The sequence below is a fragment of the Bacillus marasmi genome, from assembly GCF_902168435.1.
GTDB classification, from domain to species: Bacteria; Bacillota; Bacilli; order Bacillales; family Cytobacillaceae; genus Bacillus_BU; species Bacillus_BU marasmi.
Genome location: NZ_LR656167.1, coordinates 173014 through 288356 on the forward strand (window position 1 = coordinate 173014; position 115343 = coordinate 288356).

The following is a 115343-nucleotide window of genomic DNA, read 5'->3' on the forward strand; positions in this document are numbered from 1 at the left end:
CTGTTGGAATCGACCCACAATCCCGAAATCATATTTTGGAAACAATCAAAACCTTGAATAGTCAAGGCATGACCATTATTTATACAAGTCATTATATGGAGGAAGTTGAATACCTGTGTCAGCGTATCGGTATTATTGACCATGGTGAGCTTATTGCATCAGGAACGATGCCAGAATTGCGTGAAACCATTGGTGATAGGTCACGAATTATCTTATCTTATGATGGAGAACTGCCGGAAGCAGCAAAGCTGCAGCATGAATTAGCAGGCATATTTCCTGAAAAGGACATAACTATTCTAGATCAAAAACTAACTGTTTTTCATAAGGAACCACAGTTGGTTCTTACTGATTTTATTAAGGCAGCCACTAGTACAGGGGCAAAAATTAATTCGGTTGATATTGTTGAACCGAATTTAGAAAGTGTCTTTTTACATTTAACCGGACGTAGTTTGAGAGATTAGGGGAGGGAGAATCATGAGTTTTTTCTGGCTGGCAGTAAAAGATTTACTGCTTACTTGTCGTGATAAAAAGGCCTTATTAACGCTCATTGCTATGCCTCTTTTGCTTATAGCTATTTTAGGTGCGGCATTCGGTAATGTTTTTCAGGAAGAAGGCAATGTAACCATTGATAAATTCACGCTAGGTATAGTGAATCATGACAATGGTGACCTAGGAAAGGTATTAACTGAAGATGTATTTTCAGAGGCGCTTTCAGAACAAATTCGCGTTAAAAGTCTAGATGAAAATGAGCTTAATAAACAAATTGAAACTCGAAAGCTGTCAATAGGCATCATTATTCCAGATGATTTTTCAACAAACATAACGACGGGAAAAGAAGCTAAGGTAAAGTTGATTTCTGTACCTAATCCTGGAATTAAGGCTACTATTGTCCAAAGTGTCCTTGAGCAGTTTACGCAATCTGTAGCAGTTGAAGCGGAGCTTACTAAAATTGCGATGCAGCAAGCGTTACAATCTGGTATGACCATTGAGCAATTCCAAGCAGGTCTTAGTGATGCCTCACAGGAACAAGAAATTAATCCAGATAGCTATAAAAACCTCGTAACTGAAAAAACAGTAAAAGCGGATAGTGAGCCTGTTGGAGCCTTTCAGTACTATGCTGCGGCGATGGGCGTAATGTTTCTTTTGATTACCGTCACGGATGGGGTATCCGCAATGATCCAAGAGAAGGAACAGGAGGTGTATAAGCGCTTGCTTGTATCAAAACTCAGTTTCGGAAACTACCTAACTGGTAAAATGCTGGGTCTCATCGTCATCAGTTTAATTCAAGCGTCAGTCATCATTATTGGAACAACAATTTTGTTCGATGTCGATTGGGGCAGTTCGCTTTCGGGGATTGTTTTGAATACATTCGCGTTTGTGATGAGTGCATGTGGACTTGGAGTGCTCGTTGGCTCTTTTATAAAAAAAGAAAAAACCTTCAGTGTTGCAGCCATGCTTGGTACGCAAATTATGGCTGCTTTAGGAGGAAGCATGGCCCCGCTTTACATTTTTCCTGACTGGGCTGTTTTAGCAGGTAAGTTTCTGCCAAACGGACTTGCGTTGCAGACATATTTAGACTTAATGTCTGATGCTACATTTATTGAAGTTATCCCCGAGGCTGCAATTAGCCTAGGTATTGGCATTGTTTTTTTCGCGATTGGTTTAATGCGCCTTTCAATTGAGAGGAGGGGCAGCTATGCATAGGATATGGACAATTCAATTGTTACATTTAAAGGAATTTGTTAAATCACCTGCTGCCTGGGTGTTAATGATTGTTATGCCAGTTGTATTTAGTTATATTTTTGGCGGGATGGCAATGAACGCCGAAACTTCTAAGCCGATTGTAAATATCGTTGCAGGAGACGATGCAGTTTCAATTGAAGTAATTGAGCTATTAAAGCAAAATGACCAATATCAATGGGAAAAAGCGTCAGAAGCGAAGGCAAAGAAAAATGTTCTCGAACAAGAAGCCATCGCTGCTGTTGTAATCCCTGATAACCTCAAGGATAAATTTTCTAACGACACATCATTGTTTGAAACGATTATTCAGCGAAAAAGCGAGCAATATCTAGGACTAGAACCATATTTAAATGGAGTAGCCCAGCTATTGATTCGATCATATCAAGCGACGGGTAATCTCGATGAAGTAGAGTTTGCAAAGGTGCTTGGGGCGGTTAACTCCACACCACAAATCGTCGTAAACAAAGAAATCATTCAGAAAAATAATGAATCGAAAGCTGCTGTCAATTTAATGTTTATTGGTTTTGCGATTATGTTTATGATGTTTGGATTATCAGGGGCGGCTTCAGAAATCCTGGATGAAAAACACAATGGTACCTGGTCGCGTTTGTTTATTTCACCGGCAACAAAGCTTGAAATCAGCTTAGGTTATTTGGGTTCATACTTTATTCTTGGGTGGATTCAATTCGGCATGCTGATGCTTGCGATGAAATTAATGTTTGATATTGAATGGGGAAATCTCGGATATCTAATACCTTTTGCATCACTCGTTATTTTATGTGTGGTGGGGTTTGGCTTAATGATTTCTGGCTTAGTAAAAACAAAACAGCAAGCGATGGCTTTAAGTGCGGTCCTTATTACCAGTACGTGTATGCTGGGAGGAGTATATTGGTCGCTCGATTTAGTTCCGGAATTTATGCGAAAAATATCTCTCGTTGTCCCCCAAAGCTGGGCGATGTCTGGCTTTGAAGAAATCATCAGCGGAAGCCTTCATTCTGGAACGCTCATTAAAGATACATTGGTTTTACTAGGATTCACGATAGTGTTTTTTCTGATTGGTTTACGCTTAATCAAATATGATTAGTTTGATGCAGTAAAATGTCACTATTTTGCCATTTAGACAACCTTCTGTAAAAAAATCCTTTCAACATTGTGATGAACTTCACTTTTGAAATAAGGAATGAGACTTATAATACATTTACAAGTTGTTTGAAATGGAAAATAGGAGGCGAATCAAAATGGTCTTTAATCGAGATTTTAATCAAGATCCATTTATCGTCATATGGGAATTAACAAGAGCTTGTCAGTTAAACTGTCTGCATTGTCGTGCAGAAGCACAATATAGACGTGATCCAAGAGAGCTTTCTTTTGAGGAAGGTAAAAACTTAATTGATCAAATAAAAGAATTGAATAATCCGATGCTCGTTTTTACAGGTGGAGATCCATTAGAGCGAGAAGATGTTTTTGATATCGCAAAATACGCTGTTGATAAGGGTGTTCGGGTTTCTATGACACCTAGTGCAACACCAAACGTAACAAAGGAAGCAATCCAAAAAGCCAAAGAGGTTGGTCTTTCACGTTGGGCGTTTAGTTTAGATGGACCGACAGCAGAAATTCATGACCATTTCCGCGGCACGAGCGGTTCATTCGCATTAACGATGGAGAGAATTAAATATCTTCATGAGCTTGAAATTCCAATTCAAATTAATACAGTCATCTCACGTTATAATATCGATCATTTAGAAGAAATGGCAAGGCTAGTAGAAGAGCTAGAATGTGTATTATGGAGCGTTTTCTTCCTAGTGCCAACAGGGCGTGGCCAAACTAGTGATATGATTTCTCCCGTACAGCATGAACAGGTATTTACATGGCTTTATAAGTTAAGCAAGACCGTACCTTTTGATATAAAAACAACTGCAGGCCAACATTATCGCCGTGTTGTGATTCAGCAAAAGAAACGGGAAGCAAAGGAGCAACCGACTGAAATTCAATATTTAGATGCATTAACAGAACAAGGTTTAACGGGTTCTATCGATGGCTTGGGTCGTGCACCAAAAGGAGTAAATGATGGGAACGGCTTTATATTTATTTCACACATTGGCGACGTATATCCTAGTGGATTGCTCCCAATCAAAGTTGGTAATGTACGGGAAACTCCACTTGCGAAGATTTATCGCGATTCACCAGTATTGAAGGCATTGAGAGATCCTGACCAATATAAAGGAAAATGTGGTCAATGTGAATTCCGTCATGTTTGTGGTGGGTCACGCTCTCGTGCATATGCTATGACAGGAGATTATCTAGAAAGCGAACCATTCTGCGTTTATATTCCAAAAGCCCTTCGTAAAAAAGAAGTAGCTGTTCAATAGCGTATTTTAAAATTTTCATCCAACGTGAAGTGTCTAATGGAAATTCCACAAGCATATATAAAAAGAGGCTGACCTTTGCAATTAAAGTCAGCCTCTTTTATTAAAAATAGGTCATTCAATACTACAGTAAACTGCAGGACAGTTTTCGCAGCCAATTTCATCCTTTAAATATTGTAAATCATGGACAAAAATCTTCCCCTTTTTTATCGATATTACGTTTTCTCGTTTAAGCTCATTTAGGATTCTGTTTGTACTTTCGCGTGATGTACCACAGAAATTGGCTAGCTCCTGATTGGTTAGTGGTAAATCAATCAGGATACCATCTGGTGATTCTTTTCCATAACTATTGGTCATTCGGATTAAAGTAGAAAATAGAGCGCCTCTTTTCCCATTCAAGACAAGGTCTCGGAACTTTGTTTGAGTTTTTCGGAAATGGTCACTCATCCATTTCATAAATTCAAACGCTAAGGAGCTGTTTTGAAAGATTTCTTTTTCCAGAACATCCTTGCGTATGGCTGCGACTTCACCCTCTTCAATTACAAGTCCGCTTAGTAAATATTTTGGATTTTCAGTGAATAAGGTTAACTCGCCACATAAATCGTTCGCACTGCATATTCTTAATGACAATTCGCGACCATCGGCAGATATTTTACTAATTTGAACTTTGCCAGAAAGAACGAGATATAGCTCTTCTGCAGTTGTTCCTTCCTGAAATAGGTATGTTCCTTTTTTTGTATGAATAATTCGATCAGTAAATCGAAGTAATTCTTTTATTTCAAGTGGTTTAGTTGCTTTCATTGTATCAGGCATTGTCATCACCCTTTAATTAATATCATTCCCAAAGTAAAAAATAATTATTGCTCCTAATTCTAACATCAACATAGTGTTATTTAAAGATAATAAAATAAGGAAGAATCTAATACTTTTAATATTCTTAGTAAAATTCACAAAAACGACAAAAAATAATATAATATGACGTGTTTTGTGATAATGTCGAAGGATAAACACATTCTGAAAGCCTTGAAGTATGTACGAATAGATAATTTTGTGAGATAATTAACAGTCAAAGAACCGTTTTCACTATTACAATATTTATAAGGACTTCTATATATATGGAGTTGAACTATATGACTAAACAGCAAGTAAGAGACCAGTTAAATCGTCCGCTTCGAGATATTCGAATATCGGTCATAGATCGATGTAATTTTCGTTGTCAATATTGTATGCCTGCCGAGCTTTTTGGCCCTGATTTTACCTTTTTACCAAGATCAGAATTACTCTCCTATGAGGAAATTCATCGACTTGCCAGTATTTTTATTAGTTTAGGCGTTGAGAAAATTAGACTGACGGGTGGAGAGCCGTTAATGAGGAAGGATTTACATATCCTCATTAACATGCTGTCTAAAATTGAAGGACTCAAAGATATTGCCCTCACAACAAATGGCGTAATGCTTCCAAAGCATGCCGAGCAGTTAAAGGCAGCAGGCTTAAAACGAGTTAATATTAGTTTAGACAGTTTAAATGATGAATTATTCGGTGAAATAAATGGAAGAAATGTTGGAGTCGGTCCTGTTCTTAAAGGAATAGAAGCAGCAAAAAAGGCTGGTCTGGGCATCAAGATTAATATGGTTGTGAAAAAAGGTCTTAATGATACTGAAGTCATTCCAATGGCAAAATTCTGCAAAGAGAATGACTTAGAACTTCGTTATATTGAGTTTATGGATGTGGGTAGCACGAATGGCTGGAAAATGGATGATGTCGTCACAAAAAAGCAAATTTATGAGATGCTGAAGGAGCATTTTGAATTTGAACCAGTGGAGGCCGCTTATTACGGAGAAGTTGCAAAACGCTATCGCTATAAAGGCACGAATACGGATGTTGGTTTCATTACGTCTGTTTCCGAATCGTTCTGTTCAACTTGTACACGTGCAAGATTATCCGCTAATGGGCAAATTTTCACCTGTTTATTTAATGGAAATGGTCATGATATAAAGGAATTTATGCGCAGTGGCGTTTCAGATAAGGAAATTGAACAACGCATCAAAGATATTTGGAATCATCGCCAGGATCGCTACTCAGATGAGCGAACCGAAGAAACAAGAAAAGCTCGCAAAAAGATAGAGATGTCATATATTGGCGGTTAGTAAGAAAAGCGGAAGGCGCCTGCTTATCGGCTTGTGACCACAAGCCGATGGTGCCTGGAGCTAGATAAATCGAAAAGCGGAAGCGGCTCGCCCAGGGGCGACAGGCACAAGTCGAATAACGCAAGAGAAGATAGTCTCTAGAGGGATTTGACTTGTGATCCCGAGCCCCTAGCCGCTGGAGCTAGATATGTTAGAGGGTTGCAATCTAGATTGCAACCTTTTTCCATATTATTAAACAAAAAACAACTCCCATGAAATGGGAGTTGTTTTAGCGATACTTAATAATATCTAGGGAATAGGATGTTGTTCTCAAGATGAACGTGCATGAAAGTTTCTGCTTCAAGCATTTCAAGGCGTTTATATACTAATCGATATGTTCCACAAGCATCGATTGGTGGTACGTAATCAGAAGTAATATCCCGTAATTCAAATAGAATCGCACCAGCTGCATCATGCTCTTCTTCAAGCTTCTTAAGCTCAGCAACTGTCTTTTCGCGTTCTTCGCCTTCAAGCTGATCTAATGTTAACAGTGTAGGGAAAATAGTTGCTTCTTCCTTTGCTGTATGCTCAAGCAATTCCTTTTTCAAAGCGAAAAATAAATCATGAACTCTTAGGAATTCAGGATGAGAATCACCATGGACCTTTGCAACCTTTGTAACATAAGGGCTAAGCATAGTTAATTCTTCCTCTAAAGGACGGTGATATTTTTCAATGATGTGATTGATGAGGGTTTCGGAATCAGTGTTTGTCCAAACTTCCATATCAACTGGCTCACCAGCACTCTTTTCGTAAACCTGTGCTAAGTCTTCCATTAATTTATCAACATTAACATTTCTTTCTGCAGCAGCTTCTTTTACTGGTCGGTTCCCTCCGCAGCAGAAATCAATTCGATAGCTTTTAAATAGGTCAGCTGACTTTGGGATTTCGTTTACAATATCTCTTACTAACGATGTATCACTAAATGGCATTGTTGTTGTCATAAAAAAGTTCCTCCTTGATATCCCTTTGTATTAACTTCCTCTATAGCATATAAAAAATGGACTTCCATCAAGGTGATTAATATCACACAGAAACGGTGTTTTTACTAACATGCCAATATCAAGGGTGGTTTATGACAAGGAAAAAAAGACAAAAAACTGTGATAAAATGCATGTAATATTGATTTTTATTATGATTATAATGTAAAAGCATATAATGAACATAAGCATTATTTCATACATAGTCGTTCATAATGAGGAGCTGATTACAGTGTTAAATAGAAAGCCAATTCCAATTGCTGAAGCCGTGCAGTTGGTAATGAATTATAAGCAAAATGGACAAGCAGAATATGTTTCGATTTTTGAAAGCCATAATCGTTATTTAGCAGAGGACCTTGTTGCTACAAGTGATGTACCTCATTTTGACCGAGCACCATATGACGGATTTGCGATACGTTCTATCGATTCAAAGGATGCATCATTGAATAACCCGGTTGAATTTGAAATTGTTGATCATATTGGTGCAGGGCATGTTTCTGATAAAGAGGTCGGAAATTTCCAAGCCGTGAGAATAATGACTGGTGCACAAATGCCAACAGGTACTGATGCTGTCGTAATGTTAGAGCTTGCCAAGGATATTGAAAAAGACGGCGAAAAATTCATGTCAATTAAACGCTCTTATAAAAAGGGTGACAATGTTTCTTTTACTGGAGAAGATGCAAAAAAAGGCGAAGTTCTTGTAAAAAAAGGGACATTGATTAATCCTGGGATTCAGGCGATGCTAGCGACATTCGGTTACGCACAGGTTCCTGTTGCCAAAAAACCAGTAGTAGGCTTATTCGCAACGGGCACTGAGTTGCTGGAAGTCGATGAACCGCTTGAACCTGGTAAGATTCGCAACAGTAACTCCTATATGATTTCTGCACAGATTGATCGGGCTGGAGCTGAAGTGATATATTTTGGGAAGCTTCCAGATGAATTTGATACGTGCTTCGAGGCGGTAAGCGGTGCATTAGATAAAGTTGATCTACTTATCACCACGGGTGGGGTGTCGGTAGGAGATTTTGATTTTATGCCAGGGATTTATGAAAAAATGGGAGCAGAGGTACTATTTAATAAAGTGGCGATGCGTCCTGGAAGTGTTACGACTGTTGCTCAATATCAAGGTAAGCTATTATTTGGTTTGTCTGGCAATCCGTCTGCCTGCTATGTGGGTTTTGAGTTATTTGCGCGACCCATTATTCGTACGATGCTTTGTAATGAAAAACCACATCTCCGCAAGGAAACGGCTATCTTAGAGGTGGATTTTCCTAAGGCCAATCCATTTACGAGGTTTGTCCGTAGTGCAACAACGATTAAAAACGGCAGCTTAGTAGCAGCGCCGAGCGGTTTGGATAAATCCAATATTGTCATGAGTTTAGCAGGTGCAAATTCTTTGATGATTTTACCTGGAGGCACTAGAGGTTACGAGGCTGGTATTAATGTGGATGTTCTCTTACTTGAAGATACAACAGGTAGCGTGTGGCCTTGGTAACATATCAAACGCAACCAGTTGTTTTCCAGTTAGCGGGTTATTCTAATAGTGGGAAAACAACGCTAATGACTAAATTAATCTCCGCATTGAACTCTGATGGAAAAATGGTCGCGACACTTAAGCATCATGGGCATGGCGGCAAGCCTGATCTTTTACAAAATAAAGACTCCAGTCAGCACCTTAATGCAGGTGCCATTGCCTCACTCGTTGAAGGAGAGGGGAGAATCCTCCTTCAGGCTGAAAGGCAAAGCTGGTCGATTCAGGAGCAAATACAGATTTTAGCTCAACTACAGCCAGATTTTATATTGATTGAAGGACATAAACAGGAAGACTTTCCAAAAGCTGTTTTAGTCAGAAGACATGAGGATTTAGAGCTTTTATCAAATTTAAAAAATATAGTCGTTGTTTTTTACTGGGATATGGAGATCATCAAAAATGATTCACTACTAGGTAAAAACGCTTTCCATATTGATGATCCAGTTGGGCTAATATGGATAAAGGAATTTCTTTATCAAATGAAGAATACAAATAAATAGCACATATATTACAAAATGAAGGCAAATCACGGGGATTGCCTTCATTTTTTTGTTGAGATGTGACGAACTTCACTTTTATAAGGGGGGGATTCTCCTATAGTAAAATTAGAAAGACAAAGGAGTGATTCGCATGCAATTATTTTTACCGAAACAACATGGTGCATGGGCAATGCTTATTATACCATTTTGGCTTGGTGTGGCCGCTTCTGGTTTTTTGTGGCAGCATATTCCATTCTTTTTTGGATGGTTGTTTTTATATTTAGCAACTTATCCGTTGCTTTTGCTATTTAAAAAGAAAAAGATTCCATTTTATACTAAATGGGCAATTATTTATCTTATTCCTGCATTAGTATTATTAATAATTGTTTTGATATCGAGACCTACGATTATTTACTTCGGGCTTTTAATGATACCGTTCTTTTTTATTAATGCATACTTTTCTAGTAAAAATAATGATCGTGCCTTTTTAAACGATGTTAGTGCGATATTTACTTTTTCAATTGCCGGACTTGCGAGCAGTTATTTATATAATGGTAGTATTAATGAATCTACAATTTTAATTTTTATTGCTTCGATATTATTTTTTACTGGTAGTACTTTTTATGTAAAAACGATGATTCGCGAGAAAAAAAATGAGCAGTTTAAATGGATTTCCTGGGGTTATCATATCGCGGTACCGATTATTTGGGCTGCGCTTGGTCAGTGGATTGTTGCAATCGCGTATATTCCGAGTTTAGTCCGGGCGTTTTATATGTATGGAAAACCGTATTCAGCAAAGCAGGTTGGGATTTATGAAATCGTAAACTCTTGTATTTTCTTTAGCATTATCGTCGCAGCCATTTACCTATAAGATATGAAAAAGAAGCTAGCCGAAATGGCTAGCTTCTTTTTCATATTGGTTGTTAGGACATATTGCATATTTCTATTGGGCAGTTCTCGCAATCGATTTCTTGTTTGATATAATGGAGGTTGTGGATGGTAATCATTCCCTTATTAACGGAGATGATACCGAGCTTCCTTAGTTCACTTAAGAATCGATTGACAACTTCTCGTGAAGTGCCACAAAAATTTGCCAACTCTTGATTAGTAAGATTAATATTTAAGAGAATACCATCTTCAGTTTTTACACCAAAGCTATTTGCAAGTCGGATTAGCGTTGAATATAAAGCACCTTTTTTTCCGTTTAAGATAAGATCGCGGAATTTTGTTTGCGTTTTTTGCTGTTGAAGACTCATCCATTTAACAAATTCAAGGGCAAGGAAGTGATTGGTGGATAATTTACTCTCTAATTGCTGTTTGCTAATGACGATTACTTCACCGCTTGTAATAACTTTTCCGGTTACCATGTATCTTTGTGAAGCATGAAATAAGGATAGCTCCCCGATTATATCATCTTGTTTACACATTCTGAGGGTAAGCTCGCGTCCGTCTGGAACGATTTTACTTACTTGAACAGTCCCGCTGAGGATGATGAACAGTTCATCAGCGAGGGCATCTTCTTGAAATAAAAAGGTCCCTTTTTCAATTTTTTGCGTATATCCAATAGAGTGGAATAATTCAATTAGTTCAGTTGATAGTCCAGTAATTGTTGTCATATTCATTACCACCTTTTTGTGCGGTAAACGCACTTAATATGTTCCGTGGCAGCAACTAAAGAATCTATATTAAAATTCAATACATTTAGCAAATCGTGTTGAATGTTAGTTTCGATTCTAAGTTATAAAAGGTATTGAATTATATCACTATAATTATAGTGTAAACCCTAGCTAACAATCAATTAGTTTGATTGTACGTTCACATATTATTTAAAAATATATTGATTTTATTTTTCTTAATTTTTATAATTATAGAATCATGAATTTATAATTATAAAAAATAATGATTAAATATACATTATTATGATTAAAGGGGGAGCAAAATGAACGTATCAATAATTGGAACTACAGGATATGGTGGCGGTGAGCTGTTTCGTCTTTTGCATCATCATCCCATATTTAATATACAATCTGTCCATACAACGAGAGATGAAATTCCTTTATCAAAGGAATTTCCGCATTTACATGGAATAACAGACATTCATCTTGAAAAAATTGACCCTGAGAAAATTGCCAAGCAATCAGACATTGTATTTTTAGCCACTCCACACGGAGTTTCGTCAAAGCTTGTACCTGAATTCTTAAAAACTGGTATTCAAATTGTCGATTTATCAGGAGATTTACGCTTGACTGATGGGAATGTATATCGCGAGTGGTATAAGCATGAGCCAGCTTCAACTGAGGTATTGGAGAAAGCTGTTTACGGATTACCTGAATGGAATAAACACAATATTGCAAAAGCGCGTTTGTTATCAAATCCTGGCTGCTATCCTACAGCCACTTTGCTTGGACTTGCTCCAGTGGTACAGGAAAATATCATTGATCCATCAATGATTATTGTTGACGCAAAATCAGGTGCATCCGGTGCAGGACGAACAGCATCTAAACCTTTGAGCTTCTCAGAAATAAATGAAAACCTACGAATTTATAAAGTGAATCAGCATCAGCATATTCCTGAAGTGGAGCAGCAGCTCAAGCTTTGGAATGGTGCTGTTGAACCAATCAGCTTTAACACTCACTTGTTACCAATAACAAGAGGGATTATGGCAACGATGTACTTGAAGCTTACTAAATCTGTAAGTACCGAGGACATTATTACTTTATATAATGAAAAATATCAGAATCAACCATTTGTTAAAATTCGTCCTGCCGGCAATTTCCCAGAAATCAAAGAGGTTAGTGGATCTAATTTCTGTGATATTGGCTTACATGTTGACGAAAGAACAAATCGATTAACGGTTGTTTCAGTGATTGATAATTTAATCAAGGGTGCAGCAGGTCAAGCAATTCAAAACGCTAATATTATGAACGGACTCGATGAGCGTACAGGATTAGACTTTGTCCCTTTGTTTCCTTAAGGAGGAATAACGGATGCAAACATTATCCGCTGTAGATAAAATCAAAACAATTGAAAATGGTAGTATTTTAACTCCGCTTGGCTTTCAAACCGGAGCGGTTGCTGCTGGGATTCGTTATACAAAGCTTGATTTAGGGGTTATTTTTAGCGAGAAGCCAGCAAGCAGTGCAGCCGTTTATACAACTAATTTATTTCAAGCAGCTCCGATTAAAGTGACTAAGGAAAGCATTTCGGTTGAAGGAGGAAAGCTCCAGGCTGTTGTTGTTAATAGTGGCTGTGCCAACGCTTGTACAGGCAAACAAGGCTACGAGGATGCCATTAACATGCGAAATTTAACTGCAAAGAAATACGGTCTAAAAGAAACACAAGTAGCTGTAGCGTCAACAGGTGTCATTGGCGAATGTCTACCGATGGATAAGGTTGAAGCAGGTATCGAGGCGTTATCACTTGGAAATTCAAAAAACGACGCAGAAAACTTTCAAACGGCAATATTAACAACTGATTTAGTGATGAAAAGCAGCTGCTATTCAGCTGAAATTGATGGCAAAACGGTTTATATGGGTGGGACATCAAAAGGATCTGGAATGATTCATCCAAATATGGCAACAATGCTAGCTTTCTTAACGACTGACGCTAATATCTCATCAGAAAATCTTTCACTTGCTTTAAAGCAAATCACTGATAAAACCTTTAATCAAATTACGGTTGATGGTGACACGTCAACAAATGATATGGTACTTGTTATGGCGAATGGAATGGCGGAAAATAACCCATTATCGTCAGAGCATCCAGACTGGGAAATCTTCGTTGAATTGTTAAGAGTAAGCTGTGAAAGCTTAGCTAAGCAAATTGCCAAAGATGGTGAAGGCGCAACAAAGCTAGTAGAAGTAGAAGTTAAGGGTGCTGTAAACGATTCAGAAGCACGTTGGGTTGCCAAGCAGATAATTGGTTCGAGTCTTGTTAAGACTGCGGTCTATGGTGCTGATGCAAACTGGGGTCGCATCATTGGAGCAATTGGTCAAAGTAAGGCTGCTCTTGATCCGGAGAATGTGGATGTCGCGATTGGGCCTATCAAAATGCTTGAAAAAAGTGAGCCGCTGAAGTTTTCAGAGGAAGAAGCGTTAGCATATTTAAAACAGGATTTTATTCAAATTTTTGTAGACCTTCATTATGGAGAGGGCTATGGAAAAGCATGGGGCTGCGATTTATCCTATGATTATGTAAAAATCAATGCCAGCTATCGTTCTTAACGTTAGGGGAGAAGAAAATGAATATAGTCGTAATAAAATTGGGCGGAAGCGTTATCGATGAACTCGCATTGGGATTTTACCAAAGCCTTGATGAGCTCATAGGTGAAGAATATAAACTCGTATTCGTACATGGTGGTGGACCAGATATTAATGACATGCTTGCGCTCAACAATGTGAAGCCTGAGTTTGTGAACGGATTAAGAAAAACCGGTCTTGATACATTGAAGGTTGTTGAAATGACATTAGCGGGTCAAACAAATCGTAAATTGGTTTCGTTATTAACAAATCATAATTTAGCTGCAATCGGCGTAAATGGCAGTGACGGAAAGCTATTGAATGCTGAGTTTATTAATCAGGAAGAGCTTGGATATGTTGGTGAAATCACCGAAGTAAACACAGATTTGATTAATTTGTTAATACAACAAAACTACATCCCGGTCATTACACCAATTGGGATTGCACCTAGTGGAGATAAGCTAAACATTAACGCTGATTATGCTGCTGCTGCAGTTGCTAAAGCATTAAAGGCTGAACAATGTCTATTTGTAACGAATGTTGACGGAGTTTTAATCGAGGGTAAACTAGCTTCTAGCCTAAACGAATCGGAAATAAACACATATATTGAAAATGGGGAAATTAGCGGAGGAATGATTCCGAAGGTTCAATCAGCCCTAGCTGCTGTAGAAAAAGGAGTCGATTCCGTTATGATAGTTTCTGGGAAAAATCCATTTTACAAAAATGGAACCTGGCACGGCACTAGTGTGACGAAACGAAAAGCATAAGGCACTTGCTGCTTATGCGAGACATGGAAGGAGCCGATGATTAAATGAGTAATTTATTTCAAACCTATGGCCGTTGGGAAATTGAGCCAGCCTCTGCACAAGGAAGCTGGATGACTGATATCAATGGGAAAAAATATTTAGATTTTACCTCTGGTATTGGGGTTTGCAATATTGGCCACAGACCGGAAAAAGTTCAACAGGCTGTTCTAGAGCAAATCAATCAATATTGGCATGTTTCTAATTTATTTACGAATTCAAAGCAAGAAGAAGCCGCTACTAAATTGGCAACTGCAGCTGGAATGGATCGTGTCTTTTTCGCAAACAGTGGTGCTGAGGCTAATGAAGGTGCCATTAAACTAGCTAGAAAAGCAACAGGGCGAACAAAAATCATTACATTCCTGAATTCCTTCCACGGTCGTACATTTGCAACAATGTCTGCTACTGGTCAGGATAAAATTAAGCATGGCTTTGGTCCAATGCTTGAAAAATTTGTTTATGTTCCATACAACGACCTAGAAGCAGTAAAAGCAGCAATAGGAGATGACGTTGCCGCTGTCATGCTTGAGGTTGTCCAAGGTGAAGGCGGAATCCATGTTGGTGACCAATCATTCCTACAAGGTGTTGAAGCGCTTTGTAAGGAGCATGGTGCTCAGTTTATTATCGATGAAATTCAAACTGGAATTGGTCGTACTGGTAAACCATTCGCATTTCAATATTTTGGCTTAACACCAGATATTGTGACATCTGCAAAAGGATTGGGAAGTGGTTTTCCTATCGGTGCTGTTATCGGAAGAGAACACCTAAGTGAATATTTTGGACCAGGAAGTCACGGTTCAACCTTTGGTGGTAACCCAGTGTCCATTGCTGCTGCAATTGCGACCATGAATGAAATCTTTCATAGCGAGTTGTTAGAAGCAGTTCAAGAAAAAGGAAAATATTTAGTTGAGCAAATTCAAAACAACTTAAGTGACGTACCATTTATAAAAGAGGTACGCGGCCTTGGGCTTATGATTGGAATCGAGTGTGATCAAGCGGTTGCTCCTTTGTTAAGCGAGCTTCGCAACCAGGGTTTAATCTTATTACAGGCAGGCGAAAAAGTGATTCGCCTATTACCGCCTTTAACCGTTACAAATCAGGAAATTGATGAAGCTGTTAAGATTTTAGCGGCAGTCATTAAAAATAGCGATGCTGTGAAAGCATAATAAATGTATAAAATGCCCCTGTCTTAAGCCTGTTTTTAAGACAGAGGCAAATTTTTTGTAAAAAATAATGCATAATTATGAATTAGTATGATATATTTATACAAAAACCTTCGAGGTGTTAAATATGCGCGGAATGTTAAAATTATCAAGTGGGGAAGTTTTTGAAGGAAAGTGGAAGACGAATACTACTTTTGAAGAAGCATTTGGCGAAGTTGTTTTTTATACAGGAATGACTGGCTTTCAAGAGGTCTTAACTGACCCCTCCTATAAAGATCAAATCGTTGTATTTACGTATCCGTTAATCGGAAACTACGGAATAAATGAAGCTGATTTTGAAAGTGCAATGCCACACGTTGCTGGTGTTATTGTGTATGAAGCAAATGAAGAAGTATTTCATTATCAAGCAAAATATTCGCTTAAGCAATATTTAGAAAAGTGGAATATCCCGTTGCTTGATGAAATCGATACGAGAGCACTTGTGAGGAAAATTCGTGATCAAGGTTCCATGCCAGCAGTCATATCAAAGCATATAGTAAGTCAAAGTGAGATTATTTTGAAAGACAACTGTAAAGTCGAGGAAGTATCGACTTCTGAGATTACGAAGCTTGGTGAGGGTGATCACCATGTTGTTGTCGTCGATTTTGGCTTTAAGCATTCAATCGTGGCATCACTATTGGCACGTAATTGTGAAGTAACAATCGTTCCTTACAACACGAGCTTTGACGCTATCGTTGCCTTAAAGCCAGACGGGATCCTACTATCGAATGGACCTGGAAATCCAAAGGATGTGAGCGAGGAACTTACGAAAATTAATAAACTCGTTCATAAATATCCAACACTGGGAATTTGCCTAGGACATCAGCTGACTGCGTTAGCACTCGGAGCCGATACGGCAAAGCTTACTTTCGGACATCGTGGTGCGAATCATCCTGTTTGTGATTTAGTGACAAACCATGTCTTTATGTCTTCGCAAAATCATAGCTATGTCGTTGATAAGGATAGCTTGTTTGGAACAGGTTTAAATACACGCTTCTATAATTTGCATGACCAATCGGTTGAGGGATTAACACATGATACATTGCCGTTACGAACTGTTCAATTTCACCCAGAAGCAAATCCAGGACCAAGTGATAGTGAATATATCTTTGATGAATTTATCGATTTAGTTAAAAATAACGGGAGAGTAGCTACTTATGCCTAAAGACACTAGTATAAAATCCATTCTTGTTATCGGTTCAGGACCAATCGTAATCGGTCAGGCAGCAGAATTTGATTATGCCGGCACACAGGCATGCATGGCGTTGAAGGAAGAAGGCTATCGCGTCATCCTTGTTAACAATAATCCAGCAACGATTATGACAGATGAATTCTGCGCTGATTCTGTCTATTTTGAACCACTTACTGTTGAAAGCTTAGAAAAAATCATCACTAAAGAACGCCCGGACGGAATGCTTGCGACAATCGGTGGGCAGGTCGGTCTAAACCTTGCCTTTCGTCTTAGTGAGGCGGGCATATTCGAAAAATACGGCGTAAAGCTTTTAGGAACCTCAATTGAATCGATTAAAAAAGGAGAGGACCGTGAAGCCTTTCGTGCACTAATGAATGAATTGGGTGAACCTGTACCCGAAAGTACGATTGTTCACACAAAAGAAGAGGCTGTTCAATTTGCGAATGAAATTGGTTTTCCAATTATCATTCGTCCTGCTTATACCCTTGGTGGAACAGGTGGAGGAATTGCCAATAATCTTAACGAGCTAATTCATTTAGTTACAAGCGGCTTATCTGAAAGTGCCATCAATCAATGCTTAATCGAAAAAAGTATCGCTGGCTTTAAGGAAGTCGAATATGAAGTCATGCGTGACGCTAACAATACCTGTATTACTGTTTGTAATATGGAAAACATTGATCCGGTTGGAATTCATACTGGTGATTCAATTGTAGTAGCACCATCGCAAACCTTAACTGATGACGAATATCAAATGCTACGTACAGCTTCAATTAAAATTATCTCTGCCTTAAAAATTGTCGGGGGCTGTAATATTCAATTCGCTCTTGATCCATATAGCAAGCAATATTACTTAATTGAGGTAAACCCTCGGGTCAGTCGTTCCTCAGCATTAGCATCAAAGGCGACTGGATATCCAATCGCGCGTATGGCAGCTAAATTAGCAGTTGGCTATTCTTTATCAGAGCTAATTAACCCGGTAACAGGTGAAACATTTGCAAGCTTTGAGCCAGCCTTAGATTATGTTGTCGTGAAATTCCCGAAATGGGCTTTTGATAAATTCCCACAAGTGAATCGTAAGTTGGGTACACAAATGAAGGCGACTGGCGAGGTAATGGGAATCGATCGTAATCTTGAACGTTCATTGTTTAAGGCGATTCATTCTTTGGAAATTGACAACGAGGACTTAATTTTACCAAGCCTACAAAATAATACCGTTGAAGAGCTGAAGGAAATGATGCTCGGTCAAACGGACGAGCGACTGTTTGTTATTTTCGAATTAATCCGTCGTGGTGTTGGTATTCAGGAGATTCATCAGCAAACGAAAATTGATTTATTTTACTTAACTCGTTTTAACAAACTTATTGAGCTTGAAAAGGAGATAGCTGTAACAAATAATGAAACTGTTACGAAAGAAGCGTTACAGCTTTACAAAAATAAAGGCTTTGGAGATCAATTCTTAGCGGGTCAATGGGGCATTACAGAGAGTGATGTCCGAAAATTGAGAAAAGAAATGGGAATTCTTCCAGCCTATAAAATGGTTGATACATGTGCAGCAGAATTCCATTCCGTTTCAAATTACTACTATTCAAGCTACAGCGGGGAAAATGAGCAAAGTCCTTCTAATAAGCAAAAGGTGTTAATTATTGGTAGCGGACCAATCCGCATTGGTCAAGGTATTGAATTTGATTACTGTTCAGTCCATGGAGTACTGGCGTTAAAAGACGAAAATATCGAAACCATTATGATTAACAATAACCCTGAAACGGTGAGTACTGATTTTGCTACCGCTGATAAGCTTTACTTTGAGCCATTAACAATTGAATCTGTGTTGAATGTCATGGAAGCTGAAGAAATCAATGATGTGATTGTGCAGCTAGGGGGCCAAACCGCGCTTAATCTTGCTGATAAGCTTGAAGCGCTAGGTGTGAATCTTCTCGGCACAAGTTCAGAAATGATTGATTTATTAGAGGATCGTGAACGCTTCTATCAGCTTCTAGATGAACTTGAAATCCCACGTGTTCGTGGCGATATCGCAAATAACGAAGCTGAATTATTGAGTTGCGTAGCGGAACTTGGTTACCCAATTTTGCTTCGTCCATCTTATGTCATTGGCGGAAGAGGGATGGAGGTTCTTAAAAATCAACAAGAGCTAGATAAAACACTAGCAAGTGGTACCATTTCATACCCAATTTTAGTAGACCAGTACATTTACGGCCATGAAGCTGAGCTTGATTTGGCAGCAGATGGGGAAAATATTCTAGTACCGACAATTGTTGAGCACATCGAAAAAACCGGCGTACACTCTGGGGATAGTATGTCAATTCTTCCAGCACAAAGCTTTTCTAATGAAACAGAAAAAACAATGCTGACATATGCTGAAAAAATTGTGAAAAAACTCAATTATAAAGGTTTAATGAATATTCAATTTATTGTAACTGACAAATCTGTGTTAGTATTAGAAGTGAATCCGAGAGCAAGTCGTACGGTGCCAATTGTGAGTAAGGTAACAGGACAACCACTTGTGCAAATTGCGACAAAGATACTTCTTGGAAAATTATCACTATCAAATCGTGAAAAACAAAACAAGCCAGTATCCTTGCCATTTATTACGATTAAATATCCTGTGTTCTCAAACTATGCACTTCACGGACTAGATTCAAAGGTCGGTCCGGAAATGAAATCTACTGGTGAGGGGATAAGCATAGCAGCAAATTTCGAGGAAGCGCTGGCTAAATGGCTACATGTGAACGTGAAGAAATCTATTTCTGGCGGAAAGCTTGTTTGTGGGAACGTCGATGATATTTCTGAGCTTACACAATTAGCGAAACAGGCAAATATTGAAATTGTTCAAACCGAGAAGCTTGAAGAGGCACTAGCTGATTGCAATACGATTGCCTTCTTTAATACACAAAAGCAGGAAACAGATATTAAAGCACGCCAAATGGCGACTCGAAACAGAATTATTACATTTACTGAACTTGAAACGGCAAAAGCATTCTTAATCGCAGTGGCTGTTAAGGATTGGGAGGTTCAATCCATCAGTCATTGGCATGAAACCATAAATAAGGACGTGACGGTAGGATGATTCAAACGTATGATACACAATTAAAAGGAAAAGATTTATTAACATTAAAGGACCTTCCAGCTCAGACTATTCAAGCATTGGTGGAAAGAGCTATCAAATTGAAACAAGAAAAGCTAGCTGGTATTGATCATGGTAAACCGCTAGCTGGCAAAATTCTTGGTATGATTTTTGAAAAATCATCAACAAGAACGCGCGTATCTTTTGAAGCGGGCATGCTTCAATTAGGTGGGCAAGCAATTGTCATGAACAGTAAGGATTTACAAATTGGCAGAGGTGAGCCCATTTCTGACACTGCAAAAGTCATGTCTCATTATATCGACGGAATTATGATTCGTACTTTTTCTCATTCTATCATTGAAGAATTGGCCGAACATGCAACTATTCCTGTCATTAATGGCTTAACAGACCTATATCATCCTTGTCAGGCACTGGCAGATTTGCAAACTGTTTATGAGCAAAAGGGCAAGTTTGCTGGTTTGAAAATGGCTTATATCGGTGATGGTAATAATGTGGCTCATTCATTAATGATTGCATGTGCAAAAATGGGAATGGATATCGCGATTGCTTCACCTAAAGGCTATGAGCCAGATGCAGAGGTAACTGAAGCAGTGCATGGTTTTGCTGCTGAAAGCGGAGCAAAAGTGCTTATTACAAACGACCCTGTTGCAGCTATTAAGGATGCAGATGCGGTTTATGCGGATGTTTGGACGAGCATGGGACAGGAAGAGGAAAATGAAATTAGATTAAAAGCGTTTGAAGGCTTCCAAATTAATGATGAGTTAGTAAAACATGCAAAGTCAGATTATATTTTCTTACATTGCTTACCAGCGCACAGAGAAGAAGAAGTAAGCGCAAGCGTCATTGATGGACCAAATTCAGCTGTCTTCGAACAAGCCGGAAATAGACTACATGCCCAAAAAGCATTGTTAGTTGAAATCTTAAAAGATTAAATATCGTGTTTTTTAGAAGGAGACCAACTCGCACGGTTTGTGTGGGTTGGTCTTTTTGGTTTGTCCAAGTATTAATAGTGAGGTAGCTGTTAAGTGTTGTCATTTTTTGTCGAAAAGCGGATAAACTGCCAAATTCGTCGGATAAACTGCCCAAAACGTCGGTTAAACCGCCAAAATCGCGGATAAATATTAGGCAGCCCTCAAAATCCTTATTTTTCTTGCTAACAATTTCGTCCTAAATGGAGATAATAGCAAGTGAACCAACATCTAAGGAGGTTTAAAGAGAATGGGGCAAAATAGACAATTTAGACCAGGTCATAAAGCGCCAAATAATGGAGTTTACATTGAAATTGGTGACTCAGGCGATCAAGTAAACAAACCGAAAATGATTCGTTTGAAGGCAGGGGACAAGTTTCCGGAGAACTCGAACGATGACCGGGTATGGTCATATAAACGCAGACCATAAATATTTTAAGACAAAATTTGCCATCCAACCTGCGGATGGCTTTATTTTTTCAAAAAATAGGAATATAATATACATAAAGGTCAGGAAAGGTCAAACTGGAAAAATGGCCATAACAACCAATACACCAAGTAAACAAAATAGACCTTCGAACCACTTGCAGTAAGGAGGAGTAATCATGGATTTAAACAAAATGACAGAGCGACTACAAACCGCACTGCTGTCAGCCCAAACTCTTGCTCGCGAAAATAATCACCAAGAAATAGATGATATACATTTATTTTTAAGCATTTTATCTACGGACGACAACCTAGTCTCTAGCGTACTTGAAAGAATAAATTGTTCACCACAAGCATTTCAACAAGAATTAGCAAAAGAGCTAGATAAAAAGCCGCGTGTAACCGGCACAGGTGCTTCAGAGGGGAATATTTACATTTCAGGAAAATTACAACGCATGATGACTGAAGCAGAAAAGGAAATGAAGCAATTTACAGATGAATACCTTTCGATCGAGCATGTTTTACTTGCGACGATGGATGCAAACGCAGAATCAGGAAAAATTTTAAAAAGGCTAAAAGTGTCAAAGGAACAGCTATTAACAGCAATAAAAGAAATTAGGGGGAATCAAAGGGTGACTTCACAAAATCCAGAAGCAACCTATGATGCGTTAAAAAAATACGGCCGAGATTTGGTTGCAGAAGTGAAAACAGGAAAAATAGATCCAGTAATCGGTCGCGACAGCGAAATCCGTCATGTCATTAGAATTCTATCGCGAAAAACAAAAAACAATCCAGTCTTAATTGGTGAACCAGGCGTTGGTAAAACAGCCATTGTTGAGGGATTAGCGCAACGGATTGTTCGCAAGGATGTCCCAGAAGGGCTTAAGGATAAAACAATCTTTTCACTAGATATGAGCGCATTGATTGCTGGAGCAAAATTCCGAGGAGAGTTTGAGGAACGCTTAAAAGCAGTACTTAATGAAATCAAAAAAAGTGAAGGAAAAATCCTCTTATTCATTGATGAGCTTCACACGATTGTTGGTGCAGGGAAAACAGAGGGCGCAATGGATGCCGGTAATATGTTAAAACCAATGCTTGCTCGTGGAGAACTGCATTGTATTGGAGCCACCACTTTAGATGAGCATCGCAAATATATTGAAAAGGACCCGGCGCTTGAGCGTCGCTTCCAACAGGTGCTCGTCCAGGAACCAGATGTTGAAGATACGATTTCGATTTTACGGGGCTTAAAGGAACGCTTTGAAATCCATCATGGAGTCAATATTCATGACCGAGCCCTAGTAGCAGCTGCTACACTATCAGATCGCTATATCACCGATCGCTTCCTTCCAGATAAAGCGATTGACCTCGTTGATGAAGCATGTGCGATGATAAGAACAGAAATCGATTCCATGCCAACGGAAATTGATGAAGTGGTGCGTCGCGTGATGCAGTTAGAAATTGAGGAGGCAGCTTTACAAAAGGAGACTGACCCACAAAGCCAACAGCGCTTGGAAGTTCTCAAAAAAGAGCTAGCCGAATTAAAGGATAAAGCGAACAGCATGAAGGCACGCTGGCAAAATGAAAAGGAAGGCATTCAAAAGGTCAGTGAACAGCGGGCGTTGCTTGAAAAATTACGCCGAGAGCTTGAGGATGCTGAGAACAATTACGATTTAAACAAAGCCTCTGAGCTTCGTTACGGAAAAATCCCACAAGCTGAGAAGGACTTAAAGCAGTTAGAAGAGGTGGTTACCCAGCATCAGGAAACGAAATTGTTGCGCGAAGAGGTGACGGAAGAAGAAATTGCTTCAATTGTTGCACGCTGGACCGGAATTCCAGTAACGAAGCTCGTTGAAGGCGAGCGTGAAAAGCTGTTAAGACTTGAGAGCATTCTTCATGAGCGAGTCATCGGTCAAGATGAGGCAATTGAGTTGGTTTCTAATGCAGTGCTAAGAGCACGGGCTGGAATCAAGGACCCAAATCGACCTATCGGTTCGTTTATTTTCCTTGGACCAACAGGGGTCGGAAAAACAGAGTTGGCGAAAACACTTGCTCAAGCTTTGTTTGACAGCGAAGAACAAATGATACGAATTGATATGTCCGAATATATGGAAAAGCATGCTGTTTCGAGATTGATTGGGGCACCTCCTGGGTATGTCGGCTATGAGGAAGGCGGCCAATTAACAGAGGCAGTCAGACGTAAGCCGTATTCAGTTATTCTATTAGATGAAATTGAAAAAGCTCATCCAGAGGTATTTAATATCTTATTACAAATGCTTGATGATGGGCGGATTACGGACTCTCATGGTCGCACTGTTGATTTCAAAAACACGGTCATTATTATGACGAGTAATTTAGGTTCGCATTTATTAATTGAAGATGCGATTGCAAATGGAGATATTTCTGAAGCTACTAGAAAAAAGGTAATGGGAACACTAAGAAATCATTTCCGACCGGAATTCTTGAATCGTGTCGATGAGTTATTGTTATTTAAACCGCTAGGACTTAATGAAATTAAGGGAATCGTTGTTAAATTGGTGGCTGAATTGCAAGCGCGATTGGAAGACCAGCAAATTCGCATCAAAATGACTGAAGAGGCGAAGGAATTCATTGCAGAAAATGGTTTTGATCCCGTATACGGGGCGCGCCCACTTAAACGATATATTCAGCGAGAATTGGAAACCAAGCTTGCTAAACTGATTATTGCCGGAAAAATAACCGGTGAAGATGAAGTAAACATCATCGTAAAGGACAGTTCATTAGCTATTGAAATCTAAACATAAAAAAAGCTGGCTCGATTGAGTCAGCTTTTTTTAGCGCTAAAATTAGTGCTTTTCCACTGGGTCATTAGGAATGATCGCTGGAATCACGTAAAGTAACACGGTAACTGGAATGGCAATAATAAGACCAGTCATCGCATCAAATTCAGTTCCAATCATAGAGCTACCTACATAAACAACCATTTCAATCAGGATTAATGTCCAGAATAAAGTCCAAAAATATTTCATCGAAAATCACCTCTTACTTATGTATTCCTCACTTCATCTTAACATATCATCGGTAATATTTAAATAATTTTCGGACAAGTTCAGTTTCATCACCAATTCATCTTACATTTTAGGCAAATTCCTATTCAATTCTTGTGAAGCATCATACATTAATATGAATACACAAAAAAAGGGGTAAATTTAATGGTAATGGAGAACCGGAACTTCCAATTGGATACCGAATGGAATATAGTTCACTATCCCTACAAGCCTAATGGTTTCGGTATCCTTATTATTGGTGATGAAAGAAGCTTTGTAGAAAAGGATATGAATTTTTGGACGCAAAACGAAGGCAGACTCGGGTTAATTAATTATTTTAAAGAAAAAGGCTATACGGCTTTTTACTCGAATTTATATGGAAGGAATTGGGGTTCGGATAAAGCGACAAAGCTAGCGAAGCAGCTTTACTATTATGTCATTAAAAGGGAAATCCTCAATGATAAAATTCATATATTTGCGGAAGGAATGGGGGCACTTGTTGCGCTTAAATTAATTTCTGAATTGAAGGGAAAAATCCGTTCGATTGTTTTTGTGAATCCGATTTATTCATTAAAAAGTCAACTCAATCATGAAAAGGAACATAAATTTTTCTATAAAAAACTAATTAGAGAAATTGCTGCTGCATATGAAATTGAGCAAAAGGATGTTGAAAATATGGTCGACGAGATGGAGGAGAAAGATGTGCTTCCAGATCAGCTTCCCATGAAAATCATTCATATTTTAAATGGATCACGTGCCTATAAGCAGTCTGCGATGACAAATTTACTGTTGGCAAAAATTAATCAAGATGGATCTATTGTATCCGTTAGCTATTTGCTTCCGGAAAAATTCACCCAGTTAAAACGATACACTTGTGATTTCTATCAAAACTTTGAAAAGGAATTATAATGAAATAAAGGTAAAAATCTCACTCCCTGTGCATAGGATACTAAGAGGCTTAGCGCGCAGGGAGGGAATTGAAAATGGACAAGGTTATGATTGTTGGTGGATATGAATTTTTAAGCTTTCATCTTAGCACACGATTTTTGGAACTAGGGATGATTGTACACTCTATTGGTTTTGAAAATCGTTATGATATTTTTCAGGAGGAAAAACGTTTAAGTTTAGGAAGAAATTCGAATTTAATCGAAATCCCGATTGCTGAGTGGATACAGTCAGGACTATCTTGCGAATCTGATACACTCGTAATTCTATCACTCTTTGATTTATTTTTAAAAAAGGATGAAGAAGGGATGCTATCCCAGCTTGAAGTTGCTATTAGCGAATTAGAATTAACCAATGAATTTATCCCGGCTGAAGTCGTATTCCTGCTTCCGCTTCAGAATAGTGAAGCAGGGGTTAGGGATACGGTTGTTCAAATAGGTGAAAAACTCGTTAACCTTTTGAAGGAGAAGGACATTCCTTATCATGTAATATCCTTACCAACACTATATGGACCGTGGCAGCCTATTGAGTTTGCATTTCAGCAGGTCCTTTATAATGATTTGAAAAATCGCGAAAATTTACAATTAAGCCCACAGGAATGGATTTATGATGCTATTTTTATTGACGATGCTGTAAATGAAATCGTTGACTTTATTAATACTGGTAATTTACAATCCTGTACCTTAAAAAACAAAACAGATGGGCAGTGGATAAAATGTGCGGAAAAGTTGGGTATTAATTCCAATTTTTATGAAGATACCATTAGAAAAGACGCCACCAATACGAATCATCTATATAGAGAAATAGAGGGGAAAGTAAATTTTGAACAGGGTTTGATTATACAGCAACAGCATTTGCTTCGAGTCTTGTCTAGTGTGTAATGTTACTGTAATACAATAATTCTTTTCAATAGGTTTGGAGAAAGGTAGAATGTATACAAGAGATACCTAACGGCGTATTGTTTTTATTTATGTTATTTGGTAGCACTAAAGGAGTTGCAATTTATTTTGAAGCGTTTCGGAGTTTTTCTATTAATTCTGGCGTTGCTGGCTGGGTGTGGCCACCAAGTAGGAAACGGGAAGTTATCGAAAGTTGGATTGCTAGTTCCGGAAACAGTCAACGACCAAGTGTGGGGCACAAAGGGGTATAACGGCATGTTGAAGATTCAGTCAGAACTTGGTGCCGAGGTTTACTATAAAGAAGGAATGGATTCTTCTAAAGTGATAGAAGAAGCTATCGAGGAATTCTCTCAAAAGGGAATTAGTTTGATTTTTGGGCATGGGAATGAATATGCCGAATATTTTAATGACTTGGCTGACCAATATCCTGACATTCATTTTGTCAGCTTTAATGGGAATGCCAAACAAAAAAATACAACTAGTATTAATTTCAATGGCTATGCAATGGGCTTTTTTGGTGGAATGGTGGCTGCTCACATGTCAAAGACAAATTCTCTAGGTGTAATTGCGGCATACGAATGGCAGCCTGAGGTGGAAGGTTTCTATGACGGTGCTCTTTATGAAAATAAGCAAGTTAATGTGAGCATTCAATATGTAGGTAATTGGGATGATCAGAAAAAGGCGCTAGATGAGTTGGATTTCATGCTCGAAAATAACATTGATGTCGTATATCCTGCTGGGGACGGCTTTAATGTTCCAGTAATTGAAAAGGTAAAAGAAAACAGTAAATTTGCAATTGGATATGTCTCTGATCAATCCGATCTTGGTGAGTCAACTGTATTAACTAGTACGGTACAAAATGTTGAGCATCTTTATGAATTGGTAGCTGAGCAGTATGTATCAGGGGAATTAAAGTCTGGAAATCAGTATTATGATTTTCAAGATGATGTGATTATGATGGGCGAGTTTAGTCCGCTGATAGATAAGAGCTTTGTGGCTAAGCTTAATGTGTTGATTGATGAATATATGAGAACTGGAAAACTTCCGAACGAAAAATAATAAGAAATCCATCAGTGAGCTGTTCTGATGGATTTGTTTATGATGTGCTTGGTATGCTTATTTCTTTTTTAAAAACTTCGCAATGATTGGGTTTAGCTCATTGTATAGTGGTTTAAATTGTTCGGCTGTTTTCATGAGCATATCGATGTTTTCATTAAGGAGATCCATGTCAATATTGTTTAAATATTTTTCGATAGAAGCTGGATTTAGGATATTAAAGGACATGTCTTGATTCTTTTGTGTCCTTTGTCGTTGTCGTTGGCCCCTTTGTTCCTGATTCTGTTGAGGTTTTTGGTCAAATTGCTTTTGTGCTGCTTTATTGCCAAATAAAAAATGTCTAAAGGGGTCACTCTGTTTTCGTTGATCTCTCTCAAAAGGATTTTGATACATATTACATTACCTCCTTCTATATTAGTGGCATTATTCAATATAATATGTCCGATTGATTTTTTGGTATGGTCATTTGCCATTAGATGACATGTTCCTAAGCTGTGTCAGTTTAAAAAAAAGTTGCCAATGAAGATTCTTTTTTGATAAAATTAGTACCAAGTCATAATATTTGATAATAAAATATACTATTAACTATCATGATATATATTGAAAGAAAAGGGGTTGTTTCCATGAACGCTGGGATAAAAGGAATAGGCCGCTATTTGCCTGAACGAATTGTCACTAACCACGAACTGGAACAAAGAATGGACACAACAGACGAATGGATTCGGACAAGAACAGGCATAGAAGAACGCAGAATTGCTGATGATTCAATGAATACGTCTGATTTAGCCTATGAAGCAGCAAAAAATGCGATTGATAATGCTGGTATTGCACCCGAGGAAATTGATTTAATTCTTGTTGCGACTGTTACGCCTGATCAGCCATTTCCAACTGTATCATGCATACTTCAAGATCGTTTAGGAGCAAAAAAAGCAGCAGCAATGGATATCAGTGCTGCATGCGCGGGTTTTATGTATGGAATGGTAACAGCAAAGCAATTTATTGAAAGTGGAACTTACAAGCATATATTAGTAGTTGGTGTAGAAAAGCTTTCTAAAATTACTGATTGGAATGACCGCAATACTGCTGTCTTATTCGGCGATGGTGCTGGAGCCGTAGTAATGGGACCTGTATCAGAAGGAAGAGGCATTCTGGCATTTGAACTTGGCTCAGATGGGTCTGGTGGAAAGCATCTCTACCAGGAAGAATACATTGTAATGAATGGACGTGAAGTTTTCAAATTTGCAGTTCGACAAATGGGAGAAAGTGCTGTTAATGTCATTGAAAAAGCAGGTCTTTCTAAGTCAGATGTTGATATGTTAATACCACATCAAGCAAATATACGGATAATGGAAGCTTCCAGACAACGTTTGGAGTTGCCAGAAGAAAAAATGTCGAAAACTGTGAATAAATACGGGAATACCTCAGCAGCGTCCATTCCAATTTCGATTGTAGAAGAGTTGGAAGCAGGAAAGATTAAAGAAGATGATGTAATCGTAATGGTCGGCTTTGGTGGAGGCTTAACCTGGGGCGCAATTGCAATGCGTTGGGGTAAATAAGATATTAAATGTCGCAATCATCTTACTTTTTACTTAGAAAAGGAGTGCAACAGTAATGGAAAAAAGAAGGGTTGTCGTAACAGGTGTCGGTGCGGTTACACCACTTGGAAATGACGTAGAAACAACTTGGAAAAACCTCATCGCTGGCGTATCGGGTGTTGGACCGTTAACTAGACTAAATGCGGACGAATACCCGGCGAAGGTTGCAGCTGAATTAAAGGACTTTAATATTGAAGCATATATTGAAAAAAAAGATGCTAGAAAAATGGACCGTTTTACACATTATGCGATTGCTGCAGCAACAATGGCTGTTAAGGACTCAGGGCTTGAAATTACAGATGAAAACGCACCTCGCGTAGGTGTCTGGATTGGTTCTGGAATCGGCGGAATGGAAACATTCGAAAATCAGTTTGAAACCTTCATGAATCGTGGCTACAAGCGGGTAAGCCCATTCTTCGTGCCGATGATTATTCCAGACATGGCAGCGGGTCAAGTATCAATCATGCTTGGTGCTAAAGGTATTAACTCTTGTACCGTTACAGCCTGTGCTACAGGAACGAACTCAATAGGAGATGCATTCAAGGTCATCCAACGTGGTGATGCAGATGTAATGGTTTCAGGTGGAGCAGAAGCACCTATCACGAAAATGTCTGTGGCTGGTTTCTGTGCTAACACCGCTCTTACAACAAATCCTGATCCACAAACTGCCAGCCGCCCATTCGATGCTAATCGTGACGGATTCGTTATCGGTGAAGGTGCAGGTATCGTAATTTTAGAAGAGCTTGAACATGCATTAGCACGAGGTGCAAAAATCTACGCTGAAATCGTCGGCTATGGTGCAACAGGAGATGCGTACCATGTAACAGCTCCTGCTCCTGGTGGAGAAGGCGGTGCCCGCGCAATGAAACAAGCGCTAAACGACGGTGGTATTAAACCTGAAGAAGTTGAGTACATCAACGCTCATGGAACAAGCACTGGCTATAATGATAAATACGAAACAGCAGCGATTAAAGAGGTTTTTGGAGAGCATGCATATAAATTGGCTGTAAGCTCAACAAAATCAATGACAGGCCACCTATTAGGTGCAGCTGGTGGAATTGAAGCAATTTTCTCGGTGTTGGCGTTACAGGAAGGCATTATCCCGCCAACAATGAACCTGCAGACCCAAGACCCTGAATGTGATCTTGATTATGTACCAAATCAAGCTCGAAAACAGGAAATCAGCATTGCAATTAGTAACTCATTAGGGTTCGGAGGACACAACGCAACGATTGCATTTAGAAAGTATCAATAATATAAATAAATTAACCGACTTGCGAATATTTTTGATTCGTTGGTCGGTTTTTTATTTATGAATGAACTTGCACGTTTATTTTCGTTAATCATACACTCTGAATATTAAGTAATTCAGGAGGGTGTGGAATGGGTGTAATCGATACAGATAAATGGTTAGACGAACAATTTAATCATCCAATTGAAGTTTGCAAAAAGCTTTTGTTTTCAGATAATCGTCATAAACAAGCTGATAAAAGAAGCAACAGTCTAAATCGCAAAGAAACACAAGCTCTTCGTAATTTTTACCGTTACCTACAAAATTTCGGTATGTATAGACCTACGAAGCTTACCTATACCACATTTGAAGAACTTAAAGAAAGAGAAGTATGGAGCACTGTTGAGGAGATGTTTGTGCATTATCAGCAAAGATGGCGTGGACCGGACATCCCTGTTTATATATTTCCATTTGCAGGTAACCAAGGACTGTTTACAAGGTCCACTAATGATAGGAAATCCGGAGTTTCGTTTCATGACAAGCTCTTCCTATTTTTAACCCCTAAGCTTTCAAAAAAGGACATCGAAGCTCTCTTTGTTCATGAGTATCATCATGTGTGCCGGTTGAACAAAATTGAAAAAAGCATCAAAGACTACACACTTCTAGATTCAATCGTATTAGAGGGCTTGGCTGAAGTAGCAGTCGAAACGAACTGTGGTGCTGATTATTTAGCTCCATGGTGTAAAAAATATTCTGATGAGCAAATTGGTGGTTTTTGGAAAAAATATTTATCTGATCACTTGAAAGTAAAAAAGGAAGAATCGCTCCATGACCAACTTTTGTTTGGAGAGCGAGGGTTTCCTTATATGGTTGGCTATGCAGTAGGATATAAAGTTGTGAAGACATTCTTAGATAAACAGCCTCTAACGACACAGGAAACATTTACAATTCGTGCGGAGAAAATGTTGGAGGTAATGGGGGAGTAGTTCATGTTCATGAGGTTCGTGAGTTATGGAGGGACTCCATGAAACAACACAGTCAGTAAAAATGACAAAAGTGTATCATGGAGAGGCTCCATGAAACAGAACACATGAGGGAAAAGCCAAAAGTGTATCATGGGAAGTCCCCATGAAACAAAACACACGAGAAAAAGGCCAAAAGTGTGTCATGGCACAATTCAAAACAAGCCTCAACAACGATTGAACCCACAGCAACCACATCCCCCCTCCAAAATCAATTCATATATTTTTCAACTAACATCATATAATTGTTAAAAAGGGACAAGTCCGGAGGAAAATCCTCATGATTATATTTGAAAAAGATAATGAAACGATTAATGAAATGGATATCGTAACTCGGGCATTTTTTTTGTTCATTGGCTTTGGACTAGCTGTGTCTGGTGGGACAACATCAATTATGTACTTAAACTTATTGCCAGTAGGCTTCACCTTCTTAGAATACCTCCACTTCATATCGCATCGCCTCGAGTGCTACTTGCTCCCGATTGGAATAATCATTATATGGATAAGTATCTATTTTCCGGCAAAAGAAGCTACTAAACGATAGAAAATAAGGAATAATTTAACTGTTACCTGCCCATACTGATTGAAAACAACAGTTTCTTGAAGTGAGGGGTAAATTCATGTTGTATCTTCATGATGTTTGGGTGAACTGGTTTGAAGGGGAAGAAAACGGTTATAATATTTGCCACTTCCATGAGTGGCGCAAAGATGATGCAGTTGAGTTGCTTGATCAAGTACCATTGTTGAAAATCGAGTCTGTTCTTTTCCATTATATTGAAAATGATTTAGCAGAGCTACCGCAAGAACTTTTGCATGAAGTGTACCAAAAGGCATTTTTGCGGAAAAATCATGAACGGATTCAGCTCGATAATTGTTTTGTTGTAACTGATGGAGTGGGAATTTTAGCGGTTGATACTATGGGTTACACAATTCCAATTCGAAAGAGCAGATTAATACCGCGTCAGGAACAATTAGTTTATGAGATGATTGAAAGTCACGATTTTATTAAATACTCCTTTGAAGCACTATCAACAGAAAAAAAGGAGTTTCACATTCTATCACCGGAGCCTGATTTAATGCGGGGACTCACCCGTAAGGAACGGCAATTAAAGCAGTTGTTATTTATGGCATTGGATCATTTATTTACTTCGAAAAATGTTGCAGAAATCCGCTATTGGTATACGGAGTGGAGACCAGAGCGATATGCTGACATTCAGCATCTGGAGTTTGAAGAAGCGTGGATTCAGCTTTATGAAGAAACAAAATACGGGTGGACACCGAAGCATTACAAGTTCTGTGAAAACATCATAAAAGGACAGCCTTTCTTTGAAAAGCTATGGGAAATGGAGCATGGTCCAAAAGTAAATTGAGGAGCTGAATTATCAGCTCCTCTTTTTTATTGATAAAACTATTTACGCTTTCGGCCTAAGCCCATTGCGTTTTCCATTTTTTTAAGCATTTTACTCGCAACTTTGTTGGCCTTCTCAGCGCCACGGTCAAGAATTTCATCGAGGACAGTTGACTCCATTAATTCATGATATCTTTGTTGAATTGGAGCAAGCTCGTCAACGACAACTTTTGCTAAATCCGCCTTAAAGTCTCCGTAGCCTTTGCCTTCATACGCCGCTTCAATTTCTGGAATAGGACGTTTTGAGAAAATAGAATAGATTGACAGGAGATTAGAAATACCAGGCTTGTTTTCGCGATCATACTTCACGATACCTTCTGAATCAGTTACTGCACTTTTAATCTTCTTTTCAATTTGCTTTGGATCGTCTAGAAGAGTGATGGTTGCTTTTGTATTTGGATCCGACTTACTCATTTTTTTGTTCGGTTCTTGCAAGGACATGATTCTCGCTCCAACTTGAGGAATCCGAATATCAGGAATCGTAAAGATGTCATTATATTTTTTATTAAAGCGTTCAGCCAAATCTCTAGTTAATTCAAGATGCTGCTTTTGATCCTCTCCAACAGGTACAAGATCTGTACTATAAAGAAGGATGTCTGCAACCATTAATGGTGGGTATGTTAGTAATGCTGCTGGGACAGCTTCTTTTCCGGCTGACTTGTCTTTAAATTGTGTCATTCTTTCTAGTTCGCCTATGTAGGAGATACATTGCATCATCCAGCCTGCTTGAGCATGTGCAGGTACCTCTGATTGAATGAATAAGGTTGCTTTCTCTGGGTCAATGCCACAAGCAAGATATAGGGCTGCTAGACTGCGGATGTTTTTACGTAATTGTAAGCGATCCTGTGGAACGGTGATGGCATGCTGGTCAACGATGCAGAAGTAGCAGTTATATTCGTTTTGGAGCTCGACAAATTGCTTCATCGCGCCGATATAGTTACCAAGTGTAATGGTGCCACTCGGTTGAATTCCTGAAAATATCGTTTTCATCTATTAATTTCCTCCTTTTTTCTTTAACTAAAAAAACCAACCATCCTATTTGAATAAGGACGATTGGTCTATTTTCCCAGCCGACTATTCAATGCATATCATATCAAAATTATAACAATAAAAAAAAAAAATCAACAGAAGTCAAAGAAAAATTTTACCAAGAATTTTGTCGTTTAAAAACCATAAAAAACCAGTAGAAATGTTATTAGAATAACATTTTGAGGTGTCGAAAAATGGCATTAATTCTTTATATTGTCAGAATATTTAGTTGTATCGCGCAAGGGGTTTGTCGAAAAGTTACTTGCATTAACTTTTCAAACTATTTATAATAAACCTAACAAATGGTACATACTGAGCGGATAATATCTTCAAAAAACTGTATAAACTCAAGTGTAACCGTAAAAAATTAGTTTATAACATAACTGGTGGATAACGCTAGTAAAAGTAGTTAAAAACTCTTTAGAGTAATTAAACTTAAAATGCTATAAACTTATTTTTTATTGTCATTTTTTTAGTAAAAATTGACTGATTATTATATAAATATACCTGAGGTGTACAAGTGTATATGAAGTATGGAACTCGTTTTGGTACCGTTTGCAAAAAAATAAAATATAAATAGGGGGTACAAGCATGAAAAAAAGACTATCATTTCTTTTCAGCATGTTGCTGTTGGTTAGCATGTTCTTAACGGCATGTGGTGGCGATGACAAAGCTGATGAGAAAAAGGGTGGAGACGACAAAAAATCTGATGTTCCACAAGAATTACGCGTGAACATTAGTTCAGAGCCGTTCTCTTTAAACCCTGGATTAGCAAATGATTCAACATCAGCAAGTGTGTTGCACCAAACCTTTGAAGGTTTAACACGTATTGATGCAGATGGTAAACCTCAACCAGCAATGGCTGAGAAGATTACAACATCTGATGATTTATTAACTTATACGTTTGAACTTCGTGATGCAAAATGGACAAATGGTGATCCTGTCACTGCAGAAGACTTCGTTTATGCTTGGAAATGGGCTCTTGATCCTGCCAATCAATCACAATATGCGTATCAATTGTACTACGTAAAAGGTGCTGAAGCTATTAATACTGGCGGTGCAGCAGTTGATACTTTAGGTGTAAAAGCAGTTGATGAAAAGACATTGGAAGTAACACTAGAGAACCCTACTCCTTATTTCCTTGAGTTAACCGCGTTCTACACATACTTCCCAGTAAACAATAAAGTTGCTACTGAAAATCCTAACTGGTATACAGAAGCTGGAGACAAGTACGTTTCTAACGGACCATTCAAATTAGCTGAATGGGAGCACAGCGCTAATATCGTTCTTGAAAAGAACGCAGACTATTGGGATGCTGATACTGTAAAGCTTGAAAAAGTACAAATGAGCATTATTAACGATGCCAATACAGAGCTTTCTATGTTTGATAACGGAGAATTAGATTGGGCTGGTGCACCATTCGGTACGCTTCCAACTGATTCCATGAAAGCTTTAAAAGATGAAGGTAGACTAACAACTCAACCTATTGCAGGTACTTACTGGTACAAATTTAATACTGAAAAAGAACCGTTAAATAACGTTAATATTCGTAAAGCATTAGCTTATGCTATCGATCGTCAGTCTATCATTGACAATATCACTCAAGGTGGACAAATTCCTGCGATGGCAGCAGTTCCTCCGTCAATGTTCGAAGAGAACGAAAAAGGATATTTCAAAGATAATGATGTGAAGAAAGCGAAAGAATTCTTAGAAAAAGGCTTAAAAGAGCTTAATCTTAAAGATGCATCAGAATTACCAGCCATCGCAATTTCATACAACACTAACGAAGCACATCAAAAAATTGCTCAAGCAATTCAAGATATGTGGAAGAAAGAGCTTGGTATTGAAGTAACTCTTAATAACCAAGAATGGGCTGTTTATATCGAACAATTACACGCAGGTGATTACCAAGTTGGCCGTATGGGCTGGTTAGGTGATTTCAACGACGCAATCAACTTCCTGGAGTTATACCGTGATAAAGAAGGCGGTAACAATGATACAAACTGGGAGAATGCTGAATTCAAACAATTGTTAATGGATTCGCAAAAGGAAACTGACGCGAAGAAACGTATTCAAATGCTAAAAGATGCAGAAAAAATCTTTATCGATGAAATGCCAGTAGCTCCAATCTACTTCTATACTCATAACTGGGTTCAAGTTGAAAACCTAAAAGATGTAGTTGTAACTGGACTAGGCGATGTCCAATTAAAATGGGCTTATTTTGAATAAAGCAAAAATGTGATGAATGGTTAATGAACAAAGGTATATGGGTTTTTCCCATATACCTTCGTTTTCTGAATAAATCATTCGAATTATGGGAGGTGTGGTTATTGTTAAAATACATTAGCAAACGCTTGCTGTATATGGTGATTTCACTGTTATTAATCGTTACAGCAACGTTTTTCTTAATGAGGATAGCACCGGGGAATCCTTTTACATCTGAGAAACAATTACCGCCTGAAATAGAAGCGAATCTAAACGCCCACTATGGCTTGGATCAACCTTGGTATGTTCAATATGGTGAATACTTACTAAAAGTAGTTCAGTGGGATTTTGGTCCTTCCTTTAAATATAAGGCAAGGTCAGTAAATGATCTTATCAGTGATGGTTTCCCTGTTTCGTTAATGCTTGGATTGGAAGCAATATTAATTGCAGTTTCATTTGGAATTATTTTAGGAATCATAGCGGCAATGAAGCATAATAAATGGCAAGATTATGGAGCGATGGTTGTTGCTGTTTTGGGAATATCAGTTCCTTCGTTTATTATGGCGACAGTGCTGCAATACTTTTTGGCGATTAAGTTGGGTATATTTCCAGTTGCTAGATGGGAATCATTCATGCATTCCGTCCTTCCGGCACTCGCACTAGCCTCATCACCGATGGCATTTGTAGCACGACTTACAAGATCGAGTATGCTTGAAGTATTAAGCAATGATTACATTAAAACGGCAAAAGCGAAGGGCTTAAGTCAAGGCGTTATTACAGTTAAACATACGATTAGAAATGCGTTGCTCCCTGTTGTGTCTTATATGGGTCCGCTTTCAGCAGGTATTATTACTGGAAGCTTTGTAATTGAAAAGATTTTCGGTATTCCAGGCTTAGGTTCACACTTCGTATTAAGTATTGCAAACCGTGACTACACCGTGATCATGGGAGTAACCGTGTTTTACAGTATCATCCTATTAATTTCTATTCTCCTTGTCGACATAGCGTACGGATTCATAGATCCTCGCATTAAACTAGCTGGCGGGAAGAAAGGAGAGTAAGTGATGCAGCAAATATCAAAAGATAAATTTCGAATAGTTGGAAATAAAGATGCAGACATTGAAAAGATTTCAAAACCGAGTCTTTCTTTTTGGAAAGATGTTAGTATTCGCTTTCGTAAAAATAAGTTAGCGATGGTTGGGGTCGTGTTACTCATCATTCTTATTTTTATGGCAATTTTTGGACCTTATATGTCAGGTTTTGACTATGCGACAAACGATTTAAAGAATACTAATCAACCACCTAGTGCTGAACACTGGTTTGGTACGGATGACTTAGGACGTGACGTATTCACACGTACTTGGGAAGGTGCCAGAATTTCCTTGTTTATTGGGGTTGCAGCAGCATTGATTGATTTTACGATCGGTGTTTTCTGGGGTGGATTTTCGGGCTATAAAGGTGGACGTGTTGATGAAATCATGATGCGTGTTGCCGATGTATTATATGGTGTTCCGTATTTATTACTTGTTATTTTATTGATGGTTGTTCTTGGACAAAGTATTGGAACAATGATTTTAGCGATGACGATTACCGGCTGGATTAACATGTCGAGGATTGTACGTGGGCAAGTCCTATCACTGAAGCATCAGGAATATGTATTAGCATCTCGTACACTTGGTGCACCATTAACTAGAATCATGGGGAAACACTTAATTCCGAATACAATGGGACCGATTTTAGTAACGATGACACTTACTGTCCCTTCAGCTATATTTACAGAATCATTCCTTAGCTATCTTGGCTTAGGATTAACTCCGCCACTGGCGAGCTGGGGAACAATGGCTTCCGAAGGATTACCGGCATTAAAGTATTATCCATGGCGATTATTCTTCCCAGCGATGTTTATTTCATTAACAATCTTTGCATTTAACGTGATTGGTGATGGAATGCGTGATGCACTAGATCCAAGGTTACGTAAATAAGGGGGAGTGAGAGAATGGAAAAAATACTAGAAGTGAAAGATTTATCAGTCTCATTCCAAACCTATGGTGGTGAGGTTAGGGCAGTTAGTAAGGTTAGCTTTGACCTTTATAAAGGTGAGACGCTTGCTATTGTGGGTGAATCGGGATCTGGAAAATCGGTAATGACACAAACAATTATGAAATTAATTCCGATGCCTCCTGGTAAAATTACTGGTGGAAAGATTTTATTTAATGGTGACGACATCGTTCCAAAGTCTGATAAGCAAATGGAAAAGATTCGCGGAAAAGAAATTAGCATGATTTTCCAAGATCCGATGACATCATTAAATCCAACCATGAAAGTCGGTAAGCAAATTATGGAGGTTTTGATTAAACATCAAAACATGTCAGGGAGTCAAGCGAAGAATCGTGCAATTGAATTACTTAATCTTGTTGGTATTCCAATGCCAGAAAAACGTGTCAATCAATATCCTCATGAATTCTCAGGTGGGATGCGTCAAAGGGCAATGATTGCGATTGCGCTTGCTGCTAATCCGAAGCTGTTGATTGCTGATGAGCCGACAACTGCCCTTGACGTAACGATTCAAGCTCAGATTCTCGAGCTGATGAAGGATTTACAGGATAAAATGGATACTTCAATCATTTTTATTACGCATGACCTTGGTGTCGTAGCAAATGTCGCCGATCGTGTTGCTGTAATGTACGCTGGAAAAATCATCGAAATGGGTACAGTTGATGAAATCTTCTATGATCCACGTCATCCGTATACATGGGGCTTACTAGCATCCATGCCAAGTTTAGAAAATGATGATAAATCCGAATTAGCGGCGATTCCAGGAACTCCTCCAGATTTAACGAATCCACCAAAGGGAGATGCGTTTGCGGCAAGAAATCCTTATGCATTGGCGATTGATTTTGAAGAGGAACCACCGATGTTCCAAATATCAGAAACGCACTTTGCAAAAACTTGGCTGCTGCATCCCGATGCACCAAGTGTTGAACCACCTGAATCAGTAAAAAAACGGATTCGCCCAATGCCCTCGAATTTTGACAAGCCAATTATGGTAGGGGAGGGGAAATAGCATGGCAGAAAAATTATTAGAGATTAAAAACCTTAAGCAATATTTTAATATCGGCAAGCCCAATATGGTTAAAGCAGTAGATGATGTTACGTTTGATATTTATAAAGGGGAAACTTTAGGCTTAGTTGGAGAATCAGGCTGTGGAAAATCTACAACAGGTCGTTCGATCATTCGCCTTTATGATGCTACAGGTGGACAAGTTTTGTTCAACGGTGTAGATGTCCATGGTAAAAAATCGAAGAAGGACTTAAAGATTTTTAACCGAAAAATGCAGATGATTTTCCAGGATCCGTATGCATCTCTAAATCCGAGGATGACAGTTACTGATATTATTGCCGAAGGGATTGATATCCACGGTTTAGCAAGTACAAAACAGGAACGGATGCAACAGGTATATGATTTATTAGAAACGGTTGGGTTAAATAAAGAACATGCTAACCGTTATCCACATGAGTTTTCAGGTGGACAAAGACAGCGGATTGGGATAGCTCGTGCACTTGCGGTGCAACCAGAATTCATTATCGCTGACGAGCCAATTTCGGCATTGGACGTTTCTATTCAAGCGCAGGTTGTAAATTTGATGAAAAAGCTCCAACGTGAAAAAGGCTTAACCTACTTATTTATTGCTCATGACCTCTCAATGGTTAAATATATAAGCGACCGAATAGGGGTTATGTATTTTGGAAAATTAGTTGAGCTTGCGCCAGCAGAAGTGTTGTATAAAAATCCGCTACACCCTTACACTCAATCACTATTATCAGCTATTCCACTTCCAGATCCAGAAACAGAAAGGACGCGACTTCGTCATACTTACGATCCAAGTGTCCATGGATACGGAGATAACGATAAAGTGGAAATCCGTGAAGTACGCCCTGGTCACTTTGTGTATTGCTCTGAGGCAGAGCTTAAGAAATATAAAGCGAATTATAAAGACTAAAAAAACGATCTCAATATATGAGATCGTTTTTTTTTATAAAAATCATTATCTAGCTTTGAAGAACGTGTGCCGATACTTCGCAACCTGTTCTCATGTTGCTATTCGATTCTATTTCTTTTTTCCGCCGACTTGTTTCCAACCTACTTGGAACTTTGCAGATTGATCCACAAATTCTGAGCGTTTTCTTCCGCTAAATAGTGCTGAGCCAATTCCGTTAGTAATTGCTCCCATCATTGCGGTAATTCCGATTATTAAAAGTGCCACAATTGCAAAATCCATAATGAATTCTACCATGAATATCCCCCATTACTGATTGTTTGACTGCGTTCAGAAAGATATATTCGATTCTGAGCGCTACTCATTTGTCCCCTACTGTTATTGTAAAATAAGTGAGAAGAGAAAGAAAGAAAGAAAACCCATATTTTTTATATAAATAAATAAATATAGGTATTTTGTTATCATTATGCAAATCTAATTGAGAATAAATATAGCGAATATTCAACTAATGTGAAGGGCTGAGCAATAAGAATTATAATAATGTCCTTGAAAGCGTTTTAATGTCTCTGTTTTCAACTTATTAGTCTATGACAAAAATCAACCTAAATTGTAAAAAATGATAAAATATGTGGTAGAAAGTGAAACTTTTTTGTTTTTAAAACGTAAATAACTATAGTACGTATTTATATGTTTAGATTAAAGGAATTTTAAAAAAGGGGTATCAATTTGGAGTTGGTTGGTGTATAATTTTAATATAAATTTCTTATTTAAAACAATTTTTATTTGGGATTCGCTATAAATTATTAATACTCAACAATTTAGTATATGTCTAGAAAAGGGAGTGTGAATTTGTATGGTTACATTATACACTTCACCAAGTTGTACATCGTGTCGGAAAGCTAAAGCATGGTTAGAAGAACATGAAATCCCTTATCGGGAAAGAAATATTTTTTCAGAGCCCTTATCAATCGATGAAATAAAGGAAATACTTCGAATGACTGAGGATGGAACGGATGAGATCATTTCAACAAGATCAAAAACCTTCCAAAAATTAAATGTTAATGTAGAAAATATGCCACTCCAGAATTTATTTGAGCTAATTAAAGAAAATCCTGGATTATTGCGCCGTCCAATTATTATTGACGAAAAACGTCTACAAGTTGGTTATAATGAGGACGAGATTCGTCGTTTCTTACCAAGAAAAGTACGTACATTCCAATTGCGCGAGGCACAACGTCTTGTAAACTAATTAAAAGGGGCTGACACTGTTAGCCTCTTTTGTTATCTTATCATACTTGATTCGTTTAAGTTGTGAATGTCTTAATTGTGAATGTAATTGTTTTTTGATATTATATAAGGAATATACTTAGGGGAATAGGCTAATAATGGTTTTTCATAAGCAATCGTTTTTATTTCCCTAATTATTGTTTTTATCATAAAATAGAAGTACAAATTCCTTTATTAGAAAGGAGAGTTGTTATGATGGAAATTGAACGTATTAATGAGAATACCGTTAAATTTTATATTTCATATGGCGATATAGAAGAACGGGGCTTTGATCGTGAAGAAATCTGGTACAATCGCGAACGAAGTGAAGAGCTTTTCTGGGAAATGATGGATGAAATTCATCAGGAGGAAGAGTTCAGCGTCGAAGGCCCATTATGGATACAAGTCCAGGCTTTGGAAAAAGGCTTGGAAGTTTTAGTAACAAAGGCTCAACTCTCCAAGGATGGTCATAAGTTCGAATTACCGATTCCAGATGAGAAGCTTAAGGATATACCAGTTGACGATCAAATCGAAGAGATATTAGATCATCATTTTAGTCCTCGGCAAGACTCACGTAATACCGAAATATATGAAGGTGATTTAGAGTTTTTATTAGCCTTTTCTGATTTTGAGGACTGCATTGCGCTGGCAAAACGGCCGGGTATTGATGAGTTGCATACAAAGTTATATTCTTTCGAAAATAAATACTATCTATTTGTCGAATTCCCTGAGGATGAATTTGAAGAAGATCAAATAGATGACAAGTTAAGTATTCTACTGGAGTTTACACATGAATCACCGTTAACGGTTCATCGTGTTGAGGAATACGGTAAACTGGTTATAGGTGAAAATGTATTTCCAACCTTAAGAGAATTTTTTGCATAGTAAATGAACCGATTTCTGTACAGGGAATCGGTTTTTTTTATATGTTAAAAGGCAAAAAATATTCATATTTTCTTAAAAGGATTTTGTCTGTAGCTGTCGAAATGTTAACAAGTGGAGAGGAGGAATCTTGCTTGTTAACCGCGTTAACTGAAGACGGCAATCTCATTTGTTTGGCTGATTACATTAAAAGTCAAGATAAGCTACAAAAACTAAAACAAACAAGGAAATTTTATTGCCCTGGCTGTAAGGAGAAAATGATATTAAAAATTGGTACAAAGAAAATTTCACATTTTGCTCATTACCGGATTAATAGCTGCAGTGAGCAGTTTGAAAAGGAATCAGCCTACCATCTATCCGGAAAGCAACAACTTTACTTATGGTTACAGGAGCAGGGACTCAAGCCAGAACTGGAGGTGTTTGACCCTGATATACGACAACGACCGGACATCCGTTTTATTTATCAAAATCAACGTTTTGCCTTAGAGTATCAATGCTCGGTTATTCCTGATGAATTATTCAAGAAGAGGACAAATAGCTATTTGCAGCATGGGTATGTGCCGCTTTGGATTTTAGGAGGAAACTTCTATTCTCGAAAAAGTGCAGATGTAGCTTCACTCTCAGATTTTCAATACCTTTGCATGACATCCCATCATCAACGAACTTCGATTACCTTCTATTGCCCTACATCAAACAAAATGATTTTTCTACAAAATCTATATCCAATTTCAACGCGCAAATCTTTAACAATATTTGCATGCGAATCACTTCCCCTCATGGATATTAATAAGTTTATCCATCCGTTCCTTAATAGATCACCTAGCTTACCCATATGGCAAAAGGAAATGAGGTCCTTTAAACAATTTTATTCGCAAAATCCCCAGTCATATCGCGATCCATTTTTAAAACAACTCTATTATCATCATTTGCATCTAGTCTATTTACCTCCAGAAATTGGTTTGCCGGTGGCAAATAGTATCTTTATTCGAACTCCACCAGCAATCTGGCAAGGCTATCTCTATCTCGATTGCTTTATTAAAAGAACTCCAGGTGAAACGATCTCCATTACATCAATCTACCAGGCCTTCCAAAATCGCGTGAATCGAAATCAGATTGTTTTAAGAGAACTTCCTTTGTTAAGTGGAAATGCGTCGAATGCCATTCAGGAATACATATTTTTATTGGAGAAATGCGGATATTTGACGGCTTGGAATTCATCTGTCTATCGGATTAATCGTCAACTTAAAGTCGCTCTGAATATGATGGATCAAGAGCGGTCAGAGCAAGCATTTTATCAAAACTTTCAACGAATTTTTCAGTAGTATAATGATTTTTGCTGAAAAAACATACAATAAACGCGAGTAATTAACAATATTGGAAGGAAATAAACAAAGGAAATCGAATTAGAAAGAAAGATGCTTTGGAAGACGACTTGAATGGAGGTATTTTCATGGAAAAAGAACCTAAAGGTAAAGGCTTACCTGCACGAAGTGAAATTCCTGTTGAGGATACATGGAGATTAGAAGACATTTTTGCGAGTGATGAAGCATGGGATAAGGAATTTGACGAGGTGAAGCAACTCATTCCAGGAGTGCGCGAATTCACCGGTAAGCTTCACGAAAGTGCCGATACTTTATATAAAGCATTGTCTTTACAGGACCAGTTATTAGAACGTTTAAGTAAATTGTACACTTATGCTCATATGCGTTATGACCAAGATACAACCAATTCTTTTTATCAAGGATTGGATGACAGAGTAAAAGCCTTATATTCACAGGCTGGGAGTGCGTTAGCTTACATCGTTCCGGAAATATTATCGATTGAAGAAGGTAAGGTTGAGGGATTCTTAGCAGAAAAGCCAGAGCTTAAGTTGTACGAGCATGCATTGGAAGAAATCAATTTGCAGCGCCCGCATGTACTTTCAGCTGAGCAGGAAGCGTTATTGGCTGAAGCGGGTGAGGTGTTAAATGCTTCTAGCACAACCTTTGGCATTTTAAATAATGCTGATTTGCAATTTCCAAATATTAAAGATGAAAATGGTGAAGAGGTCGAGGTTACTCATGGTCGCTACATTCGTTTTTTAGAAAGTGAAAATAGACAAGTTCGAGAGGCTGCCTTCAAATCTGTGTATAGCACATATGGAAAGTTCCAAAACACGTTTGCCAGCACCTTATCGGGTAATATTAAAAATGATAATTTTAACGCTCGGGTTCGAAAGTATGAATCTGCTCGTCATGCGGCATTAGCTGCCAATAACATTCCAGAAACGGTCTACGAAAATCTTGTAGAAACGATTAATGAACATTTACCATTATTGCACCGCTATATCAAGCTTCGCAAAGAAGCGCTAGGCTTAGATGAACTGCATATGTATGATCTATTTGTCCCATTGGTTAAAAATGTAAAAATGGAGATTCCATACAATGAGGCGAAGGATATTATTCTGAAGGGCTTAGCTCCTTTAGGTGAGGAGTATGTAAATGTATTAAAAGAGGGCTTTGACAATCGCTGGGTTGATGTCCATGAAAACAAGGGCAAGCGCAGCGGTGCTTATTCTTCAGGCACATATGGCACGAATCCTTATATCCTGATGAACTGGCAGGACAATGTAAACAACTTATTCACACTCGCCCACGAATTTGGGCACTCTGTGCACAGCTACTACACTCGTAAGACCCAGCCTTACCCATATGGAAGCTATTCCATTTTTGTGGCTGAAGTGGCCTCCACTTGTAATGAAGCTTTACTTAATGATTATTTAATTAAAACAACAGAAGACGAAGAGAAGCGTTTATATTTGTTAAATCATTATTTAGAGGGCTTCAGAGGGACCGTATTCCGCCAAACAATGTTTGCAGAATTTGAGCATTTAATCCATAAAAAAGCTCAAAATAACGAGCCGATTACGGCTGATTTATTAACGAAGGAATACTACGCTCTAAATAAAAAATACTTCGGTGAAGAAAATATCGTCATCGATGATGAAATTGGCCTTGAGTGGGCGAGAATTCCGCATTTCTATTACAATTATTATGTCTATCAATACGCAACAGGTTTTAGTGCGGCAACTGCCCTTTCTAAGCAAATTCTTGAAGAAGGTGCCCCGGCTGTAACGCGCTATATTGATTTCTTAAAAGCAGGTAGCTCGGATTATCCAATCGAAGTATTGAAAAAGGCAGGCGTTGATATGACAAGCAAACATCCAATTGAAGATGCGTGTAAAGTGTTTGAAGAGAAGCTAAATGAGATGGAAAGTTTATTGTTGAAACGATAATTAAAAAGGATGAGCGTCGGTTTCGTTTAAGCCGAACGCTTATCCTTTTTTAAAATCCTTTAAATTTTTTTCGATTATTAAGATATGCCACTATTACAAACAAAATAATAAATAATAACGGAGAGGTAATAGACAATGGGACAAGGTTTATTAAACCAAGCAAATGGTAGCCAAACACAACAAAGAACAGGAAGATTAAAAGAGGGAAAATGAGTTTTTTCATGGTTGGATTGTAAAATCACTCCTTTCTAACCAGAAACCAAAGTGATAAAAATCACCTTATCTGAATTATTCAACAAGGGAAATCCCCTAATCGATTTGAGTAGTCTAACTAAATCGTATTCAATTGTGTCGAAAATATGCATGACGTTTGACAATCCTGTGAAATGAACTTGCGATTTATTGCGGCTGCTCTTGAATCCGTGATATATTTTAGACGTGAAGTTGATCACAAGCAAACATATACCCCTTTGTTTGACCGTGAAAAATTTCTCCCATCCCCTTTGTTCGTAAAATAACAGAAAAAACCTTGCAGCCCAAGACTGCAAGGTTTTTTCTATCCTTCACTAAGTTCTTTCTGATTGATCAACCCATCTCCAAATGGTTCCATACTTAGCCGGAATTTGCTCAACTTTTTGCTTAAGCTGGAGCTTTTTCATTTCACGATTGACCTCGTTTGGCGACATATTGTAGACTACAGCAATTTCTTTATCTGCAACCAATTTAAAATACTTCACAAAGCTTTCTAACGGTGGTGGAGCTGCAGGAACTGGCTTATGTTGCAGCATTTCCTCCAAGATTTGCACATAAATTTCATATGGATAATGACCAGTAATTTTTATGCCCTCTTCTTCGATATTTTCATTAAAGAAAACAAGCGTTGGTATCTCGTGGACTTCCATTTCTGCCATGATTTTCAAATCACACTGGAAAGCTTTAGAGGCTACGTCAGAATGGATATCATTTACGAATTCATCAACATCAAGATTTACACTTTGGGCACATTGGATTAATACATCAAAGCTGGATACGTTTTGCTTTTCTAAAAATAATACTTCTTGAACTTTTCGCAAAAACCGAATCCCATATCTTCTGCCCTGTAATTCAGCCGCTTTTATTGCGATTGATGTTAAATAGGGGGAGGAAATCGGATTTTCAAGCCAAAGGCTACCGTCACAAGACATTCCGAACCGACTTGCGGTTTTTTCCCAAAGATCAGCTTTTGTTTGGTAATCTCTTTTATTCCCTGAATTTAAGCTCGTCAACCTGCCACTTAAAACATGCTTAATAGAAAAGTATCTCCCATATTCAATTTGCAATTTTTTTGTAATAGGTTCCAATGCCCAGCACTCAGGATTAAGGGGATCAACAAACATATAGATCTCGATTGGCTTCTTCTCGCTATGAAAGCAGTGGTGAGAAGAAATGAATTGATTATGGAATGGACCTTGTTTGTTCACATTTTCTCACCTTTCAACTTTCAGAATCAGGAGTATTAACCATGTGTTGAGCAGTTAATACAAGCCTTGCATAATATTCATCACGAAGCGGACCAGCGAGTCCAACCTCATCCATTGCTTCACTCATGCAGGCTAACCAAGCATGAGCGCGGGAAGGAGTGATTTCAAAGGGTAAATGACGGGCACGCATCATTGGATGGCCATGTTCATCCGTGTAAATAGGTGGCCCACCTAAATATTGTGTTTGGAACTGTTTTTGTTTTCGTGCAGTTTCGGTTAAGTCCTTAGGGAAAATGGGCGATAGGTCAGGATGATTTCCAACCCGGCGATAAAAAGCATCAATCAATCGGTGCAACGTTTCCTCACCGATGGCCTCGAAGGGTGTAGGCATTTTTTCGACCATAATGCAGGGCTCCTTTTCCTAGATAATTCTGTTTATATTGTAGCAACGCTTTTTTTATATCTCAAATATATTGCCTTTATGAGAAATTCCACATTTAAACAGACTTTATTAATTTACACAAAAAATAAATCAGTTTCCAGTAATCTACCTAGGAAAGGAAAAATATTATTTATTTTAGTAAAAATAAGGAATGAAACATGGTGCGAATCTAAGATTTGTATTTTTGCTGATAGAACCGTTGTATCTTATTGTCGGTTTTTCTTAGCGGGATATGCATGTTTGTTAATAGTTGCTGAAAAATCACTTTGCCTTGCTCTGGATCAGTTACCTCGTACTCAACTTCAAAATCCTCAACCTTTAAATACTGGCTATGGTCTAACACTAGTATACCACCTTCGAATTCTAGCTCTGCCCGGTACGTCGTGAGCGTTCCGAAAAACTCAAGTGTATCAACTGCAAACCCCACGTTCAGTAATGCCGTTTTCACCGGTCCATCCGGCAATTTTCCGCCATCCAACATTCCCTTTGCTACTTCTTTTGTTAATATTTGATTGGTTTCTAAGAGCCCAATCTCAGCTGGCTGCTTTAAGGTCAATTCATATTTTCCTCCTTTTTCGCGAATGCGCAAAGCTGAGTGTAAATTCTTTAAGGCAAATATTGAGGTATCAAAATAGTGATTAATTTGTTTTTTGATTGAAGACTGATCAATTTTAAAATAATCCTGTAACCGTTCATATTCCTCTTTTGATAATAGATTTTTATATTCTATTTCGATTTGCTGAGACAAATTCGTCATCCTTTCCTTTGTTCTACTGTTTTTATTATCACCTTTTTTTAGATAGAAATGGAAGTATTAACTTTTACTTAGAGCAGTGTCTAGCGAAAGCGGCTAGCCCCTCGAGGTCTTAAGCCAATCCAGCCAAAAGGTCAAAGGACAACCTTTCGGCATGCTCGTCTTAAGCTTGTCGGGGCTGAGCGAGCCGCTTCCGCTTTTAAGTACATCAATTTTGGGAATCATCGCACAAATATGATAAAATATTTATCAAATCCCTGTATAATTAACAGGGTTTCGGATGAGGTGAGATTTGTTGGAACAATGGGACTACTTTTTAGCTCCATACAAACAAGCGGTTGATGAATTAAAAGTAAAATTAAGAGGGATGAGAAGCCAATTTGAGCTCGATGGATCCCCTTCCCCGATTGAATTTGTAACAGGTCGGGTCAAGCCGATTGCTAGTATTTTGGATAAGGCTATACAAAAACAGATACCTTTAAATAAATTAGAAACGGAAATGCAAGATATAGCCGGACTTCGAATGATGTGCCAATTTGTGGATGATATCAAAACGGTTGTCGAATTACTTAGAGAGAGAAAAGATTTCGAAGTCGTCGAAGAAAGAGATTATATTTCACACAAAAAAAATAGTGGATACCGTTCCTACCATGTTGTGATTCGATATCCAGTTCAGACGATTAGCGGTGAGAAAAAAATATTAGTAGAAATTCAAATCCGCACGCTTGCGATGAATTTCTGGGCTACAATTGAGCATTCATTGAATTATAAATATAAAGGACAATTCCCAAAGGATATACAAACACGCTTAAAGCGCGCAGCCGAAGCTGCCTTTCGTTTGGATGAGGAAATGTCGCTGATTAGAGGCGAGATTCAGGAAGCTCAAGCATTTTTTACATTAAAAAAAGAAACAAAACAAGAGGGAAAAAGCAATTAATAGGAGAAATTACAAATAGACTAAGTAAATTTAAATGAGGGGTAGAACATGAAATTTGCAATCACGTCAAAAGGGGATTCTAGGTCGGATACACTTAAACATAAAATGAGAACTTATTTGTTGGACTTTGATTTGATTTATGATGAAGATCAACCGGATATTGTTGTCTCAATAGGTGGGGATGGAACGCTATTATATGCCTTTCACCGCTACAGCAGTCGTCTTGATAAAACGGCCTTTGTTGGAATCCATACAGGCCACTTGGGCTTTTACGCCGATTGGGTTCCGGAAGAAATTGAAAAGCTTGTGATTGCAATAGCGAGAACGCCTTATCAAGTGGTTGAATATCCCTTATTAGAAACGATCATTCGTTACCAGCACGGTGGACGCGAAACACGTTATTTAGCTCTTAACGAAGCGACCGTAAAAAGTGTAGAGGGAACGCTTGTTATGGATGTTGAAATCCGCGGTCAATTCTTTGAACGCTTTCGTGGAGATGGCCTTTGTGTATCAACGCCATCAGGCAGTACTGCTTACAATAAAGCGTTGGGTGGAGCAATATTACACCCATCTATTCCAGCTTTACAGCTTACTGAAATGGCATCCATCAACAATCGCGTGTTCCGGACAATTGGTTCACCGTTGATTTTGCCAGATCATCATACATGTCGTTTAAAGCCAGTTAATGGCCCGGATTTTCAAATTACCATCGATCATCTAACGCTTTTACATAAGGATGTTAAATCCATTCAATATCGGGTTGCCGATGAAAAAATCCGTTTCGCAAGATTCCGTCCATTTCCATTCTGGAAGCGGGTCCATGATTCTTTCGTTTCCGAGGATTAATTTTACATAAAGGAAAGATACACCATGGAGAATAGGTTCTTTATTACTTGGGAAATAAATTCATCCGCTTCTGGGGTGCTTATTCGTGAGTTCCTCAGGGAGCAGGGAATTTCTAAAACCGCCTTAACTGATATTAAGTTTAAGGGCGGAGATATTTTAGTCAACGGTAAAACCGTTAATGTCCGTTACAGCTTGCAGGATGGTGACGTGTTAAAGCTCATTTTCCCTAAAGAAGAACATAGTGACGGGATTATTCTTGAACAGATTCCGCTGAGTATTGTATATGAGGATCCCTATGTGCTAGTAGTTAATAAACCTGCTGGAATGAGTTCGATCCCATCGCGCGAACACCCATCAGGCAGCTTAGCCAACGCGTTACTAGGCTATTATGAGAAAATTGGACTGTCTGCAACGGTTCATATTGTTACGCGTCTTGACCGTGACACATCCGGTTTAGTGTTAATCGCTAAGCATCGCCATGTCCATCATTTGTTGAGTGAGCTTCAAAAGCAAGGGCGTGTCAAACGTGTGTATGAAGCAGTGGCCTCGGGACAAATGACTGATGATGATGGGAAAATTGTTCAGCCTATCGCCCGCAAAAGTACAAGTATTATTGAACGTGAGGTGCATCCAGAAGGCCAATATGCCTGTACGAATTTTCGAGTATTGGAACGTTTTGAATCGTACACTCACGTGGCATTGCAACTAGAGACCGGCAGAACCCATCAAATTCGGGTACATTTAGTGTTTTTAGGACATCCTTTATTAGGTGATGATTTATATGGTGGTCCTGTTGATTTAATTGAGCGGCAGGCACTCCATTGCCGTGAAGTTTCGTTTTATCATCCTTTTTATGAAAAAGAATGCAGGTTTTTAGCTTCTTTGCCGGAGGATATGCAGAAGTTATTGGTGAAGCCTGTTTAAGAAACTGAATTGTTTGATAATCCGTGTCTATGGAACAAAACTTCGGAAAAAACAATAGGAAGTGTCTCATAGAAGGCGTCTATGAAACAAAACTTCGACAAAAACAATCAGAAGTGTCTCATAGAAGGCGTCTATGGAACAAAACTTCGGCAAAAACAATCAGAAGTGTCTCATAGAAGGCGTCTATGAAACAAAACTTCGGCAAAAACAATCAGAAGTGTCTCATAGAAGGCGTCTATGAAACAAAACTTCGGAAAAAACAATTAGAAGTGTCTCATAGAAGGCGTCTATGGAACAAAACAACGGAAAAAACAATCAGAAGTGTCTCATAGAATGCATCTATGGAACAAAACTTCGGAAAAAACAATAGGAAGTGTCTCATAGAAGGCGTCTATGGAACAAAACTTCGGCAAAAACAATCAGAAGTGTCTCATAGAAGGCGTCTATGGAACAAAACTTCGGCAAAAACAATCAGAAGTGTCTCATAGAAGGTGTCTATGGAACAAAACTTCGGAAAAAACAATTAGAAGTGTCTCATAGAAGGCGTCTATGGAACAAAACTTCGGCAAAAACAATCAGAAGTGTCTCATAGAAGATGTCTATGGAACAAAACTTCGGCAAAAACAATCAGAAGTGTCTCATAGTAGGCGTCTATGAAACAAAACTTCGGAAAAAACAATTAGAAGTGTCTCATAGAAGGCGTCTATGAAACAAAACTTCGGCAAAAACAATCAGAAGTGTCTCATAGAAGGCGTCTATGAAACAAAACTTCGACAAAAACAATCAGAAGTGTTCCATAGAAGATGTCTTTTTACAAACCTTCAAGAATATCAGCGTAATGGCTAAAATTTCTTAAAAGCCAAGAAAATGGTCACAAATGTCTTATTGTGACCATGCATCCATCAAAGCTCCCGAAACTTTTCAGCCACAAACGGCATCGATGAAGGAACAGATACTATTTCTTTTTCTGGATAGCGCAGTGCCGTAAGCTTGCCGCCGAACACAGCACCAGTATCAATATTATAAGTATTATTGATGATTCGCACTTCCTGCACCGGAGTGTGACCATAAACAATGCACGTCTTGCCCGTATAATGCATAGCCCAATCTAATCGAACGGGTGAGCCATCAGGATGCTTTTCTCCAGTAATATCACCATACAATACAAAGGTTTTCACCTTAGACCCTGATTTGCCAATATAATCCTGCCGAATACCAGCATGAGCTATGACAAGCTTTCCTTTGTCTAACTGCCGATATAATGGTGCTTTTTCATAAAGCTCAATAAACTTTTTGCGAATCAAATCCTGCTCTGGCTTACTCAAGGCTTCAAATTCAGCAACGGTAGTTTCCAATCCATGTGAAATCTGCACCTTGTTGCCTAGAAAGAAGCGATATAGCTTGTTACAGTGATTACCTGGGACATAGTATGCGTTCCCTTTTTCAACCGCTAACTTCCATACAATTTCAATAATTTTTAGCGATTCTGGTCCACGATCAGTTAAATCGCCGACGAATGCGAGTCTACGACCATACGGATGAACTGGAATGGCCTCAGTTGTCCAGTCATAACCAAGCTGTTCTGTTAACAACTTGAAATCCAAATAGCAGCCGTGAATATCTCCAATAATATCTATTTTCATTGTCAGTCAGCTCCCTGAGTATATTCAACTAATAATTTAAAAAAACACATGAGGGGGTAATAAGAATGGAGCATCAAGCATCCGTCGTTTCACTATTTATTGTGATTATTGTTGCATTTTTAACCCCAATCATGCAACATCGTTTAAAACTAACGATTATTCCTGTCGTTGTTGCAGAGATTTTAATGGGTCTAATTATTGGCAAAAGCGGGTTTAATCTTGTTCAAGAAGATGTTTGGCTTGAAACCTTATCGACACTAGGGTTTATCTTTTTAATGTTTTTAAGTGGCTTAGAAATTGACTTTTCAGCTTTTTCTAGTAAAAAATCGAGCAAATCCCAGTCACAACATAGGACGAGTGCGAAACAAGAACCAAATAGCTTTGCAGTGGCTACTCTTATATTTATTGGGATTTTTATCGCATCATTTATCTTGTCCTATTTATTTGTGTTTGCTGGTCTAATGGAAAATGCCTTTTTAATGACCTTAATTATATCCACCATCTCACTGGGAGTTGTCGTGCCAACCTTAAAAGAAGGCCACCTAATGAAAACGGTCATAGGTCAAATTATTCTCCTTGTAGCCGTGATTGCAGATCTCGTAACAATGATTCTCCTTGCGGTGTTTGCATCTGTGTATGACAGTGGAGAAGGAAATACATGGCTTTTGCTCATTTTATTTGCTGCAGGTGTTATGTTATTTTTTATAGGCAAACGCTTTAAAAATCGTACCTTTCTTGATGCACTTTCAAAAGGAACTACGCAAATTGGTACGAGAGCAGTATTCGCTTTAATTATTTTTCTAGTCGCATTGTCGGAATCGGTCGGAGCAGAAAATATATTAGGTGCGTTTTTAGCCGGTGTTTTGGTGTCGCTGCTTTCACCAAACCAAGAGTTGGTGCATAAGCTCGATTCGTTTGGCTATGGTTTTCTGATTCCTATCTTTTTTGTAATGGTGGGAGCCAAACTTGATGTTTGGACATTATTAAGCGATCCTAATCTATTACTGCTTGTTCCATTACTTTTGCTAGCGTTATTATTATCGAAGCTCATTCCGGTGTATATGTTAAGAAAATGGTACGATATGAAAACTGTTGTGGCATCAGGTTTCCTACTGACATCGACTTTGTCGTTAGTAATAGCAGCAGCAACCATTGGCGAACGATTAGGTGCAATTACAACCGAGATGAGCGGAACTTTAATTCTAGTAGCCGTCATCACTTCAATTTTTACACCAATGGTCTTTAAGAAATTGTTTCCTAGGGAGCAACTAGCAACGAAAAAGATTAAGGTTGTGTTTATTGGTGCTAATCAATTATCATTGCAGGTATCTCGTGAACTGGAGCCAACTCTTTATGAAACAGTGGTCTATACAACTAAACAGGAAAAATCCGATAAACAATTTGCAGGATCTTTGTTTGAAATGATAGAGGTACCAGACTACTCTATTACAACATTAGAGAGTACGGATGCCCTGTCCGCGGATATCGTAGTTATTTTAACAGGTGATCAGGATGCTAACGCTAAACTAGCTCGAACAATAAAGCAGAAAGTAAATTGTCGTGTGCTTGCCAGGATTGAAGGAAAGTCGCTGCAAGAGCAGCTTAACGATTTAGAAATTGAATTCTTTTCCGGTTTCCTAGCACAGCAAACACTGCTACGTGCTTCGATAGAATCACCAAGTATGATGAGCATTTTAACGAATCAGGAAACGGCTTTATTTGAAATCAGGATGCTGAATGAAGAGTTTGAAGGAATGAGGCTAAGGGAATTTCCGTTTACAGGAGATGTGATTTTTGTAAGGATTTTTCGTAAGAAGGATTCGATTATTCCACATGGTGACACTGAGCTACATCTTAATGATCGCCTCATTGTTACTGGATCGAAGGAATACGTTGAACAGTTAAAACGAGAACTTGAATTTTGTCAATGGTGTTAAAATTTCGATATTTGGATATGATGCAGTGAATTAGTACTTTTCTTTTCTAGGACGATATAGTAATATTAGTACTAGGTACTAATATCATGTATTAATAGGAGGGTAATTGATGACTCTTTCTTTAGCTGGAAAAACTTATGTAGTTATGGGTGTAGCAAATAAACGTAGTATTGCCTGGGGAATCGCTCGTTCACTTCATACGGCGGGAGCCAGAATTGTATTTACATATGCAGGTGAAAGATTAGAAAAGGGTGTAAGAGAATTAGCTGAATCATTAGAAGGCAATGATTCTCTAGTTTTACCATGTGATATTACTAATGATGAAGAAATCGCTAAATGCTTCGCTGAGATTAAGGAGCAAATTGGTGCGATTCATGGTGTAGCGCACTGTATCGCTTTTGCTAAAAAAGAAGAACTTGAAGGCGACTATATGAACACTACTCGTGATGGTTTCATGTTAGCACACAATATCAGCGCATATTCATTAACTGCTGTTTGTAAGGAAGCAAAAGGCCTTATGACAGAAGGCGGCAGCATTGTAACGCTTACTTACCTTGGCGGCGAGCGCGTATTACCAAACTACAATGTTATGGGTGTTGCAAAGGCATCACTTGAAGCAAGTGTTCGTTATTTAGCAAGTGATTTAGGTCCGCACGGCATTCGTATCAACTCTATCTCTGCTGGCCCGATTCGTACGCTATCTGCTAAAGGAATCGGCGATTTTAACGAAATCTTAAAACATATTGAAAAACGTGCTCCGCTTCGTCGTGGAACAGATACTGAAGAGGTTGGAGATACAGCTGTATTCTTATTCAGTAACATGTCACGCGGTATTACTGGTGAAAATATCCACGTTGATTCTGGATACCATACAATCGCACTTTAATATCAAACTATACACGCGAACCAAGCTGATTAACTCAGCTTGGTTTTTTTGTGGTTAAAAAGAAAAAAATTTTTTCTTCACATTCATAAAATTTCCTTGGAAGTAGAAAATAAGCAGGTATCTTCACTCATTAACAATGAAGTAGGAAGGGAAATGTATGAAAAAAGAATCTAAAGCCCCAAACAAACTGAAATGGCTCCTCGCTTTCATGATTCTATTATTGATGGGAGGCTGCACAAACTACTCCGGCCAGGAAACCAAGGTAGCGTTAATTAAAACAGTAGATCCCCGACCAACAGTGTTCGGAGAAAATGAATCAAAGGACTTGAAAACCCTCAAAAAGGTGCATGATGAGGTTTTGGCAGTTCATCCCGTTTATGATGTCGCCATTGTAAAGGGAAAAAAGGACATTGTCGTAGCTTACAAGGTGAAGCATATGCACCGTTTTCAAATGAAGCAAATTGAAAAGGACATCAATAAACGACTCGAAAAGAAATTTCCGAAAGAGGACTTTGTTATCTCGAGTGATTATAAAATTTTTCTTGAAGTAATTGAACTAATCGATGATGAAAAGAATCCGAAGCATTCCGATAAAGAGGCAGATAAAAAGCTACATGAAATTATAGAACTAAAAAAAGAGCTTACGTAAAGGATGGGATTCTCATGGGAAAAAAGGAGCAATTGCAAAAACTAACACCACAACAACTGGAATACCAAGAACTGCAGAAAAAGCATGAAACAAAACGACCTGTACTAAAAAACTGTATGAAAGCTTTTCTAGTGGGTGGAATTATCTGCACGATAGGTCAAGCTGTCAGTTATTTTTACATATACTTTTTCCGATTTACTGAGCAAACCGCAGGAAATCCCACCGTTGCGACAATGGTATTCTTTGCCATGTTACTAACCGGGTTTGGGGTTTATGACCATATTGGCCAAATTGGTGGAGCAGGAAGTGCTGTTCCTGTGACTGGTTTTGGCAATGCTGTTATATCGGCTGCGATTGAACATCAGACAGAAGGCTATGTTCTCGGTGTTGGAGGCAATATGTTTAAGCTAGCTGGTTCAGTCATTTTGTTTGGTGTTTTTTCAGCATTTATTGTGGCGCTGGTCAAAACGTTATTGAGTATTTGGGGGGTTATTTAGTTGCTAAAAGGCAAGCAGAGCTGGCTGTTCGAAAGCTGTCCCTCGATTGTTTCAACAGGGGTATCCGGTGGACCGTTTGAAGCTAATGGTAATTTGGCAAATGATTTTGATATATTGCATGAGGATTTATGGATGGGACAGGATTCCTATGAAAAAGCCCATCGTGTTTTAATTGAAGAAGCAGCAGAAACAGCTTTAAATAAGGGGAATCTGCAAAAAGAGCAAATGCAGTTTATGATTGCCGGTGATTTAATCAACCAAATCACCCCAACTAGCTTTGCTGCACGTACATTACAAGTTCCCTATATGGGTATCTTTGGAGCATGTTCAACATCGATGGAGGGCTTGGCGCTTGCCTCTTTTTTAATCAATTACAATGGTGCAGATTATATTCTAACTGGAGCAGCTAGTCATAATGCGGCAGCTGAAAAGCAATTTCGATATCCAACAGAATATGGCGGGCAGAAGCCGCCAACAGCACAATGGACTGTTACTGGAGCAGGTGTAGCAGTAGTAGCGAAAAATTCAGGCAATAGTGCTGACCCTGTCACTACCTCAGCGACAATTGGAAAAGTTGTTGACATGGGTATCACAGACCCATTCAATATGGGCGGTGCAATGGCGCCTGCTGCTGCTGACACGATTGTTGCTCATTTTAGAGATTTAGGACGAAATCAAGACTATTATGACCTGATTGTCACTGGTGATTTAGGAAGAATTGGTCATGAGACAGCTATGGATTTATTAAACCAAAGCAATATTAAGTTGACTGAAGAAAAATTCAAGGATTGCGGGATGATGATATACAAAAGCGATCAGCCTGTTCAAGCTGGGGCTAGCGGGGCTGGATGTTCTGCCAGCGTTCTATATGGACATTTATTTAATGAAATGAAAAAGGGAACCTACAAAAAAATACTCGTCGTGGCAACAGGTGCCCTATTGTCGCCATTATCGTTTCAACAAGGTGAATCCATTCCATGTATCGCCCACGCTGTCTCGATTGAAATGCAGTAGTTTTTAAATTCGTTCATAGGAGGGTTTGGTATGTTACCAATGTTTTTCTGGGCATTTGTCGTCGGAGGATTAATTTGTGTGGTTGGCCAGCTCCTGTTTGATGTAGCAAAATTAACTCCTGGCCATACGTTGAGTTTACTTGTTGTCATCGGTGCCGTAATGGATGGGTTTGGTTTATATGAGCCATTGGTTGATTTTGCAGGTGCAGGTGCGACCATCCCAATAACAAGTTTCGGTAATTCCCTAGTTCATGGTGCTTTGCAAGAAGCCGAGCAGCATGGCATTGTTGGAGTATTAACAGGTATGTTCGAAGTCACAAGTTCAGGCATTTCAGCAGCAATTATTTTTGGTTTTATGGGAGCCTTAATATTCAAGCCAAAAGGTTGATTTTTTATACCAACTACTGTCATTCATAGTTAATTATCATAGGGGGAAAAGATTTTTTGGATGTGCCTATAACACTTTTTCAGCTTTTACATATGTTATATTGAGCAAAGAAAAAGTGAGGTGACAATCTATGGGCTTTGGCTGTGGTTTCGGCGGATACGGCGGCGGATGCGGATACGGTTACGGCGGAGGTTATGGCGGTTCAACTTTCGTTCTTATCGTCGTATTGTTCATCTTATTAATTATTGTAGGCGCAAGCTTCTATAACTAATATTTATGAAAAATAATCAGGGGATTGACTCCTCCCTAAGTTGATTCCCGATACCCTTTTTCTGATGAAGAGCGAAAGTGAGATTGACCTATGATGCGGGTCAATCTCTTTCTTTTTGTTGAAACAATTCTCGAATCCATCTAGACGATTCACCAAACACGCCCTTTTTTCATAGGATACATAAGTTAAAAAAGGAGGCGTGTGCTACAACATGGATAACGGATTCTTTAAAAATGTTGAAAAGAAAACAGGCGTAAACATGAATGATATCTTTGCGTTAGCGAACTCATTACAAAATGCGAATTTTAAGGATGAAAAAACAGTACGAGGTGTCATTCGCCAAGTATCACAAATTGCCGGGAAGCCAGTGTCACAGGAAATGGAAGATAAAATTGTTCAATCAATCGTAAAAGATGGCAAATCATTAGACTTCAATTCGATTTCGAAAATGATTAATAAAAAATAAAAAAAGGGCTGCTCCTAATGCGAAAAGTGATTCTTATTAGGAGTAGCCCTTATTCTTATTTTAATATGGAAAGAAATCGCGATTGATTGGCCTTTTTTCCACGAATTCGTTCGGGAATCGATAGATACAATTGTTCCTGAGCCCGCGTTACCGCGACATATAATAAGCGTCGTTCTTCCTCAAGCGGCGCAGCATCCCCGTTACGCAGCGATTCTAAAGCATAGTCATGTGGAATTGTTCCATCGACAGTTCCTAACACATAAACAGTATTGTATTCTAGTCCCTTCGAGCGATGAATTGTGCTCAACGTAACGGCATCTTGAACATTTTTTGAGATGGCCTTCATTTCCTTATTCATAGCCTTCATATGGTCCGTATGCTCAAGAAACTCGACAACTGTCGTAAAGTTTTTCGCAGCAACCTTTAAATCTCGAACATCATCAGATCCCTTATCGAGCAAATTGCCTTCGTTGCCACGCTTCTTCACAAAATCTCCAAAGCCAAGCTCCTTTTCTACCGTTTCAATGGCAACAGCTGGTGATAGTGTAGACAACCCACGTAAAATTGGCACCATTTTTTTCAATTTCTTTGCTTGGAAGGCATAGGAGGTTTTCAAACGGGAAAGTGATTCAAGCATTGTACAATCCTGTAAAATACTATCTGCTTTAATGTCGGATAATGCATTTTGGCGAATAAACAACGCTGGTAGCACCGTTTTAATCGCATTTTGATCATCCTCATTCAGGCTTAGGCGTAAAAAGGCAAGCATTCCTTTGACGATGAAGCGGTCGTAAAACGATTCGATATCCTGGTCGATTTTAAAGGGAATACTGGAATGGACAAGTCTTTCAAACATGGCTCGGCTTCCAGTGTTAGTTCTGAACAGAATCGCAAAATCGCTCGGTCGTTTACCTTGTCCGATTTTTTCCAAAATGTCTGTTAAAATCATCGTTGCTTCTTCCTCTTCATCATAAGGATAGAAGCTAATCGGCGCTTGGTGATAGCTGACTTGTGCATTCATCGATTTTGTTCGGCGCCGTTTATTTTGACTGATAATCTTATTTGCGACAGACACAATTTCGTGATTGGAGCGATAGTTTTGATCAAGCACAATCGTTTGAGCAGTTGGGAAATCATACTCGAAATCAAGCAAATAGGATGGATCACTACCGCGGAAGGCATAAATCGACTGATCGTCATCGCCAACGCCGCACACATTTTTCGTTTTTGCCGATAACAGTTTGATGAGTTCGTATTGAACTTTGTTAATATCCTGAAGCTCGTCGATTAAAAAATAATGAAAGCGATTTTGATAGTTTTCAAGTAGAGCAGGATCATCAAGAAACAGTTGATAACACCCAATTAACATATCATCGAAATCAAACAAATGGTTGTTGCGCAGGCTTTCTTCATAATGCTTATACAGTAACGCAACCTTTTCTTCCCAAGCATCCGCTGGTTTAACAGTATTTGCCCACTCAAGGTTGTTTTTCCAATAGCTGATTTTTTGGAGGGCGAGGTCATAGGAAAATTCCTTTTCGTCCAAATCAAGCTCCCTACCTGCTTCTTTTAAAATCTGTTCTTTCTGCCAATCTTTTTTCAAGAGATTGCGAGAGTCCCATTTTTCGCGGGCATGAAATGCAAGGATTCGATAAAAGATGCTGTGAAAGGTGCCGGTGACAAGGCTGTTAACTAGCGCTGGCGAAAGCTTTGGATAGCGGGTTAAGCGTTCTTTCATTTCCGCAGCAGCCTTTGCTGTAAACGTCACGAGCATAATCGAGCTTGGTGCAATTCTTTTTTCAACGAGCATAAAGGCTGTTCGGGCGGTTAATACACGTGTTTTACCACTACCAGCTCCTGCAAGGACAAGGAGTGGGCCTTCCGTATTGGTAACTGCAGCAGCTTGGCTTGCGTCCAGTTGGAATCCTGCAAGTGCCAAATCTTCCAAATATGGATGTTTTTGTTGCATTTGATATGCAGGCGCTTTAATAAAGGGTTTATCAACCTTTAATTGGCGCGCACGTTTTTTACCAACTTGACGAGTTGCGGTCGCTGCGGCAGTTGAAGTTGAGCCAACTGAACGAGCTACAGGAATGCGGAAGCCGTTCCGTTCAATATAAGAAACCTCAGTTGCTTGTGCTGGTTTTGGCGCTTCAAATTCTTCCTCAGACAGGTCAGTACACTGATTCTGAGTTGAAACTACATGAAAGAAATGGGGTTCTTCCATAATACCTAAATACAAGCGAACCGGAGCCCCACAGCTCGGACAAGCAAGATCGCCTTTTTTGCCAGCTTCATAGATTCGTTGATATTGCTCGCGATCAAGTTTATCTAAATGGATTTTATCATCAAGGAAAATAGCTGTTTTCATAGGAGGGTACCTCTTCTTATTTATTGCTTAGGAAATTTTAAATTTTAACGCTGTGGATAAGTTCACAACGTTATACACGTCCAGCTACAGCGCTTAGGGGCTTGGGGTCACAAGCTTGTCTAGTGAAAGTGGCTAGGAGCTGAGTACATAAGCCAAATCCCTCCAGAGATTATCATCTCTTGCGTGATTCGTCTTATGTCCATCGCTCCTGAACGAGCCACTTTCACTTTTCTAACAATCCCTTCCGGAAATCAGGATTTCCTGCAGGGCGGACCTTGTGCCTGTCGCTCCTGATCAAGGCGCTTACGCTTTTGTTCTTGTAGGGGCATTTTGGTTAGTTCATAATACAAAAGCCTAGGTTCATGTTTATCCGAAAAAATAATACAAATGTAATCATATCAAAATTTTAACTCAAGCTAAAGATAGAAAAGTTGGCAAACAAAAACATGCAGTGGTAAAAACCTCACTGCATGTACTAGTATCAATGATTCGATTTGTATCCACTTTCTAACACTTAATACCAACCGTTTTCTTCATTGCTCGGTGGGGTATCCCCGCATCCAAAAATTCCCCGGATACGATTTCATAACCTAATTTAGAATAAAAAGGAATGGCATGGGTCTGTGCATTAAGCTTCAAACTTGAAATCCCTTGGTCGTGGGCGTATTGCTCAATCCGGTCCATAATCAGCTTTCCGGCACCCGTACCGCGCTCCTGTTTTAATATACAAATTCGTTCCACTTTGCCAATCCCATCAAGCAAACGGAAACGGCCAGCACCAACTGGCACTAAAGCTTCATTATACATGACAAAATGGGTCGCACTTTCTTCATATTCATCAATTTCCTCTTCGACAGGCACGTTTTGTTCCTCAATAAAAACCTGTCTACGTACAGTATGGGCATCGTGTAATTCTCGGTCATTTTCTACGATTTTAATCTGCATATTGTTATTCCTTTCCAAAGCGAAATGTTTCATAGACGGTCCAGGAACCATTCTCTAACTGATATAGTAAATGGAAGCGGTCACAAGTTTCCTCATGCTCCATTTGCATCATACGAAGCTGACCGTATACATCAGAATGCTCATCGTTCGAAAGGTTTTGGCCAATCGTAATATGAGGTACAAAGCTATACTCTGGAGCATCACCAATAATATTTATATGCAATGTCTTGTGCAGTTTCATGAGATCATCTGAAGGATCGATTTTAAAATAAATCACATTGTTAACAGGCTTAAACGAACTAACTTTTAACACATTCAATGGAAACGGCTCCGTGTGGCTTGCAATTTGCTGAAGCCTTTGGGAGAGATTTTTTAGTTGGTACTCATCTGCTTCGAACGGTCCCTTTAAGGTAATGTGTGGTGGAATCAAGGCGTAATGAGGGTCATATCTTTTTCGATAGGAATTCGCGAGATCCTGCAGTTTCTTAGAGGGAAAAATTGCAACACCAAACTTCATTATACTACCTCCTTCTCCTTGTTCGTTTGTATGGCCAATTTGAGCTTCTTTAATGAAAATACAATCAATGTTTTAGTTTATGTTGTGTATTATACCAAAAGTTCAATGACAAACCAATTTATGGCAGGCTGACCAATCTTTATGTTTTTGGTGAAAATAAAGAAGGTAAAGCGCGCCGTAAATCTTGTTGCCAGTATTTCCAGGTATGGCTGCCATTAAATTCTTGATAGTGGTACTGGAAGCCTTTGGAAGCCAATATGGCAGCGAGTTTACGATTTTGTTCAATAAAATTTTCAATTTTGCCGTGGTTGGTTTTTACTGAAATTTCTTCGGTGCCGACAACGTGGTAAATTTCAAGCAGAGCAGGATGTGAAAATTGCTCGATGGTGGAAAATAAATTAATGTGAGCATATGGTGATTGAAGTGCGACCTTACCAAATGTATGCGGATAGGTGAGTGCAGCTTTGAAAGCAGTATAACCCGCCAGAGAATCACCTATTAAAGCACGGCCCATACCAATTTGATAGGTGGGAAAGGTGCGATCTAAATATGGGACAAGTTCCTGAACCAAAAATTGAAGAAAGGCTTGAGACTGCTCACCATCTGGATGATACTTTTCATGACGATCTCTGCCATTCTTATAAGGAACTCCTACAATAATTAATTGCTCGATTACATTTTGATGGAGCATTTCATCGGCAAGCTTAACAATACCACCTAGCTGAAAATAATCCAATCCATCCAGAGCAATCAAAACATTGTATTTATAAAGAGGGGAGAAAGTAGGTGGTAAATAAATAAGCAAGTCCATAGGTTCACCTAATTTATCGCTATGGATTGTATAATCCTGAACAGTTCCGCGGGGGAAATTCATCGTCAATCACTCCTTTCAGGTGCAAATCATTTATCTTTTAGGGGGGAAAGCTCTTATTCTTAATATGAAAAAGTTGACATTATTGCTAATAAAGCTATAATAAGATGTATATTGTTTAATTAACAATTTTATATTCGATTTGGTAGCTCAGCGGGAGAGCACCACGTTGACAGCGTGGGGGTCGTGGGTTCAATCCCCACCCAGATCATCATTTATATGAACGACACTAAAGACACATTTCATTAATTTGGAATGTGTCTTTTATTGTATAAAATGCGCGTTTCCATTATTCGTGTTTACCTCTTCGTCCATCCTGTTAATTCGAAGGGGGAGTGCTTTAATGGTTACATATTTTGAGAGGTAACCCATTTAGAAATATTTTTCAAATAGGCTTAAAAAGTTCGATCACTGTGGATTACAATTATTCATAAAAAGAAAATTAGACGTTACCAAACGAATGGCTAAGAATATTCGATTAACGGGCACAAAGTTCAAATAGTTAGGAACGTCTCACTTATCTAATAAACATTTAAGATGATGTAGTAAAAGGGAAGCCGCATTAGGCTTCCCCTCATATTATTCAGCACCTTTTAATAGTCCTAATTCAACCAAGTCTTTTCCCATCTTATCGATACTGTTTGTTGTTTTCCATTTTTGTGTAGTATTATCAAACGTCAAAACATATAACTTATCGCTGCCACTAAGTTTTTTCTCAAATACATAACCCTTTTTCTTTTCTTCGTTAATATAAAACAACGGAGCAAAATCACCAATAATTTGTTCGTCATGGATATCCATAAAAATTTTAGATAAAGACTTTTGTTGAACTGTTAAATCTCTCTTATTCCAATCAATTTCTCTTATATGTAATAAATTAAAACCGTCTAAATTGATTTTATGCGTATCAATAAAGTCATTAGTAATGGTTTTAATAATTAATTCCTCAGTTAATTTTGCACTAACATTTGTTAAATAAGCTGTAAATGAAATTAATACCACCATAAATAATATTATTAGTCTTTTCATATCCCTATACACCTCAGTTGTTTTTCTTTTAGTTTTCCAATAACCATAACATATATTACAGTGATTTCTAATTTACATAACGTGGTCTTTTCTTCAATATGGTAAGACTTTTATCTTCATGAAAAGGGCGCATTTCCATAGCATAGATCTGCGTTTTTTTGTATGTAAGGGCGCATTTTCTGAGAAGGAGCTGCACTCAATTTCCAGATTGCGAAGCAAACCTTTTAAAAGAAAATGGTATATCTATGTTAAAGTTAGCACTTAAACCGATGCAACTTAACATAATATGAAGAAATTACCTAAAATGTACTAATTATGAAATTAATGATGTTAAACTTGTGCTATGTTTAATTAAGTAAAGCTGACAAAATCTATTGTAATTAGCATATCGATACACTTCGAATAAAGGGAGCTAGCCCATATTGATAAAAAATAAAAAATTTTTGTATCTTGCCATTATATTTTTCTTAGCGTCTATAACATTAAATGTACCTTTCCCACATAAAACGCTTTATGGTGCAACAGTTTATTTGTTTAACATACCTATTAAAACATTAAACGGACTCAATTATGTGGGGATTACTTCATTACTTTTACTGATTCTTAGTCTATATTTTCTAGTAATATCATTAAATAAATATCATGCCCGATTTGTAGTGATTACTATAATCGTAGCGATGTTTCTCCCTTCATTCGTAGTGAGTTTGTATCAAAAAACCTTTGCAACTGGTATTTACTCGATTTCTTATGATGATAGTGGAAGTCATTGTAGTTTTCAAATGAAAAATGAGACAACATTACATGGAAAGTGCGAACTACCTCTAAAAAATAATAGTAGAAATGATGTCCAATTTACCGTTGAATTTTATGAACCGTACCAGTCTGAAAATGATATTCCAATGGTTTCGCTAATGAATAAAAATACCTCTTATAACGTAATGCTCAGAGGAAAAGAGAGTAAACGCGTGAAATTTGAGACGAATATTGATGTATCGAAGATGAAAGAACACATCAATAGTGGAGAAATAACAGGTGGTGTGAATGTGATCATTAAGTCGGGGGCAAAAAGCAGAAAATTATGAGTTGGTGTGGAAATCTTATTAAACTAAAGGGCGCATTTCTCAAGCAAGAGATGTGACATTTTATAATTATTGCGAAACATTTAAAGGGCTTGACGGTCAAAAGCAGACTCCTGCCCAAGGGTTAGGTATTACGGATAAGATATTCAAAATTGAGGATATTTTATATTTAAGGTAATAATTGCAGACAATAACGTCTAAGTGTTTTACCAGAATAAAATCAAGGACGTGGTAATTATCAAGATATTTAAAATCTTCTTTTGGTGTATTGTTTTTACCTTCTCAATTTCTTATGCAGCTAAAGCTAACTACACAAGCGAAGAATTCCAAAAATCGCTTTTTGACATTGGTTTTAAGGAAGTTAATACAGCAATACAAGAAAGTAAAGGCCACTTTAAAAAGGATATTGCATTGCCAGTACAAATCCCTCCAATCGAATTTACGCACAGTTTCGGAAGGCTTAGTGATTTGGATGGTGACATAAACGATGGATTTGAAATTGAATACCGACATATCAATAAACCGAAAAACCACTATATGATTTGGGTCAAACCAGTAAAATATGGTTTACCCATTAGGAAGGAACATATTGACCAAACCTTAAAACTAAAAGATGGAAGCAAAGCGATTTATAGTACCAAAATAGCAAGAGGATTTAATCTATTGGTATTCGAAAAAAGTGGTTGGCAGTATGTTCTAAACATTAATAAAACTGTTTCAGACCAAGTAACGCCAGAAATTTTAGTAGAGATAGCAAACTCAGTAAGTCCATAATAAGTACCCATAAAAAAGCATCGGTCATTACAACCGATGCTTTTCTTGTGCTATTTCTAATGTTAATTTAACTGCTAAGTGGGCAGTTTTTTATCGAGAGAAATTTAGTTTTCCCTCCCATAACGGAACCCCTTAAATAAAAACTAATGTGTTATTACATTAAAGGGCGCGAATCTCACACATGAGATGCGTCCTTTTTTGGTTAAGGATTATATGGTTGAAAATAATAATGGATATTTATGGTAATATATATTTAAGGATGGTGAAAAATCATGAAGAAAAATTATACAGTGTTCTTTTTATTTTTGTTTAGTGCATCTATTGCTGGCGGTATGGCACTTAAAAATATTCTCGAATATTCAATGATTATTGGTGTGGGATTAGCATCAGTCTTTCTATTAGCTGCTGCGTTTTCACTTGGGAAAAAGAACCGGGATAATAGAATACATAAATAAATGTTTTAAGTTATTCAATTATCGGGCGCAATTTCTCAGATAAGGGATGTGCTTATTTTTGTTATGGACCAGATTGTTAAGAAAGCATGTGGATTAATAATTTAGTTTTTTCAAATGCTATGTTAAACATTTATTCTTGGATTTAATAATAAAAGGACTTCGATAATATGAAGTCCTTTTTTAAATTAAGATAAATGTTCCAAAAGCAACAAGAAAAATTCCTAATCCAAACTCAATATTACTTCTTACTCGGATGACACCTTTTTCTTTATAATCCTTTTGGTTCATTTTGAGTAAGGAGGAATAGAGCGCAATGATTCCCAATAAAATAATCAATACACCTATCAATATTGCCAATATATCCACCAAACCTTTTATATATTTGAATTAGTTTTTCTTCAAATGGTAAATTCTGATAATCTTAGTCTATCATATGTGTCATTGGTTTACATAGAATCAATAACGCTCTTCAGCAATCGGGCGCGTATCCATAGCTGAGGACAAGCGCCCATTTTACGTTTTGGTGCCATATTGCTAAAAAAGGTTATTTTATTTATTTGTGATAATATATTTTATGTAATGTAATAATTTGGAAAGTGTATAGGAGGTTGATTATGAAAAGAAAGTCATTGTTTGTCTTTGGTGCTATAGGAGTTCTCGCACTATCAATTGGATTTATGAAAGACTTGAAAAGTACAGAGATATTGGCAAAAGAACAACCAGTATCAGAAAGTGTATTTATAGGACAAGCAGATATTGATAATGGGGACCAACTAAGAGTTGTAACAGTAGAAGAACAAGAAATGCGAGAAAATAATCCTATTGAAGATAGGGATCAAACCTTAGTTATAACAGCAGAAGAACAAAATATGGTAGAGAACTCAACGGCTTTATCAGGATTTGTGTCGCAAGAAAATGGACCAGGCTTCTTTTTTGAGAAGGTAAAATAAACTTAAATATAGTTATTAAACAAACGGGCGCGTATCCATAGCAAGGATAAGCGTCCTTTTTCTTTTTGGCAAGATTGTGGAGTAACTTTGATTACTGAAAGCCTCAAACTTGTGTGTTAAGATACGGAATAAACGAATTGGAGGGGTCAGATTGTTCATACATAAAATAAACGACGACTTATCCTTAAAATTAATAGAATTAAAGGATAGCGAAAGGGTATTTGAATTAACAGATAAGTCTAGGGCTCATTTAAGGGAATGGTTGCCTTGGTTAGACATTACTACAAAACTCGAAGATACCACTGGGTTTATCAAAGGGTGTTTAAAAGGATTTGATGAAAATAAGAGCTTAAATTCAGTTATTTTATTTAAAGGAGAGATTGTTGGTGTTGCAGGCTACAATAGCATTAATTGGTCAAATAAGACCGCATATATTGGTTATTGGCTTGGTGAAGAATTTCAAGGAAATGGGATAATGACATTGGTGGCAAAAGCATTAACTGATTATGCTTTTGTTGGATTGGGTTTAAATAAAGTTGAAATTAGGGCCGCTGTTGGCAATAAGAAAAGTAGAAGTATTCCTGAGAGATTGAACTTTGTAAATGAAGGATGTATTAGACATGCTGAGTGGTTATATGACCACTATGTAGACCATGTTGTATATGGGGTTTTGGCGGAAGAATGGAATAAAATTGATTGAGTTTCTTCAGCTATAGGGCGCGTATCCATAGCAAGGATAAGCGCCCTTTACATTTTGGGGCCATATAATTGCAGAACACTTTTAAAGAAAATTGGATATATATGTTAGGATATAGTTAAGGTTGTGAAGTATTACACTTCAACTAAAGAACTGTTTAGCAGAAAACTAGTATTAAGGATTTGTCGTAATAGTGTAATGAAAGGGTGTATTGATGAAATTCTTATTTTCGATATTATTCGTACTTATTTTAATCATTTCAGGTTGTAGCAACGTAGATGACGAAATAAAAACAGAACAAAAAACAATAGAACAAGCATCTTTAGAAAGTGATATCCCATCAGCAAATATTTTTTATACGGAGGAAATAGGCACTCAAGAAGCGTTCTCCCTTTTTCAATCTCCAAATGGGTGTGGGGTTATGAACTTTTCTAAAAGTAAGAATGGATGGGTTTATCAAGGTTACTCATCTTTTCAATATGATATAGAAGATATTTCATCTTTTACTTTAAGTCAGTCATCCTGGCATAAAGGGGAAATCTCTCTAAATAAAGAAAGTTATTATTCAACGGTTTTTTTAGGCGAAATAATTGACCCAGAGATTGATAAAATTATTGTTGAATATGACAATATGAATGGAGAGGCAAATATTGTAGAAAATAATGGGAGAAGGTTTTGGTATCTTTTATCTGAGCCAGATAAGGGTTATGATTCAGTAAATACGATTTCTGCTTACTCTTCTGATGGAAAATTACTTTATATAGAAGAAGGTTGATTTAGTAACACTAGGGGGCTAGAAACAAATAAGTATGAGCACCTTTGTCTTCCGTAAACGGGTGCTTTGCTTCAACTGGATGCAAGGCATTTTTTTCTGATCATAAAACAGGGGTAACTTATTTAACACAATGGGACTTGTACAAGTCTATTAAAAAAATTACAAGAATTAACAAAAAATGTCTACTAATCGGGATTAATGGACACTAGTTATCGTTAAATTCTACCTCACTAATATCTACCTCTTTAATGATAACATCTTTATTCGGATCTGGATCATAGTCTAAAAGAAGAAATAAAAGCAGTATTAAGATAAGGATAAGAGCAGTGAAAATTATCTCCTTAGTATTTTTTTTCGAATCTTTATCTTGTTGTTGCTTTCTATAATTCGACTGAATTTTTTTTGTGTTATAATCTTGTTTCATAATAATCCCACCTAAAGATATATACAGATTAGTAAGTATTTCTCCATTTGATATAACAAACCCTTTAAGGACAAAAAATTTTCAATAAATGCATTAACAGAACATAACGTCAAAAATATCAAGGAAGTATTAGCACAATAAAGAAATATTCTTTCTTTTATATTAAGATTTCCCACAATCGGGCGCTATCCTGTAGGGATCAGCGCTTATTTTCAATATGGATGATTTAACAAAACAACACCTGCTAATGAGAAAGAGATCCTTATATAAAGGTTTAGGGGGATTGAGATATGGCTTTCTGGTATATGCTTTTTATTAATACTTCCATTTGCTACTGTAGTATCAGCAACGGATGATTAAGGAAAAAGGACGACTGCTTGTGAAGTGTGCTACTTTATGTAGTGAAAGCTAAAATACTTCCAGCTTTCTCTTGAAATATTAATTAGTATTTATTACCATGATGATGCGGAGGTATGTAAAATGAAAAAAGTACTTGTAACTGGTTTTGCTTCTGTGGTCATTGCGACTGCTTGGTTTGGAACCGGTGGAAAGAATAGCGAAGCACTTGAATCTAACAACGTTAAGAACAATAAAGTGGTTGTTTTCACAGCACTAGATGAAAATCTTAAAGACAATGGAACGATTTCAGATGGAATCCATAATACTTCTATGATCCTGAATGATTCACTTGAACACGCTTCAAGTTTTTCGGAAATAAAAGGAATTGAAAATATCGAAATATATATGAACGGAGTTATTGAACTTGCTGAGGAACGAAATGCTGCACAATTAATTAAAGATAGACTAAATCAGTCTAATCAGCTAATTCAGCAAGCTATTTCGGAGCAAGACATTAACAAGCTTCATCAGGCTGACAAGATCTTATTAGATCTTGATCTGGAGTTTAATGAAGGAGTATCACTATAAAAATATAAAGTAGTAAATTCCGCGATTGGGCGCGAAAATTCAACAACTTGGACTGTTTTTTGAGCAGTCCATTTTTCTTCGCCATTAGCCAGGTATAGGGCAGGTTTGTGAAAGAAAGGTTAAAAGAAAAATTTAACCAAGTTCAAAAGGTAAATGGTAAAATTAAGAAAAAAAGAAGTTTGGTGAGAAAATGTTTTATTGGAAATTAAGAATTCCACTTTTATTGGTTGTTATGGGATTTGCATCAGGCATGTTACAAAAATTCCCTAATCTCTTTCAAGTAACGCGTCTAATTTCATAAGAAGTGCTATGTTTATAGGTTTAATCGGTATCATTCTTTTTGTTTTAGAAAGATCAAAGGAATGAAAAAAAGGTTCATTTTTTTTTGGTGTTGGGTTAATCTTATTTGCTGTCACCTTTGACTTCATAATGGTATAGTTTTTCTTCTTAGAAGCATATTGGATTATTGGTGAAGATGGTTGGTCTCAGCAAATGTTTAAGAATATTTGATCAATCTAATTAGATGTTAGACTAAATTCATTTATTAGTGAAAATGGGAAATACAGACTGTTATTTAACGAACAGAAACTATTCAGTATTAAGTTTTTTGTTATTTTGAAAAATAATACTTCATTACATGGGGAGTAAATTTAATATGATTGCTCAATATAGGATTGAACCAGACGATGCTCTAGCTTTCCGTCGAGATGCTGAAAAGACTTCCATTAGAATATACATAATAAATTTGCTTATGCCTTGGGTTTTTACCGCAGCTTTTTTTCTATACTTTTTCTTTAAAATTAGAACTATTCCAGATGTCTACTTTGATGAATTATTTCCAACGTATTCCAAATGGTTTTTTCTAGTCTTTCATTCATGCATCATATTCTTTATTGTCTTCCCCCTACTTAAACAAGTAACCAATTATCTTGCTGAAAAAATCATGATAAAAAAATTAGAGTGGTCTTCTTATTTTGGAGAGCGCAAATTGTTTATAGATGATTCCGGTATCACAATAGAGCAGTCAAATGCAACGAAAACATATAAATGGAAAAATATAGTGAGAGTTAGTGAAGATGACCTTCGTTATTACGTTTATATAACCGATATTAAAGCATTTATTATAAAAAAGAACTATTCCTCTTTATCTGAAGCGGACCAAGAAGAACTTGGTCATATACTAAGAAGATATACAGTTCATTTATCGACCAGTAAAATGAAAGCACAAAAGAAATTCAGTATATCATTAAAGACTAAAACGATCCTACTGTTTCTATATTTATTGACAATCGGCTTTTCAAAACTAGATTGGGGAATTACTCTCAATGAAGCGTCAAAAGAGGTCAATTCATTGTTTGAACTTACAGATGACCCGAAGGCTTTTAAAACTATAAAAGACAGTCTCAGCCAAGAGGAAATTAATTATGCAAGACAGGCGGTATATCATATTTATGATATTGGAATCTTTGATACAGAAAAAGATATGGAACGCACTCGATTATACGAACTTATTCATAGGGCACAAAATCAACTAAACGAAAAACTTGGTATTCCAACCGAGCCAAAAAGTCTTGTTTATGGCGGTGAAAGCAAAACATGGAAAATTACTGATTATAAAATTGAAGCCACCGTATGGGAATTTCAGGCTCACTCTGTCCCAATTATTATGAAAGAACAAACCAAGTATCTAGCAAACTATTTTAAAGTGAAAGCATATATAGATTTTGATGAAGAATTATTCGAAAATCATATGTTATATGAATTTGAACTGACACCTGAAAAGCCAAAGAATTTTGGAGAGGATTTAATTGTCACCGAAGGGGAACTTAATATTGCCAAGCATACAACCCCCTATTATTCCTCGCCAAAATTGGTAAACAAATATGGAGAACCAGCAACTTTAAAAGACATCGAGAAAGTCTATTTCATCATTGAATGGGTAGGTCAACAAGATTTGGAAAAGAAAAAGGAAATAGTGATTTTACACCAAATAGATAATACATAACAGGACGATTGCCAAATATGGTGGTCGCATTTCCATATTCAGTCGAAAAAAGCAAATTGATAAGTCTTTATTCCATTAAAGGGCGCGTTTCGCTAAGAAATGCGTCTATTTTCATTCAATGCTCATTTCTTATGAAGTAGTGCTGCTCATTTTGAAATTAAGTTTCGTATTGTTAAATAAGGGTGTGCTTTTTGGAGAAACTACTATCAAAATTCCGTTAGAATTGAGGGACTAAAGTGGGTTATCATATTAGATTTATCATTGTACTACTTCTTCTGGTTAGTAACCCTATAATCATTTCAGCTAAAGAAATTAAGTATAATCACAACAGCATTACGATTCCAGAAATAAAGAAAAGTGTTGATTTTACCGTTTTGACTCCACAAAAAATTCCTGATGATTGGACATTAGATACCAAATTAGATCCTTGGGTAATGCTGCATTATATGGATAACAAAGATAGGAAATTGATGGTTGCTATTCATTTAAGAAAGGGTTCTCAAATATCAGATGGAGATTTTCCTAATGCTCAGAAGGTTGACGTTAATGGTAACAGGGGCTATTTTTCAAGATGGGCAGATAGTGATGAAATAGATAAATATGGAGACACCATTACCGGAGGCATACTTAATTGGGTTGAAGATGGTACTCACATAGAAATGAGTAGTTCAATTATTCCAAAAGGAAAAATGTTGGAAATCGCAAGATCAATGAAATAAATTTATTTAATGAGGCGAATGAAAAAATTATCAACCTTATTTACTGAAGAAAGGGCACAATTCTAAAGAATTGTGCTCTTTCTATTTTGGTGAAATTATCAAGTAAGGTGAAAAGGTGTGTTTTTACCAAAATTTTCATAAATTAAATAAACAAAAATGAATGAAAGGTGTAAAATTACTCTATCTACTATTATGGCGTAACGAAAAATGGGAAAAAGGTAAAACAGTTCTGTGAGGTAGATCCGTTGCCAGTATTAGAAGATGGAACTATTCTCGATATAACGACAAAACACCAAAAAAAAAATTGTGCTAACTCATATGATAATAGGTAACATTGGGGGGGCTATATTATGTCTAAGAAAATTATTATCCTAGTTTCAATAATCTCTTTGGTAATTATTGGTTTCCTTATTAATTGCTATCCTGTTCAAAGAAGCATGGCTGATAAGGCTGTTCAACAATACATGGATAAACAAGGGATTTCCAAAGATAATATTGTTGGCAAAAACATAATGAAGGATTATAAACAGGGTGGGTATGAGATAGACATTGTATTAAAAGATGATCCAGGCCTTGTATATTCTTATTTTTGGAGAAAAGAAAATGGAGTTGTATTGCTTGTATTTATTAATGGTACTGCAGGTATTGATGAGGGAATGAAGTATCCTCCTTTAGAAAACCATTAATAAATAATGATGGAAATTCCAAAATCAGGCACGAAAATGCAACAACTTGGACTGTCAGTAGAAGACCATCATATGATTTTATGTTGAAGAGCAGTTTGGGGGGAGACAATGAGAGTAATTTTAGAGCTAATACGTATTGTTTTTATATTTCTGCTTCTAGGTGGACTTGCAGGGTTAGCAATAGAAAATATCTATACAATAAACGATGTTACTGAGAGGTATCAGTGGATTGGAGCACTTGGAATCTATGTTTCACTCTTTGTATTGTATAGGAATAAGTTCCAATTTTCAGGTTGGTATAAGGGGAAAGGACGTAAAAGGCTATCCAAAGCTGCAACAATTAATTTATTGAGTTGTTCAATTTTTATGCTGACATTACCCATTATATTAGGATTAATAATAAACTGACTAAAAGAATATTGTAACTAAATGGTATTTTAGCTAACGGTGGAGTAAGTATAGAGTTAATATTTTAGATATTCAGCAATCGGGCGCAATTATCGAGAGATGATTGCGCCATTTCATGTTTGGTCAGAAGGTGAAATAACAATTTTTTGTAGTATCTTCCCTAGTTAAAGAAAAATTTATCAATAAATCAACAAGAAGATGGCGGAATGAAGACAGAAATCTCGTTGAATCTATTAGTTTGGAGAACCTAATAATAATGAAATAGTCATACGTCAAATCTCCACAAATTCTAAAATACTCTTTAAGGCGTGTTTGCCTTTTTATGTTACGATTAAATTGGAAAAATTTATAAAGGTGGTTTCGTTAACATGAAAAAAATACTTTTCATAATCGCCATAATTGTCATTTTTGGAGGATTTGCAACAGGATGCAATTTAATTAAAGATGACAATGAACAAGAGAAAACCTTAACATCAAGTAACAAAACAACTAATAATGAAAAGGTTGTGGATGAAAAAGCGTGGAAGGACATTACTAAACTTAAAATTCCTGAAGGTGAAAAATCAGATTATCCTACTAATGCAAAAGATTGGATTGCTTCTGAAAATCTTATATTTAACGAAGAGCCTGTCCAAGATTCGAAATTAATTCAAGCTGGATTTGATAAGTACTATCATTATTATCTCGAAGCCATTACCATACCATCAGATCTTGCAATAATAAAAGTCAAGGGGATTTCGATAGAAAAGGATTTTGCCAATATTGAACAACTTTCCAGCATTATTCAAGAAGAACACGATAAACGTACTGAGCACATTGATCCGAATCGGTCTGATAAACGTGAAGCAAACGCCGAATGGAAAGCACCAAGCGAAAGACTCGTCAAAGCAAGTGACTTTTTAAAACAGTTGTTTTATGACCTTGATATTGCGATTAACAAAGACGGTAAAGGGGAACTATACGGAGTTGCACACCAGGTAGATGGACAAAATGTAGATGAGTTAGAAGTTTTTATTCAAGATGAAGAATAGTGCTCATTTAGGAACAATGCTTGAATTTTAGCCTAATAAAGTAAATGGCGCGAAAATGCAACAACTAGGGCTGTTAATTTCAGCAGTCCATTCTTCCTCCAATCTGTCCTAAAAGCAAAAAATATTTTATCGAATACCCAGAGGTACATTTGCTGAAGTAAATGGAGTGGAAAAACTGGGTTAGTATATTTATTTTTTCGTTTTGTACAATATTCCAGAAACGGGCGCGTATCCAAAGCAAGGATAAGCGCTCATTTTACGTTTTGGGGAATGGTTTTGTACAATATTTCACAATGCAAGAAAAGTAATAGGACTGAGGAAAATAAATTTTGATATGGTTTAATTATTGGTTTTACTAGAGACTATATTACGAGAGGATAAACCTATGATTCCGCCAATAATAATAAATAAAATGTTTATAACGATTTCCACTCCTTGAAAAGCATCAAAATAATTAACTAAAAACCAGCTTTTACTCCCATTTGTAAGATGGTTAATTAACCCTCCTACTCCTTGGATAAGGAACAATAAACTAAGACCACTGATTATTTCTTTCATAATAACACCTCATTAACGATTTTTTCTCATTGTCGGAATGTGATATAATTATAATAATACACTGTATTAAAAAGAATAATAACACATTGTATTAAAAAGGGGAAGTGGATTTAATATGCCAAAGATTGTGAATCATGAGGAAAAGAGAAAGTTAATAGCTGAGGCTGCTTGGAAAATTATTAGGAAAGAGGGATTCGAGAAAGCTTCTATACGAAGAGTTGCAGTTGAAGCAGGGATGTCCACAGGTGCCTTAAGACATTATTTTTCCACACAGGATGAAATGCTATTATTTATCATGAATTATTATTTAGAAGAAGGAAAAAAACGTTCTCTAAATAAAGATTGGTCAGAAGACCCATTGCTGGCAGTAGAGGAAGTTTTATTAGAACTAGTACCTATTAACGAGGAAAAGAAAATTGAAACGAGTGTTTGGTGGATCTTTGCACTACGTTCATTGACGAGTGAAACTTTAATTGAGAAAAAAGATGAAATGACGAACGGTACTTTTGAATTAGCGAATTCAATGATTGAAATATTAATTTCACATGGGATTATTTCCAATTCTATAAATGTAAAATTAGAAAAATATAGGTTGTCGGCATTAATTGAAGGATTGTCCATTCAGGCTCTGTTAAGACCTGATGTATACTGTCCAGAAAAATTGACTGAAGTAATCCGTTATCATTTAGAAACACTATGCAACAAAAGCCAATAACTTAAAACGGGCTTTGAATCATCCTTATTCTATCCATTAACAAAGTATTGTGCTAGGAGGAGAAAATATTATGTTCAATGAAAGAAGTATATCACAAAGTAGTATAGAATCTTTCCTAGGAAGATGGTTAGGAGGCCTTTCTTTAATAATAGCTCCTGTCTTATTAGTTATTTCCGCACTGCTTAGAATACAATTTAATTTCTTTTTCCCTGATCAGCTAGCAGCTTATGATACACATCCAACCTTAATGCTCACATCCTATAGTCTATTTTTAATTGGAATGATTTTATTATTTCCAGCTATTTTAATCCTTGTACAGTTAATTAGCAGAAAAATGCCACGTCTAGGTCTTTGGGGTGGCTTATTAGTAATCGTTGGTTTATTTGCAAGGGCGTTCCACTCGGGAGTAGATCACTTCGCTTTTCAAATTGTAGAGAGTGAAAAGGTTGAAGTCGCTGCAAATTTTGTTGGCGAGTTTTACGGTATGTTCATTAAATTTTTCTATCCTTTTTGGCTGGATTGTATTAGCTATAGGAGCATATCTGTCTAAGGTTTTTGGGTGGTTTCGGTCACTTGCTTTAGGAATGATGTTTGTCTTAGCATTAGGGGTACTAAAAGGAACAAATATGACAACGATAATTTCATTAACCGGGCTCTGCATAGCACTTCCTCCTTTGGGCGTTCAAGTTTTGAAAAGTGGGAGTAAACCGCAGTTGAAAACCGTACTATTTTACGTAATTATTATTGTATTGGTGCTTAGTTCGTGGTTGTTCATGAGTGAAATGGAAAGACCTAATTAAATTCATATTGTGTTTATTACAATTAAGAGGGTATTCGTAAATGGTGCTTCCGTTGATGTAATAGGGTTTTCCAAATTAACAGGAGCTTTGCATCTATTTTACATTTCAATCTTCCACAAACGGGCGCAAAAACTGTACAATTATGGGCTATTAAGTTAAAACTTTTTAGAAATGAAATAAAATAAGTAATAATCTGTTTGATTTTTCCACAATACGGTACAATGATATTAAGAATTTGACAGTTGATAAAAGTGAGGTGAAATGAACCATCGTGTTTGAAACTATTAATAAAAAGAAGGCAAAATTAGATGCTTTGCGTCCCTTACCGGCCTATACGTTAAAAAGCTTACGAGAGAAGTTATTTCTAGAATGGACCTACAATTCCAATGCAATAGAGGGAAATACATTAACAATAAACGAGACAAAAGTTGTATTGGAAGGAATAACAGTTGGAGGGAAAACGCTAAGAGAGCACTTAGAAGTCATTAACCATCGAGATGCCATTGGATATGTTGAGGAAATAGTTCAGAAGAAGGAGCCTTTTTCTGAATGGCAAATAAAAAACATTCATCGTTTAGTTTTAAAAGGAATAGATGATGAAAATGCTGGAGTATATCGGAATCAACAAGTTTTTATTGCTGGTGCTAAGCACGTACCTCCGACATACTTCCTCATAAAAGAGAAAATGGAACATCTTATGAATTGGTATCATCATGAAGGGATTCATCTTCACCCTGTTGAGCGAGGTGCAGTTCTACATGCAATTTTTGTTGGCATACACCCATTTATTGATGGAAATGGACGAACCTCAAGACTTCTACTTAATCTGGAACTAATGAAAGATGGTTTTCCGCCAGTGATTATTAAAGTAGAGAATCGTTTAGAATATTATGAAGCTCTCGATAAAGCACATATCACAGAGGATTATCATGACTTTATATCGCTAGTAAAACGAGAAGTTGAAGACTCTCTTGATCTATATCTCAGTGCAATCTGTTAGGTTAAGCACCTCTTAGTGAGGTGCTTATTATTTTAACTGATATGTGGCTTATTCCACAACCGGGCGCGTTTCGCTAAGAAATGCGTCTTTTTCATTTAATGCTCATTTCTGATGAAGTAGTGCTGCTCCTTTTGTTGGGGAATATTTACTTTTTAATACGGTTAACTTCTTTACTTCCTTTCTGCCAATTTTCTGTACAAAGCCGATCTTGACACATTTATGATTTTTACAAATTTTTTTAACAGTCATCTCTCTATGTAAAGTTCCACTGCATAGTTAGTGCCTTCATGTTTTGAATGATATTTTTTACCCGCCCCTGATATTTCCCCTCTTTTTTGGCAAGTCCTATTCCTTCACGCTGACGCATTCGAAGTGGCCCTTCAATCCTCGAATCGTTCCGCCTCCACCATAGGGGAATCATTAATCTGTTTGTGATATATTAATGTGTAGTAATTCTTTGTTATTTCAAATTATTTTATTTAGAACAGTCAAATTTGCGACACTAGGAGGCTAGCTCGATGGAGATAAACATATTTGTTGTTGAAGATGATGATGCTTTGTTTGCTGCTTTGAAGAAAGGTCTAGAGGCTTGGTCGTTCCGGGTAACGAGACCAGATGATTTTGAAGGTGTGATGCGTTCATTTCTTGAACAACAGCCTCAGCTCGTCATCATGGATGTCACACTCCCGAAATTTGACGGTTTTCATTGGTGTCGCGAGATTCGCGCAATATCCAAAGTACCCATTGTTTTCCTTTCCTCCCGCGATCACCCAATGGATATAGTCATGGCGCTTAATATGGGGGCGGATGACTTCATCCAGAAGCCGTTTCATACAGACGTGCTTTATGCCAAAATTCAAGCGGTACTCCGGAGGACATATGCCTATGGAGAAGAACAATCGAATATTCTTGAATGGAACGGCGCCTTGATTGATTTGAATCGGGGTGTAATTCGAAACGCTGGGAAAGAAGTGGATTTAACAAAAAATGAATTTTTTATACTGATCACGCTCGTGAGATCGAACAATGTCATTATCTCGCGCCATGACTTGATACGAAAGCTGTGGGAGGACGAGCAGTTCGTGAACGACAATACCCTCACGGCGAATATAACCCGTTTACGGCAGAAGCTGGAGTCAATTAATTTGGCAGACGCTATTGTGACAAAAAAGGGGCTGGGTTATATGGCCATCACTTTATAGAAATTATGAACTTTTACTGAAAGAGGGAACCGTGCCATGTTTATTCGTTACGTTGATGCAAGGAAAAGCTGGATTTTACTGTTTGCCGGCTTGCTCGGCTTAGCCAATGCTCTGATCCTGCTTGATCAAGGCATCCAGGTCACATCTAATTCTCTCCTTTATTTTAACGCCTCATTTATTCTGTCCTTTCTCCTGTTCTTTTTATGGCGCTTCAAAAGAGAGACAAGATATGCTGCCGCGTTGGCAGCTCTTCAGGAAGACATGGCATTTGACTGGGTCGAGACACTTCCTGAACCTGGGGACGGCCTAGATCAGATGACCAACGACATCTTACGGAAGTCCTCCCTTCAGTTCAAACGAAAGCTTTCTGACTATAAAGAAAATCAACTGATTGAGAATGAATTTACGGCTTCATGGATCCATGAGGTGAAGACTCCTCTCACCGTCATGAAACTAATCCTGGAAGCCCTGCCAAGTGATCCCGAAATACGTAAAATTGCAGCGGAATGGTTACGGGTGTATTTGTTGGTCGATCGGCAACTGCATATGACACGTCTGCCCGCGCTCGAATCAGACTATGTTCTAGAAATGGCGTCCATCCAGCGACTTGCCGCAGAAGAAGTGCGGGAATTGGCACCATGGTGTATGGAAAAAAATCTGGCGGTAAGTATCGAAGGAACGGATGTAAAGGCCATTACAGACCAAAAATGGTGCCGCTTCATCCTTCGGCAACTGTTGACGAATGCCGTGAAATATAATCCAGCGAATACGGCACTTATGATCGTGACGGATGTAACGGAGACAGGCCAAGTCTTTTTGGATGTCATCGATGAAGGACCGGGAATACAGCCGCACGAATTGCCGCGTATCTTTGACAAAGGTTTTACGGGCGAAAACGGTAGGATTCAAAACACAGCGACCGGACTGGGGCTCTATCTTGCGAAAACCGTTGCAGATAAATTAGGAATTACACTCAAAGTGCAACCCGGTCAAACGAAGGGTACGGTGATGCGAATGATTTTTGTCAATCCCAACGCATTCGAAGCTGTCCGAAGAGGGGCGGGCGAGTAATATCAGCGATGAAGCAGTCAGGATTGCTCCCGGCTGTTTTTTGGTGTGAAATAATGAACCTGACAATATTGTCACATTGTCTTGCCTGATTGTCATGTAAAACGTACGACAAGCGGAAAATCCAACCGTAAAATAAAGCTATCATCGAGCAACAATTATGATTTGGAGGTACGTTATGAATCAGTTGAATGTAGGAGAAACCGTTTTACAAGCACGAAATGTCCACAAAACATTTGGCACCAAAGGAAATACACAGCATGTATTAAAAGGAATAGATTTACGCGTCACCCGCAGTGAATTTGTCGGCATTATGGGCCCTTCCGGTTCAGGCAAGACGACATTGCTTAACATCTTAGCCACGATTGATCATGCTACGGACGGAACGGTTTTAATCGAAGACGCAGATATCTCCAAGCTGAGCAATGCCGAGCTTTCCGCCTTTCGGCGCAATAAGCTGGGATTCATCTTCCAGGATTACAATCTACTGGATACGTTGACAGTGAAGGAAAATATCCTGCTGCCCATCTCCCTTAGCAAAATAAGCAAGCGGAAGGCAGAAAGCGAGTTCACAGCCATCGCAGATATGCTGGACATTAAAGCACAGTCACACAAATATCCGCATGAAATATCAGGAGGACAAAAACAACGGACAGCTGCTGGGCGCGCCTTGATACACCAGCCGTCGATCGTGTTTGCGGACGAACCAACCGGTGCACTGGATTCAAAATCCGCTTCCTCGTTACTGGACGTGATGGAGAAGGTGAATCAGGAGCGAGGCGTCACCATTGTCATGGTGACCCATGATCCGGTAGCCTCAAGCTTCTGCAGCCGTGTTGTGTTTTTAAAAGACGGGAAGATTTATTCCGAGCTGTATCGCGGCGATAAATCAAGACATGCCTTCTTTAATGAGATTATGGACGTGCAATCTGTACTGGGGGGCGACCATGTTGACAGTTTTTGAATTAGTGCTTCGCAGCATGCGAAAAAATGTGAAGCATTATTATTTGTACTTCTTTGCACTGATCTTTAGTATGAGCCTGTATTTTGTCTTCACATCCCTACAGCACGATCAGGCTGTTCAGAATATGACAAATACGAGCGTTGTCTTCTTTCAAATTGCGGGAGTCATGCTGATTGTGATCGTTGGGATCTTTACCGTCTCGGCCAACGGCATTTTCCTGCGTCGGCGCAGTCGAGAAATCGGACTATATCAGCTGATTGGTCTTTCCAAAGGCTGGGTAGCCCGATATCTAATAATCGAGAATATACTGCTTGGCTTAGGTGCATTACTTGCTGCGATCATTTGCGGCGCGTTGGTTTCAAGGCTGTTCGTCCTGATTTTGCTGAATCTGCTCGGCTTAGAAGGGATTGTCGGCATCAGCTTTTCCGTAACAGCGGCTTTTAAAACAGCGATGGTCTATCTTCTCATCATCGTCATCACTTCCATTCAGATGATGCTGACGGTTTATCGCAGCACCCTTCTGAATCTGTTTCAAGCTGACAAGCGGCATGACCTCACTATGCCGCCCAAAGCGGTGGCATCTGCTATTTTCGCCTTGCTCGGTCTCGCGCTGATTGGATTTGGCTATGAATTATCGGGTCATGTCGATAAAGAGTTATTCCCCAACGCACTATTGATGCTCGGATCTATCGTTACAGGGACTTACTTATTGTTTCACGTTACGATCAGATGGTGCTTTTACTGGTTCCGCAAACGTAAAGATGGACACCTAGGCTTAACAAACAGTCTGTCGATAGCTCCGCTGTTGCACCATACGAAAGCAAATGCCAACTCACTTACTTTGATTACGTTGTTATCAGCGATGACGATCACGATGATTTCCATGGCTTACTCCTTCTATTACTCGGTAGAGCAAGAGACTCGCCGCGATCTCCCATATGATTTTATGTTTGAAAACGAGCAGCAGGAGGCGCTGTCGTTCCAGAGCGAGCTGGAGAATGAAGGCATCGATGTGAAACACCACGACGTTGAAGCGGTTCTGACGAAGGGCGTCATCCTTGATCCCAATGACGAATCCTATAAGTTTAAAGAAAGTTTGTTATGGCTTCCAGCCGAACAGCTTAAACGAACAGGCGCAGACCTCAACATGCCGCCAGATGGTGAAGCCATTTTGTACGATGCGGGGGCCTCACTTGCCGGGGACTTAGATGAGCAGTCGAAGCGATATCCAACCGAAATACAGTTGGAGCAGCATGGACAGATCGTTATGTATACATTGAGCACATTAATGGAAAGGAACATCATGAATTTAAATGCTCCCGGCAGTCAGCTGCTAGTGTCAGAAGCGACGATGGACAAAATCGCAGAACAAATGGCCGGTAGACCTGATTATAAAAAAATTCGCTTTGATACGTATCAAGTTCCGGACAAGGAAGAGCTTGCGATAGCTTCATCTATATACACAAAATACGACAATGACGAACAATTAAAGTATGATTTCTATGCGCAGTACAAAAAAGTGCTGGAACTGACAGGCTTGCTCATTTTCATCGCAGCTTTCCTTGGACTTGTCTTTTTGATCTCAACCGGAAGCATCTTGTACTTCAAGCAAATGACTGAAGCCGAGCAGGAAAAGCAAAGCTTTAAGACGTTGCGACAGCTCGGATTTGACGTGAATATGATCATGAAAGGCATTATACGAAAGCAGGCAATCGTGTTCCTTCTCCCTCTATCGATCGGTATGCTTCATTCGATCTTTGCTATCAAAGCTGCTTCATTTATGATCCGGTCGGACCCCACGTTTCCAGCATCTATCGCCATGGCGATTTACACGGTTATCTATTTTGTATTCGCTCTGTTTACCATAGGTTACTACCGCAACATTGTAAAAAATGCTATGTCATAACCATCACTTAAAGGGAGATAAGCTATATGGGGTACCACCAACATTTCGGACATTTTGTACGCTAAGCATATTTCCAACCTAAAAAAATCGATTCCTTATCGTACAGGGAATCGATTTTTTTTTACAATCGCACTCGTTGAATAGCGCTGTGTACCAAATCCATTTGGTGGAGGCATTAGTTCCGATGGTGATATCTCCATTTGTTTGTACTAGTAGTACCTGTGTATCTAATGTATAGTTTTCTAATTATCTTATTTTAAGATTCAATAACCTCTACAATAAGCAACTATATAGCCTGTTATAGAATGCTAATAAATAGCAGAAAGAGCTTATTCAATCATCGGGCGCTTATCTATAGCAAGGATAAGCGTCCTTTTACGTTTTGGGTCAGATTCTTGAATAACACAAAAAAAGCGAACTGGATATTTTTGTTATAATATAGAGTATATTGTAAATGTTTGCACCTAAACTGTCAGGTTTGTTAAAGAAAATATAATGAAAGAAAATGCTAGTTAATAAAGGGCAACAAAATACGATAAAGAGAGGAGGGGTAAGATGATAAGAAATAAAGTGGCACTCATTAGTGCAGTTATAATTTTAGGGGTTTGTATGTATTTATATTTCCCCTTTCCTAACAATGTAATGTTAGATGCTCGTTCTACATTCATGTCGTTTCCAATCCATAATCAAGATGGATATATTTTGCTTGGACTAATAGGTTCTGTTATGTTTATCATCGCCATGATTTTACTTGGCATTGGCATGAAGAAATATCAAATTCGAACAATAGTAATAGCTGTAATAGTATATGCAATCTTACCCAATGTCTTAATTACGATGTATCAGGAAACGTTAGCAAATGGAATTAAAGCAATTTCATATGATGGAAATGGTAATTGCAATTTTGAGAATGTGAGCAAAAACCAATTGAATGGGGAATGCGATTTTATATTGCATAATCGTAGCAATAAAGCAGTGACCTTTGAATTAGAATTTTTAGATTCTATTTTCTTAGAAGATCAATTACGAATGGAATCTCTTATGAATACAGCAGGTCCTTATATTATTACAATAGGTGCCAATCAAAAAAAGTCAATTCATTTGAGGGAATTACTAAATTTATCAAATGTTCAAGATCATATAGAAAGTGGTGGGTCGTCTAATGTTCATTTTAAGTTAATTGATGGGGAGACCACACGGACTTTATAGTAGATATTATCCATTATTTTGAAAAAGGAGTTTCATTTAAATAGGAGATTAAATAATGTTCAATCTCCTAGATAGATTAAAAGGGATTTACTGAAAATATCTTTTTTAAAAAAGCAGCAATCGGGCGCATTTCTCAGGGAATGTGCTTATTTTTAATTAGCAAAATGTTATTGCTTATTAATAAATATGGAATATGAACACAAAAAACAATAAATTTGTGGTGGTAATGAGAAGGAAGTAAGTATTGGAAGGAATTATTACAGTTGTATCTTGAATGTGTTAATGTAATTATAAGGAATGATACAAGGAGTGATAAACAATGAAATGGGAAGAAGTTCGTGATCAATACCCGAATCAATATGTAAAACTTGCTATCCTTGATTTTCACCTAGAAGGTGATAAAAAGATTGTGACGGACGTTGCATTAATTGATTTAATTGAAGATTCTAAATTAGCTACAAAAGAATTACTAAAATCAAAAGGTAATACCATTGTTTATCATACAGGTTCAGAAAAGATTGTTATTGAAGTAAGAAATCCTACTGGATTAAGAGGTATACGATTATGAAGTTAGAATTAGTGAATCGTTTACTCGAAGTTGAAATGACGATTTCATATAGAGGGAAAACAAAAGTAATAGATAAGCTTGTTATTGATACAGGTGCAGCACATACTTTAATCTCATCCGACATCGTAGAGGAATTGGGTATCTACTTTGAAAATGGAGACCCTCTAGTTAGTGCATACGGAATTGGCGGTGAAGAATATTCATTTCGAAAACTAGTTAATTTTATTAAGCTAGGTTCACACGAAATATCCGATATTAAGCTTGACTTTGGAAATTTAGATGATTGGGGTATTAACGGTCTCATAGGACTAGATATCTTAATGAATGGTAAATTTATTATTGATTTAGAGAAATTCGAATTAGTTAAAAATACAAATTCTGTTTAAAAAAAGAAATATCTATACTGCTTTGCATAAGCATATAAGCCACTTAAATTACCATTTTTAATAATCCTCAATCCTCCGCAATCGGGCGCGAAAATTGCGTAATATGAGTCTTTTAAAAGCAGCCCTTTTTTGTTCTCTAATAAGTTAAAGGAGAATGAACACCCTAGTACAAATTTAACTTCTATTGCTAGTACAATAAAAAATATCATTTAGGCAACCCTATTCATATTAAAATATGGGAGTGGTTGCGGTGAATAAAGTACTGCTAATGTTAGTCATGGTATTGTTCTTAACTGCTGGTAATACTTCGGCTGCTAAAGCTACAGCAGTGGGAGGAGAGAAATATGAAGTGAAGGACCAAGCTACAAAGATGTTTATATATGACACAATGCGGGTATGGATGCGTCATAGCTTAGACAGTTATTATCATAATAAATATCATGCAGACTCAATAAGTTGGGGAGAGCTAAAACCAGAAGGAATTCATGTTTGGATAAAGCAGTTTGAGCCTACTGAAAACGACGGCACGTATACCCATCTTATAAGAATCTCTTTGCAATATGATAAATTAATCATCAATGACAAGAAAGAGATAAAAACAAAGGATACATTTACTTATGCAGTTAACGCAAATTTACTTTCACTTTGTCCTGAATCAGGTAAATCTGAAAAGGAATTTAAATTAATCAATTCTTATCATATAGAACGGCCATAGCGGGTTGTGCTTTTTTTGTTAATGTAATAGAAGAATAAATCAATCAATTACAGTAATCGTAAAGGAGAATCTGATTAAACGGCGAATAAAGTAATTCATAAATGCTATAATGAGAATAACTAATATTTAGGTATGGCGGTGATTCAAATGTTATCGCAAACAGAAATTCTTGAGGTATTATCAAATAACTTAAAAACATGGAAAGAAAAATACGGTGTTAAGCGTATTGCTCTCTTCGGATCTTACTCTCGGGGAGAACAAAAGGATACTAGTGACATTGACTTGTTAGTAGAGTTTGTAGAAAACTCAATGACATTTGATAATTATATGGAACTAAAGTTCGATCTAGAAGATCTTTTTCAAACGCCTGTAGATTTAGTTATAATCGAAGATATTAAGCCTGCCTTAAAGCAAAGTATCCTAAGGAGTGCCAAGTATGCTGAGGGAGCCTAGAGTCTTTTTAGAAGATATTTTTGAAGCAGCTGTAAAAATCGAAAAATTTACGAAAAATATTCATTTGAAGATTTTGTTGACAATGACTTAGTTTCAGACGCTGTAATAAAAAAAATTTTAGTTATAGGTGAAGCAACAAAAAACATTTCTGCTGAAATTAGAGAAAAAAAGCCCCATGTTGAATGGAGAAAGATGGCCGGCATGAGAGATATGATGATTCATGGTTATTTTTCCATTAATTATCGAATTGTTTGGGATGTAGTGCAAAATAAGATTCCTACACTAAAGCAACAAGTCCAAGAGCTAATAACAGAAATCCACAAAGAGATGTCATAAGATACGTCTTTGTGGATTTTTTATTTGGCGATTTGGGAGCAAATTGGGAAAGTAATGTTGAAGTTTGTTATTTTTTAAAGGGCACTGTATTGTAAAAATCTCCTCACCGTTGTTTGAATTTTATTCAATGTGGCTTATTCCGCAAACGGGCGCATTCCTAGAAAAGAATAGCGCTCATTTTTCATTTTAGGGAGTAATTCTGCAATATGAATTGCCCCTTTTTCTTTTGTAGGGGGGGCAGGTAATCGAGTATGGATTTGTTCAAAAATTTTAGTTTTTCACTCAAATTTCAAATTAGTCTATAAACTATTAACGGTATTAGCTATCATCTTTTAGTAGTAATGCTGATACTAGTCGAATATATTGCCCATTTTTTACAAAAAAATCGAACGAAATTTAGATTTCTTACCAATATGAAGTATAAAACAAAAGGGGGAATGATTTTGGGGGAGCCTAACGATATTAATCAACTTATTGAACATATTTTATCTAGGAATAAGCAAGCCTTTGGTGATCTGTATGAAAAAACAATACATGACGTGTATACCACTATTCATTTTTTACTTGATGATAAAACTGATGTAGATGATATCGTTCAAGAAACCTATTTTCAAGTTTATAAAAATCTTAACAAGTTTGATAAAAGGAGAGATTTTAAGCCTTGGATTACAGGAATTGCCATAAAACAAATCCACAACTATCGTAGAAAAAGGTGGATGAGATTTAGAGTTTTAAAAAAAGTAGAAAGCTCAAGCCAATTGACTGTTATTGATCAAACTAATGAACTAAATGATAAAGTATCAAATCTACAATTATCAGAGCTTGTGAATGGTTTACCATACAAGCTTAGACAAGTGATAATACTCCGTTATTTAAATGAATATTCACAAGAGGATATTGCTGGAATTTTAAACATACCAATCGGAACAGTAAAATCGAGAATTAATGCAGCATTAAAAAAGTTACGCCAAAAAGGTCACAATGGGAATTATTTTATTGAGGAAGTGAGGAATCTGCAATGAATATTGAAAATCGGTTGAGAGACTCATTACGGGAGAAAAGTAAAGAATTCGCTCCTCCTCATGAATTGAAACAACGAGTATTAAATAGAATTGCTTTAGCTGAAGGCAAGAGCAAATTTAAAAGACATTTAGCAGCTGGGATCATTGCGGTAGGCATATTAATTCCTACTAGCGGCTTTACATACCAAGCATATTTAGCCGATGAGTTATATGGATCATTAGAAAATATAATAGAACATTTTGAGACAGCGAAAACGGATAGTTATATGTTATTAAATGCAAAACTTTTACAAGCCAAGGGAGAACTTAGTCAATCTGAATATGAAAAATTTAAACAAAATTTAAAAGTGATAACCATTTCTAAAATAGAGTTTGGAAATCAATATGGCAATATTAATTATGATCAAATCCCACAAGAAAAAGTTTCAGAAATAAAAAAAGCATCTATGCTGTTACAACCGTACTTCGATAAATTAAACGGTCACGAATCTAGCAAAACAGTTTTATCGGCTGAAGAATATGAAAGATATATTGAAGCTTTAATGACAAATGAGAAAATCCTTGTAAAAAGTGAGATAAATCCAAGCAAAAGTTTCAGTAATGAGGATATTAAGCCTGAGTTGCTAGATGAATACCTAATTTCTAAAAGTATAATAGAGGATGTTGACAAAAAGGTGATGGAAGCAGGAAATGAGCATCTTGCCTATATGCCAAATTTTTCAATAAATAACAAAAAGGCGTTTATAGAATACGGCATGCCTACCTACGATAACGAAAATGTTGATATAAAAGATGTTAATTTGATTAAGGCATACGCAGATGGATTAAAAGCAATTGAAGTCCAATCAAATACAAACTTGAAGGTTACTTTTGCTAAACAACCAGATTCAATAAAGATCCAACAATTAACCAAAGAAGGTAAAATTATTAGCACGAATTCTTTAGGAGAAATTACATTTCCAAAAGAAAGTGGACAGTATACAATTGTTGTTACAGGACAATGGGGTAAGCTTGAAAAGCCTTATATCATTGTTGCAAAGGTTTTAGAATGAAGATATGTATCTAAACAAAATAGTATCGACAGTCAAAAGGTTTACATTAACTATAATTTTAATAATACTTCTTCAGCAATCGGGCGCTTATCTCTAAGTAAAGAGAAGTGTCCTTTTCTTGTTTTTTCTATGTTTCTTGAAATTTAAAATGTTTTATATTTTCTGCGATTATTGATTATCCTACGTATGAAACAAACTCTCCTTGAACATAATAGAATCTAGATTAATGGATTAATACAGTAGGAGAGTGATAGAAAATGTTATTATCCGGTGTTTGGAAAAAATATCAACAAGATAAAAGTATAGAAGGCTATTCACCACTAACATTAAAAACATATTGTTTTCAATATAATCTTCTTTTACGTTATTTCGGTGATATGGACATCAGCGAATTGACTACTGAGAAATTAAAAGAATATCTAGTACAGGAAGGCACTCACTTGAAGAGATCTAGTCTGGGTCATAGGGTTCGCTGCATTAAGTCAATTTTCAAATGGACACATGAGGAAGGATATATTCCAAGAAATCCAGCTGCCAAATTAAAAGAACCGAAATTGGGTAAAAGAATTCCAAAATTTCTATCAGAAATGGAGATAGAACATCTTAGGGAAGCATGATAATATAAACATAAAGTAAGTTGGAGGTGATTGAATGAAATGGGAGGAAGTATGCCAAGCGTTTCCTGACCAATGGGTGTTGATTGAGGCTCTCCAAGCTTATACGAATGATGAAAGTGAGCGTATACTGGAAGACGTTGCTCCTTTGAAAAAATTTTCTAATTCTCCAGAAGCAATGCGAGCTTATCAAGAACTTCATCGTGAAAATCCTTCCCGAGAGCTATATGTACTTCACACCAGCCGAACAAAGCCTAATATCTTTGAGAAAAAGTGGGTAGGTGTGAGAAGGTGAAGAAGTTATTTATAGATGAGGGATTATTATTAACAGAAATGGAAGTAACTTATAAACGGAAAACATTATTATTAAAGCGGGTTCTAGTAGACACTGGATCCGGCAGCACGATAATAAAAACTGATTTAGCTGAAATAATTGGTATTGTTGCTGAAGAAAACGATATGATTTATCGTATCAGCGGTGTTGGGGGATCAGAGTTTGTGTTCTCTAAGACGATTAATTCTATAAAAATCGGTGAGCAAAAATCAGATAACTTTACAGTCGAAATTGGTGCAATGGACTATGGGTTTGATTTAGACGGCATTATCGGATTGGATTTACTACAGCAAATGAAAGCAATTATTAACTTAGAAAAGCTTATATTAGAGTGTAATAGTTAGAAGCAATTATGGCAAATTACCATAGTTGCTTTTTATTTTTTGGCTGTGTTAAACTTGGATGTTGATTTTCGCTCCAGGCACATAGGCTGTTTACGGACTCCGAGCGGACACAGAATACCTTATTTCGTAGAAATAGGTTAGATTCAGGGTCAAAGCGGACACACAGACCCTTATTTCGGCAAAAATCATATGAAATCGCGGTTTCGTAGCCAGATAAGGTACTCTGTGTCCGCTAAAAAACAAAGTTTGTTGTTTTTAGTGAAAATAAGCTCTCTGGTGTCCTTAACATAACGAAGGGTTGGCACAATTTAAGGATTAGCTGTTCGCAAAGTATCTCAACACGCTACGATATTGATTGCCGCTCCAATCACCGTGGTAAAAATCAACATTGTGCTTTAACACAGCTTATTTTTTAATGATGCATACTCAGCAAACGGGTGCGTATCCATAGCAAGGATAAGCGCCCATTTTACGTTTTGGGGCCAGATTGTGGAACAACGCTTTTAAAGAAGGTTGGTGAGGGTGAATAGATTGTGTATATTTCCACTTAATCTCCCTCAGTTGTGTGTAGAAAGACAAAAAAATAAAGCTTAGGACATACGATGATGTCCTAAGCTCTTACATAAAGTTATAATGTTTTAACTTGCTCAATTTTTAATCCGAAAATTTGAGGTGGTTCAATTTTGTTCAACTGTAAATATGTAGAGATTTGCCCGCGATGATGGATTTCATGTTCTGGGATTGCCATAAGTATTCTCCACGCACTAACTTCATGACCATGAAGTGTTAAAACCTTTTTTGTCAACACATTGTTTCCAACTATTAATAGACCCTCTGTTAGTTTAATCTGGCATTCCTCTAAATAATTTGAAATATCCTCAAGTGAATGCCCCTTACCAGTATCATGTCCTGTGTATGACCACGAACCTTGTTCAAACAGGCCAAGAAACATCAATCGAGATGATGCGATATGTCGTAATAAATCACCTGTAGAAAATTTATCTTCAGAAGGCTTCCAATCTAAGAGTTCATTAGGTATTAATTTTACATATTGCATCGTTCGTTTATGAATGCCATCTAAATATTTTACATATTCCTTTATATCATGAATCATGTTACCACTCTCCAACTTTTCTGACTTTTATTATTTACATTCTTGATTCTTTGTTAATAAACCTTTAAATTGTAGAACTAAATATACAAAAAAGGTTGATGATTAAGCTATAGGTACGATTACTTGAACAGCAGGGCTACCAAAGCCAGCTGGTTGTTTATTCCACAATCGGGCGATTGTAGAATAATCTTAAGTAGCTTTCTTCTTAAACTAACGGGTGCGATTCCAAAGAGATTTGAAGCTGTAATGGTGGAAGCTATTTTTGAGGAGACTAATATTTCAATTGATTTAGATGGTATAATTTGGATAGTGTGGAGTTCTAAACTAACAAGGAGTTAATTTAATGAAAAAAATTTTAGCTGTAATGGTGGTTATCGTAGTAGGAATTGTAGGATTTTCGGGTTATATTCTAGCAAAAGAAGGATTGGAAATTGAGGTAAAAAATCAAACAAACAAAGAGATATCAGGATTATATTTTACCTATGATAAAATTAAATCGAATATCAAGATACCTTCCATTGCATCGGGTAAAAAATATACACTCAATATTAATCCGAATGAGAATTCCAATGATGACTTTAATGAAGCTGCATTAAAACTAGAGTATAGAGATAACAAAGGGCAATTACATACTGAGCATGTTATTGGATATTTTGAAAAAGGTTATACAGGGGAAGCAGTAATTACAATAAAATCGGAAGACAAAAATGGGAAACTATACATAGACGTAACCGATCAAACATCATTGTATTAATAGTTCACTTTAAAATATCAATATTCATCAATCGGGCGCGAAAATTAAAAAAGGGGCTGTTTAAAAACAGTCCTTTTTTTGCTATTAATGAATATAGGCAAGATAGTTGAACATGAGCTTTAACAAATCGTCCATAACGTGGGCGATTATTTTATTTTAAAAAATTTATAGAATTTAAGCCAAATTAGAATTTGGTTTGTCTAATAATTGTAAGGCAAAAAAAGAAAGGGTGAATTCCAATCATTAGATTAGTAAAGAAAGCTCAAAGGGGAAATGATAAAGCCTTTTTAAAGCTTTTTCAGCAATATGAAGCGGATATTTATCGTATGGCTTATGTTTATGTAAAAAATAAAGGTGATGCTTTAGATGTTGTTCAAGAGGTAGCTTACCTATCATTTAAAAATATTGATACCCTAAAAAAACCAGAATATTTCAAAACATGGTTAATGAAAATAACGATGAATTGTGCAACGAATGTAATAAGGAAAAACAAAAAAATTGTTCATCTAAAACCGGAATATGAGAAATTTATCGGAATAGAGAATGAAGATATTCCTCTTTCTGTATCATTACAAGACTTAATAGAAACATTGGAAGAGGATGAAAAAAGTGTTGTTTTACTAAAGTATTATTATAATCATACATTTAAAGAAATATCAGAGGTATTGGAAATACCACTTGGGACGGCTAAATCAATCCTTTATCGTGCCTTAGATAAGCTACGCAAACAATTTAAGGAGGGTGATTATTGTGGACAATAAAATAGATCAAGAGATACATAAAATTGAAATACCAAAAGAATTACACGAAAGGTCAAAATTAGGTGTAAAAAAGGCAAAAGAAGAGCAACAGAAAAAGAAGTTCATCAATCCATTCGTAGCAGCCATCATTTTAGGGTTCACTGCAATTACGGTTACTTTTGCCTTTCCAACTATTGCATCACAAATTCCATTTATGGATCATGTCGTTCGATACTTTATTGATGAAGAGAAGGACCTCGAAAACTTTGAAACTTTTTCGACTGATGTTAGTCTTGCACAGACAAGTAATGGTACGACGGTTATGATAGACAAAGCGGTTTATGACGGGACAAATATTACGATTTCATACGCACTCGAAACAGAACAAGAAATAAAAAGTGAAATGGAAATTCGTGCAAGGAATTGGTTTGATGTTGTTGGTGCAAGTGGTATGGGGGGGACTGAAAAAATCACAAAGATTAGTAACAATCGTTATGTAGGTTTGGCATCCTTCACTCCACATTTCAGTGAATATCCTGACACTGTTGAAATTACTTGGACCCCTGAAGCCTTTAGTAGTTTATCAAATGATTTTGAAATAGAAGGTGATTGGTCATTTGGTTTTTCGCTAAAACGCTTAGAAGGTGACATAGAACTATTAAATAAAACTGTACAAAATAAGGATATTACTTTCATGCTTCAAACAATTGAGTTCACTGATGTTTCCACTGTTATTAGCTATGAACAAGAGGTTACTGAAGAATTGTTTAAAATGTGGGAAAGTGTCACACCTGTTTTCCATATAAAAGATGACTTAGGTAATGTGTATATGGATGGTACGGGTGGAGGTGGCATGTCACCTGATAATGGAAGAACATTTAAAGGAACAAGCGATTTCGGTAAAATTCAAGATGGGGCTAGTAAACTTATCATTCTACCTATACAAATCGCAAGTCTAAATAATGGAAAAGGTCATACAAAAATTGAACTAGAGCCTATTATCATCGAATTAAAAAAAAAATAATGGATTAGTTTAAAAATTGCGGGTTAATGCACTTAAAGTAAATGGTATAAATAACGATATTTCAGAATCGGGCGCGTATTCATAGCAAGATAAGCGCCCCTTTTACGTTTTGGGGCCATATTGTGGAGCACAGCCTTTAAAATTTTAACATATAAATTATCAATAATTTTGCTGTCATGTTGGCAGCAATTTTTTTGGTCAATAGCACAACTTTTATTTAACTTAAACGTCTAAGTTTTGAACAATGAGAAAAGGAGGGGCGAAATTGACGAAACGCAGAAAAGAAGAAATTGCAGATTGGTACGACAAACATAGTAAGTCCGTTTTAAGCTTTATATTATTGATAGTTAAGGACTATCAACAAGCAGAAGATTTAACTCACGATACTTTTGTAAAAGCGTACTTATATTTTGATTCTTTTAAACATTTTTCTAGTGAAAAAACATGGCTATTTAGTATCGCTCATAATGTAACAGTTGATTTTTTGCGGAAACGTAAACCTAGCTTGTTCTTTAAAGAAATATTTCTTATGAAAAAGGATGATAATCCATTTCCAGAAGAGGTTATTCGTATAAAAGAAGATTCATATGAACTTTATAAAGCGTTAGGGGAGCTCAAAGATACATATCGAAAGGTAATTATATTAAGAAAAATTAAGGACTTTTCTATTGAGGACACGGCTCAGATATTAAATTGGTCTGAAAGCAAAGTTAAATCAACACTGTTTAGAGCAATTCCAGCATTGAAAAGACAATTAATAAAGGAGGGATATTTAGATGAGAAAACAATATGAAGATACTGACTTAGATGCTTCCTTAAAAAAGGCAAATTCCGATTTACTGTGGAAAAATAAACAACAGCAAAATTTGAAAAAAAATATCTTATCTGATATTGAAAAATTGGATCTCCAAGAGGATATTAAGAACCCTGTTTTATCCCCCTACATTAAAAGTGGAAGGGTGATACCAAAGTTAACATACACGGGTATCGCATTGGTCATATTATTAAGTTTATTGATTGGCTCAGCTTATTTCTCTCCTACTATGGCAGAGGTTATAGCAAAGATACCTTATTTAAATCAAGTCTTTCATACAGAGCCAGTTCAACAAACGATTGCGGAAAAACTTCAAAGTGAAGGCTTTAAAATTGATGGAATTAGTACTAGAGGGAAAAAAATAGAGATTCAAGTAAAAGGTTCAGAACTGTATTTTCATGGTGTACGTAAAGATATTGAAGAAATCGCTATAGAGACATTAAAAGCGAGAGACTATGATGCCTATACAGTTAAGGTAATAAGGAACAAAATGATTCAAGAGAAAATACCTAGTCCAGAAACACTAAAGCAAGTTGAAGAAGCGACAAAAGTTGATGAAGCTTTACAGCAGGAATTTAAAAAACATAAATATCTTAATGTTGTTACTCAAGTAGGAACACTCAATAATGCAGGTGATTTGTTTATTCTAATTGGAATTCCTAATACTGAAAAAAAGACTGAAGAAATAAAGGAATTGGCTCGGAATGTTATCACAGAGCAAACCAAACAGAAGTATACATTAGAGTTTAAAAAAATCAATTTAGAGATTAGGGAACAGGAGAGTAGATGGGGGAGAGTAATAAGTACAATTATCGATGGATTATATAGTAAAAAGGAATTCCAGGTAAACGGTTTTTCATTTTCAGCACACCCTCAGCCAATGACCTTATATATTAAAACTACTATATCGTCCTCTAATCCGGATAGTAAACAACTTGGAATTAAAATAGAAAATACAGTTAAGGATTTTTTGGAATCGAAAGAAGCTAGAGAAATCATAAAAGATGATGAATACCAGATCATTGTTTACAGTAAAGATAAACAGAAGTTAAATTAAATAGTTTTTGCAGATTGTTTAGCCTTATTTTCTTTTAATTTTATAGGAAATTAATGCTATAAAAATCACCCGTGAAAGACTAAAAATAGTAAAAATTGTGTTGAGAACGTAAAAATAATTTTTCTATCCGTTATTTTTCTATTCTATTATAGGGCGCATTTCCGTAGCATGAATCTGCGTTTTTTGTCGATTATGTAGAAATAATTGCGCCCGTTTATATTGTGGCAAGATTATTTAGATGCGAGCTTTATTCAGGTTTGTAGCAGTAATCATTTAAGGTATAGTAAGATAGTTCTTATAGCGTATTAAATAGTTTACCGATTACTCTAAAAGGGGTTAATTTATATGTTGAAGTTCTTGGTTTTTGTTGGAATCATAACAATACCTATTTGGGGAGTACTTTTTTGTTTAAACTTAATCTCTATAATTGAAAAGATTAAATACGAAGAAAGTTACGGAAAAAATAAATTTTGGTTAACACTATCATTTGTTATAATCATATCAATTCTAGCTATTACTAATACGCAACCATAAGAATAGAGCATCAATACCAAGATAAGAAACGGTAATTATATTGAGGTGCAAGAATAATAAAAATCTTCTTAACCAAAACACTGAAGAATTTCCACCTTGGAAATATGATTGCATTTTCCATTAAAGGGCGCTTTTCGATAAGAAATGCGTCTGTTTTCATTATTGGGGAGATTAGCAGTTTAATTATATGTATAAGAATTTAATTTGGTTTCGTTCAAAAATAATTAACGGAAAATTCAGTCATATAATCAACTTAAAAGGGCAGAGAATATTTTAAGAATATAATCTTACTCAAGAATGATTACTAGATTACTAGGATATTCAACTATAGGCATTAAAAAATAATTATTGTTTAATAAACGACACAAAACAGGGAGTACAAGTGTATGCGCCGAACGGCTTTGTAGTTGGAAATAGTTGTCCAGAAAGGGCTGTAAGGGTTTCTGTATGTGCACCAAAAACGATAGAAGAGCTTGAGCAAGGATTGATTATCCTTAAACATTTGCTAAACAATCTTAGCTAATATTGTTCGTCATACAATTATAATATTGTATGGTTTTTTTGCGCGTGTTAAGATGATTCAAATCTAGATCGAAGGTTTATAAGAAATACAATTAGGATTTTAGAAAGGTAGGTTAGAGAATGTTACACAAGGAAAATGTAAAATCGTCAGACGTTCAAACTGCTTCGTTTCAAAGCTACATACGTTCCTCTGAAAAACAAAAAACGTTATACAAGCGTACTTTGTTCATTGTAAGTATTTCACAAATTTTTGGTGGTGCAGGGTTAGCGGCAGGAGTTACTGTGGGAGCACTAATTGCACAGCAAATGCTAGGTACTGATGCGTTTGCGGGCCTTCCTTCGGCTTTGCTTACTTTAGGATCAGCAGGAGCAGCTTTATTTGTTGGGAGACTTTCGCAAGCGTATGGACGACGTACAGGTCTGACAGCGGGTTTTATACTCGGTGGGCTTGGAGCAATAGGAGTCATTATGGCAGCAATCATAAATAGTGTTTACCTGTTTTTTACTTCCTTACTTACTTGTTTATGGTGCAGGGTCAGAAACAAATTTACAAGCTCGTTATGCAGGTACGGACTTAGCGAATAGTAAGCAGAGAGCGACTGCTATTAGTATTACGATGGTTTTTACAACATTTGGTGCGGTTGCAGGTCCAAATTTAGTAAATGTTATGGGGAATTTCGCTCTTTCAATCGGTGTTCCATCTCTTGCTGGTCCTTTCATTTTAGCAGCAGCAGCATATATATTAGCAGGTGTTGTCCTTTTCATCATGCTTCGTCCAGATCCATTAGTTATAGCAAGAACCATAGAAGTAACCAACCTTGAACCAAGTGATAAAGGACCTTTGGCAACAACTGAACATACAGAAAACAAAAGAGGTATTATCGTTGGTGCAACGATTATGGTTCTTACTCAAATTGTAATGGTAGCTATTATGACTATGACACCAGTTCATATGATGCATCATGGACATAGTTTGGGTGCAGTAGGACTTGTTATTGGTTTTCATATAGGTGCCATGTATCTCCCATCACTGGTTACAGGTGTCCTAGTTGATAAGTTGGGGCGTACAGCGATGGCAATTGCATCTGGAGCTACGTTGCTTCTGGCAAGTTTAATAGCAGCATTTGCACCAGGAGATTCTATGGTTCTTCTAGTAATTGCTCTTTCTTTACTTGGATTAGGATGGAATTTTGGTTTGATAAGTGGGACTGCACTAATTGTAGATTCAGCTAAAACTTCTACTAGAGCTAAAACCCAAGGTACAGTGGATGTTTTAATCGCGTTGTCAGGAGCTGCTGGCGGAGCATTGTCTGGAATGATTGTGGCAGGTTCAAGTTTTCTAACATTATCATTTTCTGGAGGGATTCTATCCTTATTACTAATACCAGTGGTGATATGGTCTCGTGGAAGTAAAAAATAAGCATGGTTGTTTTTACATACAATGAATTGATGAGGAGTTTAGTATTGTTTGTTGTTGTAAAAATTTTAATCTCTGCAGTCGGGCGCATATCCATAGCGAGGATATGCGCCCCTTTTACATTTTGGGGCAATATAGTTGAGGAAAGTAACCACGTATTTTTTAATACAACCAAGATTTTTTTAGGTATACACATAAACCAACGAGCAGGTTTATGATACACCCAATGCATCTTTGTCTATTTTTCTTTTTGTCATAAAAACGGAGTCAATAAGTATATGATAATCAATTGTTTCGAAAATAAAATTAATTTATTATAAAAATATCCTTAGGGAAGGTGGCTTGGAATGATGGGGGTAATTATTACTTTGGCATAGCATAGGCTATTGTCTAATATATAAATCAATTTTCAATAGCTTGTGCTAATCCTAAATATTTCTTTTTTAGGAGGAGCCAAATGGGCTATCAATATCAAAAAGCAACTGAAATCCTGCCATTTGAAATAATTGAAGAAATCCAAAAATATATTGATGGTGGAATTATATATATTCCAAAGAAATCCACAAATAAAGTAGCTTGGGGAACAAGAACGAATACAAAACAACTGTTGTTTTCCCGCAATTTGGCTATTTATCAGGATTTTACTGACGGTATGACTTGTGACAAGTGAAAAAACAAAATAAATATTAGATGCGATGCGCTGAGTATATCTTGGCGCATCTTTTTTTTATAATTATGTGTGTACCAAAATCCCTAATTTTTTATGATATCTTTTTATTAACTTAGTCGCTAGAAAGGGAGGCGATTGTATGGAATTGATAAAAATGACAGGAATTGAAAAGTATTTTGGGGGTAAGCTTCTTTTTGCTTTTGATAAATTTACTGTATATAAGAACGATATCATTGGTGTGGTCGGGTTAAACGGAAGTGGGAAAACGACGTTGTTGGAGATCATTAACGGTAATATAGCTCCTGACAAGGGGATGGTTGAGGTTAAGGGAGATATCTCTTATTATAAACAATTTGGTCAATACCAGGAGTCAGCAGGATCTTGGCAATTGAGAGAATTCCACTCCAACTCATCAATATCAAAAGGTTGGTTCAGTGGTGGGGAAAAAACTCGTTTACGTCTGGCGGAGGCTTTTTCTATGAATGGTTCAATACTTTTTCTAGATGAACCAACAGCGAATTTAGATACTAATGGGATTCAATTGCTAAAGCGAAATTTGGAAAAATATAATACGATGATGATTATTAGCCACGATACAACTTTATTAGATGAATTGTGTAATCGAATTATTGAGATTGACAACAAAACCATACACTGTTTTGACGGGAATTATACAGCGTACAAACAACAGAAAGAACTTCAAATTCTCACAGAGAAAAGAGAATACGAAAATTATCAAGCAAAGAAAAAGCATTTAGAGGAAGCCTATTTGCAGAAAAAAAAAGCAAGCTGAAGCGATAACAGATAAGCCAAAGAATATGAGTAGTTCTGAAATTCGAGCTAGAAGCTTCTTATCTACTTACAAGTCTTTTGGAGGGCGACAAAAAGCAAGCAAAAGCTGTCCAATCAAGAATTGAGCAGTTAGATGTAAAAGAAAAAGTCGAAGGACAGGCAAAAATTCAAATTAATTTTGAGCTAACAAATCCTCCGAAAAATAAAATATTAATTCGCGGTGAAGAAATAACTTTTGGATATGATCATCATTTGATTTTTTATAATGCCACTTTTGAAATCCGAAACAAGCAAAAAGTTGCTGTATTGGGGGATAATGGCAGTGGTAAATCAACTCTTTTTTCTTTAATAAGAAATATGTATAAGGGGATCTATACTGTACCAAAATTAAAAATTGGTTATCTGTACCAAGAGTTTGAAAATTTGCAGCAGGATAAAACTTTACTGGAGTCTGTTCTAGCTGACAGTGTACAAGAAAATGATTCTGTTTATACAGTGTTAATGAATTTACTGTTTACGATTGAGGATTTTGATAAAAAGGTTACAGTACTAAGCGGTGGAGAAAAAATTAGGTTATCTTTTGCAAAGTTAATTGTATCAGATTATAATTTGCTTATTTTAGATGAACCTACAAACTATTTGGATTTACCGTCAATTGAGGTCGTAAAAAGTGTATTAAAAGAATATGAAGGAACGATAATATTTGCCAGTCATGATGAAGCGTTTATTAATGAGCTGAGTACGGAACTTTTAATTATTGATAATAAAAAGCTACAAGGTTATCAGGGAACTCTAGAGGAATTCAAGAATAGTAAAACGGAAGCAAATATTGAACAGCTACAACAGGAAATAGAACAATTCCAGTTAAGTCAAGCAAAATCCCTTTTGGAAAATGAAACAAGTCCTAGAAAAATAGAGAAGATAAAGAAGAAATATGAAGAGATGACTAGGGGAAATAAAGGAGAATAATTATTCTTTGATATAATTTAAAATGATAAAAGTAACAAAGAGCCCATTTGGATGAAGCTTTTTTTCACTACTAGAATTGTACGGTACGAGAACATTGTAAAGAAATGTACTTAACCTAACGGAGGCCGATAGTGAAAGAGGAACTAAGTGATTTTAGGATAGAGATATATTTTAGTTATTCAATTATCGGGCGCAATTATCGAGAGATGGTTGCGCATATTTTATGTTTGGCCAGGTAGTGGAATAACAATTTTTAGTAGTAACTTTCCTAGTTCAAGAAAAATTTATCTATAAAATAACCAAGATGATGGCGGGATGAAGACAGAAATCTCGTTGAATCTATTGGTTTGAGAACCAAATAATAAAGAAATAGTCATACGTCAAATCTCCACAAAATCTAAAATACCATTTAAGGCGTGTTTGCTTTTTTATGTTACGATTAAATTGGAAAAATTTATAAAGGTGGTTTATTTAGCATGAAAAAAATACTTTTCATAATCGCCATAATTGTCATTTTTGGAGGATTTGCAACAGGATGCAATTTACTTAAAGAAGATGATGGACAAGAGAAAACATTAACGCCAAGTAATAAAACATCTAATAATGAAAAGGTTGTGGATGAAAAAGCGTGGAAGGACATTACTACACTAAAAATTCCTGAAGGTGAAAAATCAGATTATCCTACTAATGCAAAAGATTGGATTGCTACGGAATATAGTGTATTTAATGAAATATCTGTTCAGGATTCAAAATTACAGCAAACAGGTCATGATGAATACTATAAATATTACCTTGAAGCAATGGGAATTCCAACTGCTCTAAGTATTATTGAAGTTAAAGGGATCTCTATTGAAAAGGATTTTAATAATATTCAACAACTAGCAGCTATTATTGTAGAAGAGCATAATATTAGGACAGAAAATGTCGATCCGGATCGGCCAGAAACCTTTTCTTCATGGGAAGAACCTAGCGAGCGGCTCATCCTAGCTAGTAATTATCTCAAGCAATTATTTAATGATTTAAATGTTGCGATTAATAAAGAGGGGAAAGGGAATTTGTTCGGAGTTGCTTACCAAATTGACGGAAACAAGACAAAAGAATTGGAAGACTTTATACAAGGAAATTATTAATTTATAAACACCATACACAAAAAATGTTTGGTGTTTAATTTCTACTTAGACATAAAAGTAAGAAGAGTTCGTGCACACAATCTACTGATCTTATATAGGCTTTAAGAAATTTAGGATTAGGAGTAGAGTTCTCGGTATTATATGATGATGAAGAAGGTGAATGGAGACGGTTAGAAGATCTTTTCACCCAGGATAATTAATAATCCTTATTAAACTAAGGGGCTTTATTTCAATAACGATATTCAGCAATCGGGCGCGAAAACGCAGCAACATGGACTGTTAATTTTAGAGCATTCCATTTTTCTGTATTTACTTCGTTAGAGGTCTTTTTAGTTGAAGAACAATACCCATAATACTGTTAAAATTATTTTATAAACAGGACCTTAGAGGTGAATATCGATGACTGATGATAAAATCATATTTGAAGCTAAATGTCTAGTGAATAGAATCAAGTTAAAATATCCAAACTTTGTTGGTAAAATTGTAAGCGACACTGAAATTGAAAAGATAGAAAAAGACTTAAACATAAAATTACCAGAATGGTATATTGCGCTTTATAAAACTGTCCCATTAATAAATTCTGAGTTTGGAATTCCCGAATTTGAGCCGGATGAGGATTTTGATGGCATTTCTTATATTATATGGGATGGTGTAGATGACATAATTGACGAATGCACTAAATATGAACCTGGAATATCGGCATTAAAGGATGGTTTCATTTTTGTTGCGAGTTGTTCCCACGGTAGCGGTGACCCTATATTTATTAAACTTAACTCAAACCAGCCAAGCGTATTTCGAATTTATCACGATGATCTGACTAAAGTTCAATTAGTGGACAATCTAGCTTATTTGTTTAAGAATGCAATAATTTGATATTCAACGGGAGCATTTGCTAAGAAATGCGCTCTTTGTTTGGGTAGAATTGTTTAATATCATTAGTTAGGAATATTTATATTTCTGTTAAACGATAAATTAGATTTAAAAATGCACTAAACTAGCGGTGATGTTCAAGGAGGGTATTCGTGGATAGCTTTACAGAATTGAAAAATATTTTAATTAATGCTAAAGAATTGCCTTGGAACGAATATCTATTTTTGCCAATAGATAAAAATTGGTCCTTAGATTCAGTTTGTTCTGTAATTAATTGGGATCAACTAGATGAGAATGAACTTGAAGATGATGGGGATACTCCGAAAATTGCAAAAGAAAACAAATTAATTTATGCCCTTGATATAGCAACTATCCAGGAGATTGTTGACAATGCACAGCAACAACGTCCGCAATGCTGGGAATCAGATTTGTTTGAAGCATTTTTGTATTATTATTATAATGATGCATTTATTACGTTTAAATAAGAATAAGAACATTCTTTAACTAAGCAATCGGAGGTTTCATTTTAATATCAAACTGTTTTACAACTTTAAAAAATGGCTATTTGGTCTTCAATTAACGGGCGCAAATCTCAAACACGAGATGCGTCTATTTTTTTAAGGACCATTTGGTCGAAAACAATAAGTGTATATTTATGGTAATATGTATTTGTGGATGGCGAAAAAGGATGGGAGGAATTCGTTGTGCCGATCTGTCAAAACTGTGGTACAAAATGGTCTTGGTTTAGTTCTATAAAAAAGTTATTGAGGTTTCGTAAAAGTTTGAAATGTAGTCACTGTGGGACAATTCAATATCAAAGTAAATCTTCGAGAAATACTACATCTTTAGTAATTTTATTTCCCCTTATCACTATACCAATTACAGTATTATTTGATTTAACCCTTATTTCTATATTGCTCTTGGATATTCCCTTATTTTTTTTAACTCTATTAATTATTCCATTATTTCTGAAATTAACCGATAAAGATGAGCCTTTATGGTAAATAAGAGGCTTGCACCAGTCAGTTTCCTTTCAAAACCTCATATCAACACGAACGAGTGCGTTTGTGAAAGAAGGACTAATATACTGTAGATCACAATCTTCTAGTTTTTATCTTCAGCAATCGGGCGCATTTCACTAAGAAATGCGTCTCTTTTATGATAGGGAACAGACTACTTGGAATGCTGGGTTAACAATTTTTATTTTCTAGTTCTCACATAATGTTACAATTAAAATAAGGACGCTATTTCTGCAAGTTAAAAGATTGTTTATGAGACTGTTTTAAACATGATTTGGATGGTGATTTATGGTGTTTAAAAGGTTGAACATGAAAATTTTATATGAAATAAAATCAATTTTATATCTTTTATCAGTAACACTATTTGTTATATTATCAGCTTGTTCCCAAAACCCAAACGAACTGTATGAAGGAAAGGCTTTAAGAATAGCAGTGGTTGGAGAACCACCAGTAATTATAGAAGAACAAGTGAGATTTAGTAAAATTACCTTCGATGAATTGGCAAATAAAGAATTAAATTCTTTTGATGCAGTCTTTGTAATGGGAGAGAATCTTCGCCAAGCTTCTGAAAGACAGTACGCAGATGTTTACTTAAATTCTAAAATCCCATTCTTTTTTGTATCAGCTAAAAGCCATATTCCTTTTACTGTGAAGGAAACGGAATTTGATGATTCTTGGATGTGGACTCCTGGTGAAAACTATGCTGCTGGTGTTCTTAAGTCTCAAGAAGGGGACTCATTACAAGATTGGGGATTTGGTTTGTACAATGATGAAAAGACAGAAGAACACATAAAAGAAATGTATTCAAGAATCTTCAAGAAGATAGAAGAACTTAATCTATAAAAAGGTGCTTTCCTCCACAATAGGGCGCGAAAATGCAACAACTAGGACTGTTAATTTTAGCAGTCCATTTTTCTTGTCCCTTATTCAAATAGAAGGCAGGATATTTCAATATAGATAGGAACTATATGGTAAATTATTAGGTGAGGGGGGAGATGTTTTGAATAAATATCTAAAGATTGGACTTGGAGTTTTGGGTGTCATTGTACTAGGAATAGGATTATTAGTGTTTGATTTTTTATCTGATATGAAACCTGATAAAGATAAAGAAGAGGAAGTAAAAGTTCAAGCAGAACAATATTTAAAAGATAATTTCGAAGGTGGGCGTTTTGAAATTTATGATGTTTGGTACGATAATATGGATGTTAACTCCTTATTTGAATACGCTGCTAAGGTACGAAGTGAGGACAATATTGAGTTTTTAGTTTATTTTAATAATGAAAAAAACAAAATGGAAGATTCATATATAGCTGAAAAGTGGGCGAAAAACTTATATGATATTTTAAATCCATATTTGGAAAAAAACATCAGTGACCTTGAAGAGGTATTTGTGTTATTTGATGATGATGTAGGGAGTATTTACAATCTTGATTATAAAAATTCAGGGGAATATAAGGATTATGATGCTTCTGTAACTATTCATATAACGCTAAGTCGAAACTTAAATGATAGCGATCAGAATCTTTTAGAAGGTGTAACAGACTATTTACAAAGTGAATTAAAAGTTAGACATGCTACTATTCAACTTAATTCTTCTAAAAATCATAAATTAGATCCGTTAATTAGTCAGTATTAAATAAAGAATAATGCTTTCGTTGCCTCTTTCACTAACAGGTGCCAGACTTCAATAAGTGCGAGCCATCTTTAGACAGTTAATGATCCTCCTTTATCGGGCGCATTTCCATGGTATGGATCTGCGCTTTTTTACATAAAGCTGAATTCAATGAAATTATTGATAATGTTATAGAGATTGGAATTCCCTACTATGCCAAGATTAGCGACTGGAATTATATTTCACTTAAACAGAAGGTTAGTACAATAAAGGGTCCAAGGTTATAATTGAGGATGCAGCTATATTAAGAAATTGTATGAAAAAGGATGCGTGTCATGCCGATTAATTCTTTTGAAAACTATCCGATGAGCTGGAAGCCATCGATCGATAAAACTGAAAAGCCTATTTATAAAACACTCGCATGGCAATTGGAACATGATATATTAAACGAAGTTTTATTACCTGGAACAAAACTTCCTCCGCAGCGAGAACTGGCTGATTATTTGGATTTAAATTTAAGTACCATTTCAAAAGCTTTTAAAGTTTGTGAGTTAAAGGGCTTACTAAGTGCATCTGTTGGAAGTGGTACATTTGTATCGTATGATGCGTTATCGAATTCATATTTACTGGAAGATACAAAGCCGAAGCATTTAATTGAAATGGGAGCAACACTACCTGATAATGCTTCTTACGAGCCACTGCTACTCCAACTAAAAAGTATGCTGCAAGAGACAGATTATGAAAAATGGTTTGGTTATGGTCGGGCAGGAGAAAGCCTTTGGCAAAAGGATGCAGCTATAAGGCTAATTCGAAGAGGTGGGTTTGAAACAACCGTTGATCACATATTATTTGCAAATGGGGGTCAAAATGCGATTGCTGCTACACTAGCAAGTCTTTGTAAGTCTGGAGAACGAATTGGTGTTGACCAGCATACGTACCCTGGTTTAAAAACTGTTGCAGCGATGCTTAATGTGCAAATAGTACCAATAAAGTCAGAGAACTATGAAATGAGTCCAACGTCCTTTGAATATGCGTGTAAAAATGAAAATATTAAAGGCATTTACTTAATTCCAGATTATCACAATCCGACTGCTTCCTTTATGTCGGTCGAGAATCGAAAAATGATTGCTGCAATTGCCAAAAAGTATAATCAGTTCATTATTGAAGATGGATCTTACCATCTTCTCAACAAAAAACCACTGCCAGCAGTCGCTTCATTTGCACCGGAACAGGTTATCTATATAGCAAGCTTATCTAAATCATTAGCACCAGGCTTACGACTAGCTTATGTAGCAGTACCGAGTCAATTCAAAGAGCCAATTTCAAAGGCACTTTATAACTTAAATATAACAGTACCCCCGTTATTAGCAGAACTGACAGCACGTACGATAGTATCGAATCAATTTGAAGGCCTAATTGAGAGTCATCGGGAACAAACCATTCGCAGAAACCAAGTCGTAAATCGATATTTGGGTGACTATATGTGTCTAGGTGTTGAAACAGGCATCTTTCGTTGGTTGCTATTACCAGGCAAGATTTCAGGTGCTGAATTTGAAACGATAGCTGCACAAGAGGGCGTACAAGTCTATGCGGCTGAACGTTTTGTAGTTGGAAATAGTTGTCCAGAAAGGGCTGTAAGGGTTGCTGTCTGTGCACCAGAAACGCTCGAAGAACTTGAGCAAGGATTGAGCATCCTTAAACGTTTACTAAATGATCTTACCTAATATTGTTCGCCATACAATTATAATATTGTATGGCTCTTTTGTGCGTGTTATGATGATTCAAATCTAGTTGAAGGTTTATAAGAAATAGGATTAGGTTTCTAGAAAGGTAGGTGTTAGGTAATGTTACAAAAAGATAGTGGAGAAGCATTGACCGTTCAATCAGCTTGGTTACAAAGCTACATTAATTCTTCAGAAAAACAACAGCAATTATATAAAAGAACATTAATTGTTGTTGTCATATCCCAAATTTTTGGAGGAGCAGGACTGGCAGCCGGAATAACAGTGGGGGCACTTCTAGCCCAAGACATGTTAGGCACAGATAGTGTAACAGGAATTCCGACGGCGTTATTTACTTTAGGTTCAGCAGGGGCTGCACTATTTGTGGGACGGCTTTCACAGCGTTTTGGACGTCGTTCTGGACTTGCGGCTGGATTTTTGGCCGGAGGTATCGGTGCTATTGGAGTAGTCACTTCAGCATTAACAAATAGCATTTTATTTTTATGTGTTTCACTGCTTATCTATGGGGCTGGATCAGCTACAAATTTACAAGCACGTTATGCAGGAACTGACTTGGCAAACCGGGCACAAAGAGCAAAGGCTATTAGTATCGCCATGGTATCCACCACATTCGGTGCTGTTGCAGGGCCAAACCTGGTTGATGTTATGGGGGAGTTTGCGGTATTAGTAGGAATTCCTACTTTAGCTGGTCCATTTATATTAGCTGCTGCAGCTTATATACTTGCTGGTTTGGTTCTCTTAATTTTCCTTCGTCCCGATCCCTTTATTGTTGCAAAAGCAATATCAGATGCTGGAAGAACAACCAGTAATTCACTTTTAGAGGAAAATTCTAATTTATTATCGATAAACAGGAGAGGTATTTTTGCAGGAGCTACAGTAATGGTTCTAACTCAATTTGTGATGACGGCAATTATGACTATGACACCCATACATATGGGACATCATGGGCATGGTTTGAAAGAAGTAGGTCTAGTAATTGGATTTCACATAGGTGCTATGTTCTTGCCTTCTTTAGTAACTGGTTACCTTGTTGATAAAATTGGCCGTGCTGTTATGGCTACAGCTTCTGCTATTACGTTACTGGTTTCTGGTATTCTAGCTGCAATGGGACCTGCTGATTCGATCGTAGTACTCATTACAGCACTTGCGTTACTTGGACTTGGATGGAATTTTGGTTTAATTAGTGGCACAGCAATTCTAATAGATGCAACTCCATCATCTATAAGGGCTAAGACGCAGGGTTCTGTAGATGTTTTGATTGCTTTGTCAGGAGCATTAGGAGGAGTTTTATCTGGAATGATTGTGTCCGGATCAAGTTATTCAACATTGTCACTTCTTGGAGGAGTTTTATCCTTATTATTGATTCCGGTAATCATCTGGTCTCGTGGAAGAAAAAATAAAACATATCGGAGACGGTGGTGATTTTACTTGAGCAAAGTTCAATTTTCTGAAGAACTAATGAAATATATTCTTAGTATGGACCTGGAGAATTCTGTTGTTCAATTAGCTATTCCTGGAATGGGGCGATTTACTCTTGTCCTCCCAGATGAAGATTCTTTACTGTGGTAAATATACCGAAGTAATTTTTTATCACTTTCACATTTTTTATATTCCATATGCGGGCGCAATCCTCAAGGATTAGCGCTATTTTTATTTTTTCATTTGATGTAGTAATTATTATTTTTGGGATGATTCAAAGCAGCACGTGAGCATAAGATTCGAAAGTTTGTAAATATATCAAATGTTTCAGTTAAAAAAGAAAGTTAAGATAAATTTAAATAGTTGGAGAAGAAAAAAGACCCTATTTGGAATGAAGGAGTGAGAAACGAGTGATGATTAGAAGACTTAATGAAAGTGACCATGATAATTGTTTTAAATTGATTAAAACTATGCCTGCTGAAAATTTATTTATTATTGGTGATATTGAAGCATATGGATATAAACAAGAATTCCAAAAGGTTTGGGGAGAATTTAATGAAATTGGTGAGATTGTTGCTATCTTGTTAAAATTTGAGGAGAACTATATTCCTTTTGCAGCTGGATCATTTAATGCGAATGGGTTTGCTGAAATTATGTCTAATGATCCCAATTTTAAAATGATGTCCGGCTTAAAGGAATTTACAGAACAAATTGAACCCTTCCTGAAGCAACAACTTAAGAAGAAGAGGAAATCCTACTATGCTAAATGCACAAAATTAAATGATAACTTAAAAATCATTGACGTTAACATTGTACAACAAGCACTTCCTAAAGATGCTGATAAGCTAGTTGATTTGATTAATTCAATTCCGGAATTTGATTCTACCCTAACAGTAGAAAGAAAATTTCGTGAGTTAAAGGATGGAACTTCGCGTTCATACTTTATTGAAGAAGATGGAAAAATTGTATCTACAGCATCAACGGCAGCAGAAAATTCTATGTCTGCAATGGTTATAGCGGTTGCCACTCTAGAAAACTATAAGAAAAAGGGCTATGCAACAAAATGTATGCTAAAGCTTTGTAATGATCTGTTACTCGAAGGGAAAGATCTCTGTTTGTTCTATGATAATCCTGAAGCTGGAGCAATATATAAACGAGTGGGATTTGAAGATATAGGATTTTGGATGATGTATACATATAAATAGAGATAAGATAAGTATAATATATTTACATTTTTTATTAAAAGCTGTCATTTGGCGGCTTTTTTTATTAGGCAACTTAATTGTGTTAAATTGATCAATTTTACCAAAACATAGAATGAAAACAAATATTTCCCTATGGTATAATTAGTGTAAATTTACACTAAGGGTGATGTGGTATTACGAGGTATATCTTAAGAAAATTATTATCCTTTCTTTTTAGTTTTAAGTTTCTGTGTTCATTTTTATCCATTTTGATTGTCATAAATAATATTAGGGGGAATGATGATAAAAACTTAATATTATTTTTTACGAGCCCACCATTTTGGATAATTGAAAACCACACTAATAATTTATCGATATTTTATGTTTATTTATTTACTATCTCATTTTGGCTGGTTTTTGGCTTCATTGTTGACTTTATTGTTTTTAAATTTCGGGATAAATATATTAAATAATAGTGGCTTTTATATTATTAAGCTACCTGTTGCTTATCTCCAATAGAGAAGAATAAATAATCATCTGCAATCGGGCGCAATTATCGAGAGATGGTTGCGCCCATTTCATGTTTGATCAATAAAATTGATGAAAGAATTTATGTAATAATTTCCAATTAAATAACCATTATATGGTAAAATAATATAAGCACGAATTTTGAAATAACCATATATAGAGCCGAGAGGCTTTGAATGGGGGAAATAATTTGAAAAGATTACTTATATTTATTCTTCTATTACCTGTATTTGCATATAGTTTTTTTGCAACTTCCTGGACAGGTTCATACATTATGCTTGAGGAAAATTGGAAAAATCACATTGTATTTACTCCAGAGAAAGCTACGGAACCTAAGCAAATTTATGATTTGATAAATTCATATATGCTTTTAAATACGATCCAATGATGAGTATAGTGTGTGTTTTTTCATTTTTAGCGTTAATTGGAAGCTGTTGTTTAACTAGTGGGGGTATAAGTTAAATTTGGATAGTTATTGAAATCTAATTAAGGTCGTGAAAAGATGTGGAGAAGCAGTTTGAAACGGCCCACCGTTTTAGTAGTCATCATCGAAAGGTATTAGTAAAGGACAAAATATGTGGTTGCTTTTACTGTTTGAAAATCTTTAATCCCTCAGAAATTACCGATTGGTGTGATAATGAAAATACAGCATTATGTCCTTATTGTGGAATCGACTCTGTCATTGGTGAGAGTTCGGGATTCACCATCACTGAACAATTTCTAAAAGGAATGCATAAGGAATGGTTTTAGTATGTTGATTCTAGTATGTAGCTTATTCAGCAATCGGGCGCAATTATCGAGAGAGATGATTGCGCCCTTTTCACGTTTGGGCCATTTAACGAAGCAATACCTTTAATGCAAACTAGATCTCTATGTTAAGTTTAGTAGAGATTGTGAGAAATAAATTTGGGGATTGACCTGGAACGCGTTTCATAATTTATATTCAAAACAAATATTAGAAAGCGAGGAGAAAATTTATGTTGGCAATCATTTCACTTTGCTTGTTTATCTATATCCCAGCATATTTTTGTTTAAAGACTTCTGGGCAATCGATGGATGTTAGACCAATTCAATTCATTGAAGATTATTTCATCGTTTCTAATGGAAAAGTAATTAAGAAACTACTTTAGTTCACAGGACAAAATTTGAAAATAGATTTAAAAAGGTGAGAGCATGACCAATATCAAAGATCTTGCAAAAATGGCCGGTGTTTCTGTTGCGACGGTATCTCGTGTATTAAATAATCATCCATATGTAAGTGAAGAAAAGAAAAATTCAGTTTTAGAAGCAATAAGAGTTAGTAATTATCATCAAAATATAAATGCAGTACATTTAAGTAAGGGAAAAACACAGTTGATTGGGGTTGTTCTCCCTTACTCGGATCATCCCTATTTTTCTTTGTTATTAAAAGGAATTGCACAGCAAGCGTTGGAGCATAACTATAAGTTGGTTTTATTTCAGACCGATAAGTATTCCAGTGCGTTATAGAAGATTTGATATTGATTAACAAAAGTGGATGATACTTGGTCATATCAACCTGACTATATAATCGATAAATGCATTTATTTTGAGGATGGCGAAAAAGCTATAAAACAACTAAAAAAAATGGAGATACCGCCAACGGCGTTGTTAGTTACAAGTGATCAAGTTGCAGCAGGAATCGTGGTCAGTTGCCAAAAGCATGGAATATCTATACCCAATCAACTGTCCATTATTGGATTTGATAATGAACCTATTGCAAAAATGATGAACATTACAACGATTGAAATTCCTCTATTGGAAATGGGAAGAAACCTTTTCCTTCAGGCAGTACAAGATGACTTATCTAACAAGGAATTATCTTCTCGATTAATTGAAAGAGAAACGGTTTGATCTGAGAACATCCATCTCAAAATAATTCCTGAAAAGGACATTGACGGACGGTTCAGTATATTGCTATATCGGCGAGCATTACCGAAAGTCACGAAACTTGAGCAAAAAAGAGTTCGAGGAGGCTCTTTAAGTAAGCCCACTCTAATAAAATTGAAGAAGTACAAACGAAAATTAGAGATTTAAAAAGGATTGACAAAATTCTTTTAAATCTTGGCTGTGTTAAACCTGGCTGTTGATTTTCGGTTTATGGAATTCGAGGCGGACATAGAATACCTTATTTCGTTAAAATAGGTTAGATTCTGGGTCAAAGAGGACACATATGCTCTTATTCGGGCTAAAATCAAGTGAAACCACGGTTAAATAGGCAAATAGGGTACTCTGTGTCCGCTAAAAAATCAAAATTTGTTATTTTATTGAAAATAAGGTCTCTGGTGTCCTTAATACAACATGCATGCACAAATATAGGCTTTGATAATCAATGAGTAAATGAAGCTATTTGTTAAAGAGAAACAAATAGCTTCATTAATTGTAAGTTTAGTTTAATAGTATTTTTAGGGCTTTCCTTTTCCAGAAAAATTGATGATAAGTAGATTGAGACAAGAAATTGACTATGAATGCAATTGGATATGCGAGCCATATTCCATTTATCCCAAGTGTTGTAAAATGTGACAAGGAGTATGCTGCTGGAACTTCAATCAGTAAGATACTTGTGATTGTAAAAATTGTTGGCCATAATACAGTACCTGTTGCTCTCATTGTTGCTGAAATTGCCTGAGTGTGACCCAAAATAACATAACTCCAAAATGAGAACATCATAAGGCTTTTGGCGATATGAATTGTTTCAGTGTTGTCTAAAAAGATACTTAAAATAGGGGTTGGGATTAGGTAAAGAATGAGAATGAGAATACCGCCAAGTAGATAATTTAATGTAATAGCTATTTTCGTTATATGTTTAATGTTCGAAATGTTCCCCGACCCCACGGCTTGTGCAACAAATACTGAAATGGCAATTGAAATGCTCATTGCTGGTATTTGAACGTAACTTGCAATTTGATTCACGATTCCATATGCAGCCGTTGCGTCGGAGCCATAATCATTTACAAGGGTTATAACTACGATTTCTGACAACGCTATTGAGACCATACTTATGCTAGTAGGAATGGTTAATTTCAGTAAGGTTTTCAATACAGAGCTTTTCAAGTGAAGATGTTTCAAAATAATAGAGTCTAGTTTGAGCACATGATTTCTTCTGTGTAAGTACCCTAATAGAATTACAAATGTAATGAAATTGGATAATACAGCTGCATATGCAGCACCATTTAATCCGAATTCCGGTAAACCCAACCAACCGAAAATAAGAGTTGGCAACATGGGAATATTTATAATAATACTAATCAGTAAAAAATAAAAAGGTGTTTTTGAATCGCCAACACCTCTCATAAAGGTTGTATAGCACATATATAAGAAGGTAATGGGTAATGTAACAAATAAAATACGTGCATACTCTGCACTTTCAATTAGAATATTCTCTGGTGTCCCCATCCAATTTAGAATATCTTCTGTAAAGAGTCCTCCGATTAGGGAGACAGCAATGGAAATAATCATCGTAAATGCTAAAGTAACACCTACTACTTCCTTCATTTTATTGATATTTCCACTACCGTATGTTTGCCCGACTAGAATAGAGCTTCCAGAACCAATACCGATGACAAAGGATAATAAGAAAAAGAATAGGGGGAAGAAAGCAGAAATAGCTGCTAAAGAATCTACTCCAAGTGTTTGCCCCACGATGATAATTCCAAATACTTGACCTAATGATTGCAATACACTTGCAAAAATGACAGGTATGAGGAAGGCAATCATAGGTTTTGCTAAGACAATCGTTTCATTTAAAGATTTATTCATTTTATAAAGCTCCTAATTATTTCAAATGCTGATAATATAAACCAAATTGAGTATCATACCATAACAGTTTGCTATGTTTACGTTTCGGGATACGTGTTTGTAAACCCCATTCAGGGTACTGTTTAATAATCTGAATTTGATCACCAGTAGCAACAGCAATAAATGATATATAATGATCTTTTGTCATTGGATGATCGCTTGAAATAAACCATTCATTATCAATTTCTGTAATTGATAGCTTTTCTTCGTCTGTTACTTTCCTTGCTGCTAATTGTTCCAATTTTCTCCCACAGCAAGATATGGTTATATTTCCAGTTGCTAATACAATATTATTACATGACGGACAGACAAAATAATTTGAATTTTTCATATTCCCTCCTACAAATTCATTCGATGGTAATTCACCATCTAAAATATTTTCTATATTTACTCCCAATAGGGTAGATAAACTTGGTAATAGAGTGACATCTGGACAGCCATATCCACGCTCCCATTTTGAAATTGTTCGATCAGAAATGTTCATTTGATCTGCTAATTGTTTCTGTGTCAGCCCTTTTTCTTTCCGCAAATTATAAATTAACTCTCCAACTTTACGATTATCCATCATTTTCTCCTCCTGAACTATTTCCATCTTAGGGGTTTATATGGTTAGCAGCAACAAACGTTCCGTAGAGTGTAACTATTTCTCCTTTTGATCATGTTTTTATGACTGTAAACATTGGACTGTTTACAGCTGCTCTTGGTTTCTGAATTCTTGCTTATATAGTTAACTATATGGAAAATAAAAATGAAGATTTTTCAAAAGTTTAGGAAATAGAGCGCATTTCAGTAAGAAATGTGCTCTTTTTAATGTATTGGACCATTTATCAGAGCAATCTACCAATCACATTTGCTAACAATGTATTAATCAGTTCATTTCCTGTTCATTTTTGAGATGTATTCTAAGGATGTCAAAAAAAGTGGAGGAATGTATGATGAATCTTGCAATTAAAGAAATCAAGAAAAATAAAGTTAGATTTTTAATATTAGGTTCAATTGTTTTTCTCGTTAGTTTACTAACTTTTATTATTTCAGGATTAGCAAACGGATTATCACAGGACAATGCTTCGTTAATTAAAGATTTACCAGAAGGACAATTTTACATGAATCCTGAGGCAGAAGAAATTTATAATCTGTCTCGAATTAATAGCAGTTTGCAGGAAGAGTTAGTTAACGACTATAAAGACGCTACCGCATTATCCATTCAAATGGGCTTTTTGAATGATCGGAACGGCAAGCAACAAAGTGTTGTGTTTGTTACTTCAACCGAATCAAATCACTTTAATGATGTCAAAGACGGTGAAATCCTATTAGATCGTTCAATGGAGGATAAAGGGATCAAAGTTGGAGATATTTTAACGAATCCTCAATTTAGGGGTGAGTTTATTGTAAAAGGTTTTGTTGACCAAACGAAATTCAGCCATGCAGCTGTTGCATTTATTAATATTGAGAACTACAAAGAAATTTATAAAGTTAGTGAGATGCAGTTAGTATTTATACCAAAAGAAGATTCTCCCGAGGAGATTACGGGTTTACAATCATTTTCAAAG

General features: G+C 36.7%; 117 protein-coding genes, 1 tRNA gene and 6 pseudogenes (2 of these 124 only partly in view). 101 read left to right on the plus strand and 23 right to left on the minus strand.

The window, feature by feature from the left end; all coding sequences use genetic code 11:
• The 4 genes from FXW34_RS06785 to FXW34_RS06800 all read left to right on the plus strand — a co-directional run.
• Positions 1-461, plus strand: partial view of an ABC transporter ATP-binding protein gene (locus tag FXW34_RS06785; protein ID WP_425457408.1) — the 3' portion only. The gene continues 439 nt to the left of window position 1, outside the view; only the last 461 of its 900 coding nucleotides appear in the window; its start codon lies off the left edge, out of view; it ends in the stop codon at positions 459-461.
• A 13-nt stretch (positions 462-474) separates the two neighbouring features.
• Positions 475-1704 carry an ABC transporter permease gene (locus FXW34_RS06790; protein ID WP_147533214.1) on the plus strand — a complete coding sequence of 410 codons (1230 nt, stop codon included), beginning with the start codon at positions 475-477 and terminating at the stop codon, positions 1702-1704.
• Positions 1697-2824 (plus strand): ABC transporter permease, encoded by a 1128-nt coding sequence (locus FXW34_RS06795; protein WP_147533215.1) that lies wholly within the window; start codon positions 1697-1699, stop codon positions 2822-2824. Before FXW34_RS06790 ends, FXW34_RS06795 begins: the two co-directional genes overlap by 8 nt.
• Positions 2825-2978: 154 nt before the next feature.
• Positions 2979-4109: a TIGR04053 family radical SAM/SPASM domain-containing protein gene (locus FXW34_RS06800; RefSeq protein WP_147533216.1), complete on the plus strand. Its 1131-nt coding sequence runs from the start codon at positions 2979-2981 to the stop codon at positions 4107-4109.
• 111 nt (positions 4110-4220) lie between these two features.
• Here FXW34_RS06800 and FXW34_RS06805 read toward each other — a convergent pair whose 3' ends face one another.
• A complete protein-coding gene (locus FXW34_RS06805) occupies positions 4221-4919 on the minus strand; it encodes a Crp/Fnr family transcriptional regulator (RefSeq protein WP_147533217.1) in 699 nt (232 codons plus the stop codon).
• Positions 4920-5236: 317 nt separating this feature from the next.
• On the opposite strand from FXW34_RS06805, the gene moaA reads away from it, so the two are divergent.
• Positions 5237-6253, plus strand: coding sequence for a GTP 3',8-cyclase MoaA (gene moaA, locus FXW34_RS06810; protein WP_147533218.1), 1017 nt, complete (start codon positions 5237-5239; stop codon positions 6251-6253).
• A gap of 278 nt (positions 6254-6531) precedes the next feature.
• On the opposite strand, the gene ric is transcribed toward moaA, so the two are convergent.
• Complete coding sequence (ric, locus tag FXW34_RS06815; RefSeq protein ID WP_147533219.1) at positions 6532-7233, minus strand: iron-sulfur cluster repair di-iron protein; 702 nt, start codon at positions 7231-7233, stop codon at positions 6532-6534.
• A gap of 214 nt (positions 7234-7447) precedes the next feature.
• On the opposite strand from ric, the gene FXW34_RS06820 reads away from it, so the two are divergent.
• The 3 genes from FXW34_RS06820 to FXW34_RS06830 all read left to right on the plus strand — a co-directional run bounded on the left by FXW34_RS06820 (position 7448) and on the right by FXW34_RS06830 (position 10150).
• Positions 7448-8764, plus strand: coding sequence for a molybdopterin molybdotransferase MoeA (locus FXW34_RS06820; protein ID WP_147533220.1), 1317 nt, complete (start codon positions 7448-7450; stop codon positions 8762-8764).
• Complete coding sequence (gene mobB / locus FXW34_RS06825) at positions 8758-9300, plus strand: molybdopterin-guanine dinucleotide biosynthesis protein B (RefSeq protein WP_246140905.1); 543 nt, start codon at positions 8758-8760, stop codon at positions 9298-9300. The genes FXW34_RS06820 and mobB overlap by 7 nt, the downstream gene beginning before the upstream one ends.
• Positions 9301-9430: 130 nt before the next feature.
• Positions 9431-10150: a YwiC-like family protein gene (locus FXW34_RS06830; RefSeq protein ID WP_147533221.1), complete on the plus strand. Its 720-nt coding sequence runs from the start codon at positions 9431-9433 to the stop codon at positions 10148-10150.
• Between the two features lie 52 nt (positions 10151-10202).
• Here the strand turns inward: FXW34_RS06830 and FXW34_RS06835 are convergent, their stop codons facing one another.
• Complete coding sequence (locus FXW34_RS06835; RefSeq protein ID WP_147533222.1) at positions 10203-10895, minus strand: Crp/Fnr family transcriptional regulator; 693 nt, start codon at positions 10893-10895, stop codon at positions 10203-10205.
• Positions 10896-11218: 323 nt separating this feature from the next.
• Here FXW34_RS06835 and argC point away from each other — a divergent pair, with 323 nt between their 5' ends.
• The 9 genes from argC to clpB all read left to right on the plus strand — a co-directional run bounded on the left by argC (position 11219) and on the right by clpB (position 23985).
• Positions 11219-12253, plus strand: coding sequence for an N-acetyl-gamma-glutamyl-phosphate reductase (argC, locus tag FXW34_RS06840; protein WP_147533223.1), 1035 nt, complete (start codon positions 11219-11221; stop codon positions 12251-12253).
• A 13-nt stretch (positions 12254-12266) separates the two neighbouring features.
• On the plus strand, positions 12267-13502 hold the full coding sequence (gene argJ / locus FXW34_RS06845) for a bifunctional ornithine acetyltransferase/N-acetylglutamate synthase (protein WP_147533224.1): 1236 nt from the start codon (positions 12267-12269) through the stop codon (positions 13500-13502).
• A gap of 17 nt (positions 13503-13519) precedes the next feature.
• Positions 13520-14284: an acetylglutamate kinase gene (gene argB, locus FXW34_RS06850; protein ID WP_147533225.1), complete on the plus strand. Its 765-nt coding sequence runs from the start codon at positions 13520-13522 to the stop codon at positions 14282-14284.
• Positions 14285-14328: 44 nt separating this feature from the next.
• Positions 14329-15486: an acetylornithine transaminase gene (locus tag FXW34_RS06855; RefSeq protein ID WP_147533226.1), complete on the plus strand. Its 1158-nt coding sequence runs from the start codon at positions 14329-14331 to the stop codon at positions 15484-15486.
• 124 nt (positions 15487-15610) lie between these two features.
• Positions 15611-16687, plus strand: a complete 1077-nt coding sequence (locus FXW34_RS06860; protein ID WP_147533227.1) for a carbamoyl phosphate synthase small subunit — start codon at positions 15611-15613, stop codon at positions 16685-16687.
• Positions 16680-19799 carry a carbamoyl-phosphate synthase (glutamine-hydrolyzing) large subunit gene (locus tag FXW34_RS06865; protein ID WP_147533228.1) on the plus strand — a complete coding sequence of 1040 codons (3120 nt, stop codon included), beginning with the start codon at positions 16680-16682 and terminating at the stop codon, positions 19797-19799. The genes FXW34_RS06860 and FXW34_RS06865 overlap by 8 nt, the downstream gene beginning before the upstream one ends.
• Complete coding sequence (argF, locus tag FXW34_RS06870) at positions 19796-20749, plus strand: ornithine carbamoyltransferase (protein ID WP_147533229.1); 954 nt, start codon at positions 19796-19798, stop codon at positions 20747-20749. Before FXW34_RS06865 ends, argF begins: the two co-directional genes overlap by 4 nt.
• Before the next feature lie 286 nt (positions 20750-21035).
• Positions 21036-21215 (plus strand): YjzC family protein, encoded by a 180-nt coding sequence (locus tag FXW34_RS06875; protein ID WP_147533230.1) that lies wholly within the window; start codon positions 21036-21038, stop codon positions 21213-21215.
• Between the two features lie 175 nt (positions 21216-21390).
• Positions 21391-23985 carry an ATP-dependent chaperone ClpB gene (clpB, locus tag FXW34_RS06880; RefSeq protein ID WP_147533231.1) on the plus strand — a complete coding sequence of 865 codons (2595 nt, stop codon included), beginning with the start codon at positions 21391-21393 and terminating at the stop codon, positions 23983-23985.
• Between the two features lie 48 nt (positions 23986-24033).
• Here clpB and FXW34_RS06885 read toward each other — a convergent pair whose 3' ends face one another.
• A complete protein-coding gene (locus FXW34_RS06885; protein WP_147533232.1) occupies positions 24034-24216 on the minus strand; it encodes a YjzD family protein in 183 nt (60 codons plus the stop codon).
• Positions 24217-24399: 183 nt separating this feature from the next.
• On the opposite strand from FXW34_RS06885, the gene FXW34_RS06890 reads away from it, so the two are divergent.
• The 3 genes from FXW34_RS06890 to FXW34_RS06900 all read left to right on the plus strand — a co-directional run bounded on the left by FXW34_RS06890 (position 24400) and on the right by FXW34_RS06900 (position 27137).
• Complete coding sequence (locus tag FXW34_RS06890; RefSeq protein WP_342780682.1) at positions 24400-25143, plus strand: lipase family protein; 744 nt, start codon at positions 24400-24402, stop codon at positions 25141-25143.
• A 74-nt stretch (positions 25144-25217) separates the two neighbouring features.
• Positions 25218-26060 carry a hypothetical protein gene (locus tag FXW34_RS06895; protein WP_147533233.1) on the plus strand — a complete coding sequence of 281 codons (843 nt, stop codon included), beginning with the start codon at positions 25218-25220 and terminating at the stop codon, positions 26058-26060.
• A 123-nt stretch (positions 26061-26183) separates the two neighbouring features.
• Positions 26184-27137, plus strand: coding sequence for a BMP family ABC transporter substrate-binding protein (locus FXW34_RS06900; RefSeq protein ID WP_147533364.1), 954 nt, complete (start codon positions 26184-26186; stop codon positions 27135-27137).
• Positions 27138-27194: 57 nt separating this feature from the next.
• Here the strand turns inward: FXW34_RS06900 and FXW34_RS06905 are convergent, their stop codons facing one another.
• A complete protein-coding gene (locus FXW34_RS06905; RefSeq protein WP_147533234.1) occupies positions 27195-27527 on the minus strand; it encodes a hypothetical protein in 333 nt (110 codons plus the stop codon).
• Positions 27528-27757: 230 nt separating this feature from the next.
• Between FXW34_RS06905 and FXW34_RS06910 the strand changes: the two genes are divergently transcribed.
• The 5 genes from FXW34_RS06910 (at position 27758) to FXW34_RS06930 (ending at position 32352) form a co-directional block, all read left to right on the plus strand.
• Positions 27758-28690, plus strand: coding sequence for a beta-ketoacyl-ACP synthase III (locus tag FXW34_RS06910; RefSeq protein ID WP_147533235.1), 933 nt, complete (start codon positions 27758-27760; stop codon positions 28688-28690).
• 55 nt (positions 28691-28745) lie between these two features.
• Positions 28746-29984: a beta-ketoacyl-ACP synthase II gene (gene fabF, locus FXW34_RS06915; RefSeq protein ID WP_147533236.1), complete on the plus strand. Its 1239-nt coding sequence runs from the start codon at positions 28746-28748 to the stop codon at positions 29982-29984.
• Positions 29985-30112: 128 nt separating this feature from the next.
• A complete protein-coding gene (locus FXW34_RS06920; RefSeq protein ID WP_147533237.1) occupies positions 30113-30946 on the plus strand; it encodes a DUF2268 domain-containing putative Zn-dependent protease in 834 nt (277 codons plus the stop codon).
• A gap of 316 nt (positions 30947-31262) precedes the next feature.
• Positions 31263-31526, plus strand: a complete 264-nt coding sequence (locus FXW34_RS06925; protein WP_246140907.1) for a YuzI family membrane protein — start codon at positions 31263-31265, stop codon at positions 31524-31526.
• A gap of 76 nt (positions 31527-31602) precedes the next feature.
• Positions 31603-32352 carry a YjbA family protein gene (locus tag FXW34_RS06930; protein WP_147533238.1) on the plus strand — a complete coding sequence of 250 codons (750 nt, stop codon included), beginning with the start codon at positions 31603-31605 and terminating at the stop codon, positions 32350-32352.
• A 38-nt stretch (positions 32353-32390) separates the two neighbouring features.
• Here FXW34_RS06930 and trpS read toward each other — a convergent pair whose 3' ends face one another.
• Entirely contained in the window at positions 32391-33380 is a 990-nt protein-coding gene (gene trpS, locus FXW34_RS06935; protein ID WP_147533239.1) for a tryptophan--tRNA ligase, read from the minus strand.
• 630 nt (positions 33381-34010) lie between these two features.
• Here trpS and FXW34_RS06940 point away from each other — a divergent pair.
• The 5 genes from FXW34_RS06940 (at position 34011) to FXW34_RS06960 (ending at position 39625) form a co-directional block, all read left to right on the plus strand.
• Positions 34011-35648, plus strand: a complete 1638-nt coding sequence (locus tag FXW34_RS06940; protein ID WP_147533240.1) for a peptide ABC transporter substrate-binding protein — start codon at positions 34011-34013, stop codon at positions 35646-35648.
• A 101-nt stretch (positions 35649-35749) separates the two neighbouring features.
• Positions 35750-36685, plus strand: coding sequence for an ABC transporter permease (locus FXW34_RS06945; RefSeq protein WP_147533241.1), 936 nt, complete (start codon positions 35750-35752; stop codon positions 36683-36685).
• Between the two features lie 3 nt (positions 36686-36688).
• Complete coding sequence (locus FXW34_RS06950; RefSeq protein ID WP_147533242.1) at positions 36689-37606, plus strand: ABC transporter permease; 918 nt, start codon at positions 36689-36691, stop codon at positions 37604-37606.
• 14 nt (positions 37607-37620) lie between these two features.
• Entirely contained in the window at positions 37621-38688 is a 1068-nt protein-coding gene (locus tag FXW34_RS06955) for an ABC transporter ATP-binding protein (protein WP_147533243.1), read from the plus strand.
• A 1-nt stretch (position 38689) separates the two neighbouring features.
• The gene (locus tag FXW34_RS06960) at positions 38690-39625 is read left to right on the plus strand and encodes an ABC transporter ATP-binding protein (RefSeq protein ID WP_147533244.1); all 936 of its coding nucleotides are present in this window, start codon (positions 38690-38692) and stop codon (positions 39623-39625) included.
• 108 nt (positions 39626-39733) lie between these two features.
• On the opposite strand, the gene FXW34_RS06965 is transcribed toward FXW34_RS06960, so the two are convergent.
• On the minus strand, positions 39734-39919 hold the full coding sequence (locus tag FXW34_RS06965) for a hypothetical protein (RefSeq protein WP_147533245.1): 186 nt from the start codon (positions 39917-39919) through the stop codon (positions 39734-39736).
• 556 nt (positions 39920-40475) lie between these two features.
• Here FXW34_RS06965 and spxA point away from each other — a divergent pair.
• The 4 genes from spxA (at position 40476) to pepF (ending at position 45044) form a co-directional block, all read left to right on the plus strand.
• Entirely contained in the window at positions 40476-40871 is a 396-nt protein-coding gene (spxA, locus tag FXW34_RS06970) for a transcriptional regulator SpxA (RefSeq protein WP_147533246.1), read from the plus strand.
• Between the two features lie 233 nt (positions 40872-41104).
• Entirely contained in the window at positions 41105-41773 is a 669-nt protein-coding gene (mecA, locus tag FXW34_RS06975) for an adaptor protein MecA (RefSeq protein ID WP_147533247.1), read from the plus strand.
• A gap of 131 nt (positions 41774-41904) precedes the next feature.
• Entirely contained in the window at positions 41905-43092 is a 1188-nt protein-coding gene (locus tag FXW34_RS06980) for a competence protein CoiA (RefSeq protein ID WP_187118862.1), read from the plus strand.
• Positions 43093-43220: 128 nt separating this feature from the next.
• A complete protein-coding gene (pepF, locus tag FXW34_RS06985; RefSeq protein ID WP_147533249.1) occupies positions 43221-45044 on the plus strand; it encodes an oligoendopeptidase F in 1824 nt (607 codons plus the stop codon).
• Between the two features lie 566 nt (positions 45045-45610).
• On the opposite strand, the gene FXW34_RS06990 is transcribed toward pepF, so the two are convergent.
• The 3 genes from FXW34_RS06990 to FXW34_RS07000 all read right to left on the minus strand — a co-directional run bounded on the left by FXW34_RS06990 (position 45611) and on the right by FXW34_RS07000 (position 47694).
• Positions 45611-46504: a ClpXP adapter SpxH family protein gene (locus FXW34_RS06990; protein ID WP_281292923.1), complete on the minus strand. Its 894-nt coding sequence runs from the start codon at positions 46502-46504 to the stop codon at positions 45611-45613.
• 13 nt (positions 46505-46517) lie between these two features.
• Positions 46518-46907, minus strand: a complete 390-nt coding sequence (locus tag FXW34_RS06995; protein WP_147533250.1) for a globin domain-containing protein — start codon at positions 46905-46907, stop codon at positions 46518-46520.
• 208 nt (positions 46908-47115) lie between these two features.
• Entirely contained in the window at positions 47116-47694 is a 579-nt protein-coding gene (locus FXW34_RS07000) for a CYTH domain-containing protein (RefSeq protein WP_187118863.1), read from the minus strand.
• 301 nt (positions 47695-47995) lie between these two features.
• Between FXW34_RS07000 and yjbM the strand changes: the two genes are divergently transcribed.
• The 3 genes from yjbM to FXW34_RS07015 are packed head-to-tail and all read left to right on the plus strand — an operon-like array spanning position 47996 to position 50407.
• Positions 47996-48637, plus strand: coding sequence for a GTP diphosphokinase (yjbM, locus tag FXW34_RS07005; protein WP_147533367.1), 642 nt, complete (start codon positions 47996-47998; stop codon positions 48635-48637).
• 48 nt (positions 48638-48685) lie between these two features.
• Positions 48686-49483: an NAD kinase gene (locus FXW34_RS07010; RefSeq protein ID WP_147533252.1), complete on the plus strand. Its 798-nt coding sequence runs from the start codon at positions 48686-48688 to the stop codon at positions 49481-49483.
• Between the two features lie 24 nt (positions 49484-49507).
• Positions 49508-50407 carry an RluA family pseudouridine synthase gene (locus FXW34_RS07015; RefSeq protein WP_147533253.1) on the plus strand — a complete coding sequence of 300 codons (900 nt, stop codon included), beginning with the start codon at positions 49508-49510 and terminating at the stop codon, positions 50405-50407.
• Positions 50408-51309: 902 nt separating this feature from the next.
• Here the strand turns inward: FXW34_RS07015 and prpE are convergent.
• On the minus strand, positions 51310-52050 hold the full coding sequence (gene prpE / locus FXW34_RS07020) for a bis(5'-nucleosyl)-tetraphosphatase PrpE (RefSeq protein ID WP_147533254.1): 741 nt from the start codon (positions 52048-52050) through the stop codon (positions 51310-51312).
• A 65-nt stretch (positions 52051-52115) separates the two neighbouring features.
• Here prpE and FXW34_RS07025 point away from each other — a divergent pair, with 65 nt between their 5' ends.
• From FXW34_RS07025 to spoVIF, 8 genes are all read left to right on the plus strand, one after another.
• Positions 52116-53987, plus strand: a complete 1872-nt coding sequence (locus FXW34_RS07025) for a cation:proton antiporter family protein (RefSeq protein ID WP_147533255.1) — start codon at positions 52116-52118, stop codon at positions 53985-53987.
• A gap of 109 nt (positions 53988-54096) precedes the next feature.
• Positions 54097-54873 (plus strand): enoyl-ACP reductase FabI, encoded by a 777-nt coding sequence (gene fabI / locus FXW34_RS07030; RefSeq protein WP_147533256.1) that lies wholly within the window; start codon positions 54097-54099, stop codon positions 54871-54873.
• A 157-nt stretch (positions 54874-55030) separates the two neighbouring features.
• On the plus strand, positions 55031-55522 hold the full coding sequence (locus tag FXW34_RS07035) for a sporulation protein (protein ID WP_147533257.1): 492 nt from the start codon (positions 55031-55033) through the stop codon (positions 55520-55522).
• A gap of 14 nt (positions 55523-55536) precedes the next feature.
• Positions 55537-56019 (plus strand): stage V sporulation protein AC, encoded by a 483-nt coding sequence (gene spoVAC, locus FXW34_RS07040; protein WP_147533258.1) that lies wholly within the window; start codon positions 55537-55539, stop codon positions 56017-56019.
• On the plus strand, positions 56020-57033 hold the full coding sequence (gene spoVAD / locus FXW34_RS07045) for a stage V sporulation protein AD (protein ID WP_147533259.1): 1014 nt from the start codon (positions 56020-56022) through the stop codon (positions 57031-57033).
• A gap of 30 nt (positions 57034-57063) precedes the next feature.
• Positions 57064-57420: a stage V sporulation protein AE gene (spoVAE, locus tag FXW34_RS07050; protein ID WP_147533260.1), complete on the plus strand. Its 357-nt coding sequence runs from the start codon at positions 57064-57066 to the stop codon at positions 57418-57420.
• A 130-nt stretch (positions 57421-57550) separates the two neighbouring features.
• Positions 57551-57691 (plus strand): YjcZ family sporulation protein, encoded by a 141-nt coding sequence (locus FXW34_RS07055; protein ID WP_147533261.1) that lies wholly within the window; start codon positions 57551-57553, stop codon positions 57689-57691.
• Between the two features lie 211 nt (positions 57692-57902).
• Entirely contained in the window at positions 57903-58157 is a 255-nt protein-coding gene (gene spoVIF / locus FXW34_RS07060) for a sporulation-specific transcription regulator SpoVIF (protein WP_147533262.1), read from the plus strand.
• A 55-nt stretch (positions 58158-58212) separates the two neighbouring features.
• Here spoVIF and FXW34_RS07065 read toward each other — a convergent pair whose 3' ends face one another.
• The 4 genes from FXW34_RS07065 to FXW34_RS07080 form a co-directional block, all read right to left on the minus strand.
• Complete coding sequence (locus FXW34_RS07065) at positions 58213-60528, minus strand: UvrD-helicase domain-containing protein (RefSeq protein ID WP_147533263.1); 2316 nt, start codon at positions 60526-60528, stop codon at positions 58213-58215.
• A gap of 507 nt (positions 60529-61035) precedes the next feature.
• On the minus strand, positions 61036-61473 hold the full coding sequence (locus FXW34_RS07070; protein WP_147533264.1) for a GNAT family N-acetyltransferase: 438 nt from the start codon (positions 61471-61473) through the stop codon (positions 61036-61038).
• A 4-nt stretch (positions 61474-61477) separates the two neighbouring features.
• Positions 61478-61990, minus strand: a complete 513-nt coding sequence (locus FXW34_RS07075) for a YjcG family protein (protein WP_147533265.1) — start codon at positions 61988-61990, stop codon at positions 61478-61480.
• A 139-nt stretch (positions 61991-62129) separates the two neighbouring features.
• Entirely contained in the window at positions 62130-62864 is a 735-nt protein-coding gene (locus FXW34_RS07080) for an alpha/beta hydrolase (RefSeq protein ID WP_147533266.1), read from the minus strand.
• 136 nt (positions 62865-63000) lie between these two features.
• On the opposite strand from FXW34_RS07080, the gene FXW34_RS07085 reads away from it, so the two are divergent.
• Positions 63001-63072: transfer RNA gene (locus tag FXW34_RS07085), tRNA-Val, on the plus strand.
• A 368-nt stretch (positions 63073-63440) separates the two neighbouring features.
• On the opposite strand, the gene FXW34_RS07090 is transcribed toward FXW34_RS07085, so the two are convergent.
• The gene (locus FXW34_RS07090; RefSeq protein WP_147533267.1) at positions 63441-63890 is read right to left on the minus strand and encodes a hypothetical protein; all 450 of its coding nucleotides are present in this window, start codon (positions 63888-63890) and stop codon (positions 63441-63443) included.
• A gap of 422 nt (positions 63891-64312) precedes the next feature.
• Between FXW34_RS07090 and FXW34_RS07095 the strand changes: the two genes are divergently transcribed.
• The 3 genes from FXW34_RS07095 (at position 64313) to FXW34_RS07105 (ending at position 66198) form a co-directional block, all read left to right on the plus strand.
• Positions 64313-64972 carry a hypothetical protein gene (locus FXW34_RS07095; protein ID WP_147533268.1) on the plus strand — a complete coding sequence of 220 codons (660 nt, stop codon included), beginning with the start codon at positions 64313-64315 and terminating at the stop codon, positions 64970-64972.
• Positions 64973-65197: 225 nt separating this feature from the next.
• On the plus strand, positions 65198-65743 hold the full coding sequence (locus FXW34_RS07100) for a hypothetical protein (protein ID WP_246140909.1): 546 nt from the start codon (positions 65198-65200) through the stop codon (positions 65741-65743).
• A 272-nt stretch (positions 65744-66015) separates the two neighbouring features.
• A complete protein-coding gene (locus FXW34_RS07105) occupies positions 66016-66198 on the plus strand; it encodes a hypothetical protein (RefSeq protein WP_147533269.1) in 183 nt (60 codons plus the stop codon).
• 180 nt (positions 66199-66378) lie between these two features.
• On the opposite strand, the gene FXW34_RS22845 is transcribed toward FXW34_RS07105, so the two are convergent.
• A complete protein-coding gene (locus tag FXW34_RS22845) occupies positions 66379-66555 on the minus strand; it encodes a hypothetical protein (RefSeq protein WP_187118864.1) in 177 nt (58 codons plus the stop codon).
• A 257-nt stretch (positions 66556-66812) separates the two neighbouring features.
• Between FXW34_RS22845 and FXW34_RS07110 the strand changes: the two genes are divergently transcribed.
• The 3 genes from FXW34_RS07110 to FXW34_RS07120 all read left to right on the plus strand — a co-directional run bounded on the left by FXW34_RS07110 (position 66813) and on the right by FXW34_RS07120 (position 68620).
• Complete coding sequence (locus FXW34_RS07110; protein WP_147533270.1) at positions 66813-67148, plus strand: hypothetical protein; 336 nt, start codon at positions 66813-66815, stop codon at positions 67146-67148.
• A 151-nt stretch (positions 67149-67299) separates the two neighbouring features.
• Positions 67300-67848, plus strand: a complete 549-nt coding sequence (locus FXW34_RS07115; RefSeq protein WP_147533271.1) for a GNAT family N-acetyltransferase — start codon at positions 67300-67302, stop codon at positions 67846-67848.
• Between the two features lie 211 nt (positions 67849-68059).
• Complete coding sequence (locus FXW34_RS07120) at positions 68060-68620, plus strand: hypothetical protein (RefSeq protein ID WP_147533272.1); 561 nt, start codon at positions 68060-68062, stop codon at positions 68618-68620.
• 205 nt (positions 68621-68825) lie between these two features.
• On the opposite strand, the gene FXW34_RS07125 is transcribed toward FXW34_RS07120, so the two are convergent.
• On the minus strand, positions 68826-69044 hold the full coding sequence (locus FXW34_RS07125) for a hypothetical protein (protein WP_147533273.1): 219 nt from the start codon (positions 69042-69044) through the stop codon (positions 68826-68828).
• Positions 69045-69524: 480 nt separating this feature from the next.
• On the opposite strand from FXW34_RS07125, the gene FXW34_RS07130 reads away from it, so the two are divergent.
• From FXW34_RS07130 to FXW34_RS07155, 6 genes are all read left to right on the plus strand, one after another.
• A complete protein-coding gene (locus FXW34_RS07130) occupies positions 69525-69971 on the plus strand; it encodes a hypothetical protein (RefSeq protein WP_147533274.1) in 447 nt (148 codons plus the stop codon).
• 655 nt (positions 69972-70626) lie between these two features.
• Complete coding sequence (locus FXW34_RS07135; protein WP_187118865.1) at positions 70627-71976, plus strand: YcxB family protein; 1350 nt, start codon at positions 70627-70629, stop codon at positions 71974-71976.
• Positions 71977-72212: 236 nt separating this feature from the next.
• Entirely contained in the window at positions 72213-72695 is a 483-nt protein-coding gene (locus FXW34_RS07140) for a DUF4367 domain-containing protein (RefSeq protein ID WP_147533276.1), read from the plus strand.
• A gap of 350 nt (positions 72696-73045) precedes the next feature.
• Complete coding sequence (locus tag FXW34_RS07145; RefSeq protein WP_147533277.1) at positions 73046-73381, plus strand: DUF3139 domain-containing protein; 336 nt, start codon at positions 73046-73048, stop codon at positions 73379-73381.
• Between the two features lie 108 nt (positions 73382-73489).
• Positions 73490-73789, plus strand: coding sequence for a hypothetical protein (locus FXW34_RS07150; RefSeq protein WP_147533278.1), 300 nt, complete (start codon positions 73490-73492; stop codon positions 73787-73789).
• Between the two features lie 368 nt (positions 73790-74157).
• Positions 74158-74820: a hypothetical protein gene (locus FXW34_RS07155; protein ID WP_147533279.1), complete on the plus strand. Its 663-nt coding sequence runs from the start codon at positions 74158-74160 to the stop codon at positions 74818-74820.
• A gap of 339 nt (positions 74821-75159) precedes the next feature.
• Here FXW34_RS07155 and FXW34_RS07160 read toward each other — a convergent pair whose 3' ends face one another.
• The gene (locus FXW34_RS07160; protein WP_147533280.1) at positions 75160-75378 is read right to left on the minus strand and encodes a hypothetical protein; all 219 of its coding nucleotides are present in this window, start codon (positions 75376-75378) and stop codon (positions 75160-75162) included.
• A gap of 115 nt (positions 75379-75493) precedes the next feature.
• Between FXW34_RS07160 and FXW34_RS07165 the strand changes: the two genes are divergently transcribed.
• The 3 genes from FXW34_RS07165 to FXW34_RS07175 all read left to right on the plus strand — a co-directional run bounded on the left by FXW34_RS07165 (position 75494) and on the right by FXW34_RS07175 (position 77893).
• Positions 75494-76093 (plus strand): TetR/AcrR family transcriptional regulator, encoded by a 600-nt coding sequence (locus tag FXW34_RS07165; RefSeq protein ID WP_147533281.1) that lies wholly within the window; start codon positions 75494-75496, stop codon positions 76091-76093.
• A gap of 70 nt (positions 76094-76163) precedes the next feature.
• Positions 76164-76643 carry a hypothetical protein gene (locus tag FXW34_RS07170; RefSeq protein ID WP_147533282.1) on the plus strand — a complete coding sequence of 160 codons (480 nt, stop codon included), beginning with the start codon at positions 76164-76166 and terminating at the stop codon, positions 76641-76643.
• 521 nt (positions 76644-77164) lie between these two features.
• Positions 77165-77893: a Fic family protein gene (locus FXW34_RS07175; protein WP_147533283.1), complete on the plus strand. Its 729-nt coding sequence runs from the start codon at positions 77165-77167 to the stop codon at positions 77891-77893.
• A gap of 170 nt (positions 77894-78063) precedes the next feature.
• Here FXW34_RS07175 and FXW34_RS23310 read toward each other — a convergent pair.
• Positions 78064-78266: pseudogene (locus FXW34_RS23310) on the minus strand (helix-turn-helix domain-containing protein); the annotation flags it as partial.
• Between the two features lie 145 nt (positions 78267-78411).
• Between FXW34_RS23310 and FXW34_RS07185 the strand changes: the two are divergent.
• The 15 genes and pseudogenes from FXW34_RS07185 (at position 78412) to FXW34_RS07255 (ending at position 90066) form a co-directional block, all read left to right on the plus strand.
• Positions 78412-79095 carry a response regulator transcription factor gene (locus tag FXW34_RS07185; protein ID WP_187118866.1) on the plus strand — a complete coding sequence of 228 codons (684 nt, stop codon included), beginning with the start codon at positions 78412-78414 and terminating at the stop codon, positions 79093-79095.
• A gap of 36 nt (positions 79096-79131) precedes the next feature.
• Positions 79132-80166, plus strand: a complete 1035-nt coding sequence (locus FXW34_RS07190) for a sensor histidine kinase (protein WP_147533284.1) — start codon at positions 79132-79134, stop codon at positions 80164-80166.
• A 175-nt stretch (positions 80167-80341) separates the two neighbouring features.
• A complete protein-coding gene (locus FXW34_RS07195; RefSeq protein ID WP_147533285.1) occupies positions 80342-81127 on the plus strand; it encodes an ABC transporter ATP-binding protein in 786 nt (261 codons plus the stop codon).
• Positions 81111-83033, plus strand: coding sequence for an ABC transporter permease (locus FXW34_RS07200; RefSeq protein ID WP_246140911.1), 1923 nt, complete (start codon positions 81111-81113; stop codon positions 83031-83033). The genes FXW34_RS07195 and FXW34_RS07200 overlap by 17 nt, the downstream gene beginning before the upstream one ends.
• 555 nt (positions 83034-83588) lie before the next feature.
• Entirely contained in the window at positions 83589-84242 is a 654-nt protein-coding gene (locus FXW34_RS07205; protein ID WP_147533287.1) for a hypothetical protein, read from the plus strand.
• Between the two features lie 319 nt (positions 84243-84561).
• Positions 84562-84810, plus strand: coding sequence for a hypothetical protein (locus tag FXW34_RS07210; protein ID WP_147533288.1), 249 nt, complete (start codon positions 84562-84564; stop codon positions 84808-84810).
• Positions 84807-85196 carry a retropepsin-like aspartic protease gene (locus tag FXW34_RS07215; protein WP_147533289.1) on the plus strand — a complete coding sequence of 130 codons (390 nt, stop codon included), beginning with the start codon at positions 84807-84809 and terminating at the stop codon, positions 85194-85196. The genes FXW34_RS07210 and FXW34_RS07215 overlap by 4 nt, the downstream gene beginning before the upstream one ends.
• 250 nt (positions 85197-85446) lie before the next feature.
• Positions 85447-85911 carry a hypothetical protein gene (locus FXW34_RS07220; protein WP_147533290.1) on the plus strand — a complete coding sequence of 155 codons (465 nt, stop codon included), beginning with the start codon at positions 85447-85449 and terminating at the stop codon, positions 85909-85911.
• Positions 85912-86058: 147 nt separating this feature from the next.
• A complete protein-coding gene (gene mntA / locus FXW34_RS07225) occupies positions 86059-86364 on the plus strand; it encodes a type VII toxin-antitoxin system MntA family adenylyltransferase antitoxin (protein WP_187118867.1) in 306 nt (101 codons plus the stop codon).
• Between the two features lie 45 nt (positions 86365-86409).
• Positions 86410-86700, plus strand: a complete 291-nt coding sequence (locus tag FXW34_RS07230; protein ID WP_246140924.1) for a HepT-like ribonuclease domain-containing protein — start codon at positions 86410-86412, stop codon at positions 86698-86700.
• Between the two features lie 437 nt (positions 86701-87137).
• The gene (locus tag FXW34_RS07235; protein WP_147533370.1) at positions 87138-87722 is read left to right on the plus strand and encodes a sigma-70 family RNA polymerase sigma factor; all 585 of its coding nucleotides are present in this window, start codon (positions 87138-87140) and stop codon (positions 87720-87722) included.
• Positions 87719-88774 (plus strand): DUF3600 domain-containing protein, encoded by a 1056-nt coding sequence (locus FXW34_RS07240; protein WP_147533292.1) that lies wholly within the window; start codon positions 87719-87721, stop codon positions 88772-88774. The genes FXW34_RS07235 and FXW34_RS07240 overlap by 4 nt, the downstream gene beginning before the upstream one ends.
• 257 nt (positions 88775-89031) lie before the next feature.
• Positions 89032-89388, plus strand: a pseudogene (locus FXW34_RS07245) (tyrosine-type recombinase/integrase); the annotation flags it as partial.
• Between the two features lie 37 nt (positions 89389-89425).
• Positions 89426-89683, plus strand: coding sequence for a hypothetical protein (locus FXW34_RS07250; RefSeq protein ID WP_147533293.1), 258 nt, complete (start codon positions 89426-89428; stop codon positions 89681-89683).
• The gene (locus FXW34_RS07255) at positions 89680-90066 is read left to right on the plus strand and encodes a retropepsin-like aspartic protease (protein WP_222705314.1); all 387 of its coding nucleotides are present in this window, start codon (positions 89680-89682) and stop codon (positions 90064-90066) included. Before FXW34_RS07250 ends, FXW34_RS07255 begins: the two co-directional genes overlap by 4 nt.
• A gap of 628 nt (positions 90067-90694) precedes the next feature.
• Here FXW34_RS07255 and FXW34_RS07260 read toward each other — a convergent pair.
• Complete coding sequence (locus tag FXW34_RS07260) at positions 90695-91180, minus strand: DinB family protein (RefSeq protein ID WP_147533294.1); 486 nt, start codon at positions 91178-91180, stop codon at positions 90695-90697.
• A gap of 343 nt (positions 91181-91523) precedes the next feature.
• Between FXW34_RS07260 and FXW34_RS23315 the strand changes: the two genes are divergently transcribed.
• The 24 genes and pseudogenes from FXW34_RS23315 to FXW34_RS07370 all read left to right on the plus strand — a co-directional run bounded on the left by FXW34_RS23315 (position 91524) and on the right by FXW34_RS07370 (position 111849).
• Positions 91524-91934, plus strand: a complete 411-nt coding sequence (locus FXW34_RS23315) for a hypothetical protein (RefSeq protein WP_246140914.1) — start codon at positions 91524-91526, stop codon at positions 91932-91934.
• 233 nt (positions 91935-92167) lie between these two features.
• The gene (locus FXW34_RS07270) at positions 92168-92695 is read left to right on the plus strand and encodes a sigma-70 family RNA polymerase sigma factor (RefSeq protein ID WP_147533295.1); all 528 of its coding nucleotides are present in this window, start codon (positions 92168-92170) and stop codon (positions 92693-92695) included.
• Positions 92685-93698 (plus strand): DUF4179 domain-containing protein, encoded by a 1014-nt coding sequence (locus FXW34_RS07275; RefSeq protein WP_187118868.1) that lies wholly within the window; start codon positions 92685-92687, stop codon positions 93696-93698. The genes FXW34_RS07270 and FXW34_RS07275 overlap by 11 nt, the downstream gene beginning before the upstream one ends.
• 265 nt (positions 93699-93963) lie before the next feature.
• Positions 93964-94491, plus strand: a complete 528-nt coding sequence (locus tag FXW34_RS07280) for an RNA polymerase sigma factor (RefSeq protein ID WP_147533297.1) — start codon at positions 93964-93966, stop codon at positions 94489-94491.
• Positions 94475-95569 (plus strand): DUF4030 domain-containing protein, encoded by a 1095-nt coding sequence (locus FXW34_RS07285; protein ID WP_147533298.1) that lies wholly within the window; start codon positions 94475-94477, stop codon positions 95567-95569. Before FXW34_RS07280 ends, FXW34_RS07285 begins: the two co-directional genes overlap by 17 nt.
• 907 nt (positions 95570-96476) lie before the next feature.
• Positions 96477-96626, plus strand: a pseudogene (locus FXW34_RS07290) (PLP-dependent aminotransferase family protein); the annotation flags it as partial.
• 119 nt (positions 96627-96745) lie between these two features.
• A pseudogene (locus FXW34_RS07295) lies at positions 96746-98045 on the plus strand (MFS transporter).
• A 454-nt stretch (positions 98046-98499) separates the two neighbouring features.
• Complete coding sequence (locus FXW34_RS07300) at positions 98500-98712, plus strand: CD3324 family protein (RefSeq protein ID WP_147533299.1); 213 nt, start codon at positions 98500-98502, stop codon at positions 98710-98712.
• Positions 98713-98851: 139 nt separating this feature from the next.
• Entirely contained in the window at positions 98852-99505 is a 654-nt protein-coding gene (locus FXW34_RS07305; RefSeq protein WP_147533300.1) for an ATP-binding cassette domain-containing protein, read from the plus strand.
• A gap of 77 nt (positions 99506-99582) precedes the next feature.
• Positions 99583-100473 (plus strand): ATP-binding cassette domain-containing protein, encoded by an 891-nt coding sequence (locus FXW34_RS07310; protein WP_187118869.1) that lies wholly within the window; start codon positions 99583-99585, stop codon positions 100471-100473.
• 476 nt (positions 100474-100949) lie between these two features.
• Entirely contained in the window at positions 100950-101603 is a 654-nt protein-coding gene (locus FXW34_RS07315) for a hypothetical protein (protein ID WP_147533302.1), read from the plus strand.
• A gap of 399 nt (positions 101604-102002) precedes the next feature.
• Positions 102003-102476, plus strand: coding sequence for an SMI1/KNR4 family protein (locus tag FXW34_RS07320; protein ID WP_147533303.1), 474 nt, complete (start codon positions 102003-102005; stop codon positions 102474-102476).
• A 149-nt stretch (positions 102477-102625) separates the two neighbouring features.
• Positions 102626-102958: a DUF7716 domain-containing protein gene (locus tag FXW34_RS07325; protein ID WP_147533304.1), complete on the plus strand. Its 333-nt coding sequence runs from the start codon at positions 102626-102628 to the stop codon at positions 102956-102958.
• Between the two features lie 219 nt (positions 102959-103177).
• Positions 103178-103477, plus strand: coding sequence for a TIGR04104 family putative zinc finger protein (locus FXW34_RS07330; protein ID WP_147533305.1), 300 nt, complete (start codon positions 103178-103180; stop codon positions 103475-103477).
• Positions 103478-103801: 324 nt separating this feature from the next.
• Complete coding sequence (locus FXW34_RS07335) at positions 103802-104335, plus strand: hypothetical protein (RefSeq protein WP_147533373.1); 534 nt, start codon at positions 103802-103804, stop codon at positions 104333-104335.
• 157 nt (positions 104336-104492) lie between these two features.
• Entirely contained in the window at positions 104493-105128 is a 636-nt protein-coding gene (locus tag FXW34_RS07340) for a hypothetical protein (protein WP_147533306.1), read from the plus strand.
• A 311-nt stretch (positions 105129-105439) separates the two neighbouring features.
• Entirely contained in the window at positions 105440-106828 is a 1389-nt protein-coding gene (locus tag FXW34_RS07345; RefSeq protein WP_147533307.1) for an aminotransferase-like domain-containing protein, read from the plus strand.
• 120 nt (positions 106829-106948) lie between these two features.
• Complete coding sequence (locus FXW34_RS07350; protein WP_147533308.1) at positions 106949-108268, plus strand: MFS transporter; 1320 nt, start codon at positions 106949-106951, stop codon at positions 108266-108268.
• A gap of 6 nt (positions 108269-108274) precedes the next feature.
• Positions 108275-108415 carry a hypothetical protein gene (locus FXW34_RS22850; protein ID WP_187118870.1) on the plus strand — a complete coding sequence of 47 codons (141 nt, stop codon included), beginning with the start codon at positions 108275-108277 and terminating at the stop codon, positions 108413-108415.
• Between the two features lie 263 nt (positions 108416-108678).
• Positions 108679-109470, plus strand: a complete 792-nt coding sequence (locus tag FXW34_RS07355; RefSeq protein WP_147533374.1) for a GNAT family N-acetyltransferase — start codon at positions 108679-108681, stop codon at positions 109468-109470.
• 697 nt (positions 109471-110167) lie between these two features.
• Positions 110168-110439 (plus strand): annotated as a pseudogene (locus FXW34_RS23675) (DUF4306 domain-containing protein).
• Between the two features lie 42 nt (positions 110440-110481).
• Positions 110482-110727: a cytoplasmic protein gene (locus tag FXW34_RS07365; RefSeq protein ID WP_147533310.1), complete on the plus strand. Its 246-nt coding sequence runs from the start codon at positions 110482-110484 to the stop codon at positions 110725-110727.
• Positions 110728-110954: 227 nt separating this feature from the next.
• Positions 110955-111107, plus strand: a complete 153-nt coding sequence (locus FXW34_RS22855) for a hypothetical protein (RefSeq protein WP_187118872.1) — start codon at positions 110955-110957, stop codon at positions 111105-111107.
• Positions 111108-111150: 43 nt separating this feature from the next.
• Positions 111151-111849: pseudogene (locus FXW34_RS07370) on the plus strand (LacI family DNA-binding transcriptional regulator).
• Between the two features lie 534 nt (positions 111850-112383).
• Here FXW34_RS07370 and FXW34_RS07375 read toward each other — a convergent pair.
• Entirely contained in the window at positions 112384-113754 is a 1371-nt protein-coding gene (locus FXW34_RS07375) for an MATE family efflux transporter (protein ID WP_187118873.1), read from the minus strand.
• A gap of 16 nt (positions 113755-113770) precedes the next feature.
• Positions 113771-114358 carry a helix-turn-helix domain-containing protein gene (locus FXW34_RS07380; RefSeq protein WP_147533311.1) on the minus strand — a complete coding sequence of 196 codons (588 nt, stop codon included), beginning with the start codon at positions 114356-114358 and terminating at the stop codon, positions 113771-113773.
• Between the two features lie 370 nt (positions 114359-114728).
• Here FXW34_RS07380 and FXW34_RS07385 point away from each other — a divergent pair, with 370 nt between their 5' ends.
• Positions 114729-115343 carry the 5' portion of an ABC transporter permease gene (locus FXW34_RS07385; RefSeq protein WP_147533312.1) on the plus strand. 420 nt of this gene lie beyond the right edge of the window, so only the first 615 of its 1035 coding nucleotides appear in the window; its start codon is at positions 114729-114731; its stop codon lies beyond the right edge, outside the window.

Excerpts from the sequence above, each read along its gene's own strand:
- FXW34_RS07080 (WP_147533266.1), bottom strand. The coding sequence starts at position 62,864 with ATGAATTTCCCCCGCGGAACTGTTCAGGATTATACAATCCATAGCGAT.
- FXW34_RS07130 (WP_147533274.1), top strand. The coding sequence starts at position 69,525 with ATGAAAAAAGTACTTGTAACTGGTTTTGCTTCTGTGGTCATTGCGACT.
- FXW34_RS06920 (WP_147533237.1), top strand. The coding sequence starts at position 30,113 with ATGGGTGTAATCGATACAGATAAATGGTTAGACGAACAATTTAATCAT.
- FXW34_RS07150 (WP_147533278.1), top strand. The coding sequence starts at position 73,490 with ATGAGAGTAATTTTAGAGCTAATACGTATTGTTTTTATATTTCTGCTT.
- FXW34_RS06830 (WP_147533221.1), top strand. The coding sequence starts at position 9,431 with ATGCAATTATTTTTACCGAAACAACATGGTGCATGGGCAATGCTTATT.
- FXW34_RS06950 (WP_147533242.1), top strand. The coding sequence starts at position 36,689 with ATGCAGCAAATATCAAAAGATAAATTTCGAATAGTTGGAAATAAAGAT.
- spoVAC (WP_147533258.1), top strand. The coding sequence starts at position 55,537 with ATGGGAAAAAAGGAGCAATTGCAAAAACTAACACCACAACAACTGGAA.
- FXW34_RS07210 (WP_147533288.1), top strand. The coding sequence starts at position 84,562 with ATGAAATGGGAAGAAGTTCGTGATCAATACCCGAATCAATATGTAAAA.
- FXW34_RS07375 (WP_187118873.1), bottom strand. The coding sequence starts at position 113,754 with ATGAATAAATCTTTAAATGAAACGATTGTCTTAGCAAAACCTATGATT.
- argC (WP_147533223.1), top strand. The coding sequence starts at position 11,219 with ATGAACGTATCAATAATTGGAACTACAGGATATGGTGGCGGTGAGCTG.
- FXW34_RS07235 (WP_147533370.1), top strand. The coding sequence starts at position 87,138 with ATGATTTTGGGGGAGCCTAACGATATTAATCAACTTATTGAACATATT.
- FXW34_RS06965 (WP_147533245.1), bottom strand. The coding sequence starts at position 39,919 with ATGGTAGAATTCATTATGGATTTTGCAATTGTGGCACTTTTAATAATC.
- FXW34_RS07190 (WP_147533284.1), top strand. The coding sequence starts at position 79,132 with ATGTTTATTCGTTACGTTGATGCAAGGAAAAGCTGGATTTTACTGTTT.
- trpS (WP_147533239.1), bottom strand. The coding sequence starts at position 33,380 with ATGAAAACGATATTTTCAGGAATTCAACCGAGTGGCACCATTACACTT.
- FXW34_RS06890 (WP_342780682.1), top strand. The coding sequence starts at position 24,400 with ATGGTAATGGAGAACCGGAACTTCCAATTGGATACCGAATGGAATATA.
- FXW34_RS07285 (WP_147533298.1), top strand. The coding sequence starts at position 94,475 with ATGAGAAAACAATATGAAGATACTGACTTAGATGCTTCCTTAAAAAAG.
- FXW34_RS06820 (WP_147533220.1), top strand. The coding sequence starts at position 7,448 with ATGAACATAAGCATTATTTCATACATAGTCGTTCATAATGAGGAGCTG.
- FXW34_RS07125 (WP_147533273.1), bottom strand. The coding sequence starts at position 69,044 with ATGAAACAAGATTATAACACAAAAAAAATTCAGTCGAATTATAGAAAG.
- FXW34_RS07070 (WP_147533264.1), bottom strand. The coding sequence starts at position 61,473 with ATGCAGATTAAAATCGTAGAAAATGACCGAGAATTACACGATGCCCAT.
- FXW34_RS06865 (WP_147533228.1), top strand. The coding sequence starts at position 16,680 with ATGCCTAAAGACACTAGTATAAAATCCATTCTTGTTATCGGTTCAGGA.
- moaA (WP_147533218.1), top strand. The coding sequence starts at position 5,237 with ATGACTAAACAGCAAGTAAGAGACCAGTTAAATCGTCCGCTTCGAGAT.
- FXW34_RS23315 (WP_246140914.1), top strand. The coding sequence starts at position 91,524 with ATGAAAAAAATTTTAGCTGTAATGGTGGTTATCGTAGTAGGAATTGTA.
- argB (WP_147533225.1), top strand. The coding sequence starts at position 13,520 with ATGAATATAGTCGTAATAAAATTGGGCGGAAGCGTTATCGATGAACTC.
- FXW34_RS06940 (WP_147533240.1), top strand. The coding sequence starts at position 34,011 with ATGAAAAAAAGACTATCATTTCTTTTCAGCATGTTGCTGTTGGTTAGC.
- spoVAE (WP_147533260.1), top strand. The coding sequence starts at position 57,064 with ATGTTACCAATGTTTTTCTGGGCATTTGTCGTCGGAGGATTAATTTGT.
- FXW34_RS07185 (WP_187118866.1), top strand. The coding sequence starts at position 78,412 with ATGGAGATAAACATATTTGTTGTTGAAGATGATGATGCTTTGTTTGCT.
- prpE (WP_147533254.1), bottom strand. The coding sequence starts at position 52,050 with ATGAAAATAGATATTATTGGAGATATTCACGGCTGCTATTTGGATTTC.
- FXW34_RS07015 (WP_147533253.1), top strand. The coding sequence starts at position 49,508 with ATGGAGAATAGGTTCTTTATTACTTGGGAAATAAATTCATCCGCTTCT.
- clpB (WP_147533231.1), top strand. The coding sequence starts at position 21,391 with ATGGATTTAAACAAAATGACAGAGCGACTACAAACCGCACTGCTGTCA.
- FXW34_RS06905 (WP_147533234.1), bottom strand. The coding sequence starts at position 27,527 with ATGTATCAAAATCCTTTTGAGAGAGATCAACGAAAACAGAGTGACCCC.
- FXW34_RS07315 (WP_147533302.1), top strand. The coding sequence starts at position 100,950 with ATGAAAAAAATACTTTTCATAATCGCCATAATTGTCATTTTTGGAGGA.
- FXW34_RS07240 (WP_147533292.1), top strand. The coding sequence starts at position 87,719 with ATGAATATTGAAAATCGGTTGAGAGACTCATTACGGGAGAAAAGTAAA.
- argF (WP_147533229.1), top strand. The coding sequence starts at position 19,796 with ATGATTCAAACGTATGATACACAATTAAAAGGAAAAGATTTATTAACA.
- FXW34_RS07335 (WP_147533373.1), top strand. The coding sequence starts at position 103,802 with ATGAAAATTTTATATGAAATAAAATCAATTTTATATCTTTTATCAGTA.
- FXW34_RS07380 (WP_147533311.1), bottom strand. The coding sequence starts at position 114,358 with ATGGATAATCGTAAAGTTGGAGAGTTAATTTATAATTTGCGGAAAGAA.
- argJ (WP_147533224.1), top strand. The coding sequence starts at position 12,267 with ATGCAAACATTATCCGCTGTAGATAAAATCAAAACAATTGAAAATGGT.
- FXW34_RS07350 (WP_147533308.1), top strand. The coding sequence starts at position 106,949 with ATGTTACAAAAAGATAGTGGAGAAGCATTGACCGTTCAATCAGCTTGG.
- FXW34_RS06885 (WP_147533232.1), bottom strand. The coding sequence starts at position 24,216 with ATGAAATATTTTTGGACTTTATTCTGGACATTAATCCTGATTGAAATG.
- FXW34_RS06995 (WP_147533250.1), bottom strand. The coding sequence starts at position 46,907 with ATGGTCGAAAAAATGCCTACACCCTTCGAGGCCATCGGTGAGGAAACG.
- fabI (WP_147533256.1), top strand. The coding sequence starts at position 54,097 with ATGACTCTTTCTTTAGCTGGAAAAACTTATGTAGTTATGGGTGTAGCA.
- FXW34_RS07355 (WP_147533374.1), top strand. The coding sequence starts at position 108,679 with ATGATTAGAAGACTTAATGAAAGTGACCATGATAATTGTTTTAAATTG.
- pepF (WP_147533249.1), top strand. The coding sequence starts at position 43,221 with ATGGAAAAAGAACCTAAAGGTAAAGGCTTACCTGCACGAAGTGAAATT.
- FXW34_RS07025 (WP_147533255.1), top strand. The coding sequence starts at position 52,116 with ATGGAGCATCAAGCATCCGTCGTTTCACTATTTATTGTGATTATTGTT.
- FXW34_RS07170 (WP_147533282.1), top strand. The coding sequence starts at position 76,164 with ATGTTCAATGAAAGAAGTATATCACAAAGTAGTATAGAATCTTTCCTA.
- FXW34_RS06855 (WP_147533226.1), top strand. The coding sequence starts at position 14,329 with ATGAGTAATTTATTTCAAACCTATGGCCGTTGGGAAATTGAGCCAGCC.
- FXW34_RS07010 (WP_147533252.1), top strand. The coding sequence starts at position 48,686 with ATGAAATTTGCAATCACGTCAAAAGGGGATTCTAGGTCGGATACACTT.
- FXW34_RS07260 (WP_147533294.1), bottom strand. The coding sequence starts at position 91,180 with ATGATTCATGATATAAAGGAATATGTAAAATATTTAGATGGCATTCAT.
- fabF (WP_147533236.1), top strand. The coding sequence starts at position 28,746 with ATGGAAAAAAGAAGGGTTGTCGTAACAGGTGTCGGTGCGGTTACACCA.
- FXW34_RS07075 (WP_147533265.1), bottom strand. The coding sequence starts at position 61,990 with ATGAAGTTTGGTGTTGCAATTTTTCCCTCTAAGAAACTGCAGGATCTC.
- FXW34_RS07165 (WP_147533281.1), top strand. The coding sequence starts at position 75,494 with ATGCCAAAGATTGTGAATCATGAGGAAAAGAGAAAGTTAATAGCTGAG.
- FXW34_RS06910 (WP_147533235.1), top strand. The coding sequence starts at position 27,758 with ATGAACGCTGGGATAAAAGGAATAGGCCGCTATTTGCCTGAACGAATT.
- FXW34_RS07215 (WP_147533289.1), top strand. The coding sequence starts at position 84,807 with ATGAAGTTAGAATTAGTGAATCGTTTACTCGAAGTTGAAATGACGATT.
- FXW34_RS07055 (WP_147533261.1), top strand. The coding sequence starts at position 57,551 with ATGGGCTTTGGCTGTGGTTTCGGCGGATACGGCGGCGGATGCGGATAC.
- FXW34_RS07250 (WP_147533293.1), top strand. The coding sequence starts at position 89,426 with ATGAAATGGGAGGAAGTATGCCAAGCGTTTCCTGACCAATGGGTGTTG.
- FXW34_RS07160 (WP_147533280.1), bottom strand. The coding sequence starts at position 75,378 with ATGAAAGAAATAATCAGTGGTCTTAGTTTATTGTTCCTTATCCAAGGA.
- FXW34_RS07195 (WP_147533285.1), top strand. The coding sequence starts at position 80,342 with ATGAATCAGTTGAATGTAGGAGAAACCGTTTTACAAGCACGAAATGTC.
- FXW34_RS07120 (WP_147533272.1), top strand. The coding sequence starts at position 68,060 with ATGAAATTCTTATTTTCGATATTATTCGTACTTATTTTAATCATTTCA.
- FXW34_RS06860 (WP_147533227.1), top strand. The coding sequence starts at position 15,611 with ATGCGCGGAATGTTAAAATTATCAAGTGGGGAAGTTTTTGAAGGAAAG.
- FXW34_RS07105 (WP_147533269.1), top strand. The coding sequence starts at position 66,016 with ATGAAGAAAAATTATACAGTGTTCTTTTTATTTTTGTTTAGTGCATCT.
- FXW34_RS06960 (WP_147533244.1), top strand. The coding sequence starts at position 38,690 with ATGGCAGAAAAATTATTAGAGATTAAAAACCTTAAGCAATATTTTAAT.
- mntA (WP_187118867.1), top strand. The coding sequence starts at position 86,059 with ATGTTATCGCAAACAGAAATTCTTGAGGTATTATCAAATAACTTAAAA.
- FXW34_RS07200 (WP_246140911.1), top strand. The coding sequence starts at position 81,111 with ATGTTGACAGTTTTTGAATTAGTGCTTCGCAGCATGCGAAAAAATGTG.
- FXW34_RS07345 (WP_147533307.1), top strand. The coding sequence starts at position 105,440 with ATGCCGATTAATTCTTTTGAAAACTATCCGATGAGCTGGAAGCCATCG.
- FXW34_RS06800 (WP_147533216.1), top strand. The coding sequence starts at position 2,979 with ATGGTCTTTAATCGAGATTTTAATCAAGATCCATTTATCGTCATATGG.
- FXW34_RS07090 (WP_147533267.1), bottom strand. The coding sequence starts at position 63,890 with ATGAAAAGACTAATAATATTATTTATGGTGGTATTAATTTCATTTACA.
- FXW34_RS06955 (WP_147533243.1), top strand. The coding sequence starts at position 37,621 with ATGGAAAAAATACTAGAAGTGAAAGATTTATCAGTCTCATTCCAAACC.
- FXW34_RS07145 (WP_147533277.1), top strand. The coding sequence starts at position 73,046 with ATGTCTAAGAAAATTATTATCCTAGTTTCAATAATCTCTTTGGTAATT.
- FXW34_RS07305 (WP_147533300.1), top strand. The coding sequence starts at position 98,852 with ATGGAATTGATAAAAATGACAGGAATTGAAAAGTATTTTGGGGGTAAG.
- FXW34_RS07155 (WP_147533279.1), top strand. The coding sequence starts at position 74,158 with ATGAAAAAAATACTTTTCATAATCGCCATAATTGTCATTTTTGGAGGA.
- FXW34_RS06805 (WP_147533217.1), bottom strand. The coding sequence starts at position 4,919 with ATGCCTGATACAATGAAAGCAACTAAACCACTTGAAATAAAAGAATTA.
- spxA (WP_147533246.1), top strand. The coding sequence starts at position 40,476 with ATGGTTACATTATACACTTCACCAAGTTGTACATCGTGTCGGAAAGCT.
- spoVIF (WP_147533262.1), top strand. The coding sequence starts at position 57,903 with ATGGATAACGGATTCTTTAAAAATGTTGAAAAGAAAACAGGCGTAAAC.
- FXW34_RS07110 (WP_147533270.1), top strand. The coding sequence starts at position 66,813 with ATGAAAAGAAAGTCATTGTTTGTCTTTGGTGCTATAGGAGTTCTCGCA.
- FXW34_RS07065 (WP_147533263.1), bottom strand. The coding sequence starts at position 60,528 with ATGAAAACAGCTATTTTCCTTGATGATAAAATCCATTTAGATAAACTT.
- FXW34_RS06790 (WP_147533214.1), top strand. The coding sequence starts at position 475 with ATGAGTTTTTTCTGGCTGGCAGTAAAAGATTTACTGCTTACTTGTCGT.
- FXW34_RS07205 (WP_147533287.1), top strand. The coding sequence starts at position 83,589 with ATGATAAGAAATAAAGTGGCACTCATTAGTGCAGTTATAATTTTAGGG.
- FXW34_RS06795 (WP_147533215.1), top strand. The coding sequence starts at position 1,697 with ATGCATAGGATATGGACAATTCAATTGTTACATTTAAAGGAATTTGTT.
- mecA (WP_147533247.1), top strand. The coding sequence starts at position 41,105 with ATGGAAATTGAACGTATTAATGAGAATACCGTTAAATTTTATATTTCA.
- FXW34_RS22855 (WP_187118872.1), top strand. The coding sequence starts at position 110,955 with ATGTTGGCAATCATTTCACTTTGCTTGTTTATCTATATCCCAGCATAT.
- FXW34_RS07035 (WP_147533257.1), top strand. The coding sequence starts at position 55,031 with ATGAAAAAAGAATCTAAAGCCCCAAACAAACTGAAATGGCTCCTCGCT.
- FXW34_RS07320 (WP_147533303.1), top strand. The coding sequence starts at position 102,003 with ATGACTGATGATAAAATCATATTTGAAGCTAAATGTCTAGTGAATAGA.
- FXW34_RS07300 (WP_147533299.1), top strand. The coding sequence starts at position 98,500 with ATGGGCTATCAATATCAAAAAGCAACTGAAATCCTGCCATTTGAAATA.
- FXW34_RS06875 (WP_147533230.1), top strand. The coding sequence starts at position 21,036 with ATGGGGCAAAATAGACAATTTAGACCAGGTCATAAAGCGCCAAATAAT.
- FXW34_RS06895 (WP_147533233.1), top strand. The coding sequence starts at position 25,218 with ATGGACAAGGTTATGATTGTTGGTGGATATGAATTTTTAAGCTTTCAT.
- ric (WP_147533219.1), bottom strand. The coding sequence starts at position 7,233 with ATGACAACAACAATGCCATTTAGTGATACATCGTTAGTAAGAGATATT.
- FXW34_RS06930 (WP_147533238.1), top strand. The coding sequence starts at position 31,603 with ATGTTGTATCTTCATGATGTTTGGGTGAACTGGTTTGAAGGGGAAGAA.
- FXW34_RS07135 (WP_187118865.1), top strand. The coding sequence starts at position 70,627 with ATGATTGCTCAATATAGGATTGAACCAGACGATGCTCTAGCTTTCCGT.
- FXW34_RS06925 (WP_246140907.1), top strand. The coding sequence starts at position 31,263 with ATGATTATATTTGAAAAAGATAATGAAACGATTAATGAAATGGATATC.
- FXW34_RS06835 (WP_147533222.1), bottom strand. The coding sequence starts at position 10,895 with ATGACAACAATTACTGGACTATCAACTGAACTAATTGAATTATTCCAC.